Here is a 115,343-nt window from a genome sequence, read left to right as displayed (position 1 = left end):
AAACCATATCGGTCTGCCTTATCGTGCGCAGCGGCAACCTCTGTGGTAGGACAAAAACTCAGTGAGAGGCACCAGCAAGGCGTCTAGGCGAAGATATTCATTTTTGAATAGATGATAGTAAAATTTAGTCAATTTTGTATGCTTATCATCAATGTTATCACTCCGACATAACAGTTGGAGATTGGGTTATGACAGGTTTCGTCACTGGACTACCTAAAATGCTTCTTCGCCTAGAGGGGCTTGGGGTACTTGGCGCCGCTACGGCCTGGTACGCTACGCTGGATGCCAATTGGTGGCTGTTTGCCACCCTGATCCTGGCCCCCGACCTGTCAATGGTCGGCTACCTCGCTGGTAAGAAAGTAGGTGCCGCGCTTTACAACGCAGCCCACTGGTACATCCCACCGCTCGCTTTGATAGTTTGGGGAATTACTGGACATACACCCTTGGCTTTGGCCCTTGGATTGGTATGGGCTGCCCACATTGGCCTAGACAGAGCGCTCGGCTACGGGCTTAAATATGCAGAAGGATTCGGCGCGACACACTTGGAGTCAATTCGGCGCTAAGGAGCAATACGTCTTCACAGAACCGGTTGCGAGCACGATCGTAATAGGTCCACGTGGCGTGAATCGCCGCAGGCGCCACCATCCTGGTTGCTTCTCGACGCGATCTTGGCCATGACGTGGGGCCTCCGGCAGTTGATAGTGAAGCGGTCGCGGGTTCGAATCCTCTCGACGTCCTTGCTGTGGATTCGGTCGGCAGTAATGTTCGATGCGTGCGATTGCACCTAGAGATTGGCGAGTTCCGCGTCGATACGGTCCATCAACTCGTCAGGCAGCGGTCCTTTCTGCAGCGCCCCGACGTTCTCTTCCACCTGCGCAACGGTTCGGAATCCGGGTATCGGCAATGTGCGGCTGGAGCGTGCCCAGAGCCAGGCAAGGGCGCCTTGCGTTAGCGTACGACCATCCGCAGTCAGCAGGCTACGCACAGCATCCAGCCGCGCTGCAAATTCCGGCGCGATTTTGCCATCCTTGAAATAGACCATCCAATCAAGGCTCGCACCGCGGACGTCTTTGGCACCCACCTGCTTTTCGGCTGTGAACTTGCCGCTGAGAAGTCCCATGGCGAGCGGACCGCGATTGATGGAGATGAGGCGGTTCTTTTCGATCACATCGATCATCTCTGGCACTGCCTCGAAGACATTCATGGTGTGCTGGACGGAAACGAAACCCTCCCGCGCCGCATGGCGGGATGCGCGATCGGGATAGTCGGTGCTCCAACCGAAAGCATCGATCTTGCCTTCAGTTCTCAGGGCTTCAAGTGTTTCGAAGACCTCGTCGGATGCCTCCGGTGGAAAATCATTCAGATGAAACTGGAGCAGATCCAGTCGCTCGCGCCTCAGTCGCTGCAGCGAGGTCTCGGCAGAGCGGCGAATAAAGGTGGGATCGGCAAAGGCACCCGTTGCCTGCTTGCTTTGCTCATCGGTTGCGAAACCGAACTTCGTCGCTATGACAATATCGTCACGATTGCCGATAGCTTTCCCGACGATCTTCTCAGAGTGACCCGCCCCATAATTCGAAGCCGTATCGAAGAAGCGGATACCGAGATCGGCGGCACGATGAATGGCACGGATCGACTCACCGTCGTCGACCTCTCCCCAGCCCAGTGGCACATCGCCCGCGTAGAACGGTCCGCCAATTGCCCAGCAGCCCATGCCAAGTCGCGGAATCTCACGGCCGTTCCATAGATCGATCGTTGTGACCTTACCAGGCTTCCTCACTGGAATATCCTCCTCTGTCGTCCATTGCTGACAATCAATAGGGGATGATCGAGATCGGCGCATACCGCAAATTTTGCCGCATGTTTTTCATCGATGAAAAGCTGCGGCTGTCATCGCAGAATGGCAGGGCCGCATTGATCTCGATCTCGCCGGAAGCGGGACAGAAAAGCCTCAGCAATCCACCGTAGAAGCGGGTGTATCGCTTGGTTTTGGATTACGACCGAAGTGACTGGAAGTTCTGAACCGGAGGCAATCAGCTACATTGACCTCAGACGAAAGGGCGCGCAAAAAGAGCCACAATCCAGGATGAAATTCGTTCTGGGACTACAATCAGCATATGGAAGTTAAGCAAGATGAAATTGATGTTCGCTCCTGAGTTGACGGTTTGTGGAATAGAAGAACTGCCGGCGCAAAGTTCGCGCCAGGTGACCCATGTGCTTTCGATCATCGATCCCGACCGCGCCGAGCTTACCGCTTTCGCGGCCTACGGTAGTCACTTGCGCACGACGCTTCGCTTTCACGATATTATCAGCCCCATACCGGGTCAAATCATGCCCACACCCCAGCATGTCGAAGCGATCCTGGATTTCGGACGCGTCTTCCATGACCGGCAGGATCAGAATGCTCCGAGCCACATACTCGTCCATTGCCATATGGGAGTGTCCCGTTCGACAGCAGCGATGATGACCCTGATGGCACAGGCCAATCCAGACGCTTCCGCCGAAGCACTGTTCGAGCGTCTCGCCACGATCCGGCCGCAGGCATGGCCGAACTCCCAAATGATTGCCTTCGCTGACGAGCAACTCGGTCGCGAAGGCGCGCTTGTCAAAGAATTGGCGCGCCACTACGGACGACAGCTCAAAAGCAAGCCAGAATTTAGGGACTGGATGGTCTCACTTGGCCGCGAGGCCGAGATCGAGATGGCTATTTTATAAGCGGTTAGCCGAGACTCTGCAGGCGGCGCCAAAAAGCGTCGAGATGTGCATCAGTGAGGTCCCTGATTGAATGATATGCCAAAATATCCGCACGGGCCGGGGCTTTAATCCATTCAGGAGCACTTGGCTTGTCTCGGCAAATTATGTTGCCGGGACGAGTCTTTGAATGCCCGCAAGTCGTTGCCGACATTTGTGTTATGCTGCCCAAGGTGGAGCAGCGACGGCCTGAGTTGATGACATGGTTTTGGCACCTATGTGCTCGTTCGCAGAAAAATGCTTTGAGGGTGTACCTCACAAAATCGGTCATGAGCTGCCACGGAACTATCATCCAGCAGCCATTGGAACCGCAGCGGTTTTGAATAGGCCAAGTGCTACGGCGTGGGTGATTGCTCGCCCGGATCGAACCCGGATGTAAGCGAAATGCACATGGACCGGACCAGGTTTCTCGTCGCAATGGGCATGTGGTCGTGACGATAGTCCCGACCATCATCGCGGTTATCCTCATTGCAGCGGTGATGTTGCCGCTGTTTCTGTTGCTCGTATTTGCGGCGGCGGATGCACTGGGTTTTTCGTTCGCCGGTCGCGTCCTTGGTCTGGCCGTCCACGCGATGATAATCGAGCTTGCCATAGGTAGCGTGGTGAACGTGGTTGGCGGCTTCGCGATGGTAGCCTTGGCGATCTGGGGAAGCTTGCATTTTCCGGAAGTGGCACACCGGCTCCTGTCGCTGATCCTAATTCCCGTTGGTCTGTGGCGTGTATGGCGTGGCGTGGTGATCTGGATTTCGAGTGATCGTACGCAGCCATCGTCCGATCCGGCGAAAAAGCGGCCGAGGCACTCAGACCGCTCAGGGTCGCAGGGCCGAGAAGATCACTTGAACTGATAAAGCTGGCGTCCTGAACGGTGCGCAGCGCTTTTGGGGAGGGTTCATCGCTGAGATGGTGCTAAGTGAACTGGGTGTGCTCCAGAACATTTGCCAGCCGCTCCGTCGCCATATCCGCTTCCGCAGCCGTCAGCCCGGAGAAACCCAATAGTAGCCGCGGTTCCGGCGAGGCGGAGACATGCATGGGCGATACCGGAATGACGACGACACCACCCTTCAGCGCAGCTTCGGCCAGTGCCTGGTCGTCGGTCCATGTGCCGGTGCTGCTGACCGTGAAATGAATGCCCTGTTCAGGTACCGGGGCGATCAGGTGGGCGCGGAGCCGTTCGTGCAACAGAACGGCGAGATTGTTGCGCGCGGCTCGGTGGCTTTCGCGCAGGCGGCGCAAATGGGCGGGAAAATAGCCCTCGTTGAGGAAATCGGCGACGACGAGCTGGTGGAGTGGTGCCGGGAAGCGGTCGATGATCGGACGTACCGCGCGGAAGGCAGCAACGAGATCGTCGGGGACGATCATATAACCGACGCGGAAGCCAGGCAGCAGTGCCTTGCTGAAGGTGCCGGCGTAGATGACCCGCCGCGTCGCATCAAGGCCCTGCAGCGACGCGATCGGGTGGCCGTCATAGCGGAATTCGCTGTCGTAGTCGTCTTCGATGATCCAACTGCCATGGGCTTCTGCGAATGCAAGCAGTTCCAGCCGGCGCGCCAGCGGAAGGGCCGAACCGGAGGGATATTGATGCGACGGCGTGACGTAGATCGCCGCCGGCGGCGGCCCGTCATGGAGAGACAGCCGCTCGGTGATCAGCCCGTTGCCATCGACAGGCAGGCCGGTGATCTCGGCGCCGTTCAAAAGGAAGGCAAGCCGCGCCGGCGGATAGCAGGGGTCCTCGATCATCACGCTTTCGCCCGGCGAGACGAGCACTCGAATGGCGAAATCCAGCGCCTGCTGGGTGCCCGAGGTGATGAAGATCTGGCCGGGATGGCAGCGTGCACCGCGCGAGGCGGTAAGATAGGCGGACACGGCCTGGCGCAGCGCAAGCTCGCCCTGCGGATCGCGGTAGCCGTCACTGGCATAATCGATATGGCGATGGGCGAGCCGCTTCAGGAGCCCCGCGGTGCGCTCGTCATGGATCACACGGCCGGTGGCAAAGGCGACCTGGGCCGGTGGCGAAAGGTCCGTGCGCATCGCCAGCTGCGCCGCCGCGGAAATGCCGCGCCGCGTGCTGGTGTCGGCCGCCTCGCGCTTGCCGTCGCTTCCGATTGGCATCGGCGGCAGGCCGGAGGCGACATAGGTGCCGGAGCCATGCCGTCCCCTCGCGTAGCCTTCGGCGATCAGCATCTCATAGGCCTCGGCGATCAGCCCACGCGAGAGCGACCATTCAACCGATGCCGTTCGGGTGGAGGGCAGCCGATGGTCTGGGTGCAGCGTTCCCGTGACGATGCCGTCGCGCAGCTGCAGATAGAGCTGACGCACCGCGGGAACGGGCAAGGACGCATTGATCTCGGGCAGGAAGCCAGCCGCCGCACTTTCGCGGCGGAGGGTCCTGGCGCTGGCCTGGCGGGGTGAAGTCTGGCGGGGCGAAGTGGTCTGCATCATGGACTTAAAGTGGCTCTGGATATCAGTTCCATTATCCATTTTTATCAGGCCACTTTCAACCGTTGTCTGGAAATGCCCATGCGCCAGTCTGCTGCACCCTACCTTTTCACCGGCACCATGCTTGCAGCGGCAGGCTATGGCGCTACCTTCCTGTTCTCGGCCTATTACCGTGCCCATGGCGGCAGCGATGTCGATACCGGGCTGACGCTCGGCGCCGCCATGGCGGGAACCTTTACCGGCGTGCCGCTGGTTGGTTGGCTTTCGGGGCGGATCGATGCGGCGCGCATGAGCGCCGGTGCCAGTGCCGCCGTGGCGCTGGGCTTCCTGCTGCTTGCCTTTGCCGGAGGCCTCGGGCTCGGCCTGCCGCTCGTCTCGGGCTTCCTGATTGGGCTCGGCTGGGGAATGTTCTATATCGGCGCGCCGATGGCACTTTCAGAGCGCGTCACCGATGCCGATCGTGGCTTCTGGTTCACCCGCTTCGGCGCATTCCAGATGGCGGGTATCGGCGGCGGTCCTGTCATTCTCAATCTTGTGCTGACGCAGATGCGGCTCTCGGTCGAGACCACCTTCATGCTGGTTGGCGCGGCGTGCCTTGCTGCTTCCGTCTTGCTCTGGATCTTCGGTTCGATGGCGCCGGGCGCGCCGCGCACGGCCGCCCTGCGCCCCTGGGTGCGCGATATCGGCGTGATTGCGCGCAGCGCTTCGATCCGACCGATCCTGATGGTAGCGCTCGGCGCCTGCGTCTTCTCCGGCTTGCTGACCTTCCAGTCCTCGCTGGTCGAGGGCACAACCGCCACGGCCGCGACCTTTTTTGTTGTCTACGCCGTTACCGTCGTTGCCACCCGGCTCGTGCTTGCCCGCTTCCTGGCAACGTTGCCACAGACGCAGCTTACCTGCGCTCTCCTGACCTCGATGAGCCTTGGAGTCGTCGCCATGTTCGGTGTCGGCATCCATCCGGCCTTTCAGATCCTCTCGGCGATCCTGACCGGCATCGGCTACGGTCTTGTCTATACGGTCATCCAGACCTGGGCCGTCAACAACACCGCACCTCGCTACCGCCATGCGGTGCTGACCTGGTTCGTGATGTCCTATTTCGTCGGCATCTTCGGCTTTCCCGCCGTGGGCGGCTGGGTGCTCGTCCACCTCGGCCGCGATGTCTTTCTCTCCATCATGCTCGCCGCAGCGCTGGCCGAACTTGCCATCGCGGCAAGCATCGGCGGAAGATTCAATGCGGGCAAAAGCGAAATAAGACGTGCTCGTTCTTGAGGACTTCCTTTGCGATTGCTCCGGAGACATCGAAAGCGACCGGATCGAGGGTTCGAATTCTATCAGGAGCCAGCAATCTATGTTGCATCGACGAGGGTGGCTGGTGACCTTTTTTGTCGGAGATCGGTGCGAGGTAGATCAATCGTCCTCTGAGGCTATGACAGTTCCAATGCCGATACTGCTCACGCCCCCTTATGGAAGCGGACGAAGGCAAAGCGCCTGCTGTCGGGTGCCCAGCAGGGGACGTTGATCGTACCCTGTCCGCCAAAGAGCTTGAGCAACGTTCTTGTTGTCCCACCTTCCGCAGGCATGAGACGCAATTCCACATCATGGTCGCGTGGGTGACCTTTGACGCCGTGTTCATAGGCGACATAGAGGATATGGCGTCCATCGGGCGAGGGGTGGGGAAACCAGTTGACCCGTTCGTCATTGGTCATTTTCTGCGCGTTACTGCCGTCGGGCCTGATGCGCCATAGGGCGACCTCACCGTTCTTTTCGCCGTTGAACCAGATCCATTGGCCATCGGGTGTGAAATCCGGGCCATCGCAATGGTCAAAAGTTGAGGTGACCTGCGTTTCGCCGTCGCCGGTGATGGGGCAGGTATAGACCTGATAGGTGCCGCTGCGGTTGGCGACATAGGCAATCGTCTTGCCGTCCGGCGACCAGCCGTGCCAGTAGGACGGCACTTTTTCGGTAATGCGCTGCGGTGTGCCGCCACTGAAGGGCAATGAGTAGATGGCACTTGAACCCTGCTCTGTGGAATCGCTGATGACGATCAAGGTTCCATCCGGCGAGATGCCGTGATCATTGTTGATGTCCTTGGCAAAGCCTGTGTCGATCGCGATCATCTCCGGCTTGGATGGATCGACCCGAAATAGCCGGCCGTTGCCATTGATGACGAGCCATTTGCCGTCCGGCGTCCAGTTCGGGGCCTCGATCAGCTCCGGTGTCGTCAGGACGGTGCTCACCGTGCCGGTTTCCAGCTCGTAGATTGCCAGTTCGCTTGTCATCGGAAATCCTTCATCATGGTCGTGTTTCAACGGAAGAAATCGGCATCCTCGGGTGCCAGATAGCGGCTCGCTTTGTCGGGGATCAGGCTGACGCCCATGCCCGGCCTGTCCCAGACCTGGATATGTCCATCCTGAACAAGGGGATGTGGTAGGCCCTCGACGATCTCGTACCACCAGTCGGGATCGCCAACCGGATATTCAAAGGCAATGAAGTTGTGCGGCAGGGTCGCCGACATCTGAACCAGCGCGGCAAGACCGAGCAGGCCATTGGCGGTGCCATGCGGCGCCATCAACACGCCATGCAGATCCGCATGCTCGGCAACCCATTTGAGTTCCGCGATCCCACCGATATCGCCGGGATCGGGGCCGACGATGTTGACGCATTTGCCTTCGATCAATGGCTTGAAGTTCTGACGCAGATAGATCTGTTCGCCGGTGTGGATCGGCGTTGTCGTCGATGTCGTCAGGTCTCGATAGATATCCGGATTGACGAAGGGCGAGTAATCGCCGGTCAATAGATCCTCGAGCCAGACGAGATTGAAAGGTTCGACGGCGCGGGCAAAGCGAATGGCATCGGGAAGAGTGAAGCCCGGACCGCAATCGAGCGCCAGCCCGATGCGATCCCCCGTCACCTCCTTCATGGCGGCGACGCATTCGACCAGATGCTTCAGGCCGCGCTCGGTCAGCATGCCGCGATCATGGGTGCCATGGACCTTCCCGGCTTCCGGGTCTCCATAGAAGAAGTCCGGAATAGTGCGGGCCATCGGACTATGGAAGCCGATCGGCTGCTTGATAATGGTAAAGCCTTCCGCGCGCTCCACCATCGCCTTCGTGTTGGCTGCATAGTCTTCCGGATCATAGCCCGCGAGCGGAAGGCGCACCGCGCCATTATAGACGCGAACCCGGTCGCGGACCTTGCCACCAAGCAGCTTGTAGACCGGTAGGCCTGCCGCTTTGCCGGCGATATCCCACAATGCCATTTCGATCGTGCTGACGGCCGCACCCCAGGGCTTGAACCCGCCGCGCTGGCGAATCTTCATCATGGTGCGCTCGACGTCGGTTGGGTCGCAGCCGATCAGATTGTCGCGAAAACTCAGTATGTGCGGCTTGAGAAACGATTTCCAGGTTTCCGCCTGCGCATACCCGTCCACACCCTCATCGGTGATGATCCGTAAAACGGGACTGCGTCCGATAACGGCGCACTTGATGTCGACGATCTTCATGGCCGCTACAATCCAAGATCGTGGAGATAATCGATCGAGCGGCGCGCGAAGCGCTGCCAATCGGAGGGATTATCGTGTTCGGTGACGATATGGTCGGCAGCCGTCTTGCGAAACAGCGGCACAAGCGCCTTCCAGTCGATGATGCCGTCACCCGTCGCCGTCCAGCCATCGTCCTCGACCGTTCCGAGCGGTGCCGTATCCTTTACCTGGATGCAGGCGATGCGATCGGCATAATGCTGAAGCTCCAGGGCAGCGTCTGCGCCGGCGCGGGTGATCCATCCACAATCGATCTCGAAGAGAACGGCGTCGCTTTCCCCAAGAATATGATCGATCGGCCGGGAGCCGTCCGGTAAGCGGACATATTCAAAATCGTGATTGTGCCAAACGACCCTGAGACCGCGTGGCGCAGCTTTGTCGGCCCCTACGGCGAGTTTTCTGCCGATCCCTTTCCAGAAATCACTCGTTTCTTGTCTTTCTTCCTTCGGAACGAAAGGCGGTATCAGGTGGGTGGCGCCAAGTATCTCCGCGATGTCGAGATAGCGATCCGGCTCGTTCACGAGACCGGCCAGCGGCATATGGAAGCCGAAGCAGCCAAGGCCCGCATCATCAAGCTGCTGGCGAAAGAGCGCTGGATCGACCTCATAGGCGGGAAGCCAGGGTTCTATCGCGTCATAGCCCATGCCTTTCAGGATCGGTAGCTGCGCGACAAGTGGCGGAAAATTGCGCGACGAATAGAGTTGGTAGGCAATTTTGTAGTTCATCGGATGCGGCTTTCATTGACGACCGGACGCGAAATTTTTCAGAGGTTGTTTTCGCTTACGGTTGCGGCTCCTTGTCGGTGTCGAATTCGAGCAGTTCAATCAAAGCGCCGAGCTGCGGCATCGTATCGTAATAGGCGTATCGGCCATGACCGCCGTGGAATTCACCACGTTGCAGAAGCTTGTGCCCCTGCGCTTCGAGAAAGGCATTTTTCTTTGTCAGGTTGCGGGTCTTGAACGCGATATGGTGGCAACCGGGGCCCTTGGCCTCCAGCAGATCGCGCCAGGCGCTTTTCTCCGGTCCGGGCTGCAGGAATTCGAAGTCGATATTGCCAAATTCAAACATGATGATGCGGCAGCCAACCTTGGCCGGCATGCCGTTGTAGATGGCCTGTGCCTCTTCGGGATCTGCCGCCTTGCCTTCCGGCGGAACCGGCTTTCCGGTGAGTTCGGAAAACCACTTTGCGGATTTCTGCACATCGTCTGTTACGAAGCAGATCTGAAAGACCCGATCTTCATCGAGGACTGTGGTGTTCATGGATAATGCCTTTCGGTCCTGGGGGAATTGCGCGACCCGATTTTCGGGTCGCGGATCGGCAGTCATGGGAAGGCTACTGCACGATCGTGTCATAACCGGATTGAAGCTGCTTGATGGCATCGTCGACGGACATGGAAGGATCGCTCCAGAAATTGAACGCGACCTCCCAGGTCGCGGCCAGCCAATCGGCATCGGTCATCGAATGCGGGTTCTGGACCTGCTTGTCCGGATCCTTCAACATCGTCAGGACCTCCTGGGAGCAACCGTCGAGCTTCGAGGCGTCGACATCGTTGCGAATGGGCGTCGATCCTTTCGCGGCCGCAAAGGCGGTATTGACGGCGGGGTCAACGATTGTTGCCGCAAAATCGAGTTCGGCCTTGTCCTTGGCCGCGGATTGCTTGCCGAGAATGCCCCAGGAATCGACGCTCACCGCATAGGCCTTGGCACCGGGGATCGGGATGCAGCCGAAATCCTGATTGGCGTGCTTGCCCGCGGCCACCCATTCGCCCTTCATCCAGTCGCCGTGGATCTGCATCAATGCCTTCCCGGTGATCACCGTATTGGTGGTCATGTTCCAGTCGCGATTGACCGAACCGGGATCGGCTGCCTGCTGGAACTTGCGAAGCCATGTGAAGACATCGCGCATGGCGGGCGAATCCAGCGCCGCACGATCCGGCTTTTCGCCGTAGACCTTCATGTAAACATCCTGGCCTCCAAGCGTGGCGACCAGCGCATGCATAAGATAGCCGACCTGCCATTGCTGCGCACCAAGCGCCAGAGGAACAAAGCCGGCCTCCTTGATCTTCGGAAAATCGGCAAACATGGCATCCAGCGAATTCCATTTGGTCGGATCGACACCGGCCTTTTTGGCGACATCCATGTTGTAATAGACCATTCCGTCCATCTGGATGCCGAGGGGGATTTTCATCATTTCACCGTCGACCGTGATCGATTTCTTGACGGCAGCAGGGAAATGATCGGCGGCGCCACTCGTGGTGAAAAGCTCCGTCAGCGGATGACCGAGACCCATTTTGGTCAGGTCGCGATAGACGCCGGGACTGTTCTCGACAAAGACGTTCGGCGGGTTGCCGCCGGTCACGAGATTGAGAAGATTGACGTTCGAGCCTGTGTCGTGCGGAATGCTGATATCGATCCAGTTGATACCCTTGGCCGCCGCTGCCTTTTTGAGAACATTCAGCGCGGCCACCTCAGCCGGCGAAGACCAGTCCTGATAGATCACGAGATCTTCGGCGGAGGCGGATGCCATCGCAACGGTGGCCAGCAATCCGACCCCGATGCCTAACTTCAGCGTCTTGAACATGTTTTTCCTCCCAATGAAAAATGACAAGGCCGTTACATGCGCTGCCCGGTCTTGGCGTCGAAAAGATTGATCTTGGCTTTTGGATAGCGGATAGAGACCATCTGCCCGGCTTTCATTCCCGCCGCGCGATCGGGTTCTGCCCGCACGGCCAGCAACCCGCCGGCAAAATTCAACGACAGGATGGCATCGGAGCCGGTTCGCTCGACAGCGCGTACCGGCACTTCGATTGCAAGAGCGCTGTCGTCCGCGCTCTCTTCGGGTCTTGCAAAATGCTCGGGCCGCAAGCCGACGACCGCCTTCGACCCTGCTTGCGGCGTCTTCGCGAATGGATAGCTCGACAGAGCGATGGTTTCGCCGGTCGAAAACCTGCCGATCACGCGGCCTTCTTCATGTCCGATATCCACCTCGAACAGGTTCATCGCCGGCGAGCCGATGAAGCCGGCCACGAAAAGATTGGCCGGGTTTTCATAGACATCGTCGGGTGAGCCGAATTGCTGGATTTCGCCACCGTTCATGATGGCGATCTTCGTCGCCATGGTCATGGCTTCGATCTGGTCGTGCGTCACATAAACGACGGTCGGGTTGAGTGCCTCGTGCAGCTTCTTGATTTCCATGCGCATCTCGGTGCGTAGCTTGGCATCGAGATTGGAGAGTGGTTCATCGAAGAGCAGGACGCCTGCATGCTTCACGAGCGCCCGGCCGATTGCGACGCGCTGCCGTTGGCCGCCGGACAGCTGCGCAGGCTTGCGATCCATCAATGCTCCGAGCTGCAGCATATCGGCCGCCCAAGCGATGCGCTTTTCGGCCTCTTCCTTGGGAAGCCGGCTGGCGGAGAGGCCAAACTTCAGGTTTCCCCTAACCGTCTTTGTCGGATAGAGCGCATAGGACTGGAAGACCATAGCGAGGCCGCGATCCTTTGGATCGAGATCGGTGACATCGCGTGCGCCAATCATGATCTGGCCGCTGGACACGTCGTTCAAGCCGGCAAGCAGATTGAGGAGCGTGGTCTTGCCGCAGCCGGAAGGGCCGAGCAAGACGAGGAAATCACCGTCCTCGATCGAAAGATTCAAATCGTCGAGCACGGTGAGCTCGCCGTATTTCTTGACGATATGTTCAAACGAGACGCTGGGCATGCAGTCCTCCGTTGATCCGTCCGGTCAGCCTTTGATGGCGCCTGCTGAGATGCCCTGGACGAAGAATTTTCCGAGTACGAAATAGATGAAGAGGGGTGGAATGGCGGTCAGGAGCGCCGCCGCCATATTGGAATTGTACGAGGCCGTCCCGGTCGTCACCGTCACCATGTTGGCAAGATTGACCGTCATGGGCGCGGCTCCCAGGCCGCCAAAGGTGACGCCGATCAGATAGTCGTTCCAGATGCTGGTGATCTGCATGATCAGCACGACGATCATGATATTGCCGGACATCGGCAGGATGATTTCGGTAAAGATCCGCCAGAAGGAACCGCTGTCCATGATGGCGGCCTTGATGAGATCGGCGGGTATATCCTTGTAGTAGTTCCGGAAGATGAGCGTCAGCACCGGCATGGCAAGAATGGTGTGAATGAAGGCCACCGCCCATATCGAACCATAGATGCCAAGATTAACCGTGATGATGATCAGCGGGTACATGATGATCTGAAACGGCACGAAAGCGCAGAGAAAAAGCACAAAGAGAAATGTTCCCGCCCAGCGGACGTTCCACATGGCCAGCGCATAGCCAGTCACCGACGATATGGCGATGGAAGCGATCAGTGAGGGGATGAGGATTTCCACGGAATTCATGAAACCCGCCTTGAGGCCTGTGCAAGTCAGGCCCGAGCAGGCGTCGTTCCAGGCGTAATCCCAAGGCTGGAGTGTCCAGACATGCGGCAACGAGAAGATGGCGCCTTCGCGTATTTGATCCATGGTCTTGAAGGACGTCACGATCAGCACATAGAGCGGCACGCAGAAGAACAACGCTGCCATGCTGAGAAAGACGAGAACCGCGATGGACCGCGCCTTTATTCGCCTCTTGCGCCTTGGATAGATGATATTTGCCTCAGGCTTCGCGGCGACGCGAAGCGCGGGCTTGGCCGAGGACGCATGCAGTTGCAGGGGATTTACGTTGCTCACGCGAGACCTCCTTTGCCGGCGCGGCGCTGCTGCCAGACGACGAGAAGAACGAGCGGCAGAAAGACAAGCACAGTGATGGCAAGCATGAGGGAGGCGGCGGCCGAGGCGTAGCCGAGATTGTTCTTGTTCGTCAAAGCGTTGATGGTGAAATAGGCCGGCATCCACGTCGACTGGCCAGGCCCGCCATTGGTCATTGCGACGATGATGTCGTAGGCCTTGATGACACCGAGCGAGAGCAGGATGGCGCAAGTCAGGAAAGTGAACTTCATCATCGGAATGATGATTTCGAGATAGACCTTCCACAGGCTTGCCCCGTCAAGTCGCGCAGCGCTCCATATTTCCGTGTTGATTCCCTTCAGGCCAGCGAGCATCAGCGCCATATAGAAGCCGGAGCTCTGCCAGATCGACGCCAGGATGATGGCGTAGATTGCGGTATCGCCGCTTGCCAGCCAGTTGAGGCTGACGCCTGTCAGGCCTATCTGATGCAGGAAGTTTTCCAGGCCGAGTTGAGGATTGAGAATCCAGCGCCAGGCGACGCCGGTGACGATCAACGAGATGGCGAGCGGGTAGAGAAACACGGTCCGGAAGGCGTCTTCACCGCGCCGCTCTCGCTCGATCATGGCCGCCAGGATGAATCCGAACACGATGGCAAGGGCGCTGCCGATCGCGAGAATGATCAGGTTGGAAAGCGAAATGTGCCAACCCATGTCGTGATAGAGCCGCTGATACTGGCGGAAGGGATTGGACCAATCGATCGCGTAATCCGGCAGACGTCGGCTTTGTGTGAACGAGATATAGATCGTCCAGAGGATCGAGCCGGCGAATGCGACGAGTGTGATGGCCGCGGCGGGAGCCAAGGCAAGCTGCGGCGATAGACGGCTCCATCGTAGCTTCATTCTGTCCTCCCTGATCCCGTCACCCTTCTGGTTGTAAGAAGGCCTCTTGCGTCGAAATCATATTAGCGTTAATACTGGCATGTGACGATGCATGCGTCAAGTCGGCAATTTGGCCGCTATTTATGTTTTGCGTCGCAAAATCGCTCTCGCAGACGCAAAATCGAGGGAAAATTGCATGAATGCAGGTGGATATGGCGTAGAGATTCCCAAAATCGGCTTCGGCACCTATGGTCGAGTTGGGGGAGCCGGAACAGCAGCAATCCTTGCTGCACTTGAAACTGGCTACCGGCACCTCGACACCGCGCAAACCTATGGTAGTGAAGCCTCCGTTGGCGAGGCGGTCCGGCGTAGCGGCCTCACACGCGATCAGGTCTTCATCACAACCAAGATTTCAAGCGAGAATCTTGCCGAAGGAAAGCTTATTCCCTCGCTCAGGCGCAGCCTGGGAGAGATTGGCGTCGATCAGGTGGATCTATGCCTGATTCATTGGCCGGCCCCGAATGGGCGGATACCGCTTGCGACGTACATGCACCAGATTGTCGAGGCGCAGGCACTCGGCCTGACCCGGCTGATCGGTGTTTCCAATTTCACCATTGCGCTCCTGAAGGAAGCCGAAGGGTTAATTGGCAGCGGTCGGATCGCCACCAATCAGATTGAACTCAACCCGCTGTTTACAAACCATAAAATCGCAGATTTCTGCATGGATATCGGTATTCTGGTCACTTGTTACCTGCCGATAGCGCATGGGCGCGTTTCCGGTCACCCTGTTCTCACGCCCATCGCCCGGCATCACAATGCGACGGAAGAGCAGATCGCCATCGCCTACGAGCTTGCCAAGGGTTATGCCGCAATCCCGACCTCCGGCCGGCCAGAGCGCATCCGTTCAAATTTCGCCGCAACCACACTGCGCCTCAGTCCGCAAGAGGTCGCGATGATAGACGGGATTACGCCGGGCACGCGCTCGATCGATCCGGATTGGGGACCGGATTGGGACTGATCAAAGGGGAGGAGATCGCCCGCTGAATTGAAGCTCTTTGAAATCAACAGGTTGTATTATCGTTATCATTGGCGCCTCTAGAGTTTTCTCGACGCCGGAATAGGAAGGAGAATCTAAAAAATGCGTGGAATTACCAGCATCGGTCACGTGGCAATCAAGGTGAAGGATCTCGACGCATCGCTCGATTTCTATCGCGAGCGTCTTCAGTTTCCCGAGATGTTGCGGCTCAAGAACGACGATGGCAGCACATGGCTTGTCTATCTGCGCATCACAGACGATCAGTATCTGGAGATATTTCCAGGAGCTGAGAACGATCGTGCCCCAGGCTGGAATGCCAACGGTGTCAATCACATGTGCTTCATCATCGAGGATCTCGACGGAACGGCCGAGCGTATCAAGGCCGCGGGCATCAAGTTGACGGCCGAGATCAAACAGGGGCTTGACGGCAATCGACAGGCATGGATTGAAGATCCGGACGGCAATCGGATCGAATTGATGGAAATGCATCCCGACTGCCTGCAATTCAAGGCTATTGATGAGCTGCGCAAGCAGCGGCAGTCGGCCTGATACAAAGCGGAGAAGATGATGGGAAAACCTGTAGCACGGCTGAAGGATGTGGCTGAGCGGACAGGTTTTTCCGTCAACACCGTTTCGCTTGCTTTGCGCGACAGCCCGCGGATTCCGCTGGAAACGCGAAGACTGATCAAGCAGATGGCCGAGCAGCTGAATTACCTGCCCAACGATGTTGCCCGCTCGCTTGTTGCCAAGGAAACCAAGTCGATCGGACTGATTTTGACCGATCTGGAAAACCCGGTGTTGACCCATGTCGCGCAAAGCATCGAACTGGCTCTTGCCCGCAATGGCTATACGACGTTGCTCGCCACCTCGAACAACAATATTGAGGAGGAGATGCGGATGATCGAGGTCTTCAGCACGCGCCGTGCCGATGGCATGCTGATCTTTCCCTGCAGCCACCGCCGCCTCGACCACATCAGGCAACTGCGCAGCCGAAACTATCCGGTCGTGCTTCTCGTCGGTGATCCCAATGCCGGCATTGATGCAGTCTCGATGGACGAGCAGAGCGGCGCCTACAAGGCTGTCAGCCATCTGATTGCCATTGGCCACAAGAAGATCGCGTTGATCGACGGCGCCGTCATTCTCGGCAACACGGAAAAGCAAAGCGGTTATGTGCAGGCGCATACCGAAGCAGGTCTCGCTGTCGATGCCGAGCTTTTCGTCGATCCCAAAGGGCACTCCGTCGAATATGGCTACTGGGCAATGGCGGATCTGATGCAACGTTCGGTCAAGCCGACCGCGGTTTTTGCCACAAATGATTCCCTGGCGCTCGGTGTGCTGCGCTATTGCAGCAAGCACGCGATTAAGGTGCCGAACGAGATGTCTATCATCGGGTTCGACAACATCGAATTCGGAGAGTTCGCCGTAACGCCGCTGTCGACGGTCGATTACGATGTCGAGCGCGTCTCGCAGCTGGCCGTGGCTCGCATCATCGAGCTGATTGCCGTCAGCGGAGATCTTCCCGAACCACGAGTTATTCAGGTCGAGCCAGACCTTCTGATCCGTGAGAGTTCATCGAGGCCCGTTGTTCCATCATTGATGAACGCGCTACCCCAAGCAGAATAATACTGCTCTGTCGAGCGTTGCCTTGCCTGTCGATACGTCGAATTTCTGGGCGTCGAGCTGGGAGCTGGCTGCGTCGTCGCCTACCACGGAACCGTCGGCCATCCGGGAGATCAGTGGCAGCTTAGCGACAATTACGACTATAGACGGCTGTTGCCATTCCAGATTGTAAGCTGTTGTTCCTGAGGGCTGGCCATAGCCTAAGGAAAGATCAACAATGCCGATGATCGAAGGATCACCGGCATCGTGACGCAATTGACAGAAGCTACTTCGGTATCCCTTCCGGCAATTGACCAATATGGTGGACGAGCCGGCGCGCGGCCTCTTGCTTCACCTCGCCAGATGTTCGAACAGCAGCGCCACAGCTTCGGCGCCAGGATCGACATGGCCTTCCAGCTGCTTGGCATTGATATAGGCGGCACGACCGGCCTTGGCCTTCACTATGGTGGCTGTGAGATCAGCTCCGGTGCGGGCTGCCAGCGCCGCCGGACGGATGCCCTGGCCCAGCGCGTCCAATGCCGGCGACAGCGCATCGACCATCGTGCGGTCTCCCAGGCGCGCGCCGCCGATCTCTTGCATGCGCACCAGCCCCGCCTTCAGGGCATCCGCCATCGGCAGGCCGCTCGAAGCCGCGTCGCCGGCAGCAGCGAAGAAGATCGCCAGGAGTACGCCGGACGAGCCGCCCATTGTCTGGCTCAACTCCTGGCCGATGGCGCGGTAAAGCTGGGTGTGATCAGAGAGAGGCAACCGATCGATCGCCTTGATCAGCGCCCGTGACGCGCCGGCCAGCGTCGATCCCGTGTCGCCATCACCGGATTTGGCATCGAGCGCATTCAGATCCTGTTCCGCGGCAATCAGGGTTTCGCAGCAATCGATAACGAACGCGCGCGTATGCTTGTGATCGGATGGAAGCGGCGAAATGGGCGTCAGCCCGTCGGGCAGCATATCGACGGCGATCGGCTTGACTATCGAAAGGCCCGGCCACGCCGCCATCGGCACCGGTGTGCCCAGCGCCTTAATATCGGCCTCCTCGGCGGGATAGACGGAAACGGAAAATCCATGCATGTCGAGCGAGGTCATCATGGCAGCAGGTCCGATCACATGAGTGATGCGCCGGCCGATTGACGAGGCAATGAGCTCGTGGGCCAGAAGCGACATTTCAAGGCTGGAGGTGCCGCCGAGATTGTTGATCAGCGCCACATGCGGCCTGTCTTCCATGGCGGCGGAAAGCTTGGCTGTCACGGCTTCCATCGCGGTCCTCGCATCGACGAAGCCTATCTGCTCGACGCCGGCTTCGCCGTGGATGCCAAGGCCCAATTCGACCATGCCGTCGGGAATGCGATCTTCCTTCGGCGATCCCGGCACTGTGCAGGTGTCGAGCGACATGCCGATGCTCTTCGTGCCGGCTATGACGCGGCGGGCCGCTGCTGTCACCGTATCGAGATCGGCGCCGCTTTCGGCAAGGGCGCCGGCGATCTTGTGGACCAGCAGCGTACCGGCAACGCCGCGGGCCTGCGGCAAGTCCGGCAGCGCCACGTCGTCGCCGACGATCACCATTGCGACGTTGAGCCCGAAGGCACGGGCCCGCTCGGCGGCAAGGCCGAAGTTCAGCCGGTCGCCGGTATAGTTTTTGACGATCAGCAGGCATCCGGCAGATCCGGTCACCGCAAGAATGCCCGCCAGTACCGCATCGACACTTGGCGAGGCGAAGACGTCGCCGCAGACGGCGGCCGTCAGCATCCCCTTGCCGACAAAGCCGGCATGGGCAGGCTCGTGACCGGAGCCACCGCCGGAAACCAGCGCTACTTTCGACCTATCCCAATCGCTGCGCAGGATAACCCGGATATGCGGATATCCGTCGAGCCGCTTCAGTGCGCCGCCGCTCAATGCCAGTAGGCCGTCGATGGCCTCCGTAACCACGTCTTCCCGCCTGTTGATGAACTGTGCCATGTGTGCTCCTTATGCGATGCGCATGCCGTCGGCGCCGAAATAGAGCGGCCTGTCCGGCTGTATCTTGACGATGTCTCCGCCGCCGAGGCGCGTGTGGGCCTCGGTCACGGTCACGACATCATGGTTCTTGAACGAAAGATGCAGGCGGGTCTGATCGCCGAGGCGCTCCACTCGCTTGACGGTAGCCTCCTGGCCGCTGCCCTGCGCGATGTGCTCCGGCCTGAGGCCGATGCTGACGGCTCCGGAAGGTACATCGGGGAAGGTATCAGCGGGCAGGATGTTTATGCGCGGTTGGCCAAGTCGCGTCGCGGCGTAAAGACTGACGGGCTGTTCGTAGATCTCGCGCGGCGGACCGAACTGCACCAGCCGACCCTCATGGAGCACGCCGATATGCGTTGCCATCGTCATCGCCTCGATCTGGTCGTGGGTAACGTAGAGGAGCGTTGCGCCGGAATTGGCCTGTATGTTTTTCAGCTCCACGCGCAGGTCGGCGCGCAGCTTGGCATCAAGCGAGCTCAAGGGCTCGTCCATCAGGTAGATCTGCGGCGTACGCACCAGGGCGCGGCCGATGGAAACCCGCTGCATCTCGCCGCCGGAGAGCGCCGTGGCCTTGTTATCCAGCTTGTGGGAAATCTGCAGCATTTCGGCTATCGCATTGACCTTTCTGTCAATGGTCTCCCGCGGCGTCTTCAGGAGCGGCGATTTCAGCGGGAATTCCAGGTTCTGGCGCACGGTCAGATGCGGGTAGAGCGAATATTGCTGGAAAACCATGGCGACGTTGCGCTGAGCCGGCGTAAGCCCAAGAACCGAGCGGCCGCCGAAATAGACGGTGCCACTGTCGGGCTGATCAAGGCCGGAGACCATGCGCAGCGTCGTTGTCTTGCCGGCCCCCGTCGGGCCCAGGAGCACGACAAAGGAGCCGCTCGGGATGGTCAGCGATACATTACTCAACGCCGGCCGGCCGGCGAATGTCTTGGTGACGTTTTCAAGCACGACTTCAGCCATGACGCAGGACCCTTTCATTGGCTTGGGAAAGCAGTGCTTGTCCGTTCGCCCCTTCGAAAAGAGTAATGGTGGAAGAATTGAATTCCAGCCCGATGGTTTCACCGGCCCTGATAATTTCGCGTGACGAGGTACGGGCTTTTGCCTCACCGTTCGGTGTCGCCAGCGTGATAATCTGCGTGGTGCCGAGATATTCCGTGGCGACGACCCGGCCGCGATAGTTCGATGCATCGGAAAAACTTATATGCTCGGGCCTGACCCCAACCGTGAGCTTGCCCCCGGCACCCTGGCGCGACGACGGGACGCTCACCTTTTGCCCCGACAGCTCGACGCTATCGCCGCCGACATCGATTGCCCCTTCGAAATCGAGCAGGTTCATGGCCGGCGAACCGATGAACCTTGCGACGAATTTCGTTGCTGGCCAGTCGTAGATTTCCTGAGGTTTGCCGAACTGTTCGACGACGCCGTGGTTCATCACCACGATCTTGTCACCCATCTGCATCGCTTCGAGCTGGTCGTGGGTGACATAGACCGTGGTGGCGCCGATGCGATCGTGAAGCGCGCGCAGTTCTTCCGCCATGTGCTCGCGAAATTCCGCATCCAGCGCGCCGAGCGGCTCGTCCATGAAGAAGGCCTTCGGCCGGCGCACGATGGCACGGCCCAGCGCGACGCGCTGACGGTCGCCGCCGGAAAGCCCGCCGACCGGCCTGTCGAGTATATGCTCGATCTTCAGGATGCGCGCTACCTCTTCTACCTGCCGCCTTGCCTCGGCGCGGGGCATCCCCTGGCTCAGCAGCGGATAGGAGATGTTCTTTCGCACGTTCATATGCGGATAGAGCGCGAACATCTGAAAGACGAAGGCGATGTCGCGCTGGCTCGCCCGCTTCATCGCGACTTCTTCTCCGTCGATGTAAATCTCACCCGATGTCGGCAGCTCGAGGCCTGCCATCATGCGCAGCGTAGTGGTCTTGCCGCAGCCAGATGGACCAAGGAGCATGAAGAACTCGCCGTCTTCGACTGTGAAGGATGAAGACCGGACCGCGGTGAACGATCCGAACTCCTTGCGCACATTCTGAATTCTGATCTGTGCCATGGTTACTCCGGAAAATGGCTGACGATGATGAACATGACGGTGCCCACCAGCGTGACGATGAAGGAGTAGGAATAGATTTCGAGCGCGAAGGGCTGCATCAGCATCACGACGCCCAGCGCGATCAGGATGGATGCGACCATTTCCCAGGCGCCGCGCCTGAGGCCGCGCAATCCGTTGAAGAACTCGGTCATTTGCGAACAGCTCCGAATGTGATGCCGCGCAGCAGATGCTTGCGAAGGACGATGGTGAAGATCATGACGGGAACAAGGAACAGTGTCGCGCCTGCCGCCACTGCCGGCCAATCCTGGCCGCCGGTGCCAATGATCATCGGGATGAAGGGTGGCGCCGTCTGCGCCTCGCCGGATGTCAGAAGAACTGCGAAGGCATATTCATTCCAGGCGAAGATCAGGCAGAAGATGGCCGTCGATGCTATGCCGGTCATCGCCTGGGGCAGCACGACCTTGTAGAAGGCCTGGAAGCGGGTGTAACCGTCGATCAGCGCCGCCTCCTCGTATTCGATCGGAATCTCGTCAATGAACCCTTTGAGCAACCAGACCGCAAGCGACAGGTTCACTGCCGTATAGAGCAGGATCATGCCGGCATGGGTGTCGTTGAGGCCAAGCTGGCGGAACATCAGGAAGATCGGGATGGCAACGGCGATCGGCGGCATCATCCGGGTGGACAGGATGAAAAAGAGAAGATCGTCCTTGATCGGCACCTTGAAGCGGGAGAAAGCATAGGCTGCGGCCGTGCCGAGCACGATACACAGTGCCGTCGAGCCGAAGCCGATGATCATCGAATTCGTGAAGCGTTGCAGGAAACGCGATGGGCCGGCAATGATAAAGCCGCTCCTGCGCACGATCTTGTCGTACCAGGTCGTTGGCTCGCCGATCGTCTTCAGCTCGTCGTCGGTTGCCCGGGTGCGGGTGGTGAAGAGATTGACGTAGCCCTCCAGCGTCGGAGAGAAGAACGTCTTCGGCGGATAGGCGATGGAATCCTCGGGAGACTTGAAGCCGGTGGCGATGATCCAAAGCAACGGCAGGATGGTGACCAGCGCGTAGCCGACGACCAGGGCTCCCGCAAACCATTTCTGGCGACCCGACGGTTCGGTGACTGAGAAGCTCATCTTTGCTTAACCTTGTTCAGGGCTTTGACGTAGATCGACGCAAGGCCGAAGACGGTCACGAAGAGGATGACGGCATAGGCAGAGGCGTAGCCCGTGTGCCACTGCTCGAAGGCTTCGCGCTTCAGGTTGATCGAGGTAAGCTCGGTGATCGAGCCAGGGCCGCCGCCGGTCAGCTGCACGACCAGGTCGAACATCTTGAAATTCTCGATGCCGCGGAAGAGGATGGCGAGCATGAGGAAGGGCAGGACCATCGGAATAGTGATCGTCCAGAATTGCCGCCACCGGCTTGCCCGGTCGCATTCGGCGGCCTCGTAGATACTGTTGGGGATGGACCGCAGGCCTGCCAGGCAGATCAGCATGACGAAGGGCGTCCACATCCAGGTATCGACGATGATGATGGCCCAGGGCGCCAGCGACACGTCGCCGATCATCGAGAAGGACGAGGGGTCCACGCCACCGAGAAAACCGACGATGTAGTTGAAAAGGCCAATTTGCGGCTGGTAAAGAAAGGTCCAGAAATTGCCGACGACAGCCGGGCTCAGCATCATCGGCAACACGATGATCGTCGTCCACATGTCGTTGCCACGGAACTTCTTGTTGATCAGATAGGCCAGCGTGAAGCCGATCAGTACCTGAAGGACGATGGTCCAGATCAGGAAATGCGCCGTGGACTGCATCGTCTGCCAGACGTCACCATTGGTGAGCACGCTCACATAATTATCCAGCCCTACGAACTTAAGCGGCGCGTTCGGCCGGTTGACCCGGAAATTGGTAAAGCTCAACCGTATCGTCCAGATCAGCGGAAAGATATTGACGGCAAGCAGCAGGAAGATCGACGGCGCAACGAAGAGCCAGGCAATAACGCGGTCCGACAGCCCCCGGACGCGCCGCGGCTTCAGGCTCACGGCTTCGCCTTCCCGATGGTCGATCGATGAATGCAGCATGGTATTCCCCTCAGTCACAAGCCCCGATCCGGGGCAGGATTGTCGCGGGATCGGCAAGGGAGACGCCGATCCCGCAGAGACATTTGTCCGCCGGAAGCCGGCGGCGGGCGGCCTCAGTATTTGCCGTCATCCTTGAACGTCGCGGTCCAGTCGGTGACCAGGCCGTCGAGCGCCTGCTTGGCCGTCCCCTGGCCGGCGACGACGTAGTTGTGGAAACGCTTCTGGGTTGCTTGCAGCAGGGCCGCATAGGAAGGCTCGGCCCAGAAATCCTTGACGATCGCCATGGATTCGAGGAACGGCTTGGCATAGGGCTGGCTGGTGGCAAAGCTCGGATCGTTGACCACAGCATTGAGTGCCGAATAGCCACCAAGCTTCCACCACTTCTGCTGCACTTCGGGCTGGGCGAACCACTTGATATACTCGAGCGCGGCCTCTTTCTTGCCGGAAGCCGCAACCACCGAGATACCCTGGCCACCGAGCTGGGCGAACTGCTTGCCGTCGGGACCAGCCGGATTGGCGAAATAGCCTGTCTTGTCGCCGCCGACATTCGGATCGGCATTAATGCCCGGCCAGGTGAAGGTGAAGTTCATCTGCAGCGCGACCTGGCCGGATTTATAGGCGTCGGTATTTTCCGACATGTACACGTCTGAAGACCCGGGCGGCGTGCAGCAATCGTAAAGCGCCTTGTAGAACTCCAGCCCCTTCACCGCGCCGGGCGAATTGACGTATCCCTCAAGCTCATAGGGCTTCTTCGGATTGTCGTATTCGAAACCGTAATTGTAGAGCGCATTCATGGCGCCCATGGTTATGCCTTCCGAGCCGCGCTCGGTGTAGATCGCGGCGCCATAGACTTTCTTGCCGTCGACGGTGCGGCCCTGGAAGAATTCGGCGATGTCCTTGAGTTCGGTGAGCGTCTTCGGCACCGCGAGGTCGCGGCCGTACTTCTTCTTGAATTCCGCCTGCAATTCGGGCTTTGCGAACCAGTCCTTGCGGTAGGTCCAGCCGACGACATCGGCAAAGGCGGGCAGCGCCCAGTAGTTCGGCGTATTCTTCGGCCATTCCGAATAGCCGACGACGGTCGCCGGAATGAAGTCGCTCATCTTGATTCCTTCCTTATCGAAGAAATCGTTGAGCTTGACGTAGAGATTGTTCTCCGCGGCGCCGCCGATCCACTGGCTATCGCCGATCATCAGGTCGCAAAGCTTGCCGCCGGAATTCAGCTCGTTGAGCATCCGGTCGGCGAAATTCGGCCAGGGCACGAATTCGTAACTCATCTTGTTGCCGGTCTTGGCCTCGAATTCCTTGCTGAGCGACACCAGCGCATTGGCAGGATCCCAGGAGGCCCAGCAAAGGGTCAGGTTTTCCGCCTTCGCCTGCGTCGCCAAGCCCAGCGACATCAGGCCGGTGGCGATGCCGGCGGCAATGGTCAGCCTTTGAAATGAAATCGTCATGATAATCTCCTCCCTCGGATGCCGACCTCCATCGGCGTTGTTCCGAGCGCTCCGATGAGCACCATCAACCTCCAAGACTGCCTCCTCAGGCAATCTCCCCTCCAGTAGCAACGCCCTGATGTCCTGCGACACCATTCGACGGCTGCTGTTGCATGCATCTAATTGAGGTGCGCACCTCAATGCAAGTAAATTTTGAGGTGCGCACTTCAATTTCTTGCTTTTTGGCTTTTCTTCGTGAAAAAGTGTTTCGGCAACGCATGGAAGAGTGATCAACGCAGATGATGCGACCAACAGCAAAGGACTTGGCGGAAGCCGCTGGGGTCAGCCTGGCAACTGTCGATCGAGTTCTGAACGATCGGCCGAATGTCAGCGCAAAAGCGGCACGAAAGGTCAACGAAGCCATTGAAAAAATTGGCTTTGTACGCAATCCCGCTGCCGTGGTCCTCGCCCGCAACAAAATTTACCGTTTTCGCTTCGTACTGCCGAGCAAGGGCGATGAGTATCTAAGCGAGTTGCTGCAGCGGGTAGAGGAGGCACGCCAGACGGTTCGGTCGGATCTGACGGAGGTGTCGGTCACCCAGATCGCCACTGACGATCCCTATCAGTTGTCCCGTTACCTAGCCTCGATCGACAGTCTTGAGACGGATGGCGTCGCGGTTATGGCGCCGGAATCGCCGCAAGTGCGCGACGCGCTGGGTCGGCTGATGGCGCGCGGTATCCATGTCGTCCAGTTTCTTTCCGGCCAGGAAAGGTTGGAAACAGCGGATTTCGTCGGCGTCGATAACTTTGCGGCCGGCGCTACCGCCGGCAAGATCATCGGCCGTTTTCTCGGCCGCGATCCGGCGAAGATCATGATCATTGCCGAATCGATGGGCGCCCGCGACAGCATCGAACGTCGACGTGGCTTCGATAGTATCGTGAATGCCCAGTTTCCGCATCTGACGGCCCTTCCATCGCTCGAGACCTACGGTGATGAGCGACGCGCCGGGGCCGTGATCCAAAAGGTGCTGGAACACAATCCGGATATCGAAGCGGCCTATATCATCTGTTCGGAGAGCCGCGCGCCCGTTGCCGCGATCGCCCAATTTGTCGACCTGCGCGACCTGACAGTGGTCGTTCATGAGCGTACGCCCTTCAGCGAGCAATCGCTTCGCGAGGATGGCATCGACGCGATCATTGCACAGGATCCTGGCCACGCAGTGCGCAGCGCCATCCGCATCCTGCGCGCCCGTAGCGACATGCGCGAACCGATCGCCTCCCAGGAGAAAATCCGCATCGAGGTTCTTTTAAAAGAGAATATCTGAGACAGCGGCAGACGAGCGGATCGGCGAACATACGCATACAATCATCGGACATCGTTTCCCGTCACTCCGGAGCCCCGGTTTACCTTATTTCAAGGCCAGCCATTTGGGAGGGCTTCGTCAAACATCCCATCCGATCCATCGGGATGATGGAATCGGAATTCCGTATAGCTTCAAGAAGCCCCCTCTGTATCCAGCCAGAGGTGGACGATAGGCTGGGCGATTGGCACGTCAACGCGGCTGAGCTTGCAGCGCTTGAAACGGGCCCGCTCGAAGGCTAGGGATCATGGAAACCCTCCATCCACAAAGATGCTGTGATGTTCCCATTTTCCGATGCTGACCCGATCCGACATTCCAACGCCGTTCCAAAGACCTCGGAGGTGGTGATCATTGGCGGTGGGGTCATTGGTGTCAGCACAGCGATCTTCCTTGCCGCCCGCAACATCCAGGTGACTTTGCTGGAAAAAGGACGTGTCGCTGCCGAGCAATCCTCGCGAAATTGGGGGTGGATACGAAAGCAGGGAAGGGACGAGGACGAACTTCCCATAGTTATCGAGGCATGCCGTTTGTGGCAGCAGCTCGCGGAAGAGTGTGGTGAAGACATCGGCCTGAGGCAGACGGGGGTTACTTATCTTGCAAGGTCCGAAAAGGACATGGCGGGGTTTGCAGACTTCATGAAGATCGCCGCCGTTCATGGCATCGATACCCGTCTCGTCGACGGGGCGCAGGTCTCCACCATGATTCAGGGTATGGCGCGCAAGTTTTGCGGGGCGATGACGACGCCATCTGACATGCGGGCGGAGCCTTGGCGAGCCGTGCCGGCCCTTGCGCGACTTGCCGCCGGCAGGGGCGTCACGATCATTGAAAGTTGCGCGGCCCGAACTCTCGACATAGCTGCGGGCAAGATAGCTGGCGTGTGGACCGAGCGCGGAAAGATCGAAACCTCGAACGTCCTTGTTGCCGGAGGTGCGTGGTCGTCGCTGTTTTTAAGAAAGCATGGTGTTTCCATCCCTCAGCTCAGCGTCAGGGCCACGGTCGCGGCAACAGCACCCTTGCCCGAGTTCCATGCGGGCGCGGCCGTCGATGACGATATCGCGTTCAGGCGCCGGCATGATGGGGGGTACACGGTGGCTCCGGGCGGAAGCAATCTTCTTTATGTCGGTCCCGATGCATTTCGACACGCCAGGAAATATCTTCCGGCTCTCATGGCTCACCCCTTTGGGACGCGTTATCTGCCGGCGGCTCCCTCGGGATTCCCCGATGGTTGGTCTACCCCTCGCGACTGGACGCCGGACACGACAAGCCCTTTCGAGCGCATGCGGGTGCTTAATCCTGCTCCCGGTCGTTCCGATCTGGCTGCTATCCTACGCGGCTTCAAAAATCTGTTTCCGCAGTTCGAGAACGTTCGCCTGGAAACAACATGGGCGGGCATGATTGACGCCATGCCCGACGCCGTCCCCGTCGTTGATCGGGTTGAACCGATTGGCGGGCTATTCGTAGCAACAGGGATGAGTGGTCACGGCTTCGGGATAGGGCCTGGGATCGGTCGCATCATGTCTGACCTGATCCAAGGAAATGCAATCGGTCACGATCTTCAACGCTTTCGCCTGTCCCGTTTCACGGATGGCAGCGCTATTCGAATGGGCCCTGCCATCTGACAGATCTCTTCATCGGACCGCGATTGGAGCCTTTCGGACCTGCTCAGACAGAAGCGGCAGTTCTTCATTTTCACATGGAGAATCTTTTTCGATCGACATGAATAAAATCGCGACTGTTCCGTTCACTGCCTGAAACCAAGCGAGAGTGTTCGCTTTGTGAAAGGGAAGATGTGACGATGACGAGATTTCACCGGCGGGACGCGTCCACTATTGCCGCGGCAACGACGACAATCATCCGGCCAACGGCCATGAAGAACCGGCTCATGCCGGCTGCTCTCTATATCATCATGGGTGTGATCGCGCTTCTGACCTTGGCCTCGGCGATCGGCGCGACGGCGGCGCCGCTTCCCAAAGAGATCCGGGCCGACGAAGCCAAGCTTATCTGGCAGGTCCACGCCGTCGGTTTGCAGATCTATGAATGCAAAGCTGATGCGGCAGGAAAACTCACCTGGCAATTCCGCGAACCTTTGGCGACGCTGATATCGGAAGGCAAGACCGTTGGCCGTCACTTCGCCGGACCTGGATGGGAATTTAACGATGGATCCCGGATCAAGGGTAAGGTTGTCGCCCAGGCTCCCGGCGCGTCCGAAAAGGATATTCCTGTACTCCGACTTGATGTCATACAGCATGATGGCAGCGGAGATTTGTCCAAGGTAGACACCGTGCAGCGGCTCGACACGAAGGGCGGCATCTACTCCGGTGCCTGCGACAAGACAGGTGACCTGCATTCCGAGCCCTACAGCGCAGACTATGTTTTCCTGACCCGTTGATCTGGTCGGGCGCCGAAAACAGCAACCAAAACCGCGAACTCTGAACTCCCATTTTCTTCATCCGCCATGGGGAGTGCGTCGGACCGTGATCACAACCGCGGCAAGGCAGGCTCCGCAGGCACCAGCTATTTTACACGTAGAGGAAACGATGATGTTCAATCTTACCCGCAGACATATGATCGTCGCGACAGCAGGCGTCATGGCCGCGCTCGCGACAACCCGCATTGCCGCCGCACAGCAAGGCGCTGGAGCCGTCGATAGCGGCGAGGGGCCCTTCAAATTGCCGCCGCTGGCATATGGTTATGATGCGCTTCAGGTGGCAATCGATACCGATACGATGCATCTGCATCACGACAAGCACCATGCCGCCTATGTGGCAAATCTCAATGCCGCGGCGAAGCAGGCGCCACAAATTGCCGATCACCCGATGGAGCGATTGCTGGCAAATCTCGATCAGGTGCCTGACAGCGTCCGCATGACTGTGCGCAACAATCTTGGCGGCCACGTCAACCACAGTATGTTCTGGGAAATCATGGGGGGGACCGGTGCCGGGCCTACCGGAGAACTCGCCGCCGCCATCGGGCGTGACTTTGGAGCGCTCGACCAACTGCAGGCCACCTTCAACGCTGCGGGAACCAAGATATTCGGGTCGGGCTGGGTATTCGTGACGGTTACGCAAGAGGGCAAGCTCGGCGTGGAGGTTCGCCCCAATCAGGATACGCCATTGATGGAAGGCAAGCGTGTTCTCTTCGGCAATGACGTTTGGGAACACGCCTATTATCTACGCTATCAGAATCGCCGCGCAGACTATCTTTCCGCATGGTGGCAGGTGATTGATTGGACGAAAATCGGCGAGCGTTATGCCGCAGCGCGGCAGGGCAAATTGACGATATGATCGAAAGCTGCGAGGACGCCGGCCGATCCGAAGGGGTTGGCTGTCGTCCCCTGCTGTCGGCACAGTGTAACAGCACGAGGATAGCGTGTCTTGATAGACGATCGCAAACTCTACCACGCTCAGCAAGAGGTGCAGAATGGCCTTGTCGACCATCTGAAAAGGCTGTGGCGTTATGGATATGTCTTATCCCGGCAACGCGACGTGGCTGAGGATCTGGTGCAGGCCACATGTCTAAGGGCGATCGAACGAGCGATCCAATATACGCCTGGCACGCGGCTCGATCGATGGTTGTTTTCGATATTGCATTCGATCTGGATCGACGAGGTGCGATCCAGGCGCATCCGCTTGGGTGGAGGCATCGTTGACGCCGACTGCGCGCTCGTCGTCGACGGTGAGCATGAAAACGAAACGCGCCTGATGGCTAATCAAGTCCTGAAGATCGTCGACGCGCTTCCAGAAGCACAGCGGAACGCCGTGTTCCTGGCCTATGTCGAAGGCCTCTCCTACAAGGAGATCGCGGACGTTCTCGATATTCCAATTGGCACCGTAATGAGCCGGCTCGCGAATGCACGCGCAAGGCTTGCCGATATCATGTCCATGGCAAATGCGTCGGCGCTTCGCGAAAGGAGAGACTGATGTCAACACATCTTGATCTGGCTTCAATGTCTGTCGACGAGTTGATTGTGGTCTATCTGGACGGTGAACTGGATGCGGCGGCGAAGCTGGCTGTAGAAGCGCGCTTGGACCAGGATAGCGCGTTTCGCGATCGGTTCGAGTTCCTGGCTTCCAACTCTGTTTCGATGGGCCCCGCCTTCGCTGCTCTTCTGGATGATGCTCCCGTCGAGCGGATGAAATCGAAACTTCCGGCCGCAATCGGCCAAATCGACCAAAGCCCCTCTTCGTCAGGCCGGCGTTGGTTCCTGGCTGCCGCTTGCCTCATGGCCGGCGTGGCTTTGGGTGGAGGGTTGACACGCTATCTTTCATCAATGGAGGACGCTTCCTCCCAAAATTGGAGAGCCGTAGTCGCCGACTACATGCAGCTCTATTCCGCTGACACGCTAAGCAATTTAAGTGACGATCCTTCAGTGAAGGCAGATCAGATTGCAAGAGTGGCGAATGTCATGCAGTTGCCGCTGACAACACAGGGTCTGATGATTTCCGGTGTTCCCTTCAAGCGCGCTCAATTGCTGACATTTAATCAAAAGCCGCTCGCGCAGATCGCTTATCTTGACCCGAAATATGGCCCCGTGGCGCTTTGTGTCACGCATAGCAGCACTGGAAAAACTGGTCTGCAGAGAGAGCAACGGCTCGGGATGAGTATCATTTTCTGGTCGAGCGCCGATCATTCGTTTATGGTGATCGGCAGAAACCCGCCGGAGCAACTCGAAGCTTTCGCCCGTCAGCTTCAATCAGCCCTTACCGGTTCTGGCTGATGAGCCGCCAGCATCGTCTTGCCTCCGGCTCTTGGTGGCTTGATGGGCTCTTTCGAAAGGCGATGCTGTTGAATTCCACCACGATTTGACCTGTCTTTCCGCTTGGCATTGACCCAATCAAGCGGAGAGATGCATATGAAATCATTCGCTATTTCGAACGATCTACGGGTTGTCGCGAAATGGCAAGCTGAGTGAGTTTCATTTGGAATTCAACAGACATTGCTCCCGGTGTGCAGCCTATTTGGGATCTTCATATGTATAGAGCGCGCACATTTCGTCGCTGCTTCTCGGTGCCCGTTTTCCATTGAAGACGGCGATCGCCGTTGAACCCGATCCGTCGGCCCATGACGCAACAAAGGTGACATCGCCGGCACCACAGAGTTGATTGCCATTTTGCAACTCGGGGTCGTCAGGCTCTTTGACACGATAGACCGATGCCGGCACATTCCGACCATCGACGCTGAAGTGGTCCGCAACGAGATCGGAAAATTCGAGCGATTCTCCGTTTTCGAACTTGATGCTGAAATCGTCCAGCCAGACATCGCCGGTGACGCTCATGGCTGTATTGCTCATCGCTGTGTAGTGATCAGCCTGCTGGGCAAGTGCGCCAGACGTTGAGAGGATTAGCAGGAAGTTGGAAAGGATAAAACTGCGCAATTTCAGATCTCGCGTAAACGACTTGCGGGTTGGCCGGCCCCATATATCGCATCTTTTCTCCGGAACGTAGAGGCTCATTTTGAGGTGCTTTCAGGCATCCGCGCACGTAGTTCATAATGCTCGTGGCCGGCGCCTGAAGAGCTTGTGGGGACAAGAAGGCTGCGCGAGCTCTCCAGATCGGATCGACAAAGATGCTATGTTTTATAGTGTCGAGGGTGAGTTGGCGCTTCTCCCTCCAGGCTGGCCGTTATTGTCCTGGAAAAAATTTCTCCCCCCTGTCGGAATCGTCTTCGGTGTGCCGTCCTTGGAGCATCAACCACTTCCAACCGGAGGGCTACCGTGGAAAAGACCCAATCGATCTGGCAGACTGCCGCCATTCTCATCGCACGCCTGATTTTCGCTGCCATCTTCCTGATGGCGGTCTCGTTCAAGTTCATGGACATGGGAGCCACCGCCGGCTACATCGCCGCCGCCGGCTTCCCCTGGCCGCTATTTCTTGCCTGGTGTGCGGCGATCCTCGAAGTGCTGTTGGTCATTGCATTCCTGACCGGCGCGTTTTTCACGCCAGCAGCCTTGATTGGCGCTGTCTATGTGATTTTCCTCGGGTTCTCATTCCATGGTCCATCGCACTGGGCGGGCAACCAAGCCGAATTTGGCTTTTTCGTTGACCACTTCACCTTCGTGGCCGGTCTGTTGTTTGCGGCCGTGCACGGACCGGGCAGCACACTCGCCGTCAAAACGGGCTGGTCGAGCAGGTCGTGAGCGCTGGACATAGGCTGAAGCCGGTGATGGCAGCTATGCCGACGAGATATCGCTAATGCACTTGCCCGCCCGCTCGTCCTGGGTGCGGCATCATCCATGTACTGCGAACCGGTTGCCGGTGGCAGGATTGTCCCGCTTGCTACGGCCCCTCGACCACCGTCTACAATCGCTTCCATCGTTGGTCTGCCAAAGGCATATGGCGGCGGCTGTTTGAAGCTCTGGTGCAAACGACCGATCGGGACCTTCACATGATCGACAGCACCACCGCAAGGGCGCCCCGATCCGCCTCTGGCGGAAATGGGGGGGCAGATGCGCAAGCAATCGGCCGCTCAAGAGGCGGAAGATCGACAAAAATCCATGCTGTTGTCGAACGTTGCGGCCGTCCAATCGCGCTGAGAATACGGCTTACGATAGCGACACTTTACGCAACCTCCTCAAAGTACGTGGCACTGAACCGGTCATTCCTAACAATCCGACCCGTAAGCGCATCAGGCCTTTCGACCCGATCGCCTACCGCCGACGCAACATCATTGAACGTACCTTTTGCCGCCTCAAGGACTGGCGGCGGGTCGCCACACGGTATTAGCGGATTTCGCTCATCCTGGCTGCCGAGTGCTCGGCTGTGTCAAGCGCTACATTTCGTCGCCACCATAGCCGTAGCGGAATTGCATTTCTTCGCTCTTCACTCGCTTTTCGATCAGCATCAGAAATCCCTCCGCGCTTGGACTAGGCAAATGCCTGAGCCTGAGCACGAGCCGAATGTTGTCCCGGGTAGTGTCCGGATGCCTGAGCCGGAACGCCTCACTTGCGGCAACGCCTATGCAGGCGTCTATCTTTTGCTCAAGGCAATCCATATGAAACGTTATGATCTCTTCGTCCGACCATCCATGGAATGAGAGAGCATGATCGGCCGTCCATGGCAATGTGTCGTTGACGATCATCCGAACGTGATTGTTCGAATAGGGTACCTCCAAAACGAGATCGGCAATGCCCTCAAAGGTAGCGCGGTCAAGGTCTGTCATAGTGGGATCGCGTTGCTACGCGTCAAATGCCGCCGATCAGCAAATAGGGATGGTGTTGGATCACTGACCGCACGCGTTCCTCGAACCGGTCAAGGAATGTCAGCAGTGCTTTCCGATGGAATTTATGTTTGCGCGGCATCAATCCGGCGTACATGACGTATTTGTCGATGATCGTTGTTAGGGGCGCATTGCCCCTCACGTCACGCCGGAGTTCGTCAAATCGAGAGAGAATGTCGAGCCAGGTATCTCTCCCTATCCATGTGGTGCCCCAATGACGATAGGCCCCTGACCAATCAGGGAGCGAGCGAGCGACCAAGCCCTCGATGAATAGAAAAGCTTCTTCTTTTATGCTGAATACGGCCGGGTCGCACCGATCATAGTCAAACTGGCCGCAAAAATCGTGGTCGCAAGGTATGAAATCAAAGGTGAGGCCGCCTCGCGGCCCATCTACAAGGCTATAGTCAATTGACATAAGAAAAGCGGTCACCGCGTGCCGCATCTGGAGTGATCACTCGCCATAGCAGTGAGGCCGTCAAATATCAACTCTCCGCATCAAGCTCGGAGCAAGGGCCCGATAGCCATCTTTAGCCCTTCCGGCGCACGGATCATATTCCACGGCAATAGTTCCTCGACGTGGCTCTGCTTGTGGCCATTGGTGATGGCGATCAGCGTGCTGGCCTGGTAAGCGAGCGGTTCGACGGCATTTAGTTTGCAGGTCTCGATGAGCGAGGCGATGGCCGCCTATGGCGCATCCATTGGTATTTCGGGGAAATTCTGAACTGTCTTCAAGACGCCGAAACAGTTTAACGATTGGGAGCCGGCTGTGCTGCAGCCGACTTTGGATACGCCTAAGCTCTCAGACGAAATTCCATATGCTCAGTATCAGCAGCAAGGCGGTAAATCCTGCGATGGTTGTCAGCACGGTCCACGTCTTCAGCCCATCGGCTACCGAAAGGCCGCACATGCGGGTGACTATCCAGAAACCGGCATCGTTGACGTGAGACAGTGACATGCCTCCGGCACCCATGGCAAGCGCCATCAGCGCCAGTTGATTGGGATTAAGTGAGGCTAGCTGGACCATAGGTGATATGATTCCCGCCGTGGTCATTAACGCCACCGTTGTGGGGCCTTGTGCGCCGCGCAGCAGCATCGTAACTAAGAAACCCATAACGACGACTGGTAAACCTGTCGATTGCATGAGTTTAGCCAACGCGGAGCCGATCCCCGTGGAGACGAGAACGGATGCAAATGCACCGCCAGCTCCGGTGATAAGGATAATCCCAGCGACGCCAGGCAAAGCCGAACCAAGAACTTCGGAAACCGTGGCGAACGGCGCACCACGCCGTACTCCCAGGAACCATGCGCAAAATAGCACGTCCACGAGCAACGCCACATAGGGGATACCGAGAAAGACCAGCGCAGAACGAACCATCGACTGCGGGGCCATTGTCAGTGAGGAAACGGTTCCAGCCAGAATGAGCAGAATGGGTAAAGCAATAAGAGCGATCACCAGCCAGACGCCGGGAGCGCTTGCATTTCGGCGCAGCGACGGTTCGATCGACTGAGGACCAATCTTCCTCGGATGATTGCTCTTTGCGAGGTGTATAGGCTCCCGAGCCGCACCTTGATGCTCTGCTGTGTTGTCGTTTTTCAACTGCTCCCGTTCGATTTCGGCTTCGATATCCGGCGACATCGAGTAAGCTCGCCGCGTTAATAGTATTTTCGAGGCTATGAACACAACAGCGGACGTAGCAATCGCCACAGGCAAGCCGAACATCAGCATTCGCCCGATATCTGTGTGAAGCTCTCCAGCCACAGCAATCGCGCCAGGATGAGGCGGCAACATCGCATGTACTACCAGAATGATGGTACACATCGGAATAGCCAACGGTAGTAGCTTCAAGCGATAGGTCCTTGCTAGCCCGTAGGCGACGGGCATCAGCATTATGACGGCAACCTCAAAGAAAACGGGGATTGCGACGCCAAATCCTGCCATTGCGAGAGCGACAGCTATACGCTTCTCTCCAAACCGTTTCACAAGCCCATTAGCAACGGACTCCGCCCCACCTGACAGATCGATCATACGACCGATCATCGCTCCGAGCGCGATAATGACCGCAATATGGCCAAGTGTCTTCCCCATCCCACCCTCGATGGTGGCGACGATCTCGGTGACTTTCGTGCCACCTGAAAGTGCGGTCGCGGTTGCTACAAGCAGAAGCGCAACGAGAGGGTGGAAACGTAAAGTAAGGATTAGAAGTAACAAAGATGCAATGGCGGCAACACCCATCGCGAGCAAGGCAAACGTTGTCAAAATATCCTCCCTTTTATTGTCGAAGTAGTTATTCTCTCGGCGGCAGCCCTTTGCTCCCATTTTCCTTGGGGGAGCCGCGTCGACGAATTCCCCAGCCGATTGGCTTGAGTTGGTTGCCGGGATGTTCGAGGCTCGCCCCCCAAATCGCTTGATAAGTGTCGAGGCATCGGCCCTTGGCTTGAAGCCATGCGAAAACAAGGAGGTAAGCTATCCACCAAAGCGCGATGACAATCATCATCCAGCGTGGTGCATCGACCAACACCAACCCCGCACCGGTGACGAAAGCTGCGACAGCCATCGCGATCCAGCCCAGTATCTTGTGCACATACTCAAAGAGAACACGGCGCGGCGTCATGTCGTAGTGATCGCCACGCATGTTCGCCGACGTTGGGCCGCCCTTCGAGCCGCGTAACAGCCCTGAGATGAGCTGTATAATGCCCATGACGATGACGAACCAACCGCACAAGTGGTGCATCATGGCGAGTGACGAGATTCCCTTTCCGTGACGATAGACCATCGCGAGACCGAGAAAGACAAAAACAAGCCCGGCGGATTGAAGCCGGATATGGCATTTCCACCAGAATTTATTGTCGAGGACCGTCGGCCAGGCCTGTCTCGATGTTACTTTGAAGAACCGAGCGATCAGCATTCCAGAAGGAAGCAGGATTGTCCAACCGATAACCATGAAACGGGCGTGCCAATAAGCCCAGGTTGGCGGTGAAACATGTCGTGTGCCTGACAAGCCGCTCAGCAGCCAATCGGAAGCCGATGAAATCAGAAATGCCGCGTTGTCCACGGCAGCATCCGAAAAAAGCCAATGTCGCTCAAAATCCCTCCCAAGACTCGAAATGTTATCGATAACATCAACTATCCACAATGAGCGCCACTGTCCATGGCATAAAAATCGAAAACAACTTAAAGTAATGGTATATTAAAATATGGGCTAAGTATTTCTACGGAAAACTTTCGTGTTTTTCGTCTGGTGTTCTTCAAAATTCTCAGTATAGCTGCGGGCAGTTTCGGTACCAGACGGCTCTGCGATGAAATCCAAGACGTCAAACGCAGCCGATGTCCAGATGCACGTAGTAACCCTCAGCCAATAAAAGAAGCGATATGTTGAGCGTCAAACCCCGTGGCAACAAACGTAGAGTCAAGCGTCTCGCTGTCGCACGTAATGCGGATCAGAGGATGGCAACAGGTCTACTTGGTACAACCATGCATGTTTCCACTGCTGTCTGGAAGGATGGCAGACCTCGCTCGCACAAGCAGCTCCAGACTCTGAATTATCCAGCTAAGTTTACATGCATGCCAGGGGTGCAAGGGAGAGGCTCAAATAGATGGCTCAAACGATTATCCCTTCACTCAATCGAACAAAGGGGTCGCTGAGCCTGGATGATTCCGGCGACGAGGCTCGAATTTTCAAGTAAATTCACCAAACCAGAACGCTCGGCATATTGATGATTCCGGCTCAAAACCATCACTATCGATACCTGAACATTATCATCAATCCGAGGTCGTAATTAAACGATCGTGTCGCGCTTTGCGGCTCAGTTCGTAGGTTATCGCGGCAGCAATGGTGAGGATAATCAAAAGGAGGCCAAGTGCGTTGACAGCGGGTGTCAGGCCGGTGCGAACCTTTGTGGCGATGTAGATTGTCAGAGGCGTTTCCGTGCCCCGTGCGAAGAGTGTCGTGTTGTAGTTCTCGAAGGATTGCAGGAAGGCTATGAAGGTTGCCGATAGCAATGAGGGCCTGAGATAGGGAAGCAATATGCGACGGAACACCATGAAGCGAGATGCACCAAGGCCAATCGCGGCGTCTTCCAGCGTCCGGTCAAATCTTTGGAGCCGTGCAACCACCATCAGCATGACATAGGAAGTGATGAAGCTCGATTGCGCCAGTATGATCAGAAGTGAACCACCACCAACTCCCACCTGGCGCCAGAGCACGAGAGTTGCGATACCGATGGCCACACCTGGGGTCAGTAGTGGCGACACCATCAAGGCATAAAAGAAGTTGCGAGAACGGCCATGAAGGCTGCTAAGAAAAAGCGCAGCGGCAGTGCCGATTGGCAGGGATATGGCAATCACGCCAACGCTGATGAAGATCGATAGGCTAAGGGCCTTCCACATCGCCTGATCGGTCCATAGTACCGCGAACCAATCGAGTGTCGTGCCGAGCCAGGGCGTAACGGTCGGAAACTTACTGGTATTGAACGTTGCAGCGGCCATGATTGCGAGAGGCAAAAATAGATAGATGAAAAACAGGGCCATATAGATGGCAAAGATTATGCGGGAAAGAGCATCCGCGACCCTCGTAAGGTGGTTGCGGGCTTGTGGCATGGTCACTCTACTTCCACTGCTCGGGGTCATTTCGTAACATCCGCAAGGTTCACTCGGAAAATCCTGAGGGCGGCCATTACCATCGTCATGCACAGCAGCAGCAGGACCAGCGCATAGGCGGCGCCGCGGTTCCAGTTGCCACCCTCGAAAAACCAATTGTAGATGATTTCGGTGAACCAGCGGCTGCCCGGCGCGCCAAGGAGAGCCGGTGCGACATAGCTGCCGGCCGCCAGCATGAAGGTAAAGACACAGCCCGTGGCGATCCCTGCCTTCGCATGGGGAATGACGATTCTGCGATGGATTTGAATGGTCGAGGCGCCGAGATTCCGGGCAGCCTCGATCTGTGGTGAGTCCAGTGTCGAGATGGAATTGTATACTGGAAACAGCATGAATAACACGTAGGCATAAACCATTCCCACCAGAACGCCGCCGTCACCGAACCAGCGGATTGGCGTATCGAGGATCCCTAACCAGACGAGGGCCACGTTCAGCGGGCCATTGAAGGCAAGCAGCAGATACCAGGCGAGGGTCCGCAGCACCTCGTTGATCCAGAAGGGAATGACTAGCGCTACCGTGACCAAACGCACTGATCGGCGAGGCGCTACCTTTGCCAGCCAGAATGCCAAGGGATAGGTGATGATCAGGGTGGTCAAAGTGACGAGCAGGCTCGCCCATACGGTCTTGAAAAATATGGCGCGATGCACCGGATTTGCGAACAGAGCAATGAAGTTGACCAGCGAATAGTGATCGTCCGGGCCACCGATCTGTGCTGGAGCCAGATTCGGGCGCAGCGAAAAATCGAGCATCATAAGATTAGGTGCGAGCACCAAACCCAGCAGCCATATGGCGACGACGATGATGATGAAGCCTCCGAGACCGGCTCCAAAACGCTGAATCATACTATGCATGGGGCAACACCAAGGCCTGTGACGGCTCAAAGGACAATTGCACGCGGGTTCCTGTCGCCGGCGCATGTGCAAGCGCATGGTGTGGCAGGGCTGCGATCAAATGTTGCCCACCATCCGTCTTTGCGCGCATCATCGCCATGGCGCCTTCAAATTCCAGTCCTTCTATGACAGCGTGCACATGGTTCTGCCCGATATCAACGCCGACCAAAATCGCCTCCGGTCGAATGTAGATGAGTGCGGCATCCCCCGTTTTCAGATTTGCCGTGCAACGTCCGAGAAAGCTGCCACAGTCGGTCTCGACAGCGGCGACCCCATCGGCGATGCGCACGATCCTGCCGGAAAACTCGTTGTTTTCGCCAACAAATTTGGCAACGAATGATGTCGTCGGATTGGCATAGAGTTCGCGCGGCGTCGCTACTTGCTGAAGGAGACCAGCATTCATGACGGCTACCCGGTCCGACATTGCGAGTGCTTCGGACTGGTCATGGGTGATGTAAATAAAGGTAACACCCGTGCGCTTCTGCAGCGACCGCAGTTCAGAGCGCAATTGCTGCCTAAGTTTCAGATCAAGTGCCGAAAGAGGTTCGTCGAGAAGCAGGACTTGCGGCTCGACAGCAAGTGCCCGAGCAATTGCGACACGCTGACGCTGCCCGCCGGAAAGCTCGTGGATGGAGCGGTCGCCATAGCCTGGGAGCGCAATCAACTCGAGCAATTCCTGCGCGCGTTTGCGCCGCTCCGCCTTGGTTACTCCCCGCATTTCCAATCCGAAAGCAATGTTTTCCCAGACCGGCATCAGGGGAAACAGGGCGAGCGATTGAAAGATCATCGATGTCGGCCGTTGGTTTGCGCCGATACCAGCCATATCGCAGCCACCGATCAGGACGCGTCCGGCTGTCGGCTGCATGAAGCCTGCGATCAGCCGCAGGATGGTTGTCTTCCCGCAGCCCGAAGGTCCAAGAATGGAGAAGAATTCTCCGCCTTCAACTGCCATTGACAGCTTATTCACCGCGCGGGTCTGGCCGTAGGCCATTTCGATCTCGATCAGTTCGACGGAGCGGGACATGAGTATTTTATCCTTGAAATGCAACGGCGGGGTTGTTGCCCCGCCGTTCTCATTGAGATGCGGTACGATCAAGCCGAAAGGAACTTGTCTTGATATTCGTTGCGCAGCGCGACGAACCAGTTGTCCTGCACCGGCCACCACCAGAGCTTTTCAAGAGCATCCCCCGGATAAGCGGCCTTGAAGAAGGCCTGAGAGGCTTCCGAAAGGAATTTTTCCGCGCCGACGGCTGTCGTATTGATCGACGTATGGTTGGCGTAGAGAGCACCGGCTTCTGGTGTCAGCATCCAATTCAGGAAAGCATAGGCCTGTTCGAGATTGGTGGCGCCGATCGGGATAGAAACGCCTTCCATCCAGGTGAGAGCCCCTTCTTTCGGCGCGACAAAGCCGATCGGCATGCCTTCCTTGACGAGGCCGGCCGCCGAGGAGTCCCAGGTTTGCCCGATCGTTACTCCGTTGGCGCGAAAAGCACCCTGGGCCTCGTTCTCGTTCGACCAGAACTGGGCGATGTTGCCTTTGCGGGCGAGAGCTTCCGCCATGATGGCATCATAGTTGACGCGCATCGTGCTTTCGTCCTTGAAGCTGTCACGCATCGGCCGTGGCAACTTGCCTTGTGCTTCCATCCACAGACCGAGGCCGACAAGCCCGGAGTGACCGCGAACGGTGGCTTTGCCAACCATTTCCGGCTTCCAGATATCACCGTAGGAAGCGGTGCCATAGGTGAGAGGTGACGTGGTCTTGTCGAAGGCGATCGCTTCCGTGCCCCAATCGGTCGGCACCTGATACCGTTTGCCGCCAACAACTGCCCCGAGGGTTTCGGAACCCTTGACGGCACTTGCAAGCGCCCGATCCCAGAGAACCTTCTTTTCGTCGATAGGCTGTATGAGACCGAACTCGACATAGTTGGGTACACGATCAAGCGCTGGCCAGATCACATCATAGCCTTTGCCGTTGCTCGCGCGCATCTGGTTAAGAAGTTCGTCGTTCGTCCCATAGGGCGTGTAGACCGGCTTGATGCCCGTATCCTTTTCGAATTTGGCGAGCATCTCGTCCGAGATATAGCCGGCCCATGCGAAGATGTTCAAAGTGCCCGACGACCCTGCGGCAAACCCCGTTCGGGATACGAACGGCGCGGCGAGCATAAAGCCTGCGGTGGTGGCGGCGCTTTTCAATAAGATACGGCGACTAATATCTGTCATGGAAACATCTCCGTTCCGGCGGCCGGCATTGGCCGCTTGCAATGGCTCGGGATATAGGAGGACCATGTGACAGTTATGCGAACATTCTCAAGCATTTATCGAGGAATTGCAGATAGCTGATCCGTGAAAAGTTTAATCGAAATGTCATAGATTTGTCAGCTGGCTGACATGCGGCCTCGTTAGACGCGCTCTACTTTAAGTGGCTATTGGGTGGCCACTGCTTCCAAATGAAAGGTCCTGTAGAAATGGCTATCAACCGCGCCGGCGGTGTCGGGCTTTCCGCCCACAAAAGAGCGAACGACCTTTCAGATTTCGCGGCAGAGCTTGATATGATTCAAGCCCTCGGCGTGGATTCGATCGAGATACCGACATTTGATCTCGACCTGGTCGTCGGAGGGAAAATTCGCAAGCCACAGCTTGATGCCTTGCTACGCGCCTGCCGCGGTCGTGATGTGGCCTATTCGGTGCATGGACCGCTCGCAATCAACTTCATGGATGAGGCATGGCGCCTGCCCCGGCATTTCGAGGTGCTAAAGGCGTCCCTGGAGGTTGCCGCAGAAATGGGGGCGGAGCATTATGTCATGCATTCCGGTCTTGCGCCGCTACAGCAATCAAGCGGTCGGGAAGCGGCATATGAGCGGCAACGCGAGGCGCTATCGCGCGCTGGGGACGTTGCTCGTCAATATGGCCTGATCCTTTGTGTCGAATCGCTTTTTGGTGACGATAAAGGGAATGGCTATGCCTCTTCTCCGTCACGGCTTGCGCGGGAACTTGGGTTGATTGCCCACAGCCATGTCATGGCGACACTCGATTTCAGCCACTCCTACCTGAAGCTCGACTTCGAGGGCGCCCGCGACATGTTCGTCAAGGAAATCGCAGCGCTTGCGCCCTATGCGGTTCATCTCCACGTTCACGACAGCTTCGGTCGGCAGGATGATATCTGGATGTATACCGAGGGCGAACGCCTCGCCTATGGTCACGGGGATCTCCATCTGCCCGTTGGCTGGGGCGATATCCCCTGGTCGGCACTCATGACTGAATGCATCTTTCCCACGGGGGTCATATTCAACATAGAACTCAACCAACGCTACTGGTACGCAGCACAGGAATGCATAGCTGCAACCCGCCTGCTTGCCGATGTCGCGCGCACCAAAGACCGCCTTCCTCCCGACTGACGGGTTGGCACCTGCATCAGTTGCGCGTAAGGAGATTCACAATAGTCCTAAATCGATCGGTATCAGCAAATGGCTATCTCTTCTCGCCGCTGGCCGGGGTCGCATCAGGGGCCATGCGGGAACGGTAAACCGGGGAGAGGCCGCTCCTGAATGACAAACCATGCCGAAAGCCGGGAAATGATGACATATAGAACTGCTGTTCATATCGGCCTGGTGTCAGGACTTGTTTTGGTGCTGTCGGGCTGTGTTGGCGTGGCAACTCACGAAACGCAAAGCAAGGTCGTGAGATCCGATAGACGCACCGCGATCGGAGTGGTGCAAGGTGTCACGCCAGGCTGCAGGGACATCATAAGCACCTATCCCGATACTCTTGACTATCCGGGGCATGGGCAGGTGAGCTTTGAGTGGAAGGAAGCCCGCGTCAAGATGGTCAAGGAAGGCCCGCTTCAAGGCTGCGCCGGTAAGGTGGCGGGGGTGGCTTTCGTCTACTATCGTCCAGATCCTGGCTTCGTCGGCGAGGACCTCGTCACGTTCCGTACCGGCTCCACTATCACAAGAGTGGACATCAAGGTGGTGAAATAGCCGCGATTCAAGGCCACAGGCAGCGAGATCCGCCTCACACCCGCTGGGCGCCGGCGGTTGGGTTCCTTCGTCAGCGGAATTTGAAATCCAACTTGCCAGCTGGTGATTGAGTTGAAGCTCGTTGCTGGTCCAGCCCGGGGGCGGGCCATTTTCTGCTTGGCGCTGACCTCAGTGGGTGGAGGCGGGCTTATGACATGCTTCACTATCTTGAGCCATTTGCCGGTTATCAAAAAGCGGCAAAAAGGGGTCCGTTTGATGTGTAATTCAACCGAATTCTGCAGGCTTCAAAAGCTCAGACATGTAAATCGGCAATGACCACGCGATCTGGTTGAAACCATCAGGTGGGCTAGAAATTCTGGTGACAGGTTGGCGTCCGTGTGCGAGCATCCGTGGAAGCTGTGATCCAGTTTGGACGCAGGCGACGTTGTGCATTGATTTTTCCATTGTCTCACCTGAGGAGTGTTGCATGTCGAAAATGATGATTTTGGGTGTCAAGGGCGAAACGGGGCTATGGCTCGTCGACTTTGCGGCAGGCACGGTCACGGCTATTGATGGCAACCGCGAAGCCTATATCGCAGACGCCACGAGCGAGTCGGCCGCCGAAGTGGCAATCGCCGTCGAGCCGAGGGAAGCGGCATTTTCCGGCCTTCTCTACAAAACCCCGCAACTTGATGTCGCCGTCGCTGTCGAGCCGAAGGAACAGGCGTTTTCTGGCCTTTACTACAAGACGCCGCCGATGGGTCTGCGCGCCCAATAACGCTAGTCTCTGTGCCTTCCGCTCCGATGCCTGATTGTTGGAGTGGAGGGCTGGCAAGCTGCCTCAGGTGTCAGATTGTCCGCTTTGCCATTGCATCAATACTCGGATCGCAGTTGCCTGCCGAGTGAAACGCTGGCACGTGTCGAGCCGGCTCTGGCCAGACACGGTATTACACGGCTGGCCCGGCTGACAGATCTCGACCGCATAGGTATTCCGGTCTGGAATGCGATCACCCCGAACTCTCGCTCGATCGTCATCTGCCAAGGCAAGGGCATCGACGACATCGATGCACAGGTGTCGGCCGCCATGGAAGCGCTGGAGCGCGCTGTGGCAGGAAATCCAAAGATCGATATCCAATGGACCACCCTGCAAGCATTGCAATCCGAAGGATTGTCCGCGCAGCCGCTGAATGGCCTGATTTTGGCGGGACGCGATGTGCTTGACGCCGAAGAGCCGTGCGGTTGGGTTCGGGGTAACGACATCATCGCGGAGTGTGAGGTATGGGTGCCGTATGAAGCGATATTGCTTGACGACACGAGGCGTAACCGGTTCTGGCAGTCCTCGGACGGCCTTGCATCCGGCAATAACCATATGGAAGCAACGTTTCATGGTCTGCTGGAGCGTATTGAGCGCGACGCGGAAATCCTCTGGCAGTTCGCATCTGAAGACGAGCGGCGGAGAAACTGCGTCGACGTGGCATCATTTCACGATCCGGTTATCGACCGCCTCGCCGCGCGGGTGCGTGATGCAGGCTTCCGGCTTCAGGTCTTCAACAGAACAAGCGATATCGGCATTGCCTGCTTCGAGGCATTCATAGCGCCTCAAGGCCCGCCCGACATGATGCTGCGCTATCTCGATATGACGCATGGCGCCGGCGCCCACCCCAATCCGGTACGTGCTGCCATTCGGGCCATCACCGAAGCGGCGCAATCCAGGCTAACCCATATCAGCGGCGCCCGGGACGACATAGATCCCCATACCTTTTCCAGGCCTTTGCCCGAACATCTGCGTGCGGCACTGTTTTTTGAGCCGCAGCCCCTGGCAGTCGGCAGCGGTTTCGGGGGAACCATCGCCGAAATGCTGAGGATCGTGATTGCAAGGCTGAAAGCCGCCGGAATTACATCGGCGGTCGTTGTTGAAATGAACCCGCATGAGACAGAATTCAGCGTCGCGAAAGTCCTCGTTCCGGGATTGGAAAATCCCGATGGCAGTCGCCGACAACGGATCGGCCCACGGGCACTGAAAAAGATATTGAACTCACGATGAGATTGATTTTCGCAGGCCCAACCCTTCATGGCGCCGATCTGCAGCCGACCTCCCACTACCAGTTGCGGCCTCCCGCGCGGCAGGGTGATTTTTACCGGGCTGTGGAGGCCGGGGCCAATGTCATCGGACTAATCGACGGCGTTTATGAATATGTGCCGCCCATCTGGCACAAGGAAATTCTCTATGCGCTTTCGAAGGGCGTTCATGTGTTCGGCGCGGCAAGCATGGGGGCACTAAGAGCGGCAGAATGTGCGGCTTTTGGCATGACCGGCATTGGCAAGATCTATGAAGATTATGCCGCCGGCCGCCTGAAAAACGATTCGGACGTCGCACAGTCACACGCACCGGCGGAGATGGGATATCTTCCCACCAGCGAACCCCTTGTCAATGTTCAGGCAACCCTGGCGCGTTGCCTGGAGCTTTCGCTTATCACCGACGCAGAGCATGCTGAGCTGCAGCGGGCGGCGGCCGTAATCTTCTTCAAAGACAGGACCTACCGTCATCTGGTCCAGCTGGCCATTGCGGACGACGAACGCAGTTCGGTCGTGCTCGCCATTCTACGAACCAATCGAGCCAATCCCAAGCTCGATGATGCAAAGCTGCTGGTCGAAGCTGTCATCGCGACGCCCGATCAACGTTTCGTTCCCAAGTTCGATTGGGCTTTCGAAGCCACCGAATTCTGGAATGCAGTGTTTCGATTGCGATCTCACGCATGAATTCCCGCGCAGCCGTGGACCGGCTGGAAACATCGCCATCGCAAAGGAGCCGCGGGGCGATGTTGAATTCCGGTAGGAACTGAGTTTGAACCTTGCTCCGCGTGTTTTCAGCAAAGGTGATAGCGGCTCCTGCAAGCGCAGCCGTATGCCGAGTGGCCGAAGCGGAATTTAAGCGCCAGACAGTAGCACTGCAGCGAGGCTAGACGAGCGCTGCGACGAGCACGGATAGCCAGACCAAAGCTACTCCCGTCGCAAATGCTCGCCTGGCGGTTACAACCTTCTCGTCACCCTCTTCCGCCACTGGGGCCGTCACAATCCAGGGCACCGAACCAAGCGCTGCGAATCCGACGAGCGCCAAAAGTACAACGACAAAATCGGTGTCGCGCCAGTGGCCGGGCTCATAAACGCCCCAGTAGCCAAGAAACGCCATACCCACCGCAAACATAGTAGCAGAGGCTGAGCAAAGCCCCGTAACAGAACCTGCTGGCGCACGCATCTTGCATCCCTCCCAACGGCGATTTCCGCGATCACATGAGTTATCTTCGCATATTTATGTCCGAAATTCAGGATGACTTGAAGCAATGATGGATGGCGAGCGCTTTGCGCCGCTCCAAACACACCGGGAGATGAGTAGTTGCCTTGGCCTTTGAGGGCCACCGCAATTTGGCCCGCACTTCCCGCTTGGCGCTGACCAGACGAAGCAAAGATAGATCTTGAAACGTCTTACTATTTCGAACCCATCGTGCGTTATCATTTCTATGACTCCGCCTCAGGCCTGACCCCGAGCGTGAAAAGCCGGAGCTCTCGGGAGGCGTTGGTCCGCTCTTGACCCGAAATGGACGAGCGGCCGTAAGCCTCGTCAAAGACGATATGCGGCTCTAACAGTGTCCAGTGTATTGGGAGCAGATTTCAAAAGATCACTTTCAAACCACATGCTGCGACCTTCGACCACGTCTAGCCTCTGCGTCCGTTTTTTGGCGGCATTTATCGTCGAGCTATAAAACTTTTTGAGCTCTGGTGAGGGAGGAATGTGTGCGTCTCCCAACACGAAGAAACTCTGATAACCGATGGTCAACCGATAGGCCGGCTCCGGTGCGTCTCTCAGCGGAAGCGTGAGCATTTTCAGATGGCCCAGCCCCGCGAATTGATCGACCAAGAAGATCTCCGTGCAATCAGGGTATCTATGCTGTTTGAAGCGGAATTCATCGTTTGCGAAAGAGGAATGCTTGATAAAAAGTTGTCGCAGTTGGCTGCGTAGGTAATCGAAAAGATCACCATCGGGCGAGCCTGAAAAAGCTGCGTTGCCGTCTTTGGCGATGACACATCCAGATAGATGCTCCCGGACGAAGGCGCGCATCCGGCTTTCGGAAAAAACCAGCTCGATGTCAGGCACGCGTTAATTCTCCTCAAATAACTCGTCGAGACTTATAGCCATCGATCTGGCAGGCCATCAACTGCGAGGCATATGAATTGAACAATGTGGCGCTCATGGTCGGCATGATGGCTGCTTCTGGCGCGAAGCAGCCGCGATGTGTGAAACGCGCGGGGCCGGGCCGGTTGTCCATTCGTGGCGCCACGTCTCGGGCAGCGAATACAGCGACACCCTATCGTCACTCATTGACTTGGGCGTGCTTCACCACAATAAGGTCAGGCCGAAAAATGTGGTAAGTGCCAGCGAAGTAATAACAGGAGTGCAATAGTGAGCGAACCGACCGTAGCAGATATCACCAACCGCATTTATGAATCGCTCCAGGCGGATAATGCCGACATCGACTTGCATATCTCGGCTCTCAAGGCAGCCTTGGCGCAAGCCGGGTTGAAGGAAGCTCTATTCGATCCGGCCAGGCTCGCGCACAATAATCGTTCCGGCAGAAAGCTTATGCAGGCCTACTTTCGGCAACGCGGCGTAACGGTGAAATTCATCGCTTCGTAACGCCTGTCAGCGGCGTCAAACGGGCCGCACCAGACGCCGATCGGATCACTCTCAATACAGCCCGACACTAACTTTGGCCTTCGTAGCCGAACTGAAGTGTTGTATCCGTTTCGGAGCGCGATGCTGCCGAATTAAAAGCATGATGCGCCTGTTTCGCTTATCTCGCAGGTCCTGTCAGCACTCGGCCATGAATTCGGATGGGCATCTGGTTCCGCCGGTCGCAACCGGCGAGCGAACTTTCAGTTCGCCTGTTGTCGACATTCATGTCTCGTTCCCGCTGGGCAGTTCTCGTGAACTGCCGGCGCTCATCCTTCGTCAATTCGGGTCGAGCTCCGTCTTGCGCGTGAGGTGTAGTGGGCGCTTTACCCTCACGGTGTCCTCACTGTGCTGATCTAAGATCGCTTTTGCATCGATGGACAACGGGAGTTGCTACATGGAAATTAAATTAAGCTAGGCGAGAGCAGGATAACGGTCACGGTTCTTCGCCCGTGCCGCTCGAAATCGATCCAGCACGGGTTCGCTAGTCAGGTATTGTTGGACGAAGATCCGTTCAATCAGGTTCGAACACTGACAGAGTAGTTTGGAAACCCATTGCTTACCAAGTGAAACGAGGACCGAAAGAGCCGTAGGAGCCCGGTGCCGACCCGCTTGGATCCAGCTGATTATCGCGCTCCACCCTCTCGGACCATCGTCGACGCTCGGCCGCTTTTTCTTTGGCGGTGGCGGGATCTGCCGAATTGCTCGCGGCTGCGGAGCCAGATTGGCCACCAGTTCGGCCGACTGTCGAGCAGGAAACACAGAAAACAGCGGGAAAAATAATCAGAATGCCGAAGGCAATTGCCTTCGTGAGTCCGTCGTAGATCGGCAGCCTGGACATCCCTAATGCTCTCTTTGACCATCTGTCACGAAGAGAGATTATTCGATTTCGCATCGAGTGGAAACTGCAGTCTGAAGAGACAGGTCAGCTTCGACAAGCGCGCCGCTTGGCATCGGTCCAAACAGGCTGAGACAGGTCCATGAAGCGCCTCACCAATTTAAACCATTTGCGCGCCATCGCTAAATGGCAAACGGGATGGTTTTAAATGGAGTTCACCACTTCGGCGGTCGCACAAGCTGCGAACAAGCGCCTGATTACTTGCCGTATACGGCACTTTTGACGGCGCCGCGCGACAAGCCGATGTCCTTCAGGCCCGCGTCACTGATCTGCTGTAGTTCGCGATAGGCACGGCGGAGTTCAATGAATCTGGAGAGTTTGCTGACTACGGTCATTTCGAATACCTCATCTTCTTTCTGCCCATAATTTTAGCAGTTTGGCGAAGATCTGTGCACTTCGAAATTGGCAGAGCTGCTCTACGCCCAACACAGGGCTTCCGTCATGCCAGGCTGACGCTCTCAGTGCCTCACTCGCGTTGAAGCATGTCAGGCCGAGGCAATTTCAAAAGCCTTCGGTCAAGGGCCATTCGGTCTCCTAGTACCCAAGGAATGCGAGCCAGCCGCGCACTGTCGCGATCGCGCTGACTTTGATCTCGGAAACCCAGTTTCGAACGGTTTCAACGCGATCCATGATCCATTTGAGCCAGTCATAGGTCAGCAGCTTCTCGCGGCCTGCATGGAAAAGGCGCTCGACCAGGAGGAAGCTCATCAGGTAGGCCAATGCGATTATCACGATCCCGGAGGCGACATGACCTTTGGCGATGAGGAATAAAGCATAAATCTTCAATGGCTCCGCGACGGCCAGCGGCACCACGAACAAGACGAGAATGACAGCTCGCGGCAACGAACCAACCAGCGCACTGAAGTGCTCCACAATGGAGAGCGAGGCGAACCATGTCACGAATGGCCGATAGAGCGGTCGAGCGATCTCGCTGATGACGACGAGGAGGGCTATGAGAAGTCGAAGGGGTAGCGAAAGGAATTGCCAGGCAGAGTGTCGCCGGGTTTTGTTACCCATATCTCGGTGCCTCAAATTGCGGTTAGGTGATCGACGGTTGCGAATTGCTTTGACAGGAAATAAGCGACATCTCTTGCCTCATCACGGTAGACATCGGCAAGAGCGCTGCCTGGATCGGATGCCATCGCAATGAATTCAGGAAACTCGACCAGGCTCACGCCCGCCACTTCGCTATTGTCGACCGCCACATCTGAAAGCGTGAAATGTCCCCATGCGGCATAGACGTCGTTGAACTGGCGATCAATATAGTCGTCGCTCAATACCGCGTCGCGTCTGTACGAGAACAGGAAGCGGCTCGACACTCTGTCGCGCGAAAGACCAAGCTCTTCTTCCAGCTCCCTTTCGGCCGTATCCATGCTGGTCTCTCCCGCATCGACGTGCCCAAGCACGGAAATGGTCAATGCGCCGGGAAAATGATCGACTGTCAGTGAGCGGCGCTGGAGAAGCAATCGACCTTTTACGTCAAAGAGATAGAGGTGCACGACCCTGTGTGGCTTTCCCAGCCGGTGTATGTCGGATCGGGAAAGCACCTCACCAGTCCGCAACCCGGACTCGTCAAGCACGTCAATCGGGTTCTTCATCATGTTCCAACCTCTCCCAAGCGCTCAGCTCTTCGTCGTCACGGCCACCTATTCAACGATTTTCGCATTTCAGCGGTAGCAGCCTTCGCATTGCCTCGGGGCGATTTCAGCCTGCTCCGCTGGCAACGGAAAGGGGCTCTCCAATCGCGTAAAAATGCCCGCCTGCGACGTGGTGAAGGCTTCGCCACTGGGGGTCAGCAGTTTCAAAATGCCAATGCCCATCCCGGAACACGCGCTCATCGGCCCAGGCCGCAGTTATTTCCGCGATGAAGAGATCGTAGGTGTTCTGAATATGCGGCTCGCTCATCAGCTTGCAGGCGAGCCAGGCAGAGCAGCCTTCGACAAAAGGTAGATCGTGGCCGGGCATTTCGAAAGTCGAGACACCCGCTGTCTCGAGCTTGTTCGGTTCCTTGTACAATGTCCGTGTTCCGACCTCGCGTGTCAGTTCAAGCTGCGCAACTGTCGGCACTTGGACGAGGAAGTGTCCGGTTGCCTCGATCAATGAACGGGTCTGGGCAATCTGGTCCACGACGACGGTAAGTTTTGGAGGATCAATGTCGAGCCCACAGCACCAGGCTACAGCCATGACATTGTCGATACCGGCGTGCCGGGCTGATAAGAGCACGGTTGGACCGTGATTGATCAAACGAAACGCCTTATGAAGCTCAACGGATTTCATGTGTTCGTTCATCGAAAGTCCAGACAGATGAGGTTACGGGTGGGCAGGAAAATCGAATTGCAGCCTTGGTGATTTCCTATAGCAACCAAATTCACCCTTGTCGCTCAGGGCCGTTCGGCAGGACTACTCGTTGTTTGAACTGAATTCGCCTTAGATATTATAGATCTCCTTGTCGCATAGCGCTGAATGCCGACATATGTGGAAGCGCCGCACAACCTCGGTCTGATCCCGTTTAAACAACCGATACGGCGGCCTCCCGCTATGAGCGTTTCTCAGTGCCATCGAAAATCGGTCGGCCATTGACGCGAACATTGTCTGCCGCCGGAAACAACCATGGGCAGGCGTAATAATCGGTAATAGCGTCGATCAAGCCATCTCGGACACGCACGCGCACGGGATAGGTTGGAATCCAGCCATCGTGCCGCTCGAACAGAACGATCAGCACGGCCTCGCCTTCCACATCGCCGATGTCGATCCGCCAGGGCGCCTGTGCCCGCTCGAACTCGGCGAAATAAGGTGAATCGACCAGCAGGCCGTTGAAGCAATCGGATACGCGCAATCTAGCGTCGGCGCTTGCAAGGGCGCGAACGCCGTCCCAGTCGCGTTGATTGAACAGATCGACATAGCGGTCGAGCAGCCGCGCCAACTGGGGATCGGGCGCGACAGCCGCGGGAGGTACTGCAGGTGATGCCGGCAAGAAGGCAAGCTTCATTCGGCCACGATTGAGCGCCGATTTGACGCCGCCGACAGTCGAACCCACCAATTCGGCAATCTCGTCCAGCGAATAGTCGAACACATCCTTCAGCAGCACACAGGCTCGCTCCTTCGGTGGCAGATGAATGACCAGGCGCTCGATCGCCCGGCCAGCGCCGAAACCACTAGGCTCGACCGGCAGGATGATCTTCTCCTGCGCATAGTTCGCCTCGGCTCGCTCCCGGGCTTTGCGATTGCGCAGAAAGTCGATGCAGCGATTGTGTGCAATACGGAATAACCACCCCTGCAAAGCTCGCGGATCCTGCAGCTGATCGACCTTGCAATAGGCCTCGAACAGCGCTTCCTGCATGATATCCTCGCCATCCATGGCCGAGCCGGTCATACGCGCGCAATAGCGATGAAGCTGGCCACGCAGATGCGAGACCGTCTTGAGAAAATCGGCATATCGGACATCGAAGAGGCCGGTGGATTTGACGCGCGGCTGCGATTTCATGATTTATCCATCCAAGATCGCTGAGGTCGCTGCGACCTTTGTCGCAAGCTTCCTCCGCGCGTTCATCCTATCCGAGCCGACAAAGCAAAGGAAATCCTGTTCGCCGGCCCTGTGCCTTGCTGAAATCACGAGGCGTTGCTTTCTGTCCCGGGAAGCCCGAGCTTGGGCCTTACCCACGCGGCGAGCCTGGCGATCGCATCGTCCGCCTCCGGCGCACGGCCGGCCATCATCTGGAAGGAATGAAGCATCTGCGGAAATACATCGAGCCTTACATCGACACCGGCAGCTCTAGCGCGCTCGGCAAAGACGCGGCTGTCGTCGAGTAGTGTTTCATCACCGCCGGCCTGCAGGAAGATTGACGGGAAGCCCGTGACATCTGCGAAGAGCGGACTTGCATAGGGATCGCGTGGGTCTGCCCCGGCAAGCACCATGCCGGCCAGCCACTGAACCGTTTCTCTCTGGAAGAAGAGGTCCTTCTGGCTGTTTGACTGGTAGCTCGCGCCGCTTGCCGTCATGTCGAACCATCCTGAGATGCTCATGATCGCCGCCGGAAGCGGCAGCCCTCGATCACGAGCCACCAGGAGTGCGCCAAAAAGAATTGCAGCGCCGGCTGAATCCCCGGCGCCTGCGATATGTCGAGGCTCGATGCCCTGATCCAGCAGCCAGCGATAGACATCAACGGCCTGATTGCGCTGGGCGGGATAGTGCCGCCGCTGGTGAACAAAGTCGTAGCTCATGGCGAGAGCTCGGCAACCGGTCGCCTTGGCGAGATGGGCGATCATCTTTCGATGCGTGTAGATCGAGCCGCCGACAAATCCGCCGCCGTGAATATAGAAGATGACTCGATCAAGCGCCGCGCCTTTCGGGACGATCCACAGTGCCGGCTTGCCGCCGACCTCCATCTCCAGAAAGTCGACGCCGCCCGGTTCAGCCGTCAGCTTGGTCCATTCGGCATCGCTCCAGGCGGCGGCCTCCTCGGGCGACAGTTGTTCGCCGCTTTGCGCGTGGGCTGCAATCGTCTCGTAGTGCTTCTTGTTCGCTTCGCTTTGTTTACTCGCCATTTCGTCGGTCTCCTGCTTCCTGGGATTGCCGACCACCAATTTGGCCGGCACGTCATTTCCAAGACGAGGCTGAGACGAAAAAGGATACGCGGCCCGATGACGGCGGCGAACAGCGACCTGACATAGGCGTGCTAGGGAGCAGCTCTATATTCTCGATGCGAAAAACGACGCCGACGAAGAAGCGGGTGAAATGCGCTTCCAGCTTTCGTCGGTACTATACGCACGCAAAACACAATGCTACGGATTGTGCATGACCGCAGTCTCGCCGCTTCAGGAACGTATTCGCAATCAGCTTCGGGCCCAGTTCTTCGAGGGAATTCAAGTCGGAGAGCGAATCAACGAGGCAGAGATTGCTGCCATTCTCGGCGTATCACGCACGCCGGTGCGTCGGGCTCTGGTGCAATTGCAACGCGAGGGCGTTGTCAGCTACGAGGCGAACCGCGGTTTCCGATTGCTTGAAGCAAGCAGGGCCGACGCCGCCCAAGGGCAAGTGGTTACACTTTCGCTCGATGAAACGGTGATGCGCGACATGGCGCTTGGCGCGTTGGATGGCGTCATCAGCGAGCGGGCGCTGCTGGCGCGTTACAATGCCACACCGGGCGGCCTGACCTCGACCTTGCGCCGACTGATGCGCGACCAGCTTGCCGAACCGTCGCCCGGTCGCGGCTGGATCTTTGCGGATGTCGGCGCTGCCGCGCTCGATGACGGATACCGCTTCCGCCAGATAGTCGAGCCGGCAGCGATCCTGTCGGATCTCTATGAGGTTGACCGGAGCGTGATGGAGGCTCTCGACGGCGAGCATGCGCGGGCCATCGATACCATGGAAACGATGGATAGTCGGCGCCTGTTCGAGCTCGACGCGAAATTCCATCTGATGATCGCGCAGGGTGCCCGATCGGCCAGCCTTGTCGCGGCGATCGAACGACAGAACAACATCCGCCGGGTCAACGAATATCTCGGTTTTGGCCGGCGAGAACGCATCCGCCAGTCTCTCGCGGAGCATCGCGGCATCATGGCGGCGTTAAAGGCCGGCGAACACCAGCTCGCCGCGGCGCTGATGCGGATACATCTCCAAATCTCACGCGAGGAAACCTTCGTCCATCTGGAGGAGGACCTGGAATCGGTGCGCTCCGGCCGTGTCCGGATCGGCGGCGAGGCCGACTGAGGCCTTTTCGCGGCTCAGCCAAACCCCTTCTCGGCGGCAAAGCGGCGCACGACATTTTCGGTAATGTCGGCGATTTGGTTGTCATAGGCGTTCCAGGCCATGGCGCCGGCCCAGGCGATGGAGCCGGTGGAGAAGACGGCGCCGCCGCTCTGCGTCTCGAAGAATACCATGTCCGCACGGATGAGATCGCACTGGGTTCCCGACCAGGTTGGTGTCGGGTCGAGCAGGTCCTCGGGCGTCATCAGGTAGATATCCGTATGCATCCTCGACGACGCCAGCACCAGCGCATGTGGCGGCGTGCCCAGGGCGAGGTCGGCGCGGTCGATCTCGTTGCCGGCGGCACCACCGCCGTTGAGCCCGAAATCGCCGAGCACGTCGCCCTCGACGCCAGCAAAGATGAAGTTGGCGCGCGGATCGTTGCTGGCTTCGTTGCGGATATAGGGTGACGACAGGTCAAAGCCCTGCGCGGTCATGCCGACGCCGAAGATCTGTTGCGGCGGGCGGCCGATGCGGCGCCACAGGCCACCGAGTTCGTCAGTGAACTGGTGCCAGTAATTGCCGGTGCCCGGCTCCCAGCCGCGAATACCGGATTCCGCGCGCCGGCATTCGATGACGCCGGGCAGTGCCTCGCTGTAGGCAATGCGCCAGTAGAAGCCGTTGCCGCCGAGATAGGCGACGCGGCCGCCACGATCGAGAAAACTCTGATAGGCATCGAGCATGCGGGTGCTGGTGTATTCGGGGTGGCTGCCGGTGAGGACAACACGGTAACCGTCAAAAGCATTGCCGCCCTCGCGGTCGAGGTCCTCGTCGGTCAGCACGTCATAGGCGATGCCGCGATCCTCGAGGAAGCCGAGAATGTGGGTGTCGGCGTTGAACTGCCAGATGTTGGAGCCGGTGCCGCCGATGAAGCCCTGCACCTTGGGCTGGAAGTCGAGGATCGGCCGCAGCCGTGACGAATAGAAGACGCCGGAACCGTCATTGTGCACCTCGTACAGGGACAGGCCGAGTTCGGGATGTTCCTGCAGGTGCAGATGGTGGCGGTCGAGCTGCAGCAATTGGCCGGTGCCGATCTCGGTTTCCGAAACATCGATGCCGAGGCGGTGGTTGGCATAGGCCATGTAGCTGGCGGTAGGCAGCACGAACACGACGCTGTTCTTGCGGTGCCTTGCCCGCACGACGAAGACGACGAAATACTCAGCCTCGGCGTCCTCATCGGAGAACAGTCGCACGGCGTAGACGCCGCTCTTGATATCGGCCGGCACCGTGACGGCGAAATCAGTCTGCCAGGCGGCGTCATAAAGATCGTCGTCGTGGAAATGCACGGCGGCATAGCAGGCGGGATCCTCGACCCAGCGATAACTTCCGCCGCTCCAACCGCACCCGGTCACGGCCCGGTGCGGCAGGTTGAAGAAGCGGCCGTGCAGGCGGTGCGGGCCACGATCCGAAAGACGGTCGCCGCGCATGTTCTCCGCGAAATCCCAGTCCGCGGCCGGTTTCAGCGGGCTCGCACAGCCGAGCATGATCAGGGCGATCTGCCCTGCCGAGTATGCGCCGTCATAGATGCGTGGATTCTCGATCTTGCCGTTGAAGAACCATCCGGGAAATCCGCCAGCCGCCATCGACGCACCGAAGAGGATGGGAGAGCGAGACAACACGTTGTGGTGGCCGCGCGCCGAAACCGAATCCGATGCGGAATCGGCGATCTTCGGAAACCGCTGCACGGCAATCTGGCTGATTGTCAGCCGCTCGGCGGTGGCGTCATAGGTCGCGACGACAACATACCATGAGTGCTCACGGCAGGCGGCGCCGGACGCGACGGCACTCGTGTGGCCCTCGCTTGTCAGCTCTGTCGACGCCATGGCGTTGTCATCGAGGAAGAGGCGACAGCCGTTCTCGGGAGTGCCAACGGATAGGATTGACTGCCGGCCCCGGCCGGGCAATGTCGGCCAGATCAGGGCGGCAATGGTGAAGGAGCCGGAGGGGCAGAGTTCGGCAGCACCTTCCACCCTGCCGTAGGAGCCAGGGCGAATTTTCTGCTCGCGTGCGGGAAACGGACCACCGAGATCGGCCGCGATCAGCTCGTCGCGATAACCCGGCCCATCCGGATTGATATCACCCTGGATGACGCGCCGCAGCTCGGCCCGATAGGTTTGAAGACCGATGGCGCTGACCTTGATGTCAATCGTGTCGCCGGGAAAGCAGCTGATCCTGTCCGTGTAGGCGGCGATCTTGAGCATGATGGGTCCTTCAGGCCTTGAGTTCCGTTCCGGTCAAGTCGTGCCAGCGGCGGCGAAACACATCCCGCTCCGCCTCCAGCTGGTCGGTGTATTCGACGCCAGCAACGAGGCTGACCGGTGCGCCGCGCCGGCCTGGAAGCCTTGCCAACGCCCAGCGGCGACAGGGTTCGAGTGTGACCAGCACGTATTTGCCCTCGAGCGCGCCACCACGCATCAGGTTGAGCACACGCTGCAGGCCCGGGCTGTGATAGCCGATCGGACTTTCCATGAATTCGACCGCATAGACCAGGTCGTCTTTCCCAAGCATGTATCGTGCCATTGAAAATGCCCTATTATATTAAAAAGCGCATAGTCACGCTTTGTGAGAATTTAGCAATTTGGTGTCTGTCAGACACGGATGGAGTGCCTTATTCTCAAGTTTATCTGCGAGCTTAAGCTCTATCTCGGAGATACACTCGTCCGCGACGTGTCGCAAGTCGTCTGTAATAAAAATGCATTATTTATTGACAAAACGCAATTTGACTGTTTTGCTTGGTCATCGGGTTTCGGAGGAGTCGAGAAAATGACCACAGCAATTCAGTCCTGGGAGCGGCGCGAGGCCGAGAGCTTCTTTCACACATTCAGCGACCTGCCTTCGCTGCGGCAAGACGGGCCGGTGGTGATCGAAAGGGGTGAAGGTGCCTATATCGTGGACACGGGCGGGCGGCGCTATTTCGAGGGCAATTCCGGCCTCTGGAACATGACGCTGGGCTTCTCCGAGCAACGCCTGACCGATGCGGCGGCGCGCCAGTATGCGGAGCTGCCGGGCTACCACACCTTCTTCGGCCGTAACTCCAAGCCATCGATCGCGCTTGCCGAAAGGATGCTGGCGCTGGCGCCCGTGCCGATGAGCCGGGCGTTCTTCACCAATTCAGGTTCGGAGGCCAATGAATCGGTCGTCAAGCTGTTGTGGATGATGTGGGCGCATGACGGGCAGCCGCAACGCCGCAAGTTGTTGACGCGCAAGAATGCCTATCACGGCGCGACCGTGATGGCGGCGTCGCTGACCGCCAAGGACTATAACAAGGCTTTTGGCCTGCCGCTGCCGGAGATCGTCGTACTCGACTGCCCGCATGCCTACCGCTATGCCGCGCCGGGCGAAAGCGATGACGAGTTCTGCGCCCGGCTCGCCGCCAATCTCGAAGTGACGATCGAGGCGGAGGGGCCGGAAACCATTGCCGGAATGTTCGCGGAGCCGGTTATGGGCGCCGGTGGTGTGATCGTGCCGCCGCAGAACTATTTCGGCCACATCCAGCCGATCTTGAAGCGTCATGGCATTCCGCTGGTCGCCGATGAAGTGATTTGCGGTTTCGGCCGCACCGGCAATTTGTGGGGAACGCAGACGATGGGCATGCAGCCCGACATCATGGTGGCCTCCAAGAGCATGTCGGCCGGCTATTTCCCGATGGGCGCGGTGATGCTGTCTAAAGACATCGACCGTCGCGCCTTGGCGGCGGCTGAAGCCTTCGAGGAGTTTCCGCACGGTTTCACCACCGGTGGGCATCCGGTCGGCTGCGCCATCTCGCTGGAGGCGATCCGTATCATCACCGAGGAGGGTGTCCTCGATGACATCCGCAATGTCGGCAGTGTGCTGCAGAGCGGATTGGACCAGCTCGCCCAGCATCCGATGGTCGGCGAGGCAAGGGGCGTCGGGCTGATGGGGGCGCTGGAAATGGTCTCGGACAAGACAAGCAAGGCGCCTTTCGCCGGCCATCTGCGCATCGGCGAGCGTATTGCCAAGGCGGCGCGCGATCGCGGCTTCATCATCCGCCCGCTTGGCTCATCCGTGGTGCTGGCGCCGCCCTTTATTTCGACCGCGCGGGAGATCGAAGCGCTCGTCGCAACGCTCGGCGAAATCCTCGATCAGGTCTACGCCTCGGCCCGCAAGGAAGCCGCCTGACCGAATGCAATCAGCCCGGACTGTTGACGGGTCCGGGCGAAGTCCGCAGGCGCGCCGCTTCGGACCCCTACGATGCGGCGCGCCCAAGGAGCCCTAGGAATACGGAGCGTGCTGGCAAGGATGCATGTGCGCCCCCGCAACGAAAAACAAGCCCGCTCGACGGGCGGGGAACAAGCCGGAAAACCGGCTGAATAACAATGGGAACGAATCCATGACAGACGCAAAACCGACGCTGGACCGGCGTCTTAGCGCTACATCGGCCACCATGTTCGGCCTCTCCTACATGTCACCCATGGTGGTGATCGCGACATTGGGTGCGATCGCGATTAAGACCGGCGGCGCCGTCGCTCTCGCCTATGTCGTGGCCACAGCGGCGATGATGCTCACCGCCGCCAGCTATGGTTATATGGCGGCGCGCAATCCGAAGGCGGGGTCGGCCTATACCTATGCCTCGAGCGTATTCGGTCCGATAGCAGGGTTTGCCGTCGGCTGGGCACTGCTGCTCGACTATTTCTTCATCCCGATGGTGATCTGTCTGCTGACCGCCACCGGCCTCTCGACACTGGCGCCCGACGTGCCCTTCTGGATCTGGGTGATCGCGGTTGCTGCACTGTCGACGATCATCAACACGCTGGGCATCAAGCTGACCGATCAGATCAACCTGGCGATCATGGCAGTGCAGCTGGTGGTGGTTGTCGCGCTGATCTATCTGTGCATCAAGTTCGCGCTCAACACACCGCAGGTCGGCACGCTGGTTTCCTCACGGCCGCTCTTCAATGACGCGACGACCCTGCCACTGGTGATGGCGGGAGCGGCGGTTGCCTGCTATTCGTTCCTTGGCTTCGATGCGATCTCGACGCTTTCGGAGGAAACCATCGACCCGCGCCGCAACATTCCGCGCGCCATCATGTTCGCCACGTTGCTCGGCGGCGCCATCTTCCTGGCCACCGCCTATTTCATGATGCTGGTGCATCCCTCACTCGATTATGCCAGCGTCGACGGGGCGGCCTATGAAATCGTCGGCCAGATCGGTGGCGAGACGTTCAAGGCAGTGTTCACCGTCGTCGTCATCATCGCCTTCTTCGCCGCCGGCCTCTGCGCGCAGGCCAGTGCCTCGCGGCTGCTCTATGTGATGGGCCGCGACCGGATCCTGCCGTCTATCGGCTTTGCCTATATCCATCCTTCCTTCAAGACGCCGGCGGTCAATATCGTGCTGGTTGGCCTGGTCATGCTGGGTGCTGCCAGGTTCGACATCGCGACCTCGACCTCGTTCATCAACTTCGGCGCCTTCACGGCCTTTTTCGCCGTCAACCTCTGCGTCGTTGCCTGCGTGTTGCGTGGTGAAGGGCGCGAACGCCCCATTCTTGCCGCGCTCGCCGGCATCGTCGGCGCGCTGTTTTGCGGCTGGCTGTTCTTCAGCCTCGATCGGCTGGCGGTGGAACTTGGCCTTGGCTGGCTGACGGTTGGCTGCCTCTACCTTCTTTTCCGTACGCGTATCCTCACCCGGCCGCTGCCACGCATAGCCGCCGACCTCTGAAGAGCAGATGACCATGCCCGGTCCGCCGGGCGCGCCTTCGCAATCCGCATCGCTGATCCATCTGGAACCAGCGCGCTTCGATCCATCCAGGGAGTCAAATCCATGACAGACCATACGGACAGTGCATCGCCGGGCTTGCAATCAGGAGCTATCCGCATCTGGGAAAGCGTCCTCATCTCCATCGCCTCCTCGGCTCCGGGGCAGGCCACGGCCGTCTCGCTGGGGCTGCTCATTCCGGCGACTGCCTATGCCGGTGGCCTCTCCATTATCGCTACCACCACGGCCATGCTCGCCATCGCCTGGTCTTATCACCGGCTCAACATGTGGCAACAGAATGCCGGCGGCGCCTATGTCTGGGTTGGCCGCGCCGTCAGTCCCTATCTTGGGTATCTGGTCGGCTGCGTCATGCTGGCGGGGTACCTACTCGGCACCGTCAGCGACATCCTCCCCATCGGCCCCGCCATACTCACGCTGCTTGGCTTCGCCGATGTTTCGAATGCGTGGGGCGAGGTGATCTCGGCAACGCTACTCGGCAGCATCACGGTAATCTATGCCATCGTCGGCATCCACATGACGGCCAGGTTCCAGACCTTCATCTCCCTCATGGAACACCTGATCCTGATCAGCTTCTGCGTGATCGGCGTCTATGTCGTGTTCATCCTGAAGCGCGAAGGCACGGTGACGCCGACATGGGAGTGGCTGTCGCCGAAAGGCGTCGGCGGCGCCGGCAGCCTGGTCGCCGGCATGATTATCGCCGTCTATCTTTTCACCGGCTGGGATACGTCGATTTATCTTAACGAAGAGACCGAACGGCCGGAGGTCAATCCTGGCCGGGCGGCGCTGTGGTCAGTTGCGATCCTGGGCGTCTATTACACCATACTTGTCGTGACACTGCAGGGTGCGGCATCTCTGGCCGATATCAGCGCGCATCAGGATTCGGCGCTGATCTTCATTGCCCATCAGCTGGTCGGCTCCCCCTGGGACAAGGCGATGGCGCTCGCCATCGTGCTGTCGATCCTCGGCACCACGCAGGCCTTCCTGGTCGGTGCGGCCCGCATTTCCTTCGCCATGGCCCGAGACCGGTTGCTGCCAGGAGTGCTTGGCGAGATCAGCCCGAAATACCGCACGCCGGCCAAGGCGACGATCATCTTCGGCGTGTCCATGATCGTGATGACCTGGCTCTATGTCTTTCTGTCCTCGGTCGCCGGCGCCTTCGACACCGTCGTCAGCGTGGTCGGTATCATGTTCGCGCTTTTCTACGCGGTGACGGGCTTTACGGTGACTTGGGCATTTCGCGCCACCGTCACAGCAAACACGCGCAACCTGATCAGCCTTGGCCTGATCCCGACTATCGGGGGTGCCACCTTGCTGGCGATCGCGATTGTCTCGATCCGCCAACTTGAGCCGGCCGCCCTGTTGTCGCTCATCGCCATCGTACTCGTAAGCCTGGTGATGATGGTAGTCGCCAGGTTTGGGAAGGGGGCGGTGTTCTTCCGCACCCGCGCCGCCGAGACGCAATCGCAGCCACAACACATCTGACGCACGAACCTAACTGAAATCGGAGGACCGACATGAACTACGACCCCGCGCTACGTCTCGATCCATCACCTTTTGCAGACCGCGATCAGACATCGGTGGCCTCGCGCCTGCCGATCGCGGGTCGGCTGACGCTGAAGCAGCTCAGCCAGGCGATTGGCGAGGGGGCGATCGACACGGTGATCGTGGCAATGACCGACATGCAGGGCAGGCTGATCGGCAAGCGCCTGACCGGGCGTTTCTTTCTGGAGACCGGTGCCTGCCGGCAGCTGTTCTGTGATTATTTCCTGGCGACGGACATGGAGATGACGCTGGTACCCGGATACGAAAGCGCCTCCTGGGCGAAGGGCTATGGCGATTTTGCCCTGGTGCCGGATCTCTCCACGGCACGCGCCATACCTTGGCTGGAGAAGACGGCGATCATTCTGGCGGACGTCACCAGCCGCAATGGTGCGGTGCTCGACCATTCGCCGCGCCAGCTGCTGCGTCACCAGTTGCAAAGGCTGGCCGACATGGGGCTTGCCGCCGACATGGCGGCGGAACTCGAATTCTACCTGTTCAATGAGACCTTCGACGAGGCGAGGGCGCGCAAATATGAAAATCTGAAGTTCTCCAGTTGGTATCCGGAGGATGGCCACATCTTCCAGACCACCAAGGACGAGCCCTATATTCGCGCGATCCGCACGCTGATGGAGAAAGCAGACATTCCCGTCGAAGGTTCGAAGGCCGAGTGCAGTCCCGGTCAGCAGGAAATCAATTTGCAATATGCCGAGGCTCTGGAAACCTGCGATCGCCTTGTCCTCTACAAGAACGGCTGCAAGGAGATCGCCCATCAGATGGGCAAGTCCATCAGTTTCATGCCGAAGCTCGACGAGAAGCTGTCGGGCAGTTCATGTCATGTCCATATTTCGCTGCGCGATATAACAAGTGGCGGCTCGGCCTTTCACGATCCGGCGTCCGAGGGTGGAATGTCCGCCACCTTCAGGCATTTTCTGGCCGGCGCCATCGCCCATGCACCAGCCGCGACATTCTTCTATGCGCCCAACATCAACTCCTACAAACGCTTCACGGAAGGTACCTTCGCGCCGACGCGGCTGGCCTGGTCGGTCGACAACCGCACGACGGCCTTCCGCGTGCTCGGCCACGGTCCTTCGCTGCGCTTCGAATGCCGGGTTCCCGGCGCCGACGCCAACCCCTATCTCGCCTTCGCGGCATTGATCGCCAGTGGGCTCGCGGGCATCGAGAGCAGGTTGGAACTAGCGCCCGAGCATGTCGGCGACGCCTATGGCGCGACCGAGGTCGCGCGCATCCCGAGAACGATGGGCCAGGCCTTGCAGCACCTGGAGACTTCGGAAGCGTTGCGGGCGGGTTTGGGCAGCAGCGTCATCGCGCACTATCTGCACAGTGGCCGCTGGGAACTCAACGCATTCGAGACCGCTGTCACCGACTGGGAAAGATTGCGCCTGTTCGAACGCTGCTGAGCATGGGGCGATTGCCTGCGGAATTGAAGCGGGCGGGACCACGGGGCGCGGAAAAACCCATACGCGTCACGGGCCTCGGCAGGAGAAGTTTCATACAGTCCCGATCGTTGCATGACCGCACTCGACACTGTTCAAACTGCAGTTTTGGCGGGATATAAGAAATGATGCTATTCGGCTGCGGCTATCTCCGATCACCGAGGTGGCTCGTCGCCCAATAACGATTTGTGTACGACTGAGCTCAGCGTTGTTCCGGTTATCATTGCTTCAAGCTTTGATATGTAGCAAGCACATGGGATAACGCCCCGGATCAAGTTGTACCCGCAGGAAAAAAGTGACCACCACCGACAGCGTATCTCCAGACATTTATGCAATTGCCGACATCCACGGGCGTGCTGATCTCCTTGAAGCAATGCTTGGTTACATCGCGGCTGCTTCGCACGGCCAGCTATCCAAACCGATCATCATCTTCCTTGGTGACTTGATCGACCGTGGTCCACAGAGCCCAAAGGTGCTTGATCGGGTCGCCTTGACGCTGGATCTATATCCCGGCTCTCGGCTTATTCTCGGGAACCACGATTTTTATCTGCGCGAGTTGCTTCGTGGTACGCTCACCGATCAAGACACTGCCAACTGGATGGATTGGGGAGGGGTTGCAACCGTCAGCGCATATTCCGACAGTCCGGTGCCGGATTTCAAGAATATCGCCGCGGATATCCGCCGCACCTTTCCCCACCACGCCGATCTGCTGGAAAATGCGCTGACATTCATGGAGATTGGTCGTTACTGTTTTGTGCATGCTGGAATCCGTCCTGGAGTGCTGCTCGCAAAACAAAGCGAGGATGATTTGCGCTGGATCAGGGCGGGCTTTCTCGACCATAGCGAAGCCTTCGACTACGTCGTCATGCATGGTCACACGATCACGCAGTCGCTACGGCCCGAAATTTACTCGAACCGAATAGCTTTGGATACAGGAGCATATCGGACCGGCAGGCTGAGCGCCGCGGTGATCCGGCGCGGTGAACTTTCACACTTCCTCTGCACCGAATTGGTAGAGGGTGGCGTTATCCAGGTGGACAAGTGGTGGCCAAGGTGAAGCATGTCCCCATGACCGTAACCGATTGGTTTCACGGGATGCGGGTTGAACGGCCATCTCCCCGGAATTAGCTTGTATCCGGCTCGGTCAAAAATCGACAATCAGAGCCAACTGATGAATCGCTATTTCAATTTATTTTGTGTCTCACCCAAAATTGGGAAGCGATACTTTACTCACGAACAATCCGGAGAACACGCTCCATTGTCGCGGCACTCAACGGATTCATGCGCAAAGGCAAGATCGCTGCAGCATTCGAACGTGCCAGAAGTCTGCCCAATCGTGAAATTTATCTTTTCAAGGATTGCAAACTAGCCGGATGGGTGCGCGAAGGAGCGCTCACCCTGCTTGAGGCGTATACCCATTTTCTGCCACCCTCATTCATATCTCAGCGCATCGACAGGATCGAGCCTGGCTGCGCGCCAGGCCGGAAAGAGCGTGGCGAGGAAGGAGAGAATCAGCGCCATCAGGACGACCGATATGATTTCCGCCATGTCCATGCGCGCTGGCAACTGGCTGAGGAAATAGATCTCGGGATTGAATATTGTCCGCCCCGATATCCACGAGAAGAACTGGCGGATCGGCTCGATATTCATGCACACGATGATGCCGAGCATGACGCCGGCGATTGTGCCGGCGACGCCGATCGCCGCTCCGGTCATGAAGAAGATGCGCATGATTGAACCGCTCGTCGCGCCCATCGTGCGCAGGATCGCGATGTCGGCGCTCTTGTCCTTGACCAGCATGAACAATCCCGAAATGATGTTCAGCGCGGCGACCAGCACGATCAGCGTCAGGATCATGAACATGACGTTGCGCTGAACCTGAAGGGCCGAGAAAAAGGTCTGGTTGCGCTGGCGCCAGTCGGTCAGGAACACAGGCCGCATTGCCGCGCCCTCGACGGCCGGGCGCAACTGATCCACCGCATCCGGGTCGTCGACGAAGACCTCGATCGATTGTACGACATCTTCGGAATTGAAGTAGAGCTGAGCTTCTCTCAGCGGCAGATAGATGACCGAACTGTCATATTGCGACATGCCGACTTCGAAAATCGCCACCACCGGATAGGTCTTCTGGCGCGGGGTGATGCCGAACGGCGTCACGTCGCCTTCGGGCGCCACAAGCTGGATGCCGTCGCCCACCGCAAGACCCAGCCTATCGGCCATCCGCTTGCCGATGGCCGCTCCCCCGGATGCGTCGAAGCCGCCGAGCGTACCCTGACGGACATTCCCGGAGACCAGCGCAAGCTTGCCGATGTCCTCCTGACGCACGCCGCGCACCAGCGCGCCGGTTCCCGCACCAACCCGGCCGGTTGCGAGCACCTGCCCCTCGGCCAGGGGGATCGCATGGCGCACGCCGGCAAGGCCATTGATACGCGCGGCAATCTCCTCGTAATCACCAAGACCACCTTCGGTCGACTGCACGATCAGATGGCCGTTGATGCCGAGAAGGCGGTCGAGGAGCTCGGCGCGAAAGCCGTTCATGACAGCCATGACGGTGATCAGCGTTGCCACACCCAGCATGATGCCGATGAACGAGATGATCGCGATGACCGAGATCACCGTTTCCTTGCGCCTGGAGCGCAGATAGCGCCACGCAACGACGCGCTCGAAGGCCGAAAACGGCCCGGCGCCCTTTATCGAGACGGTCTCGCTCATGCGGTCGCTCCCAGCGCGCCGGCTGCATTGTCTGGCGTCAAGCTGGTGCGCTCACCGGTCTTGCGAGTTGCATGATAGTGCTCTGGAGCGGCGGCAAGATGTATCGTCACCGGAGAAAGCTGGCAGCCGAGCATTGCGCGAACATTGCGCCGGACCCGGTTACGCGACATTTGAGAGCTCCATTCCCTGCCGGGGGCGGTGCCGGCAACAGCGCCCAAACCAACGCTCAAGGCCATCCCTTGTGCCACGATGCGCGGACGAAAATCGCCGCGTCCAGTTGTATATTATTGGACAGCGGGAATTCGAATGCATGCGATTTTCAATGCCCGCTCAAGCCTTGCCGGTCGAAGACTTATTTGGCCGTGTGTGTCTTCAGGCCTGCAAGGATATATTGAGCGAGCCTGTCATAATCACCATCGAAATGATGGCCGCCGGGCATGCCGATCACCTTTATTCCCGTGCGCCGCAGAGCCGGACAGGCATTGTCGTGATCGTCGTCCTTGCCATAAACGCATTGGATTATCTCAGGTCTGATCGACCGGACGTCATCGACGGGGTTGCCGCCTTTGCCTTCGGTTTGAAACCCAAGCCAGCCCGCAAGGGAGATCACATAATCGACCTTGTGCGACAGGGACAGGAGTGAAATTGCCCCGACCTTCGCCTTCTGTTCCGGGCTCAGCCTGTTGTAGCTCGCCGGCATCACGTCTGCGCCAAAGGAATAGCCGACAAGAAGGACATGGTGCACGTTCAGCCGCTTGGTGTAATAATCGATGATGCGACCAAGATCTCCGGCCGTCTTCCGGGCTGTCCGCCCAGACCAGAAATAGCGAAGGGAATCCACTCCTATCACCGGAATGCCCGCGTTGCGCAAATAGCTGCCGACCTCCTCGTCGAGGTCTTGCCATCCACCATCGCCAGAATAAAGGATGGCGAGCGTGTCCCGGGTCGCCTTGCCATTGATCATGTGGATCGGAAGATTTGGCGGCGTGGTTTCACTGGGCAGCGGCCTGGCGGTGGCTCCGTCTTGTCGGGCATTTACCGGACCGCCCGTGACCGCAAGTATCGCAATCAAAACGGCTGCATATTTCAGGATCATTTGCGCGAGGCCTCTTTCAAGATAGCCTATCTATATCGCTCGATGTTCCCGGAAAAGATGGTGCCCGCATTGTAGGGCTGAAGAAATTCGTCGCAGACAACGATGCTGCTTGGCGAAACGAAAGCGCTCCCCGGAGAATAGATCCATCTGAAACGCTTGTTGGTCATCAAGCAATGTAGCCCTTCACATCGCTTGATGACCACAATAGCTTTGTTCGCCCACCAGGCCATTTCAGTTGGGAAGCGGCGGCAAACGTGGAGCGTCCAATCCGTGAAACGGATCGCGCCAGGCTTCGATTTGGTTTAACCGATCAGACCATCGTCTTATGGCGGGATAGTCCTCTATCGGAAGGCGTGCCGCGTCGTTGAAGGGCAAGAACGTCGCCATGCGAAAATCGGCAAACGAGATGGTCTCGCCGAGGATCCACGATCGATTGGACAATTCACCTTCGAGAATGACTGCCGCTTTGTGGAATTGTGTTAGACCCTCTGCAACCATTGTGTCGTCACAGGGCCCTATACCGTAGCGCGGCTTCGTGCCGCGCTCCCAGTGGACGATGTCGCATGCCTTCATGAAGTTTTCCTTCGCCCAACTGATCCAGCGGATCATGTCCGGTTCTTCATCGTCGGTTCTCCAGAAGTTCGAGCCGGCGTGTCTGGACAGCCAGCAGGCAATCGCATCGCTTTCCCAAAGCGTTCGACCGGAATGCTCCAGAATCGGCAAAAGAAGGTTCGGATTGAGCGGCAGATACCGCTCCGATTGTCCAGGAGCCATCGGTGCGGCGAACTCGAACGCGACATTCGTTTTCAAGAAACGTGCAACGGCAACTGCAAGGCGTGGATTGGGGTTCCTGCTGAAATACAACTTCATTTGGTTTTGCCTCCGGTGTCTTCGTCGTAGAAGACGAACGAAGATTCACCTTTTCGACAATTACGGATCAAAAATCTTCTTTGAGGCCGAGTTTATTCGAATGGCGCTGCATCTTACTCCCGATAACTATCCCGCGCCGATTTTCCTGGTTGCTTAGCCGTGTTTGTTGACGGCCTTGATCAAAAGCGCAGAGTATCCGGCGGGAACCGTGTGGACGGCTCCCGCCAGGGCGTCATTCGGCGGCCTGGAGATCCAGTTGATCGCCCTCGGCGACGGACTGATCGGCCGCTGATGCCGCTGGCAGCCGCCATCCCTTGACCAGCCCATAGACCGCCGGGATGACGATCAGCGTCAGCAGCGTCGACGACACCATGCCGCCGATCATCGGCACGGCGATGCGCTGCATGATCTCCGAACCCGTGCCGGTTCGCCAAAGGATCGGCACGAGGCCCGCCATGATTGCGACGACGGTCATCATTTTCGGCCGGACGCGCTCGACCGCGCCGACCATGATCGCCCTGTTGAGGTCCAGCTTCGAGAAGACACGGCCTTCCTTTTCGCAGGCTGAGCGCTGCTCTTTCATCGCGTGGTCGAGGTAGATCAGCATGATCACGCCGGTCTCCGCCGCGACGCCTGCCAAAGCGATGAAGCCGACGGCAACCGCAACGGACGCGTTGAAGCCCATCCACCACATCAGCCAGATGCCGCCGACCAACGCGAAGGGCAGGGACAGCATGACAATCATCGTCTCGGTCAGCGCCTTGAAGTTCAGGTAGAGCAGCAGAAAGATCAGCGCCAGCGTCAGGGGAACGACAACGGCAAGTCGTGCCTCTGCCCGTTGAAGATATTCGAACTGGCCGCTCCAGGCGACCGAATAGCCTGATGGCATCGCCACGCTTTTGGCCACGGCTTGTTGGGCTTCGGCCACATAGCCGCCGAGATCGCGGTTGGCGATATCGACATAGATGTAGACTGCGAGCTGGCCGTTCTCCGTGCGGATTGTCGTCGCCCCACGAGTCAGCCTGACATCCGCGACCTCGCCGAGAGGCACCGTTCCGCCGCCCGGCAGGGATATCTGCACGTCCCTGGCGATCGATTGCGGGTCGCTTCGAGACGCCCGCGGATATCTTACAGCCACGCCGTAGCGTTCCCGGCCTTCTACCGTCTGTGTCACGACCTCGGAGCCCAGCGCCATGCCGACGACGTTCTGAACGTCGTTGATGGTTAAACCATACCGGCCAAGCGCCGTCCGATCTGGAACTATATCGAGATAGTAGCCGCCGATCACCCGTTCCGCATAGGCACTCGACGTTCCGGGGATCGTCTTCAGAACGGTCTCGATCTGGCGGGCGATTTTCTCCATTTCGCTGAGATCGGTGCCGTAGACCTTGACCCCAACGGGTGTCCTGATGCCGGTCGACAGCATGTCGATGCGGGCGCGGATTGGCATTGTCCAGGCGTTGGAGACGCCGGGAAACTGCAAGGCGGCGTCCATTTCCTGCTTCAGGCTCTCGGTCGTCACCCCTGGCCGCCACTCGGATTTCGGCTTCAGCGTGATGATAGTCTCGAACATCTCCGTGGGAGCGGGGTCCGTCGCGGTCAGCGCACGGCCGGCCTTGCCAAAGACGCTTTGCACTTCGGGGAAGGACTTGATGATCCGGTCCTGAGTCTGCATCAGTTCGGCCGCCTTGGTGATGGATATGCCGGGCAGGGTGGTCGGCATGTACATCAGCGTGCCCTCGTCGAGATTGGGCATGAACTCGCTGCCGATGTGCTGCACGGGCCAGATGGTGACTCCAAGGATGACAAGCGCCGCCAGAATGGTCACCGTCTTCACCCGCAGAACGCCCGATATGACCGGACGGTAGATCCAGATGAGGAATCTGTTCAATGGGTTCCTGTGCTCAGGGACGATGTATCCCCGGACGAACAGGATCATCAGGGCGGGAACGAGTGTCACTGACAGCAATGCGGCGGCGGCCATCGAGAAGGTCTTGGTGAAGGCGAGCGGGCCGAACAGGCGGCCTTCCTGCGATTCCAGCGTGAAGATCGGCAGGAACGACACGGTGATGATCAGCAGGCTGAAGAACAGCGCCGGACCGACCTCGCTTGCCGCTTCCACCAGGATTTCCACCCGCGGCTTGTCGGGTGGCGCTCGCTCGAGATGCTTGTGGGCATTCTCGATCATGACGATCGCCGCGTCGATCATCGCCCCAATGGCGATGGCGATGCCGCCAAGACTCATGATGTTCGCACCGAGACCAAGCAGCTTCATGGCGATGAAGGCCATCAGGATGCCAACGGGAAGCATGATGATGGCGACAAGGGCGCTGCGGACATGGAGAAGGAAGGCGATCGTCACGAGAGCGACCACGATCGATTCCTCGACCAAGGTGCCTTTCAGGGTTTCGATTGCAGCTTCGATCAGCGTCGAACGATCGTAGACAGGAACGATCTCGGTCCCCGCTGGAAGACTGCTCTTGATCGAATCGAGACTCTTCTTGGCGTTGTCTATGACGGTTAGCGCATTGGCACCGAACCGCTGCAGCACGATACCGCTCGCGACCTCGCCTTCGCCGTTCAGTTCGGTGATGCCGCGCCGTTCGTCTGGGACGAGTTCGACCCTGGCGACGTCGCTCAGCTTGAGCGGCACGCCGTTCTGGCTCTTCAGGACGATATTCTCGATATCGGGGATGCCCTTGAGGTAGCCGCGCCCGCGCACCATGAATTCGAACTCCGACAGCTCGACCGTGCGACCACCGACATCGGTATTGCTGGCGCGCACCGCGTTGGCGACATCATTGAGCGTGACGCCCTGTGCCTTCAGCCGAGCCGGATCGACGACGACCGAATACTGCTTGACGAAGCCGCCGACGCTCGCGACCTCGGATACGCCTTCGGATTTGGAGACGGCGAAGCGCACCACCCAGTCCTGCAGCGACCGCAGCTCGGCGAGCGATAATTGCCTGGCGACGACCGCATATTGATAGACCCAGCCCACGCCCGTCGCATCGGGCCCGAGCGTCGGCGTCACGCCTTGCGGAAGTCGGCTTTGCGCCGCGTTTAGATATTCCAGAACCCGGCTGCGCGCCCAATAGGGATCGGTGCCATCGTCGAAGATCACGTAGACGAAGGAAACGCCGAAGAATGAGAAGCCGCGCACGACCTTCGATTTCGGCACAGTCAGCATCGAGGTGGTCAGCGGATAGGTCACCTGGTCCTCGACCACCTGCGGGGCTTGGCCTGGATATTCGGTATAGACGATGACCTGGATGTCGGAGAGATCCGGGATGGCGTCGAGCGGCAGCGACCGCAATGCATAGATACCGCCTGCGACGGCAAGTGCCGCACCGACGAAGATCAGGATGAGATTGTGGGCGGACCACGAGATGAGGCGGGAGATCATGGCTTTGTCTCCTCCTGTGTCATGGCGCTGAGCGCCGAGTTCAGGTTACTTTCGGCGTCGAGCAGGAAGTTGGCGGCCACCACCACCCTGTCGCCGGCAGCGACACCCTTGGTGATCTCCGTTCGGTCCTCGCCCCGGACGCCGAGCTTGACATCCTTTGGCTCGAACTTTCCGTCGCCCTTGTCGATGAACACGACCTGCCGGTCACCAGTGTCGATGACAGCGCTGTTGGGGACAGCGACGACTGGCTTCTGCACGCCGGCCTCGATCTCGACGTCGGCGTACATGTTGGCTAGCAACAGCCCATCCGGATTGGCAAGTTCGATACGGACTTTCGTCGTCCGCGTCTGCATATCGACCTGCGGATAGATCAGATCGATGACGCCCTTGAAGGTCCGGCCGGGAAGGCTCCGGACTGTTACGTCGACTTCGGCGCCGCTGTGGACCGAGGCCAAATCATATTCAGGCACGTCGGCCATCACCCATATGTTGGAGATATCGGCGATGCGAAAGAGCGCGTCGCCGGGCTTGGCCATCATGCCAGTTGTCGCCGCGCGTTCTAGGATGATGCCGTCGCGCGGGGCGACATAACCAATGCTGGGGGGCACCTGACGGGTCCGCGCGATCGTATCGATCGCTTCCTGGGGAACGCCGAGATTTTTCAGGCGCAGAGCGGAGCCTGCATCCGCGCTGCCGCGACCGTCATTTCGCCCGGCAGCGTATTCGGAGGCGGCAGCGGCGATGTCCTTCGAGTAGAAGCTGAAGAGGTTTTGGCCCTTCCTTATGCGGTCTCCTGTCGTGACATTGGCGACGTCGTCCACGAACGAATCCGTCCGCATCGAGATGACACTGACAAGCCGCTCGTCGAGAGCGACAGTGCCGGGCACCTGGATCTTTCGGCTTATGCCGGCCATCTCGGCGATGGCGGTCTTTACGCCCGTGCGCTGCAGTTTGCCGAGCGAGACTTTTACCGTCGAGGCATCGCCCTGATCGCCCTCGAAGACCGGGATATAGTCCATGCCCATGGAGTCCTTCTTCGGCACCTTCGATGTGTCGGGCAGGCCCATGGGGTTGCGGTAATAGAGAAGTTTTCCCTTCGCCGATGTGGGGTCTGATGAAGCTGCGGTCGCTGCCGCATCGATCGGTTTGGGTGGCGCCGTGGCGAAGCTCACGTCCTCGCTTGCATGGACCGGGATGAACGGTCGTCCATCTTCGGTATTCTTCGGCGTTGCGGAGAACCTTGGTTGCCCGTCCGGATGGCGGTAGTAGATGATCGCCCCGGTTGGGACGGTCATGGAAGCGTCAGGTGTGGCAAGAGCCGGCTTAACAAGCTGAAGTCCGAGCTGCGTGCCAATATCGTTCGTGCCAGCCCAATAGCCTCCCCCGCCGAGCAATACGGCGAGGGAGAGCGTGGCTGCCACACGCAATGGCGTGTTCAAGGAGCCGCCTTCAGGACGATCTCGCCCTGGACGGTGTCAGGTTCGCCCTGGAGCTTGGCGGCGAGCTTGAAGCGCCAGTCGCCCGCCATCGTGAAGTCGGTCTTGAAAGCATAGACGCCGGGCTCGGTGGAGGTGGCCGCTTCGACCGGGGTCGTCATCGTCTCCATGCCTTCGGGAGCCATGTCCATGCGGGTGGTGAAGATGACTGCGTCGGGAACGGGTTTGCCGGTGCGTTTGTCGATCAGGCGGACGGATACCAGCGATCCCTGACCCTGTTTCACCTTGGTCGAGACAGGCTGGAATTCATAGTCCTGTGAGGCTGCAAGTGTCACGGTGGCCGAGCCAACGATCAGCACGCCGGCGAGGAGCATCGCCCCCGCGGAAAAGGAAGTGGTGTTCATGATTTACGATCTCATCGGGACGGATGTCTTGATCACGTCCTTGGGTCACTATTGATTGCCATCGGATCAGCGCAAACGCAGTCAAGCGCCTGGCGTGAACCTTGGGCATGTTCAAAAATGGCTTGAGATCAGGCTTGCGGAGGTCGGGCGGGTGGTTCGATGAGTGCGGGCGTCAATTGTGACGCCGGCAAGAGGTCGTAGCGATGCGACACCCAGGAAATCGCGAGCGACCAGCCGTGGGCCTCGGGAGCGTGGGCGAAGATTGACGTCGTGCAAACCAGGGCCAGGGGACAGCTCTTGGCGCAGTCCCGCTGGACCGGCTGCTTCTCTGGGCAGCAGGGCATATTATCCGTCATCTGCATGTCGGGCATGACGCTGGCCATACGCTCCATCGTCGCGGTACCCGAAGATGCCATTGCACTGTCGGCCAGCCCGATGCTCATCGGGCCGACGATGACCGCGAGCATGGCGACGAGCAGAAACAGACGATGGACGATCCCTGAAAGTCTCATTGCACAATACTGACATGATGCTGTGAGGATTGAAAGCCGGGCTCACGGAGATGTGTTGCGCCCATCACAACGGTGGCTTTCCAACATGGTTCGAGCGCTGCGCTTCTTTCAAGGGCCAGGATTTCAAGCCATCTGGATGGACCGCCAATATTGGCAGCGAAGATCGGTATTTGAGACGCCGTTGTTTGAGCACAGGGCGACGATGGAGTGAGGATCTGCCGCCTGGCAGGCCTGACACCCTTCACATGTGTTGTTGCGGCACAGCAACACTTGGCGGCAAAACATGATTATTATTTTCAACTTTTAGCAAAGTACGATGTGTAGGATTTGATGTAAAAACAACACCTTACGACGAACTGCACGTCTATTCGGATGTTTTTCCATCCGCTCCATAGAATGAGTCCAATCTATAGCGATTGCAGAGCCAACCGCCCCTTTGTAATTGCAGATCAGCGGCACATGGAAAGATCCGCCGAAGCAGGTTGAGTTTGCGATGACGAGTTGGGGCAGCAAGATCGGGTGGCTTTTCGCAGAGCATCATCGCCGTTTGGAAGCCCTGGTCCGCAAGAGTGTCCGCAATCAGGAGACGGCAGCCGATATCGTGCAGGATGTCTTTGTCCGCGCGCTTGCGGCAGGCCCGAGAGCCACGGCCGAGGACGACCGTAATGTGCTTTATGCCGCCGCGAGAAATGCAGCCATCGAGCATCATCGGCGCGAAAGCAGACGAGCAGAACTGATCTCTTCCGTTCTGCCGGAACAGATGCCTGTGTCCACACCATCGGCGGAAGCCGGTCTGGAAGCGCGCGAGGCTCTTTCCGCGCTCGATGAGGCACTGGCCGCACTATCCCCTCGCTGCCGCGATATCTTCCTGATGCGGCGGGTCGACGGGCTGTCGAACAAGGACATTGCCCGTCTTCAAGGCATCTCCGTCAACAGCGTCGAGAAGCATATTGCAAGGGCCCTGCGGCATTGCCAGGCAAGTCTTGCAACCCATATTCGCCAAGAGAGCTGAAATCCCGTCCTCATGAGACACGGCATTTCATCCGTCGCCCGTTCTCCACTATAGAGATGGCGCGTGCGTTTCGGCGTGCTATGGCTGCGCGTGATACGAGGAGAAATGACGAGCGACGAACCGACGGAAGAGCAGCGCGACCAGGCGGCTCTATGGCTGGCAAAGCGGACGGGCGGCTCCTTTGGAGCAAGCGAAGCCCGGAAACTGGATGACTGGCTCAATGCCGATCGCCGTCACAGGCGCGCGTTCGATGAATTGCGCGTGCTCTATGCCCAGTTGGAGATGCCGGCGCGGCGCATTGCCGCGAAGACTTCGTTTCGCCGGACGATTGCCCTGCGCCTGCGGCCACGCCTGAGCTGGCTTATCCCCCCGGCGGCCGCCGTCGCGACCATAGTCTGCGTCTGTTGGTTCAACCCATCTCTGGTCGAGAACTGGCAGGCCGATATCGTCACGCATCAGGAACTGATATCGAGCGTCGTTCTCCCGGATGGATCGATCGCGCGTCTGGGCGCGGATACTGCTATCGGGCTCGATTTCGAAAATGGCCAGCGCCGTGTGCGCCTGTTGCGGGGCGAGGCATATTTCGAAGTGCGCCATGGCGTCCCGGGCACGTTCACGGTCGTCGCGAGAGGCGACGAGGTCCGCGATATCGGCACCAAGTTCAATGTCGACATCGGCATTGATGAGACCGATGTCGTTGTCTCGGAGGGTGCTGTCGCCGTCATCGGCAGCAACGATACGGAACCGGTCATCCTGCGCGAAGGCGATCAGACGACGCTGGCCGGCGGCCGCGTCGGCAAGATCGCGTCGACGGACACGAACCTCGCACTATCCTGGATGAGCGGGCGACTGGTTGTTCAGGGAGCAAGGGTGGCAGACGTCGTGCGCGCTCTGGAGCGGCATTCGCCCCGGCCGATCATGGTTCGCGGCCGGCTGGCCGACCGGCGGATATCCGGCACTTTCCCGCTGACCGACGTCAACGCATCGCTCGAAACGATCGCGCAAGCGGTCGACGGCACGGTCACGCGCGTACCGCCGCTGCTCACCATTCTCTACTGAGAGAGAAAAATAGACCGAGGCGTCATTTTTCTGAAATTTCCCGACACGGCAGATGCTTCGTCACCCGTTTAACCCATCAGAGGCCGCTTCATGGCCACGTTGGTTTGGGTTGATCAAGGAGCAGATGAATGGTTGGGCGCGCAGGCGGGGGCAGGACACGCGATTTCAGCAGGCTGATGGCGACAACGGCGCTGTTGATTGCCGGAGCGATACCGGTTGCTGCTCAGCAGGATGCCAAAGCCAATAGAGCTGCCGTTTCGACATCGGCCTACCAGTTCCATATTCCTGCAAAGCCGCTTGCCGCGGCGATTGCCGATGTCGGCGCCGTGAGCGGCTGGCGCATCGCCTACGGGTTTACGCTGCCGGCTGGCAGTCGCTCCGCTGCGCTGAACGGCACTATGTCCGTGCCGGAAGCAATCGGCCGATTGCTGGCTGGTACCGGCATCAGCTATCGCGTCGCCGGCAACCAATCCATCGTTCTGACCGACCCAAAACAACCCGCGACGGCTGCAGGCGCCGACGGCGCTACCGCGCTTGCGCCGATCGTGGTGCAAGGCCAATCAAGTGGCGCGACGACCGAGGGCAGTGGCTCCTATCGCGCCGACTCCGTGACGATTGCCGGCAAGATGCCGGTTCCGATCCGCGAGATCCCGAATTCCGTTTCGGTCATCACCCGCCAGCGGATCGCCGACCAGAACCTCAATTCCGTTGAGGATACGCTGCGGCAGACCACCGGCGTCACGGCAACGCCCTATGGCGACGGCACATCCTATTTCAACGCGCGCGGCTATGCGCTCGATGCGCAATATGATGGCATGCCCGTGCCCGGCGGCGTCCAGTATCTGACGCAGTTCGACATGTCGATCTATGACCGCGTCGAGATCCTTCGCGGTCCCGCCGGACTGCTGCAGGGATCGGGAAGCCCGGCCGGCACCGCCAATTTCGTGCGCCGCATGCCGCTCGATCACTTCGCGATTTCGACCGACACGCAGATCGGATCCTGGAATTTCAAGCGCCAGACCGTGGATGTGACGGGGCCTTTCAACAGCGACGGCAGTGCCCGCGGGCGATTGATCGTCACCGGCCAGGACCGCGACTTCTTCTATGACGATGCCGGCGAATGGCACGGCACGGCCTATGGCGCACTTCAATTCGACCTTGACGACAAGACGACCCTGAGCCTTTCGGGCGCCTATCAGAAGCAGCGGTTTTCGCCATTCGACTATGGGCAATCGCGCTATGCGGATGGTTCATATTTGAACGCGCCAAGATCGGCCTTCTTTGGCGCCGACTGGAGCTACAACGATTTCCAGACGAGCGAACTCTATGCCAACCTGAAGCACGAGTTTGACAATGGTTGGGTCTCCAATTCGACGCTCATGTATCGCGACATGCGCAATAACAGCAAATATGCCTACATGTTCGGGGGTGTCGACACGGCCACCAACCAGGCTCAATACGCAATCCAGGGCGGCCCCCTTCACAATCAATGGTTCGGCTTCGACACCAATCTTTCCGGGTCCTTCGATTTTCTGGGCCGCGAGAGCCAGTTGCTTGTCGGCGCAAACTACGCGTACCGCACCTCGCGTTCGGAGAGCGGCTATGTGGGTGCCGGGCTGTTTGACATCTATTCGGCACCATCGACCATTCCTGAAGTCGATGTTCCCTATAATTATGGCCAGCAGTCCAGGAGCAACGAAACGGGAATTTATGGTCAGACCCGGTTGAAGCTGCTTGACCCGCTGACCCTCGTTCTGGGCGGCCGTCTGAGCTTCTACGGCAACGAGCACCGGTCGATCGTGCCGACCGAAGGCGATTGGACATCCGATCCCAGCGTCAACAACAAATTCACGCCTTATGTCGGCATCGTCTATGATCTGAACGACACTTATTCGATCTACGGCAGCTACGCCGATATCTTCCAGCCGCAGGCCCAAACAACGTTTACCGGTGCCGGCTTGCAGCCGCGCGTCGGCCAGCAGTACGAAGTCGGTGTCAAGGGCGTGTTCCTCGACGGCGGCCTCACCGCAACGGTGGCGGCTTTCAACATCAACGACAACCATCGCGCGGTTGCCGATCCTTCGAACCCGCTCTATTCTATCGCGGCTGGAAAGGCGCGCAGCCGTGGTATCGAGGCCGAGCTCACCGGCGAGCTGTTCACTGGCCTCAACCTGACTGCGGGCTATACCTACCTGCAGACGAAGTATCTTTCCGATCCGGACTATCAGGGCCTAGTGGTCGACCCGGAAGAGCCGAAGCATACGTTCAAGCTGTGGAGCAAATATACCTTCCAGGATGACAGCTCGCTCCATGGCGTTAGCCTGGGCGCAGGCATGCGCGCCTACAGCAGCACGGATCGCGGCGCGGGCACCGGCATCGATATCGGACATCAAGGTGGCTACGCCGTCTTCGACGCTCAGGTCGGTTACAAGATCAACGACCATGCCGACGTCAATCTGACGGTCAAGAACCTGTTCGATCGCACCTATTTCGACCGTATCCCGACCCGCTATTTCGGCATCTATGGCGAGCCGCGCAGCTTCATGGTCAGCCTGAAGACGCATTGGTAAGCCGATGCAAGCGGCTTGCGATGCACATGGCCCAAACATCACCCGGCGGCGCCTCATGGCGCTGCTGGGTGGCGGCCTCATCGCGACTGGCTTTACAGGCGAAATTAGGGCGCAGGAAAAGCATTCGCCGCCAAGGATCGTCGTCCTTGACTGGGCATTGGCGGCAAGCGCCCTGGCATTGGGCGCCAACATCGTCGGCGTTCCCGCCATCGATTATTACCGCCAATCCGTTATCGAGCCACCGATGCCGGACGAGGTCACGGATGTCGGGCTTCTGTTCACGCCGAATTTCGAGTTGCTGGATGAGCTCGCCCCTGATCTCATCATCATACCGCCGTCGCTGCGCATCGGTGAACCCTTCCTGCAGCGGATTGCCCCGACAGTCATCATCGATCTCAGCCATAACGGCGATGCGACCATTGCGTCAGCGATTTCAGGGACTGAACAGCTGGCCAATGCCATCGGCCAGCAATCAACATGGCCTGCTCTTCGTGCCGTCATGGAGCGGCAATTGCAGGATGCGAAAGTGCTGGTGTCATCATGGCACGAGCGCCCGCTGTGGATCGCGACATCCGCGGATGACAGGCACCTCACGGTTTTCGGGCCGGGAAGCCTTTTCGCGGATATTCTCGATAGGCTCGGTCTGATAAACGCCCAGAAGGATAGTGGCTTCTGGAGGGGCCAGGCCACTGCAGGGCTTGACCGCATCGCCGGTGTTCCGGAGGCCGGCCTTGTTCTCATCGCCGCCGACGGCAGCAACTCCGTGTCGATGCCGTCGGCGGACGGGTTTTTCTGGCAGGCTCTTCCGCCCGTGCGCGACGGACGAATTTTCCAGCTGCCACCGGTCATGGACAATGGCGGCGTTCCCGCCATCATCCGCTTCGCCAGGCTGCTTGCCACGGCATTGAACGGCAAGGGTGCCTGACATGACCGCCAACGCCCATCCCTTTCGGCTTGTGGTCACAGGCCTGGTGCTCGCCCTGTTCTCGCTGGCTCTCAGCCTCTATGGCGCGTCACGAACATTGAGCCCGGATCTCTGGATGCAGGCCGCCATTGCGCCAGACCTGCATTCCATCCCGCAATTGACGCTGCACTACAGCGTGCTGCCGCGCATCGTGACCGCCATTTTGATTGGGGCGGGGCTGACGCTTGCCGGCGTCCTGATGCAGTTGACCCTGCGAAACCCGGCCGCCGAACCGGCAACGCTTGGCGTGTCGGCTGGCGCCTTTCTAGCCATGAGCGCGGCATCGCTCTGGGCGCCCTCCTTCGTCCATTCCAGCCGGACGGCTGTTGCCCTTGCCGGCGGGATCGCCGCCAGTCTGCTTGTATTCGGGCTGGCATGGCGCAGCCGCTTTGCTGCTCAGGTGTTGCTGCTTGCCGGGCTCATGACCAGCCTCTATGCCGGAGGCATCAACACGCTGCTGATCATGCTGCATGGCGGACTGATCAAGCTCTTCATCTGGGGAAGCGGCTCCCTGGCCACGCAGGACTGGGATACGGTTCTCTATCTGCTGCCACGCCTGATCCCCGCCTGCCTGGCGAGCCTCCTTCTGATCCGGCCGATTGCGGTGCTCACTGTTTCCGACGAAGCTGCCACCAGCCTTGGTGCATCTCCCGCCATGATCCGGCTGGGCGGGCTCGCGCTTGCCGTATGGATTGCCGCCGTCTGTGTGGCAGGTGTCGGCGTCATCGGCTTCATCGGCCTGGCCGCGCCCGAAATCGTGCGAAGATGCGGCTATCGGCGTGTGCATGAACAGCTCCTGGCTGCCCCGATTTTCGGCGCATTGCTGCTTTGGGCGACCGATCAGCTTTTTCAGATCCTTCCGACAGCCTCGGAAATTCCCGCAGGTGCCGCGACAGCATTCCTCGGAGCGCCTTTGCTTCTATGGCTGATCGCGCGCCGCAAGGACATGGCCCCCATCGTCAAGGCGGAAATCGAAGCGGCATCGCATCGCCTGCGCGCCCAAGGACCTATGCTTGCCCTGATCATCGCAACGGCGCTGGTGGCTGCCGGCTTTTCACTATTGATTGGCCGGGGATTGCATGGCTGGACCTTCACCGGCCTATCCTCTCCCGAAGCAACCCTGTTCTGGCGAGGTCCCCGAATGGTTTCGGCCGCAGCGGCGGCCGCTCTGATCTCGATTGCCGGCTGCATTGTCCAGCGTCTGACATCCAACCCGCTTGCCAGCCCCGAGCTATTGGGGATCAGCTCAGGCGCTGCCTGCGGCGTCGTTATCGCGCTCTTCATTCCGGGTGCGGGACCGGCAATATCGATAGTTCTCAGTATGGCGGGCGCTGCAACAGTACTCTCCCTGCTGCTCCTGTTCGGGCATCGCAAGGCTTTTGCGCCACATGATCTGTTCATGTTCGGCGTCGCGCTCACGACCTGCTTCAGCGCCGTAGTGTCCGTGTTGCTTGCCAGCGGCAATCCGCGCATGTTCGATCTGCTGCGCTGGCTGAACGGATCGACCTTCCTTGCAAGACCGATCGACGCCTTGATTTTGACGATCTCAGCCATCCTTGCCCTTGCCCTGCTGCCGCTCTTTGCGCGTTGGCTGGCGCTGCTACCGCTCGGATCGACCACGCAGACGGCGCTCGGCATGCCGGTCTCTCGAAGCAGGGGCTTACTGCTTGCCTTTGCCTGCATGCTGGTGGGGCTATCCGTCCTGATGATCGGACCGCTCAGCTTTATCGGACTGATGGCGCCGCATATGGCCAGAATGGCTGGCTTCCGGCGGCCGCTGATGGAGATGTCGGCGGCGACCGCCATCGGCGCCACGCTGATGATCCTTGCCGACTGGCTGGGCCGCATCCTGCTGTTTCCCAACCAGCTACCGGCCGGATTGATCGCCACACTGATCGCGGCGCCCTATCTTTTCCTGCTGATGGCAAAGCGTCGCTAATCCATGAAGGTCGGCATGGGTGTTGAGGTCTGATCTGAATGAACTCGGGGAAATGGGGGGGCTTACGATTTCCAGGTTCACATAAGCCTTTGTGGGTTGATCTATTGAATAATAGATGCAGCTGCGGCATCGCAGAACGAAGCCACACCGGTCGTCACTTCTTCGTTCCACAATACAAAAAATCACAGACCATCACTATATGGCTGATCCTCAATGTAAGGAGAAGTCAATTCAAGGCACAAAATTTCTATCTCCTACAGTAATCGATAACCAACAATGGCAGTATAAATGGCTGCTCGAACAATCACATTTCGCGGGTAGGCTGCAGTTAAAATCTAATCGGCGTCATCATAAATTTCTACATCGACCCTCGATATTGCGCCTTTATCCAGGAGGAAAAACGACGACATAAGATTCAATATTATTGAGTATTTCCGCTATCAATTACGTTGTTGACCTTGCCGTTTGGTCGCGCAAATACAACCATTGTCGAATGCATGACGAGCTGTATCATGAACTGCATGAAATGGACTATTAATGCGCTATCGTTGACTTCATCGGCAGCTACAACATCACTTCCAGTGCCGACGCAGCTATCAAGCTCAATTCAGAATACGACATGTGGTTGCTCGTGTTTCCGATATTCTCAAGGCATGGCATGCCCTCGTTAATGCTGCACCTATGTGGGCGACATAAAGGGGAAAATCTTCGGTTACTCCGGCGCCCGTGCAAAGAACGAAATTACGGGCCAATCATCATTCATTCCCGCAGGCATGGTGCATTGGGTCAAAAATGTCGGCAAGTGCAATTTTTCAGAACTAGCAACTTACATCGCTGGTAATGACCAAACACTCGTAGTTCCTACCAACTGGTGCATAATCCGGCCAACGCGACGAACTGAACTCAACTCGGCGTTCCGCAACCCGAATTGGCGGGACAATCATTCACATCCCGCACCGCCCCAGACGCCGCCTCCTGAACCTGGCGAACGTGGGTCGATGCGGAATTAACGGATCGGGACCCTCTCGGCGGTAGATCTCGCTTTGCTGAATCCGAAGCTCATCTTTCATGGCGCTATCGATTTTCATCCGCCATGATCCTGGCGAGCCATCGCCACCGTCGGACTGGCGATGGCTTCTTGGTCTTGATCGAACCCAGGGTCAAATCCACTTTGATCGACGCCCAGAGGCGTCCTTCAAAAGACGCCTCGGTGCAGATCCATGATGCGGCATTTCAAGCTGCACCCAAAGCCTCGCCCCGGAGGAGCGCGAACATCCGCGCCGGCATGGTTCGTGCTTCGGTTGATAATCTGCGCTCGCCTCGTAGCAAATGATTCGCGCTTCTCGAGCTTTTGTGCCTTCCAATCCGATCATCTGGTTGCCGGAAAGGGCACGTCTGGATCGTAAAAGTGGTGCTAGGTTGCTATTTGGACACATTGGTAAACAACCGACCTGTCATAATTCATTATTTATTAGGATCGCATATTGCCTCCCGCCTTCTGGTTGATATTTCTGCCTTGCCTGTAACATCCGAAGGAGGCTCGGGAATGCGGAAATTGGCGGCGGTCGTCTTACCCTTGGTTGTCTTGAGCGCCTGTGCACGGCCGTCGGATGGACCAAGCGCCGGCAACATTCGCAACGCGACGATGCCGCATTCGGGCGAGAGGATTCCGGTCGTGCCGCTGGCCAACGCCCCGATGGGCGGACAGGTCGCCGCGCTGTCTTATGCACCGTCCGATCAGGGCCTTTCGCGCCTTCGCTCCGCCGGCTTTTCGGATGCCCGGCTTCGCCCCGGCGATGTCATCGACGTGACCGTGCTCGATACGGGCGAAGATGGATTGCTTTCCACGACGCAGAGCAAGTCGCTCAATCTCGGCCGCTTCACCGTCGACTCCCGTGGCTTCGTCACCATGCCCTATGTCGGCAAACAGCGCGTGGCCGATTCGACGCCCGAGGGTCTGCAATCGCAGATCGTGACCGCGCTCAAGGGTTCCTCGGTCAATCCACAGGCAGTCGTCACAGTTGTCGACAAGCCTTCGAGCGCGGTCACGGTCGATGGCAAGGTGCGCTCCGCCGGCCGCTTCCCGCTGACAGCGCGCAAGGAGCGCGTACTTGACGTTCTCGCCCTTGCAGGTGGTGCGTCCTCCGCACCGAGTAGCACCAATGTGACGCTGACGCGCGGATCGCAGCGCGCAACCGCGCCGTTGGATCGTATTCTGCAGGATGACAAGCAGAATGTTCGCCTGCTGCCCGGCGACCAGGTCTTCGTTGACGGCGCATCCCAGAGCTTCACGGCGCTCGGCGCCTTCAAGAGCGTCGGCGAGTTTCCGCTGGAGCCGGGCAAGACGACCCTGGCGCAGGCGCTCGCCCGCGCCGGCGGCCTGCTCGACGACCGTGCCGACTCGCGGAATTTCTACCTCTTCCGCAACCAGAAGATCTACACGCAGGCAGCTGCTCCGCTTTCCAAGACGGCAAGCGCTGCCCCGACTATCGTCTCGATCAAGCCCGTCATCTACAGCGTCAATCTCAAGGACGTCTCGAATTTCGTCCTGATGCAGCAGTTCAAGATGCAGGACGGCGACACGATTTATGCCAGCAACGCCGGACTGGTCGACGCCGCAAAGCTGCTCACCGTCTATCAGAAAAGCGTACCGACGGCGGCGGCCCCGCAGCCGGGAAGTGTCTCGGCGAATTGACGGGTTCCGTCTAGTTTTCCACGATGAGTTGAAGGGCTGCCATGGCATTTGGCGGCCTCTGCCAAGGTGCGTGCCCCGCCAGTTGGGCTGCCACGTTGTTTAGCGGCGACAGAGCCCTGGTCTCCTCGTCGCAATGCTCCAGAAGCAGCTTCATCACGCAGCCCGCCGCGTAAATGTCCATGCGCGGGTCTGCCGGCTCCGTGGATGACAGTTCCGGGGCTGCAAAGCCGGGCGTCGCCGCCCTCGCGATATCCAGATCGCCATAGGTCTTCCCGCATTCTGTCGCCGAGCCGAAATCGGCAATCTTCAGTCGCGCGAAATCGTCGTCGCATAGAAGCAGGTTGGCGGGAGAGATATCGCCGTGGACATAGCCGGCTTCATGCATCGCATGCAGGCCGGCAAGGAGACACTTCATTGCCTGTCTGACGTCCGGCAGGGAAATGTCTCCAGCCGACAATCGCTGCGACAGGGGCGGTCCTGCCCATTCCGCGATGATGGCGGGCCGGCTATCCGGCAGCCGAGCAGCGCATTGGATTGCAACGAGATTGGCATGGCGAAGGGCCAGGCCGATGCGAACCTCGCGTAAAAGCATGGCCTTGGCTACGGCATCATCGAGCCGATCGTCGCCGATGGTCTTCAGGGCGTGCCATGTACCGAGATCGCGATGGCGCAGGCGGCTGACGATAGTTCGGGCATTGGAATGGACGACTGCCTCCACAAGGAATGTATTGCCGATAAAGCTTGGCTCGCTCTCGGGCATGGAAGGAAGGCGCCGATCGAGTGCATCACGCAGGCGATCGATCAAAAGATCGCGAATGTCGGCTGGTCGCTCGGTTTCGCCGTCGTGAGTGAGGATACGCAGCAATCCGGCAAAGCGTGTCACGATCTCCTGCATGTCCCTCGAATTCAGATCCCGAGTCATGAGGCGTCGATGACGATGGCGCTGACATTATCGCGGCAATTGGCGATCAACGCTTCCTGGATAAGGGCGTCGGCGGCTTGCTCCAAGGGGGTCTCGATCAGGATTTCCGCGATGACCCGATCCGTCAGGGAGCGTGAGAGCGGGCCGCTGGCAAGCAGAAGCCGGTCTCCACGCTGAAGCTCGTCGCTGATCATCTCTGCCGCGAATTGCTCCTTCAGCCCGAGACCGCGCCCAAGGGTGCGCCGCAGGCCAATATCGATATGATCGCGGGTAAGAAGCCGCATCATGCTGTCACGCAGGAGATAGCAGCGCGCATCTCCCGCCCATAAGATGGCAAGCTTGCCTTCGGCCATCACGGCAACGACGATGCTGGCGACCGGCGGTTCCCGCTCTCCGCTCGTTCCCTTCGCGCGCAGAATGGCATGCGCATGACTGAGCTTGCTTTTCACATCCTGAACCAGCGCCTGCAAAGCCTCGCGCTCGGGAATGCCGGCGAGGATCTGTGTTGCGATCCGCGCTGCCTCGATCGCGCCGATGCCATCGCCAAGCCCGTCGGCCACGGCAAAGATGCTTGGTCTGTCGGAAACGAGAAGAGCATCGGCGTTCAGCGACAGCCGCGTGCCCGGATGACTGGCGTGGCTATTGTCCGTCGTCCAATGGGCTTGAGATGCCGTCACGGGTTTTGCCGGCTCTGCCACGATGGCAATGGCTGGCGTGGCCGGAGCTTCTGGAGGCGGCGGCGCTTTGTCATTTTCCAATGTGACGAGTTTGACGAAGTCTTCCGCCGTTGGCGCCGCCATGGTGCGAAATCCCTTGCCGTGGCGCGTACCGGCATTGATGCGCCACCAGAGCGAGGCGGGAGCGGCGGCTTCGCTGGTGCCCAGGCGCGCGCGATTGGCAGGACGGATATCGGCAAATGGCAGACGAAGGCGCTTTATCCCCTCGATAAAGCGTTTCATGTCGAAATCAGGCTTCTCCGATGTTTCGGCAAGGGCCTCGGCGGCGATAAACCAGCTGTCGTCTTCGCAGAGGTCGCGCAGCTGCCCCGAAAATTTCTGCAGTTGCGCGGCAATGACGAGCGGGAAGCTGCGGTCGACACGGTCGCGGCTCGGCAGAAGCACGCCGGCGACGGCCCCGGGCGCCCAAATGCCGCTGCCGACAACGAAACGCCAGGCGGACGTCGCGTGAAAACGCTGTCGCCACTGGTTCTCCAGGGCGGATTCGAGTGCGATCAGGCCGCCCCGGATCCATTGGTCGAGTTCGCCTTGCAGCCGCAGGCCAAGCGCGGAGGATACGAAATCGCCATGCGTCGGCAATTTACCGAAGAAGCCGATCGTATCGGCTTGCATCGGCGATTGGGTGCGGGCGAGGTGTTCGTTCATCGAGACAACCGTCAAAATTGCGCCGGGCAGCTGAAGTCGGACAATGCCTGCAGCCGGAATGGATTGAGAACCGAGCCGAACTGCACATCGAACTCCGCCGCTCGACCGTCGTTCTCGAAGCGTGCCCTGAAAAGATCGGGTCCTTCGACCGTCACCTTTGCAGCGTCGAACAGGCGGAAGGGAGACCAATCACCGCTCTGCGTCATGGCTTCCTGCCAGCCACCGGGCAGAAACGCGATGCGCGATTGATTATCGGCGTTGGTAGCCGGCCAACCTATGGATTTCGATTGGATCGGCCCGTGGAAGTAGACCACACGCTCACCCTCGATCTCCATCATCACGGCATTGGCCGAATCCGACAGGGATACCGGCTTCACGTTGATCGAAATCGCCGGTTTCTCGCTTCCGGCTGGGAAGAAGGCGCGTTCGATCTTGTTGGCATTTTCGAACTGCGCGATTGCCTGGCTCGGAATGCTGTCGCCGCCGAAGGTGCCGCGCCAGCCCCATGGCTGTGCGCTGGTGTCGATGAACGCATCCAGGCGATTCTTGAAGAACGTCTGGAACAGGCCCTGAGGACCGAAGAGACGCACGAAATCCGCCATGGCAATATCCTGGCTCGACTTTCGATCGAAGGGATAGCGGCCGGTGACGATGCGGGCGCAGAGATCGGCACCTTCCGTGGCCCAGAGGTCGTTGATGCGAGCGCGGGCCGTCTTGACTGCAAGGGATCCGATATCGGCGGCAGTTGCCACCATCCAGGCATCGGCCGGCGCCGGCAGGCCCCGGGCCTGTTGCAACAGGTCCTGATTGGCGTTGGCAAGCTGGCCACCGGCATCGAAGACGCGGGCGACCTCTGCCGTCGATATGGCGGCGCGCGATAGCTGGCCATAGATATTTTGCAGGATCGGCTGAAGGCTCTGGATCTGCGAGCGAGGCTTGCTGCTTGCTCCATTCGCATTGTCGCCCTGAGGCGCGGCCTGTGTATTGTTGCCGCTCACCTCGAGCGCTGCGCGCAACGGTCCATAGGGATCTGGCGTGTTGGCGACATTTGTGGATGCCGATGCAAGTGCTGCATCCGGAGTGTCGCCGAGCGACGCGACCTCAGTCACGCCGGCCGGACGCAGATCCGTAGCCGTCGCGATGGATTTCAGCACCATCTCGATAGGACTTGGATTTGCCGCCAGGATCCTCGCTGTTTCGGTTGCGTCTGCAAGATCCTTGGAGGGGCGCACCTGCAGGTCGGCGAGCAGCGTCGACCAGCGTTGCTGGAATGTATCGAAATAAAGCTGCAATGCGGCCTGGGCGATGGCGTCTGTAGTCATTCCGGTTGGGTTGCCGCCGGCATCGCCCCGCACCCATTGCTCCTTGAGCGCTTCCGATGCCGCCGCTTCGGCGTCCGGCAGCACGACTGTGCGATAGCCCTTGCCGGTGAAGATTCCGGCGATACCGTCACGGAGCGCTGCTTTCGATTTTCTCTGGAACACCTGCGCACCGAGCGGACCCAAGGCGTCGGCGGGGATCCAGGGATCAAGCTGTCGGGCCTGGCGGGAATGGGTGAGAATGTCGTAAGTGCGCGATGCCAGGCTTTGCGGGCGAATGGTGTCGCGTGCCTTGGCAATCAAAGTGTTGTCCAGCTCGATTGCCGGCAGATTGCCCGTGGCCATCGCATCGACATGCGTAACGAGCGCCTTGCGAACGGCGGCGCGTCCTTCGCCCGGATAGAGCGTGGCAAACATATCTTCTGCCTGCTGCGAGACGAAATCCTTGTCGAGGGGACCTAATCCGCCGAGCATCCCGTAGAGCTTTAGGCTGTCGAAGGTCCTTTGGACATCTGAAGGCTGCTTGAGTTCCTTTTGAAGCTCCACCAGCATGCGCGGCAACAGGAGGGAATTCAGGGCACGCTGATAGGCGATGCGCTGGCGGCTGGCGATCTTGTCCTCCTGATCCAGGCCGAAACTTGTCGGCCAGATCCTCGCTTCGTCGAAACCGCCGGTCACGGCGCGAAGATTGTCGAGAGCGGGCAGGACACGAAGGAAGTCGGCATCGGTGACGTCGCGCACCGGAATGCCGTTTGCCAGCTTCTCGTAATTGTCGATGCGCCGCTCGGCGGCGGCAATCGCGCGGGAATTCTGGAAATAGGTGGCTGTCCAGCCGGTGAAGACGATTGCGAGCGCCACTGCGGCCACACCATAGGCAACGCGCCGGATCATCGCCTGACGGCCGGACAGGCGTCTGTCGCGCGCAACCAGCGATGCTTCGCCGAATATGACCTCCTTGAAGAGGCGCGAGAGGAAATAGCTGCGGCGCATGCGCGGCGCCTCGGCTGCAGCCTCCCTGCCTTGCGTGCCGGAGGCAAAATAGACACCGCGCATCAGCGGGGCTTCGATCAGGCTCGACGAAGAGCAGAGTTCGCCGAGCACCTCTTGCAGCCGTTCGCCAAGGGCAGCAAGCTCGGCGGGGAAACGGAATATCCGGCCGCGAACCTCGATGTTCGGTTCCTGCTGCAGGCGCTCGATCAGCATCGCATCGACGCGTTGCTGCAGAAGCGCGAATTCCTCCATGAAACGTTCGGGCAGATTTTCGCCCTTGTAGCTCTCATCGAGATTGAATGTCGTACCCCAGACCTGTTCGCGATCGGTCTTTGCAAGTCCGTCAAAAAACTCGACGAAACCGGTCAAAAGGTCCGCCTTTGTCAGAATGACATAGACCGGCACTCGCGCCTGCAGAAATTCGTCGAGTTCCGACAGGCGCTTGCGGATGGAGCGCACTTCATCGAGCTGTGCCTCATGATCGCGGCTGAGGAGATCGCCGATCGACAGCGTGACGAGGGCGCCGTTGATTGGCTGCGACCGGCGGTATTTCCTGAGCAGGCCGAGAAAGCCTTCCCAGCCAGCCTTCGACGCGCCGTTCAAATCATCCTGGGTCGTGTAACGGCCGGCCGTATCGATGAGGATTGCCTCATCGGCGAACCACCAATTGCAGTTGCGGGTGCCGCCGACGCCTTGAACGGAGTTGCTTCCGATGGCATCGCCAAGCGGAAACTTCAATCCCGAATTGGTCAGCGCCGTGGTCTTTCCGGAGCCGGGAGCGCCAAAGATCACATACCAGGGAAGTTCGTAAATATAGCCGAAGCGCTTCTTGCTGATGCGGCGCAGCAGCAGCAGGGCTTCCTTGAGGCGGCTGTGGATTTCTCCAACTTCTGCCTGCTGGCTGGCCGCATCATCGCTGATGCCGTCCACAAGCGCGTTGTCCCGCTTGCGGGCGCGCAGCCGTGCGATCAACAGATAGGCGAGCCAGACTGCGATGACCACGCCGATCGCGATCAGGCGGGCATTGACTGTCGCCAGCGGCTTGAAGGTGCCGTAGCCGAGCGTGTAGCCGTAAAACCAGATGAGGACGCAGATGGCCGCGACCCAGATGAGCGAGATGAAACGCTGGCCGAGAAGGCCGGCATAGACCGAGACGTAGGAGCGAAGCGTGTAGAATATGCCGAGCGGGTTCATCGTGCGGCTCCCGTCGTTGCTGCCGGTGCAGCGCTCGGGTTGTCACCCGCCGGCCCAGTCGTCGCCTGCGGATTGAGGGCGGCATCACCAAGCCGTTGCGTCGGATCGGTCAGCACGAGGATTTCGGTGCGGCGATTGGTTTCGCGTCCTTCCGGCGTCTCGTTGCTTGCCAGCGGATCGCTGTCGGCGCGCCCTTCCGTCAGGATCGCATCCTTGCCGGTATAGGCGGCCAGGATATCGCCGACCGCGCGGGCTCGGGCCTCGGAGAGGTGCCAGTTCGACGGGAATTGTGTCGTGCGGATCGGCACATTGTCGGTATAGCCGATGACCACCGCGCGGAACTTCTCCGAGGCGAGAGCCCCGCCGATGCGCTGCAGGAGATCGCGGAACCGGTCGCTGACCTCGGCGCTGCCGGTGTCGAAGAGCCCGGAATTGTTGATGCGCACCAAGAGGCGCCCGTTGGAGTTCGAAAGGGTGACGAGCTTGCGGTCGACTTCGGGCTGCAGGAAAGCCAGCAGATTGTCGAGCGGGCTCGGAGCCGGCTTGACCGCCGGCGGGGGCGTTTCAGGCTGCTTTTTCTGCGGCGGTGGAGCCTCGACGACCACCTCCTTGGGTTTCGGCGTCTCGATCAGCAGGCTTGGCATGTCGCGCGGCGGCAGATTTGCCAGGCGCTCGAAGGTCGCATCCGAGGCCTGGTTGAGCGACAGCGTGAAGAACATGTAGCCGAGCGCAAACAGCAGCGCGAGGACGGAAAGAACAGTCCATAGCGCGACGGCGGTGCGCAGCGGCTTGTGCCGGGCGGAAACGCCGCGCCAGTGCGGCGACAGCTCGCGTTCGAAGACACCATACTGGCCGAGCAATGTCTTATAGAGACTGTCGCGAATGCGCCCGAGCTCCAGAGAGCCGCGCGGCGAAACGCGTGTCCGACCTTCGAAGGCCAGAGACAGGCATAAATATATAAGGAGCAACAGGTCCTTGTTGGTGCCCGGGCTTTGCTGGAAGTGATCGAGGAGATCGAACACCCGGTCGCCGCCGGTGACATCCATGTGGAAGGTGGAGACGAGGCCGGAGCGCGCCCAGCCGGCGCGCACGCCCCAGCGCTTGCTCAGCACGACGTCGTCGATGGTCGCGCAGACCACATAATGGGCGGCGCGCGCCCGCTCCGGACTGATGCGGGCGCTGGCGAGATCGCGCTCATAGCGTCCGACGGCCTCGATCGTTACGCGACGCAATTCGGCGATATCAGGCTGTTCCTCGGTATTGCGGAGACTATGGGCGAGATTCAGCAATGGGGCGGCCGAGCGCACGATAGTCGGAACGTCCTCGCCGCCAAAACGGAAGTTGCGGATCAAGGTATCGACCGACCAGCCGCCGGGCGTATCCCCAGCCTGCTGATCGAGTTCGTCATCCAGAAGGTCGGCCAGCTTTTGGGCGGCCTCATTCTTCTTGGTGCCGCCGTCGGTCAGCTCGATGATGGTCGGCAGCTCGTGCCATGGTGTCGATCGTGGTGTGTTCATTCTCTGAGAGCCCACAGTTCCATCTCCAGGCCAGGGAAGTCGCCGGCAAGATGCAGGGCGATCGCGCCGGAGGTATCAAGCTGTTTCCAAAGCGGATTCTTCGTATCGAGTTCGAAATAGATCGTTCCGGATCGATAGGGCAGCTGCCGCGGCAAGACCGGTAGCGGACGGACCGGAATACCGGGCAGCGCCACGTTGACGAGTTCGGCGATCCGCTCGACAGGGCCGACCTTGATCTGCGACGGCAACTTGCGCCTGACGTCCTCGGCCGACATCTCGGCGCGCACGGCAAGAACGAAGCCGGCATCCTTGAGCAGCGAACGATCGTTGATGGTACCGACGCGGACGTCGTGACGCCGCTCGATAAGCTCGATGGAAACCGCGGCCTGCTCCAACACTGCGGAAAGGGAGGCGCGCAAATCGTTGAAGACAGCTGCAAACGTCGCCTTCAGATCGTCGTGACGATAGGGCGGGAAGTCGCTCGCCCGCTTGCTGTCGGTGGTAAAGGTCGCAAGCTCTCCGGCAAGCTCGATACATTGCTCATAGAAGGCCATCGGATGCATCCTCGCTGCATTGGCCGCAATGTGGCGCAGCATCGGATCGGCGCGATTGAGGATGTGTAGAAGAAAGTAGTCGCCCACTTCCGCGGTGCCACGCACAGTGGGATCTCCGATGCGTTCGGCAATCGCCTCGGCGCGATGCCGCACGATGCCGAGCAGTTCGGTAACCAGCTCGTTCAGCCGCGCTTCGGCGGCGCAGTTGAGGCAGGGCGCAATATAGTCAGGATCCAGAATGACTGCTCTGTCCGAACGCACCTCGATGATGCGGGCAAGGCCAATCAACTCGTAGCCGGCGAGCTCGTCGCCGGTTTTCAGGTAGCGCAGGCTCAGGCGACCGACATCGATGGGTGCCATGAAGTCGGTTTCTATATTGGAATCCGGCGCCTCATATTGGGAGGCGGTGATGCGAACGCTGTTGCGCATGGCGCTGCCATTGTGGGCGACATCCGCCTTGCCGGGCTGACGCGCCGGCAGTGCGAGATAGACGATGGCATTCTTGGTGCTGTCGTCCAGATCGAGCGGTGGTGGCAGGTCCGCGTCGATGGGCGCTTCGAACGGCGTGCCGTCGGGCAGGATGCCACGCAGGTTCGACAGCGCGAATTGGCCGATGGCGAGCGCGCTGCGGTCGATGCCGATTTCAGCGATGCCCCAGGGATAGGGCGCCAATCCGCGCGCGGTCGTCCGCACAAGCCGCTCCGTCCAGCGGTCGGCTTGCTGGAAGTGCTGTACGCGAAGGAACATGCCCTCGCTCCATGCCACTCGATTCTCGTTCTTCATCGGGTGTTGCCCGTCCTCTCTGCAATGGTGCTGATGTCCTGCTCACCCTGACGATCCGCCGGGGCGCGTCCGGCTTCCGTCAGCAGATCGCGGACGGAAATGCGCTTGCCATCTCGTTCGAACCGGGTCTGATAGGCCTTCCAATAGTCGCGGCCACCGCGCCAAATCCCCTTGCGGGAGCCGGCATCGACCTGCGCCTCGATCATGCGGGGCTCGAATAGACGACTGGCTTCGCCAAGGAGATTTTCAAGGCCGGCATTCAGGGCGGATTGCCTGGCGATGAGTGTTCGCAGCCGATCCGTGAGTTGCTCGGCTCGCTCCCGGCTGAAGAGCGATGCAGACGAATGAACATGGTCATCTTCGATGCCAAGGAGCGCCGCTTCATCGGTGAGGGTCTGCTCTAGCATGTCGACAAGGACTTCAAACTGCTGGAGCGGGTCGTCGGACAGCAACAGGGTTTCATCTCGCTGGTCGAAACCTGTGTCTTCTGCCGCTTTGATGTCGTTTGCGGGAATAATTGCCTTCGTCGCATCCGGGGCATCGCGACCGGCTGCGCTGCGTGCAACGGCCACGGAGACGTGTGTCGCAGCACCATGCTCCAATTGGCTGCCGAGGCCGAAATCCGCGTTCCAGTCGTCAGGGAGTACCGGCTTGATACCATCGATATCAGGCGGACCGTTCCAGCCGACATCGATATTGCGGCTCGACTGCTTGTCCTTTCGCGTCGATTGCGGAATAGCCGCGATCCAGTCTTCTCCGCCGCGATGGCCGAGTATGCCATTTGCCGTGCCGCCGCCGGGCGCGACATCAGCGAGGATCGAGGAGATGGTCATCGTTTCGTCGCTGAGGTGCAGGTCGGCGGCCGGATCCTCTATATCGCGATCGGCCTCGCCGCTGATGGCGACATGGAAGGATATTTCGCCGAATGCGATCTTCGACTTGTTTGCAAGTCTCGCAGTCTCACCTTCCATGATCATGACGCTATCGACCCGAGTGCCGTTGGCACTTTGATCGCGCAGCAGAAAGCCGGCGCGGTCGCGCTCTATCACGCAGTGAATCTTCGACACCAGGCGGCCTGGGTCTTCGACCTGCCAGTCGCAATCGGGCGAGCGGCCGAGCGTGCGCTTGCCGCGTTCGAAGAACCATCCCTTGCTGCCGCCGTCGCCGGCGATCTGACGCAGCTCAAGCCGCATGGGCGCCTCCTGCGTGTGACAGCCCGCGAGCGGAGCGTGGTTCGGCGATGATCGCATCGCCGCTGTCGCTTTCGGCTGCGGCGACGCGCGCCCAGCTGTTCCAACCGAGCCTCGGCGGATCACCATCCTCGCCCAGCTTGCAGAAGGGGATATGCTCCTTCTTCAGCACGACCTGAATATCGAAATCGAGCGTCGGGCCGACAAAGAGACGCGTCAGCGCGAAAAGCGCGTCGATATTGCTGCCGCCGGGTGAGAGCGCTCGATAGTCTTCGTAATCGACCGGTCCAAGCACCACGCGGAAACTGCCGCCGAAATCATGGATTGCCGTTCCCGCTGTAGCATTTACGCCGAGCTGCACTCCTTGCGGCTGGCCCATGCGGCTGCGTTCATCGACGGGGATGGAAAGCCAACGGCCCTTGAACAATTCTATCGCCACGGGTAGTCCGCTGAATTCGCGCAGCATGGCCTGCAGATTGACCGCATTGCGGGTGCGAGCCGCAAAGAAGCCGGAAAATCTGAGGATGAGCTCATCGTCGGGTCGAACTCGCTCCTTCAGCCGTGCAGTGCCGAAGCCTGAGAGGGCGAAAAGCGTTGATATGAAGGTGTTGCCGCTTCTGCCCGGGTTCCATCGCAGTCTGCGGGCGAGGCGATATTTCTCGCTCGCATCGACGAAAAGTTCGGTGAGGCGGGCGGTGAAGATATCGAAGAAGCTCGCAAGCCCGTGGGCACGGTTGCGCTCTTCGCGCATGACGAGCTCGTTGTAGCTCGGCGGCATCGCGCCGAGCGGGCCGAGCAATCCGGCCATGCTGGCACGCAGCGATGCGCCTTTGCCTTTGCGGCTGAAGTCGTTGACGGCGAGCGGCGTCGGCGAGACGCCGACCGGCGACGAAACCGAGAGATGATCTCCGGCCGATTCCTGAGCCACGCGGAATGCCGTCGTCGGCTCGAAGCGACCGGGGTCGCGTTCGAGCAGCGATGCAAGCATTTCACTGTCACTCGGCCGCATCTGATCCATCGTCCTAAGATCGTCCTTTCATCAAAGCAGCGGCCGTTCGGCGGCGCGCGCCGGCCAAACGGCGATCGGCTTGGATTGTCCCTTCATCGAAATGGAGAGACGGGTGAAACTGTTGATCGAGGTGTAAAGCCCGAAAAAACGGTCGAGAACACTGCCGAAGAGATAGGCCGAGGGCCTGTCAATTGCCGAGGGGTCGAATTCCAGCCGGATATCGGTGCCGGGGACCATGCCGCCGCTGCCGAGGCGGGCCATCGAGCTCTTCGCCTCGATCCGCACCAATGCGTCGGCAAGTTGCCGTGTCTCGCGGCTGTCGCGGAAGGCGTAAAGAGCCAGGATGTCCTTCAGCGCTGCACCATCATTGTCGAAAATCGAGAGATGGTTGAGCTGCAGATGCGACATGAGCCGCCAGTTGCGTCCCTGTTGTTCGCTCATCCGTACCGAGGGGGTAGGGGCCATCAGCGCTTCGACAGTGCCAACCGCTTCGCTGCCGGAGGCAAGCTGCAGATAGGGGTGGCCGCCGCCGAACGGCAGCTGTTCGGGAAGCTCACGATTGAGGCAGAGCGCATCGATGCTGGCGATCTTGTCAATGGACCCGGCCGGCCGCCTTGCGCGATCGACAAAGGCGATTTCCATGTCCGAGGTGCCGTCATCGGCGTCGAAGCGCCGCGCACATTGCCAGAATAGCGACGAGGCTCCGCCTTTCAGGCTGCGGCCGAAGAAGGGCTGGCACTGCTCCTCCTCGCCGGTGCGCCCTGAGACGAGCACGTTTTCAATCGTGTAGATCTCACGCGTCTTTTGCCGTCTGGCGTCCGGCAGCACGCGATATTCCGTGCGCGTGCCGTTAAGGGCCAGGGGTTCGCAGGTCTGGCGGAAGATATTGACCACCGGCGTCGCATTGAGCACGAAATCGCGGGCCGAAAGCGTCCGCTCCAGCTTTATGCTGGTTTCGTCGAGATAGATGAAGATCTCCAGCGTCTCGCCGTCCCAGGCCTTCAGCCCGGTAATGTCGATGAAGAGGAATTTCTGCGGCAGAGCGAAGAATTCCGTGAGCAATCGATAGCCGGCGAAGCTCGATGTCGGGTAAGGCAGTATGGCTTCATCCGGGTCGAAGCCTCTCGGCCGAAGCGCTTTCGCCGGCAGCATCACGGGAGCACGATCATCGGCATGTCGGGCAAGCGCGATGCCGAGCGTATGGTTGGCGAGCAACTCGTGGATGGCCACCGCCTGCTGCCAGGAGGAGGCAATATGCAGTCTGAGCCGATCAAGGCCGATTTCACTGATGGACTTGTTCGTGTCGCGCGGGCGGATCGAAAGACGCAGGCAACCGGCCGCCCCTGCATGCGGTGAGGGTGGCGCGCTGATCGGATGACCCGTCAACGAAGCCGAGACGATTTCAATCGGCGCAACATCCGTATCCTGCGTAGTGCGAAAACGGCAGCTCTCGCCGCCGATCGGCTCGGCGAAGATCTCTGTGTGGCGGGGAACCGTCTGCACTGAGGCGAGCGTGTTGCTCGGCGCCAAGCGCACGATGCTCATCGAGGGCAGCGGCGCCAGATAATGCGGGTAGAGGGTTTCGAGCAGGCCGTCCGTCAGTTCCGGGAACTCGTCGTCGAGTTTCTGGCGTACACGGGCGGCCGAATAGGCAAAGCTCTGGATCAACCGCTCGACATGGGGATCGTCGGCCACCTCGCCGGTCACGCGTAGCCGGCCGGCGATTTTCGGGAAAGCATCGGCGAAACGCGCCGCGCGGCGACGGATGGCAGCGAGTTCGTCATTGTATCGCTGCAGGAAACCGTCAGCCATTGCCGGCCTCCACCAGAAAGCGCTGGGTCGATGGATCAATCGTCGATTCAAAGCTGATCGGCGGCATGCCCTCGTGCACGCGAAACGTCGCCTGGATACGCATGCGCAAGGCGCGTTCGCCATTGCCGCGGCTTTTCAGGATGCTGACGCGCACGTCCGAAAGACGTGTCTCGAAAAGCGCGATCCGCCGCTCGATCAGTCTGGCGAGGCGGGTTTTGGCCTCGTCGGTGACGAGGTTCGCCGACACCATGCCATCGACGCCGAACGAAACCAGGGCATCGCCGAGTTCCTCATGGATCGATGGCGGAGCGGTCGGCCGGCGGCGCGTATTGAGCAGCGCTTCCAAGTCGCGGCGAATGCATTCGCGCAACTCACGCAGCTGTTCGGCCGATGTCAGTGGCGGGTCCTGCAATCGATCCGGGTTTTCGTCGATCAGCCGATCGATGATCGATCTGGCGACGATCCGTTCCCGGGGTCGGTAGCGTTCGAGCGGATCAGCCATGGGCGGCGCGCCTTGTCTGGTCGGCATCAAGCGACACGGCTTCCAGCGTCTCCAGTTCGTGGAAGGAGATGACGTCGTCCCCCGCCAGGAAACATTTCTGGCCGCGTCCGGTCGTAATACCGGTCGGCTCGTCGATCCATTCGGTTTCGCGGCCCAGCAGCAGCCTGGCGCCCGTCGTTCCGTGATAGATTGCCGGCAGGAGAACCGTAGCAACGGCGCCGTCGACAAGTTCCAGTTCTGCCGAGCGGAAAGCAAGGTCACGGGGCCGCGAGATCGGCTCGACGCGAAGGGCGGCGAGCCGGGAAAAGTCGATCCAGAGATAAGCCCCGCCGGTCATGATCACTTCAAGCGCATGGGGGATGCGGTCGTCAAGATCGCGAAAATCGGAAACCGGCCGGCCGTTCCAGCTCATCGGCCGTTCACCCCGGATCTCTTCCAGGGATTGAAGCTCAGCGGCAGCATCCTTCGAGCCATCGCGATGCGCGACTGCGACTTTCAATGCAGCTTGGTCAAGCGCAGTCGGGCCGTTTGGAAAGTCCGGCGCCGCCGCGGTATCGAACCATGCCGATCGGGCTGCCATCGCCCGCAGTTGATTGCGCAACAGCGCAAAGCCCATCGTATCTTCCGGCGCGAAGGTGGCAGCGAGATTGCATTGGGCATCAGCGCGCGCATAGTCGCCGGAAAGGATCAGCAGGTCGATGAAAAGGTACCTGGCGTCCTTGTCGCTGGGCGCCGTCTTCACGTGTGCCTTCGCCAGCTCGATCGCCTCATCGAGGGCGTTTTCACTTAGTGCTTCGGCGATCTTGGCGGAGAGGGTCATGCAGACATCCTTTGCGGCACGTTTGCGGGACGGGAGAGCGCAACTGTCGAATTCGCTGTCTCCGCGACGAGATGAAAACTGGTGGATACATCGTCGAGCTGGAAATGCGGCTGTAGCCGCACGGTGCAGGCAAACATGCCGGGCTTGCCGGGAATTTCATCGACGGTGATGCCGGCTGAACGCAATGGGAACCGCACGCGCAACGGCACGTCGGCATCGTCGTTGCCGAGCGTATAGCTGGACAGCCAGTCATTGAGCTTGCGTTCGATCGAGGCGGTATCGGCAAGCCGGCCGATCTCATCGCGCATGATGACCTTGAGGTAGTGCGAGAACCGGGAAGCGCAGAGCACATATTGCAGCATGGCGGCGATGCGGGCGTTCTGCCGCGCCTGCTCGCTCGAATAATGCGGCGGCGCGTGTAGTGACTGATTGGAATTGAAGATTACCGAGGAGGAGAGGTAGGTGGTTGCGACCGGCACGAGCCCGAGTTCGCAGAGTTGCTGCTCTTGCGTATTGGTCAGGCGTATTTCGACCGGCGCCTGTTCCGAAAGACCATGGCTTTCCGTTCCAAGGTCATATGGCGCCAGTTCCTGCGCACTCAGCAGGCCACCGTCGACTGCATCCTGGGTAACGCCTCGAATATCTGCAAACCATCCGGATTCGACGAAGTTGCGGATGACGATCATCGCAAAGGCGAAGGCGCCGTTGCCCCATAACAGACTGCCGCCATCGGCAGCTATGTTTTCGCGGAACGGAAACTGATCGTAGCGATCGCGTGAAAATGCCTCATAGGGCGAGCGCATGAGGACACGAGGGGCGACCAGCCCCAGAAAACGCGAGTCTTCACGCGCGCGAAGTCCGTTCCAGCGAATGCGCGTCGGATCATAGGCAAGCCAGGAAAAGTCCTGGACGCGGTTCAATTCGTTGAAGTCGTTGAGGCCGATCGCCTGCGGTGACGCGGCAGCGATGAAAGGGCAGAAGGCGGCCGCTGCGGCCATGCCGATTTGGGTCAGCGCACCGATCGTGTCGCCGCCATTCGGATCCTGGGGCGAGAGCTCGTAGTCACCGACCAAAAGACCGAAAGGCTCGCCGCCGGGCATGCCGAATTCGCGGCTGTAGATCAGCTCGAAAAGATGGCTCTGATCGAAATCGGTGGTGCGTTCAAGATGCCGCGACAGCTGCGCCCAGCTGACGCTCAACAGCTTGATCTTGACCTCTTCCGACTGCCCAGTTTGATGTACGAGCATGTCGAGCCCGCGCCACCGCGCTTCCATCGCCTGGAATTCGGGGTGATGCAGGATGGCATTGACCTGCCGGTTCAGGGCATCGTCGATCATAGCGATCACGCGATGCACCTGACGGGGCCAGGCGGCTCTCGATTCCATCGTCGTCGCGATCATGTGGCTGACTGAAGGCGCGCGGACGGCTGGTAGCCGCCGCGCGGTCTCCCCTTAGTTCTTGCTCGGAATGCGGGCGACCATTCGCAGCGAAGTGGTCAACTCTTCCATCTGGAGCCAAGGTCGCATCCAGGCGACGGCATTGTAGGAGCCGGGCTTGCCGGGAACCTCCTGGACCGTCACCTTGGCGTCGCGCAACGGATATTTGGCGCGCGATTCCTCGCCTGCGTCGTCATTGGCGTTGACATAGTTCGAAATCCAGCGATTGAGCCAGTTTTCGCAGTCCTCGGCTTCCATGAAGGAGCCGATCTTGTCGCGGCCCATCACCTTGAGATAGTGGGCAAAGCGCGACGTCGCCATCATGTAAGGCAGGCGAGCGGAGACAGCGGCGTTGGCTGTCGCCTCCGGCTTGTCGTAGAGCTTCGGCTTATGCGTGGTCTGGGCGCCGAAGAACACGGCATAGTCGGTGTTCTTGTAGTGGCAGAGCGGCAGGAAGCCGAGCTTGCCGAGTTCGGCGTCGCGGCGGTCGGTAATGCCGACTTCGGTCGGGCACTTGAGATCCAGGTCGCCATCATCGCTCGAAAAGATGTGCATCGGCAGATTTTCGACCTTGCCGCCATTTTCGGCGCCACGGATCGCGGTGCACCAGCCGCTCTGGGCGAATGCGTCGGTCAACCGGGTTCCCATGACGTAGGATGCGTTCATCCAGCAGTAGGAATTGTGCTCGAGTTCTCCGGTCTTGGAATGTTCGGTCTCGTCGAAGCCGAAGTCATCGATCGGATTGGTCTTCGGGCCGTAGGGCATGCGGGCGAGAACGCGGGGAAGCGCAAGCGTGACGAAACGCGAATCTTCGCTATCGCGCAGGCTGCGCCACTTGGCGTATTCCACCGTCTCGAAGATCTTTTCGAGATCGCGCGGACGGGCAAGCTCACGATAATCGTCGAAGCCGAACATGCGGGGGCTTGCGGCTGAAATGAAGGGGGCGAAGGCGGCTGCCGCGATCGACGAGATGGCCTGCAAGGTCTGCACGTCGTCGAAAGAGTTGTCGAATTCGTAGTCGCCGATCAGCGCGCCCATGGGCTCGCCACCCGGTGTACCGAATTCATCTTCGTAGATCGACTTGAAGAGCCGCGACTGATCGAATTCCACGGCCTTTGCCAGATCCTTCGAGACATCGCGCTTGGATGCGTTCAGGACGCGGATCTTCAGATTGACGCTGGTCTCGCTGTTCTTGACCAGATAGTTCAATCCACGCCAGCTGCCTTCCAGCTTGGCAAATTCCGGCGACTGCATGATCGCCGCGAGCTGCCGGGAAATCTTCCGATCGAGCTCGGCTATGGCGTTGTTGAGGGTTACCGTCAGGTTGCGGTCGTAGGTGACGGTGCCCTTCAGAGCCTGGTCCGTCAGCGTCCTCAACAGATCCTGTGCGCGATCCGGTTCGGTTTGCCGGGTGGCGGAAACGATTTGCGTCAGAAGATCCTCTGCCGGCGCAAACTCGGCCTCTTTGGTCTTCAATTGGCTTTCAGCGCTCATTTTTCGATCCTTACGGAAGATGCAGCGATATCGGTGAGGCTTGCGCGCTTGCCGCTACCGGCTGCTTGAAACAGAACTGAACGACCCGACAGGCGGATCGTGATGGCAATCAGCTGGCGGCGGGCTTTTCTTCCACACCGAGCTCGGACATCAGCTTCGAGAGATCCGCCTTGTTTTGCAGGACTTCCTCGAGCAGTCGTTCCAGCTCTTCCGAGCGGTCGGCCTTGCTCATCAGGTCTCGAAGCTGGTTGCGGGCGTCCAGCAGCGCCTTCAGCGCGGGGACCTGGTTGACGACCGAGCCGGGCTCGAAATCGTCCATGCTCTCGAACTTGAGCGAGACGGGCAGTTGCGAACCATCGCCTTGCAGCGTGTTTTCGACCGATATGTTCAAACCAGGCGTCATGCGGCGCATGACATCGTCGAAATTGTCGCGATCGATCTGCACGAACTTGCGTTCGCCGAATGGTTTCAGCGGCTGGGTCGGATTGCCGGAGAAATCACCGAGCACGCCGACGACGAAGGGTAATTCCTTCACGACCATGGCGCCTTCGGTCTCCACTTCGTACTTGATGTGGACCCTCGGCTTGCGTACTCGCTCCAGTTTTTCATGAACACTTGCCATAAGCTTCTCCTTCAATCCCAAGCGGGCAAACTTGCTTTTCACATGTGGCACAACTCGACTTTGGGAAGAGCTGGTTGCAAAAAGTTCAAAATTGGTTGTGTCCGTCAGCCACCCTTGTTGGACTTTGGCTGGATTCCAGCCGCCGTCAGCACGGCGTTTCGGGTTTGTTGTTCGGGTAGCAATTCGGCCAGCAACTCAGAGAAATCCATGCGTCCCCGCCGCACCATCGTCTCGATCGCCATTGAGATCGGGGAGTGCGGCTCCGTGCGGCGGAAGTAGCGCGCAACGGCAAGCATGAGCTCGAACGCCTCCTCGCGGGATCCTATCGTTTCGGCATTGAGGGTGCGTGGAAGTATCTGAGCCGGTTCACCCCCACCTGCCGGCGCCTGTGGCGCAACTCCGTCTTCGACCGTGTGAGCCTCGATACCGGCAAGAGCGCGAAGCGCCGATGCGGCTTCATGCAGGACGTTATGCGTGTTGGAGCTGGGCGGCGCCATCGCGCCGCAGCGCTCGTTCAGGATCGCCACAAGGCGGTCAAAAGCGACGAGGCAGCCGCTGAGGTGTTCGAGGTGGGAGCTCATGGCGGCAGTGCCGGCCACGATGACGGCCTGGTTCAGTTCATCGCGCCGTCTGGTCTCGTTAGGTCGTTGTGAAAGCTGGAAATCCCAAAGCGAAAACTGGCCGAATTTCATGCCAGGCACGAGCGGAGTAAGCCTGATTGCCTGAATGATTGTGCCCTCGCCACCTACGCCGTTCAGCCCTGCGAGAGGCGCCAGGCGTTCTTCCATGTCGTCCTCGCCGACAGAATGGAATCTCTCCCAATGCTTGTCTAAAAGCGACGCAATTCCCTCGTAGACATCCTTCAATCCTTCAAAACCGCGCAAACGTAGTTCTGCTTCCGCGAGCCACGCCAATACTTCGAGATCCTTACTTTTTGAAGAAACAATCTGCAATCCCAGATTGCTAACGTCTGACCAGGCAGGTGGAAGACTAATATTCTCCCCGGGTGATATACCTCGTTCTGCAGCGCGCGCCTGGTTTCTTGCGTCCTTTATTCTGTAGTATATTTCGCGCAATGAAGTATTGCTGCGCATGTTTTCTCCACATGGCGCATTTTCTTCAAATGGAGTCTCTATGTTTCGCACATTGAGCAGAGGCTTAACTCCAAATTTATAACTACATCATCCAAGCGCAAGATAGTTATGTCGATATATTCCATTGTCAACCGTGTATATTCTGCAAAGGAATTATGACAATCAGAAATTAGAAAGTCCGGAAAAAATTAATGTTTGCGGTCTGGACACATTTGGATAAGCGCCCTAGTTGTTCGACCGGCATGGAGGATACACCCAACTAGAAACCTAAGGAGGAGATTTCCACGTGTCGAACATCGATCTCAATCGTCTGATCAGAACGCTTGAGCCCGAATTGCGTGTCGGTCTCGAGGCCGCAGCGTCACTTGCTGCGCGCGAACGGCATGCCGCCGTGGATGTCGCAAACTGGATACGCGTATTGCTGGACGTATCGGAAGTTTGCTCTTTTTTTGAAGGGCTTAACGTATCTTCGCAGGCTTTGCGCACCGAGCTTGATACCGCCATCGCGGAATTGCCGCGGGACGGCGGCAATGCGCTGGTGCTGTCCCAGAACCTCCTTGCCTTGATGCGGGAGGCGTGGCTCGTCGCTTCGCTTCAATGTGGTCGAAAAAGCATCACCTTGGCCGATCTTTTGACCGCTTTGACCGACGATCAGTCGCTGCGAATCATGGCTCGCGGCATGGCGCCGTCCCTGCGGGATATCGACCGCAATGCTCTTGAGAAGCGCTTGAATGCCACGTCGTCGGCCGATGAGCCGGCTTCGTTGTCATCGCAATCATCACCAGCTTCCGCTGCCGGTGAGAACGAATTTCTGCGTCTGTACACCCGGGACATGACGGCCGATGCCAAGCTCGGTCGCATAGATCCGGTCATCGGGCGCGATCGTGAACTGCGCCAAGTCATCGATATCCTGATGCGGCGTCGCCAGAACAATCCGATCCTCGTCGGGGAGGCCGGCGTCGGCAAGACCGCCGTCGCCGAGGCGCTGGCGCTTGAGATCGCCTCTGGAAACGTGCCGGACATGCTGAAGCCGGTCAGGATACTGTTGCTCGACCTCAGCCTGTTGCAAGCCGGTGCGGGTGTTAAGGGTGAGTTCGAACGACGCCTGCACGGTGTCGTTGCCGCGGTTCAGGCTTCGCCGGAGCCGATCATCCTTTTCATCGATGAGGCACATGGTCTCATTGGCGCAGGCGGTCAGGCAGGGCAGGGCGATGCGGCCAATATCTTGAAGCCGGCGCTTGCGCGCGGGGAACTCAGAACGATCGCCGCAACGACCTGGAGCGAATACAAGCGCCACATCGAGAAGGATGCGGCGCTGACCCGGCGCTTTCAGGTCGTCCAGGTGCTCGAGCCCGACGAAGAGACGGCAATTCGTATGCTGCGGGGCGTCGTCGACAGCTTCAAGGCCCACCACAAGGTTCGCATTCGCGACGAGGCGCTGGCTGCCGCCGTTCGCCTTTCGGCACGCTACATCCCTGCACGGCAACTGCCGGACAAGGCGATCAGCCTCATCGATACCGCTGCCGCTGCCGTGTCGTTGGCCCGGCAAACAGTCCCTGAGGCGCTGAATAGCCTGCGCCACGAGCAGGAGATGCTCGAATCCGAGGTGGAGGCGCTGTCCGCGGAGCCACCAACGCCGGAGCTGACTGCCCGCCTGACCATCATCGGCAACGAGAAAGCCGAGGTGATCGCCGAGATCGAACGGCTTCAGGCCAAGCTGGACGAAGAAATTCGGCTGTCGAAAGAAGCCGACAGAATTGAAGCGCTCCTGAAAGAGCCCCATGCGCAGCCGGCAGCAGATGAGGCACCGGCGCGTGGTGACAATGTCGCGCTTTTCCCGCCGCACGGCTCATCGCCTGAAACAATCAAGGCCGCGTTGGCGCAAGCGGAGCGATATCTCGCGGAGTTTGCCGGCGAAATGCCCCTCGTTCCCCGTGTGGTCGACAAGGAAGTCATCGCCGGCATCGTCGCGCGCTGGACGGGGATTCCGGTCGGCAAGCTGCTCTCGGATCAGGTCCAGACAGTCAAGACGCTCGACGCCAGGCTCAAGGAGCGAGTTCTGGGTCAGGATGCGGCGATCGACCGGATTTCGGCGGCGATGCGGTCTGCGCGCGCCGGACTTTCCGATCCGCGCCGCCCGCCCGCCGTCTTCCTGCTGGTTGGCATGTCGGGAACCGGCAAGACGGAAACGGCGCTTTCGCTGGCCGATCTTCTCTATGGCGGCAGTCAGTATCTGACGACCATCAACATGTCGGAATTCAAGGAAGAGCATAAGGTTTCCCTGCTGCTCGGATCGCCGCCCGGCTATGTCGGCTATGGCGAAGGCGGGGTTTTGACCGAGGCCGTGCGCCGCCGTCCCTATGGTGTCCTGCTGCTCGACGAAATCGACAAGGCGCATCCTGGCGTCCAGGAAGTGTTCTACCAGGTGTTCGACAAGGGCACTCTGCGCGATGGCGAAGGCCGCGATATCGATTTCAAGAACACGACCATCGTGATGACGGCTAATACCGGCTCGGAACTGCTGGCGGCTCTCGCTGTAGATCCCGATACCATGCCGGAAGGCGAGGCGCTGGAGGCCCTGCTGCTTCCGGAATTGCAGAAGCATTTCAAGCCCGCCTTCGTCGGACGCACCACGGTTCTGCCCTTCATGCCGCTCAACGGCGAGACCTTGAGCGGCATTGTCGACATCCAGATCGACCGCATTCGCGATCGTGTCGCAGCGTCCTATGGCACGAGCGTTTCGCTGTCGGGAGAGGCTCGCGAAGCGCTGGTTGCACGCGCAAAGGCAAGCGAACTGGGCGCCCGCGCCATCGAGACCATGATCGGCCGCGATCTTCTTCCCGAACTGTCGACCTTCTTCCTCGATGCGGTTGCGGCGGGACGGAGAATTGGCGGCATCATCATCAGTTTTGGCGATCACCGGTTCCTCATCGAGGAAAGCCAGGTGGACGACGACGAATTCGCTGACCGTGGACAAGGCGGCACGGCGAATGAAGCAGCCCCGGACGACCACCATGTCCGGATGCGGCATTAGACGGAAAGGTAACCCGCCTTGCAGCGACAGGGCGAATTCAATCCTAACAGGAGAGTTGAGAGCATGCCGATTTATCTGCAGATCGACGGAATTCAGGGCGATGCCACCCACGAACAGCACAAGAAGTGGATGGACATCGAAGTCATTCACTGGAACGTCTCGCGCAACATGAAGACGTCGGCCGGTTCGGCGGCGAACCGTGAAGCTTCCGAACCCACCGTTTCGGAAGTCATCCTGACCAAGGTCAGCGATTCCTCGTCAACCAAGCTGTTCCAGGAAGCATGCTCCGGCCGCACCGGCAAGCAGGCCGTCATCCATCTCGTGACGACTGGCAATCCGGGCGACACCTACATCGAATACACGCTCACCAACACGCTGATCGCCAGCTACTCGGTCGATTCCAATGGCGATCGCCCGGTCGAAACGATCAAGCTCAACTTCACCAAGATGGAAGTGAAGTACACGCCTTACGACGACTCGCAATCGCCGCAGTCGCCGATGATCGCGTCTTACGATCTGGCAACCACCAAGGCAGCATAAAATCCACTGTGGAAAGGAGGCGCCGGCCAAGTGCGGTGGCGCCTCCATCCTATCCGCGTATCTCAAGTCAAGCATGGCGCTCTGCGCAGATGAATCCGGGATTGCGATGTCGATCTTGGGGGCATGTCGTGGCCGTTCGGGAAAAGCAGGAGATCATCCCGTGAGTGGATTGCCGATAGATAAAGTGTCTTTGACGCCGCAGCATCTCATCGTCGAATATGTTTCGACCGAAAGCATCTTCGGCATGGTCGCGCCCAGCTACAAGATCAAGGGCGTAAAGGTCGTTGGTACGAGCCACGTTCAGGTCATGCGCTATGTCTACACGATTGCGCAGGTCGAGGATGTCTATTTCGAAGGCAAGAAGCTGCGCGAAATGCCGGGCTTCCGCGAGCTTCTGACCGAGTGGATCAAGCCGGGCGAACAGATCGTCAGCGTTCCCAATGGGAAGGTGAGCATCGTTCACAGCTACACCGGCAAGAAGAATATTCTGAAGGCGACGGCCCTCGAGCATTACAAGGTGGCCGTGCCGCTGGCGTTCCTGGACATTGTCGGGAAGGATCCCGCGCCCAACAAAATTCTCTACGGCAATCCGGCGGTGCCCTTCATTCAACAGGGCGACGAAAATCCAATGGCGGCTGCATATTACAACAGCCAGTCGGGCCGCTTCGAAATTCTGCATCAGTTTGACAAGCTTACCCTGCTGCAGAATTTCCAGCGACGCTTTGCACAGGCGATGTCTGCAACCGGCTAAATGACCGGCCGCCGGACACAATCGGCTTTGGCATGATGGAAAAGCGAGAAGCGCGTAATGACTGATCAGCCCTCATCTGAAGATTTCATCCAGGCGACCCGAAATCTCAGGGTCGTCTCGCCGCTTGGCACGGACCAGCTCCTGCCGGAGCGCGTGATGATAACGGAGGGCGTCTCTTCGCTTTTCGAAATCCGTCTTTCCGTGCGCGCCAAGCGGGAGGTGATCCAGCCGCAAGAGCTGATCGGCCGGCTGGTGGATATTTCGATCGAGGTCCAGCAGGCCGAAGATGGCGGCGACGGGATTCGCCGCCCCTTCAACGGCCTGGTGACGTCGCTTCAGGAAGGGCCGCCGATCACGCGCGGCCTGCGCTCATATTCGATGGTTCTGAAGCCGCAGATGTGGCTGCTGTCCCAGCGCTCGGACTGCCGCATATGGATGGACAAGACCAGCATCGATATCGTCGAGACGCTGTTTTCCGAGCACGGCATTCCGGCGCCCGACGTCTCCGGTGTGGTCACGCCACCGCCGCCGCAGCACTACTCGGTGCAGTGGAACGAAACGGATCTCGACTATTTGACCCGCCGTTTCGAGGAAGACGGCCTGTTCTACTGGTTCTCCCATGAGAACGGCAGCCACCGGCTGCATGTGGCCGACGGCGCCAATTCATGGGCCGGACCATCGCCATCCGCCGAAGGTGAGAGCAGGGTGCGCCTGGCGCAGGGCTCGACCGACCGCAACCATATCAGCGAATGGATGAAGCACTACGCTTACGTTCCGGGCCAGCGCGCCGGCGCCGACTGGAATTTCGAAACGCCGCAGATGGTGCCAGGCACGGCTACGCCTTCTCTGGTGCAGATGCCGGGCGCGATGAAGCGCGAACTTTACGAATATCCCGCTCGCATTTCCTCCGTCTCTGAGGCCGAGCGGGCGCAAAAGCTTCGCATGCAGGCAAGCGAGGCTGACCATAACCGTGTCGTCGGACAGTCTTCATCGCGGATACTGGAGGCGGGGCGGCGCTTTACGCCCTATGAGGTGGCCCATCCGGAGCATGTCTACGAGGAGCATGTCATCGTTCGCGCGACCCATTTCGCCGTCGATCCCTCCTATGAAACCAACATGGACCAGCCGGAATACACCAACGAATTCGAGGCGGTGCCGTCACGCGTCGCCATGACGCCGCATCGCGAGACCGAACGGCCGCGCATTCGCGGCACGCAGGTGGCTATCGTTGCAGGTCCTTCCGGCGAGGAAATCCATCCGGACCAATATGGCCGCATCAAGCTCTGGTACCCGTGGGATCGGCGCGCCAAGAAGGATGGCTCGGACACTTGCTGGGTGCGCGTTGCCCAGAACTGGGCAGGTGGAACCTGGGGCGGACAGGTTATTCCCCGCATCGGCATGGAAGTCATGGTCGCCTTCATCGACGGCGATCCGGACAGGCCGCTGGTAACCGGCGTGGTGCCCAATCCGAATAATGGCGTGCCCTATGACCTTCCCGGCAACAAGACCCGCATGGTCATGCGCTCCAACACGCACAAGGGTACCGGCTTTAATGAAATGACCTTCGAGGACGATGCCGGCCGGGAAAATATGTTCTTCCACGCGCAGAAGGACCAAACGACACGCATTCGCAATGACCGCACAAAGCGCGTCGACCGCCACGAGGTCTCGTCGATCGGCGGCAACCGCGCCGTCGAGGTGAGCGGCAACCAGAAACATGAGGTCGGCGGGTCGCTCAACATGGTTGTGGGTGGCACGGGCTCTGGCGCAATGGACGCGCTTACAGGGGTCATGGGCCTTGCGGGCCAGACTTCGGCGCTCCTCCAACAGGCCGGGCAGATGGTCGGTGGCGGCGGCCCGGCTCTTGGTGCGTTCGGAATGACCCTTGCTTCCTCCGCACTCGGATTTTTATCCGGGGGTGGTCTGGCATCGCGCGCCGGCGTCGTCTCCGGCCAGACCCCGCGCAAGGATGCGGGTACGGATCTTGCTGCTTCCGGCACCGGAATGGGGGAGGACGCTGGCGGCTTCTTCCCGCTTTCCGGCATCATGAACACGATTGTCCAGTCGTTCCAATCGACCAGCGTTGGTGTCGCCCAGGTCCAACAGATCGGCATGAGCAAGATCACGAATGTCGGCCAGACCCATATGGAGACGGTTGGAAAGGAACAGCACACCTCCGTTGGTGAGAAGATCAACATCGAGGTCGGGCAGCTCTACAACATCGTTTCCGGCGATAAATATCATGGCGAAGCCAAGGTCTGGGAAATCTACGCGAACGATGAAATCCGCCTCTCGGCGCCCGGCGGCTACATCACCATCGATAAGCAGGGTATCAAATTCTACGCGTTAAAAATCGATATCGAGGGCAATCAGATCAACTTCAGGAAAGGTGGTCCGGGCAAGGGCCCTTCATGCCTCAAGAAGATGTCGCAGTCCTCCACGCCGTTCGTAAGGGGATAGGCAAATGGATAGTGCTCCTCCCGATACTGCGGATACCGACGAAAAAAGCCATGTTTTCCAGGCGGCGCTCGACACCATGCCGAGACCGTTGTTTGCCGTACTCGACGGCGGGCATTTCGATGATCTGGAAGATGAATTGGCCAATGCGGGCATTGTGAGCCGCTCGCTGTTCCTGAAGGGCGGCGACACCGCCATGCGGCGGGACGGGCCATGGCTGGTTGCGTTGAAAGACAGGAAGACACACGAGCATATTGAGCAACTCGCGCTCGAAAAGCCATGTGCCGTTTTCTGGTCCTGCCCCGACGGGGAGCAGGCATTGTGGCGACATTTGCGCAGCATAAACCAGGTATTGGTGCCTGATGACAGGATCCCGGAAAATAACGGGCAGTCAGGCAGGCCCATCGCCTATGAGCGCGTATTGTTCCGGCATTGGGACCCGAATGTCCTGGGCAGCTTCATGCCGTTGCTCTCGGTCAAGCAGTTCGCGCGCGTCCTTGGGCCAGCAACGGCGATCCTCACCAAAGTCACCGATACCGGCAGGTTCAAGCGTGCATTAAGACCGAAAAATCTGCCTGAAGCGCCGAGAGGCCCGCTCAGATTCGAATTGGCGCAGATCGAGCGCGTTTCGGAAGCAAAAATTCGGGTGATGAACGAACGGGTGTCTGAATACCTCAGCTCTGTTGCCGAGCAAAAAACCAAAGAATTCTCGGGAGATGAGTTTTCAGCATTTGTCGAGAGCTCGATCAAGGAATCGAGTGATCTTGGGGTTACTTCCGAGGGCGCGCACTGCCGTTGGGCTTACATGAAACTTGTGTCGGGAGGGCGTATCACCGCCTCTCCGCACGTTATCGGAGCGATGCGGGCGGACGACGTCGACATGCCGCCCAATGAGCGGGTCAAGGTTCTCATGCAGAAGATCATCCAGGAAATGAGGGGAGGCTGAAGTTGGCAGCAATCTTGCTATACCCACCTTTTTGGGTGGCAGTTGGAGAGGCCGCTTCCGCCGCAGCTCCTTGGGTCGCCGGTGCACTGGGCATAGCTGTGACTGCGAAAGTTGCTTCAGACCATATGAGCAAGGCGGAGGATCAGGCAAAGGCACGAGATGAAGCCGGAACGGACACGTGTACGACCGGAAACTGCCCTTGCCATGGCGTCGCGGTGATTTCGAAAAGCAGATATCCGGAGTCAGCACAACACATACTGGATGCACAAGCGGCCGGCCAGCCGTCAATCTTGACAATCGACCGACCGAATGCTCCCCTACGGAGAGCGGCTGCAACCGGCCGCTTCCCGAGGGAGCCAGGAATGCAGCCCGATGAATATCCGCCTGCAATGTTTCTAGAAGGCGGCGCCGGCGCTAGCGTGCGCAATATCACCGCTGGTGATAATATGGGCGCCGGGGCTTCTATGGGCAATCAGCTCCGAAAGTATCGAGATGGTTGTAAAGCCACTATTATCGTTGGACCTTGATCATGGCTGAAATATTTCCACTTTTCATTAGCTACCAACAGGTAGCTGTGTTCGATCCCAACATGGACAATCCCTTTAACGACTGGGGATCGCGTCATGTCTCGCAAGGGTTTTCCTGGCGCGCTGAGAGCGTTTCGTTCAGAGTTCCCGATGGGGAAGGATGTATCGTCGAAGTGCTGCAGGGCAATGAGCCCTCAACACTCACGGGTGTGCCTACGCGCGAAATCTTGACGCCTTTTGAAGTCGCCAAGGATAATCTCGTCGCTGTCGGATCGATCACCGAGGAACATAATGTTTCAATTCCGAGTGGGGCGAAGTATCAATTGACTTTCGAATTGTTGCCTGCCGGAGTGCATGGGGACAATAAGTTCGACCATGCTATTCGATTCAGGTTCGTGAAAGCAGACAATCCCATTTTTGAAATCCGCAAAGCAGATGGTGAGATGGATACATCCTCACCGCTTGATCTGCATGCAAGACCAGCTCAGTGAGTTAGTGGTGTTGTCCTGTTGTGTGGATATCGTTCATAAAGGCGTCGCCGATATTCTGTTCCGGCCGATGGAAGAACGTGACTCTGCTCGCATTCACGATATCCATACTGATTGTATAATGCTCTCCTTAGGCAAGCATTATACTTCGCTTCAAATCAGGACATGGCTGGAAGGGCGGAGTCCTTACGGCTATCTGTATGGCGCAATGACCGGCGAGAACTATCTGGTTGCAGAGCAAGAAGGGTTGCTTGTTGCATTTATCAGCTGGCGCGGAGATGAGTTGCGCTCGCTATTTGTTTGCCCTGAAAGACAACAGTCCGGCATTGGCTCTCTTTTATTGAGGTGCGATGATCGATTGGCTGATGTCAAATATGTGCAGGCAACTCTGAACGCTGTTGGCTTCTATGGAAAATTCGGTTTCGAGCCTGTCTCGAGCGGCTATGTAGAGAAGCGGGGTGTCAGAATTCCATATATGCATATGCGAAAGCCCGACGTTCACCCCACGCATTGAGGCCAGCCGCAGTACGGACCTTTGTATCGTTGGACGCGGAAACACGAGCTTGAGGAGACTGATTTGGGTCAGCCAGTGACGCTCAAAGGCCAGATGCACTTTTGCCCGGCGTGTGATCCAGGGCCGAAGCCGCATGTGGGTGGCCCGGTGCAGAGCACCAGCCAGGATTTCGTCAAAGTGAATGGTATTCCGATCGCCACTGTCGGCGATAAATGCCTGTGTACGGGCGTCCCGACCACGGCGGCGATTACGGGTGGATCATCGATAGCGAACATCAACGGCAATAAGGTCGCGCGCATGGGTGATTCCTGCGAGCACGGCGGTCGACTGTCGCAGGGCGAAGCGTGGTTGAGGTTTGACTAGCTGTTCGCGTCTTAATCAAACCTCGCTTGCCTCAGCCCTTTAATCGATTGATCAGCTTTATATTGGCTGACATAGTTCCGCCGCGCACCCGCCCATAGCAAGCAAAGATTAATCGATGACCGAACCCGCCAACCCATCCACCTTGTCCGTATCCGCTCGCCCCTTGGCGAAGATCAGCCTAAAATGGGGCATGGTCGAGGAGCCCACGCTATCCATCCTGGAGAAGTTCCAGCTCCTGCGGGATCTCGGTTATGATGGGGTTGAGCTGGATTCGCCCAATGATTTGCCGATCGACGAGGTGCTGAATGCCCGCGACAAGACCGGTCTCGCTATTCCGGGCCTCGTCAATGCCGTGCACTGGAAGCGACCGCTGACGGATCCGGATCCATCGGCGCGCCAGGCTTGCGTCGATTCGATGGTCAAGGCGCTCCATGATGCAAAGCTCTATGGCGCTACGACGGTGCTGCTCGTTCCCGGCGTCGTCAACGCTGCCACCAGCTACAAGAGCGCCTATGCGAGAGCCGGCGAGGAGATCGCCAAGATCCTGCCCGCCGCGCAAGAGAGCGGCGTATCGATCGCACTCGAAAACGTGTGGAACGACTTTCTGCTGAGCCCGCTCGAGGCGGCGGATTTCGTGGACCGTTTCGACCATCCGAAGCTCGGCTGGTATTTCGATGTCGGCAATATTCTGCGCTACGGCCGGCCGACGCATTGGATCGAGGCGCTCGGCAAGCGCATCCTGAAGATCGACATCAAGGAATACAGCCTCGAGAAGATGAACAGTGAAGGCCCGTGGAAAGGCTTCGATGTCGAGTTGGGCGAGGGCGACTGCGATTGGGTTGCGGTCAACAAGGCCCTGTCTGATATCGGCTATTCGGGCTGGGGCTCGATCGAGGTGCCGGGAGGCGATCGACATCGCCTCGCCGATCTGAAGAAGCGCGTCGACCGCATCGCCGCGCTCTAGCCTTGAGGGCAATCGTCAGCGGCAGGCGGCTACAAACATCGCCTTCGCGTTCTTCAGGCTGGTTTCGCAGCCGAACTGCGTGGGCTCATGGCCTTCATATTCCAGCGAGACGAAGCCGTCATAACCCGAGGCGACGATGTCCTCGATGATCGACTGAACAGGCAGGTCGCCATAGCCGAAGACCGCGCCGCGAATTGCCTGGCCGCCGACCGTCTGCAGCCAGTCCGCGCCAGGCGCTGTCTGGCGTACATAGAAATCCTTGAGGTGGACGAAACTTGCGTGGGGGAGGCAGGCACGCGTTCCTGTCAGGGGAGGCTCGTCGACGCACAGAAAATTGCCGATATCGACCGTCAGCTTGAAGCTTGGCAGGTTGACGGCATGCAGAAGCCGCTTGATACGCTCGCTCGAGTTCATGAAGAAGCCGTGATCCTCGACGCTTGTGGTGACGCCATAGCGCCCGGCATGAGCGGCAAGCTCATGGCTGGCTTCGGCGATTGCCGGGAAAGCCGCTTCGAACTGGCCAAGCTCCGTTACGCGCAGCGACCATGGCACGACATCGTGGCGCAGGAAACGAACGCCGAGCTTGTCGCAAAGCTCGACATAGCGCTTCAGCCGGCCAAGCTGGAATTCCCGTTGGTCATCATCAATGAAATTGCCTGATGTGCAGAGGCCGGAAAGCGGCACGCCGCTTTTCTGCGATGCGTCCGTCAGCCGCGCCACCGTCGCCGCATCGTGGCTGAGGTCATATTGCAGATCCTGTCCTTCGGGCGCGACGGAAAGCGTCGCCAGTTCGACGTGATCGCCGCCATGCTTGCCGACCCAAGCAAAGACATCCTCGATCCGCATGGCGCCGCTCTGCATCAACGGACGGAAACTGTATGAACTCAAACCTATCTTCATCATGCCTCTCCTTGAGCGCTTTCAAAACTTTGTTCGACAGCTTAACAATCCCGATTGACATCGGCTACGATACATCCTTGTTTAAAATCAAATTGATTTAACGATAGGGAATAGCAGGAATGTCTCGTCAGTCTGCCGACGTCGTCATCATCGGAAGCGGTCCTAACGGCTCGGCCTATGCGCGGGTTATCAGGAATAACTGGCCGGAAGCGCGTATCCTGATGGTGGAAGCCGGCCCGCAGATCCTGCCGCAAAAGGGCGCGCATCTCGACAATATCGTCGACCTCGATGAGCGTGCCGCCTTCGAAGTCTATGCCCAGGGTGGCGACCGCAGCCCGCGCATGCCGATCAACAAGGAAGAATGGGAGGCTCGCCGAGCCGGTGGTTTCGATCATTCGCTGCTGCGCCGCTCGGGCCTTTTCATCGCCAACGACGCCGATGCCCAGGATGATAACCTCTTTGCCGGCTTTTCGGCAGCCAATGTCGGCGGCATGGGCACGAAATGGTCGACCGGCACGCCCGTCCCATCCGAAATCGAACTGGTGCCCTTCATCCCCGCCGATAAGATGCACAAGGCTCTGGCAGTGTCGGCAGGATTGCTCGGTACCAACAAAGACCCACGGGCCGGCGACATTGCGGCCATCGCCATGCGCGAGCGCCTGGGCGAGGTCTTCAACCCCGGCCGCACGCCCGATCGCGTCGTCCAGCCGATGCCGCTTGCCGCAACGCCCGGTCCTCATGGCCTGCGCTATCACGGCACCGACGTCGTGCTCGGCGACCTCGTCGATGAGCCGGCGGAACGCTTTCATATTCTCTCCGAAACCGCCTGCCGCCGGGTGATCCATGAAAATGGCCGCGTCACGGGTGTCGAACTTGTCCGCGCCGGTTCGGGAGAAACCTTCATCGTTGCCGCCGGCACGGTCGTTGTTGCCTGTGACTCACTGCACACCCCGCAGCTGCTCTACGCCTCGGGCATCCGTCCCGAAGCGCTCGGCCGCTATATCAACGACCACTATATCGTCTCGCAGATAACGGAGATGCAGACCGACGTGCCGATGACCGCGATGAGTTGGATTCCTGCCACCAAGGATTTCCCCTATTCGGTCACCATCGCTCCGGCCAGTCTGCACTCGATGCCGCAAGCCAGCGACATGAGCGGCCAGCCGGTCGGCATGGGTGTCTTCGTACCCTCCGATATCAGCGCCGAAAACCGCGTCACCTTCGATGACGCCCGCCGTGACTGGCTCGGCCTGCCGGCTATTTCCATCCAGTGGCGTCAGTCGGAGGGCGACAAGGCACGTCTGGAAGAGGCCAAGGGCCAGGCCCAGCGGATTTCCGCGATCATTGGTCGTCCGGCTCCCGGCTTTGCCACCTTCGTGCAGCCTGTCGGCTCGTCGTTGCATTATCAGGGCACGATCCGCATGGGCGAACGCGACGATGGCACCAGCGTCTGCGACAGGAACTCCAGGGTTTGGGGCTTCGACAACCTCTATGTCGCCGGCAATGGCGTCATTCCCACGATGACCGCCACCAACCCGACCCTGTTCAGCGTCGCTCTCGCCAGCATCGGCGCCAGCCAGATTGCTGCCGCTCGCCGCACCGCCTGATCGGGAAATTGCGAAGATAACGACACAAAAACTCAAGAGGTTCTGGCGATCGGGGGCCACGCTAATTGCGTGGCCCCCGACCTGCCGGAGGAGCTGTGCTTCTGACCACTTAGGCGGATGGTCGAGTTGGATGACCGTTTATCGGGGTCGCCGTTATGGCCTTCGTATTCTTCGTATTTTTAGAATTTCTTGCTTGCGGCGACTTTAGCGCCGACGGATTTCTGTCCGTCGCCTTCGATATTGAAGAGGATGCTGGTGTCGAGCATCC

General features: G+C 59.0%; 101 protein-coding genes and 3 pseudogenes. 44 read left to right on the top strand and 60 right to left on the bottom strand.

The window, feature by feature from the left end:
- Nucleotides 1-188: 188 nt before the first annotated feature.
- Complete coding sequence (locus A6U86_RS11555; protein ID WP_068390794.1) at nt 189-563, top strand: DUF4260 domain-containing protein; 375 nt, start codon at nt 189-191, stop codon at nt 561-563.
- A gap of 221 nt (nt 564-784) precedes the next feature.
- On the opposite strand, the gene A6U86_RS11550 is transcribed toward A6U86_RS11555, so the two are convergent.
- Nucleotides 785-1,777: an aldo/keto reductase gene (locus A6U86_RS11550; protein WP_068390792.1), complete on the bottom strand. Its 993-nt coding sequence runs from the start codon at nt 1,775-1,777 to the stop codon at nt 785-787.
- Nucleotides 1,778-2,130: 353 nt separating this feature from the next.
- Here A6U86_RS11550 and A6U86_RS11545 point away from each other — a divergent pair, with 353 nt between their 5' ends.
- Nucleotides 2,131-2,712, top strand: a complete 582-nt coding sequence (locus tag A6U86_RS11545) for a tyrosine phosphatase family protein (RefSeq protein WP_068390790.1) — start codon at nt 2,131-2,133, stop codon at nt 2,710-2,712.
- 467 nt (nt 2,713-3,179) lie between these two features.
- Nucleotides 3,180-3,593, top strand: a complete 414-nt coding sequence (locus tag A6U86_RS11540; protein WP_141683684.1) for a hypothetical protein — start codon at nt 3,180-3,182, stop codon at nt 3,591-3,593.
- Nucleotides 3,594-3,654: 61 nt separating this feature from the next.
- On the opposite strand, the gene A6U86_RS11535 is transcribed toward A6U86_RS11540, so the two are convergent.
- The gene (locus A6U86_RS11535; RefSeq protein ID WP_158008749.1) at nt 3,655-5,187 is read right to left on the bottom strand and encodes a PLP-dependent aminotransferase family protein; all 1,533 of its coding nucleotides are present in this window, start codon (nt 5,185-5,187) and stop codon (nt 3,655-3,657) included.
- Nucleotides 5,188-5,265: 78 nt separating this feature from the next.
- On the opposite strand from A6U86_RS11535, the gene A6U86_RS11530 reads away from it, so the two are divergent.
- Nucleotides 5,266-6,453: an MFS transporter gene (locus tag A6U86_RS11530; RefSeq protein WP_068390775.1), complete on the top strand. Its 1,188-nt coding sequence runs from the start codon at nt 5,266-5,268 to the stop codon at nt 6,451-6,453.
- Between the two features lie 182 nt (nt 6,454-6,635).
- Here A6U86_RS11530 and A6U86_RS11525 read toward each other — a convergent pair whose 3' ends face one another.
- The 8 genes from A6U86_RS11525 to A6U86_RS11490 form a co-directional block, all read right to left on the bottom strand.
- Nucleotides 6,636-7,463: a TolB family protein gene (locus A6U86_RS11525; protein WP_068390773.1), complete on the bottom strand. Its 828-nt coding sequence runs from the start codon at nt 7,461-7,463 to the stop codon at nt 6,636-6,638.
- A gap of 26 nt (nt 7,464-7,489) precedes the next feature.
- Nucleotides 7,490-8,686, bottom strand: coding sequence for a mandelate racemase/muconate lactonizing enzyme family protein (locus tag A6U86_RS11520; RefSeq protein WP_068390771.1), 1,197 nt, complete (start codon nt 8,684-8,686; stop codon nt 7,490-7,492).
- 5 nt (nt 8,687-8,691) lie between these two features.
- A complete protein-coding gene (locus tag A6U86_RS11515) occupies nt 8,692-9,447 on the bottom strand; it encodes a sugar phosphate isomerase/epimerase (protein ID WP_068390770.1) in 756 nt (251 codons plus the stop codon).
- 55 nt (nt 9,448-9,502) lie between these two features.
- Nucleotides 9,503-9,982 carry a VOC family protein gene (locus A6U86_RS11510; RefSeq protein ID WP_068390769.1) on the bottom strand — a complete coding sequence of 160 codons (480 nt, stop codon included), beginning with the start codon at nt 9,980-9,982 and terminating at the stop codon, nt 9,503-9,505.
- A 73-nt stretch (nt 9,983-10,055) separates the two neighbouring features.
- The gene (locus tag A6U86_RS11505) at nt 10,056-11,303 is read right to left on the bottom strand and encodes an ABC transporter substrate-binding protein (RefSeq protein WP_068390767.1); all 1,248 of its coding nucleotides are present in this window, start codon (nt 11,301-11,303) and stop codon (nt 10,056-10,058) included.
- Nucleotides 11,304-11,335: 32 nt separating this feature from the next.
- Entirely contained in the window at nt 11,336-12,436 is a 1,101-nt protein-coding gene (locus tag A6U86_RS11500) for an ABC transporter ATP-binding protein (protein WP_068390764.1), read from the bottom strand.
- A 24-nt stretch (nt 12,437-12,460) separates the two neighbouring features.
- On the bottom strand, nt 12,461-13,414 hold the full coding sequence (locus tag A6U86_RS11495; protein WP_083196794.1) for a carbohydrate ABC transporter permease: 954 nt from the start codon (nt 13,412-13,414) through the stop codon (nt 12,461-12,463).
- Nucleotides 13,411-14,310: a carbohydrate ABC transporter permease gene (locus A6U86_RS11490; protein WP_068390762.1), complete on the bottom strand. Its 900-nt coding sequence runs from the start codon at nt 14,308-14,310 to the stop codon at nt 13,411-13,413. The genes A6U86_RS11495 and A6U86_RS11490 overlap by 4 nt, the downstream gene beginning before the upstream one ends.
- 91 nt (nt 14,311-14,401) lie before the next feature.
- Here A6U86_RS11490 and A6U86_RS11485 point away from each other — a divergent pair, with 91 nt between their 5' ends.
- From A6U86_RS11485 to A6U86_RS11475, 3 genes are all read left to right on the top strand, one after another.
- On the top strand, nt 14,402-15,307 hold the full coding sequence (locus A6U86_RS11485; RefSeq protein ID WP_244509883.1) for an aldo/keto reductase: 906 nt from the start codon (nt 14,402-14,404) through the stop codon (nt 15,305-15,307).
- 120 nt (nt 15,308-15,427) lie between these two features.
- Nucleotides 15,428-15,874, top strand: a complete 447-nt coding sequence (locus A6U86_RS11480) for a VOC family protein (protein ID WP_068390760.1) — start codon at nt 15,428-15,430, stop codon at nt 15,872-15,874.
- 18 nt (nt 15,875-15,892) lie between these two features.
- A complete protein-coding gene (locus tag A6U86_RS11475; protein WP_068390758.1) occupies nt 15,893-16,948 on the top strand; it encodes a LacI family DNA-binding transcriptional regulator in 1,056 nt (351 codons plus the stop codon).
- A gap of 327 nt (nt 16,949-17,275) precedes the next feature.
- Here the strand turns inward: A6U86_RS11475 and A6U86_RS11470 are convergent, their stop codons facing one another.
- From A6U86_RS11470 to A6U86_RS11440, 7 genes are all read right to left on the bottom strand, one after another.
- A complete protein-coding gene (locus A6U86_RS11470) occupies nt 17,276-18,895 on the bottom strand; it encodes a dihydroxyacetone kinase subunit DhaK (RefSeq protein WP_068390756.1) in 1,620 nt (539 codons plus the stop codon).
- 9 nt (nt 18,896-18,904) lie between these two features.
- Entirely contained in the window at nt 18,905-19,900 is a 996-nt protein-coding gene (locus A6U86_RS11465; protein WP_068390752.1) for an ABC transporter ATP-binding protein, read from the bottom strand.
- Nucleotides 19,893-20,990 carry an ABC transporter ATP-binding protein gene (locus tag A6U86_RS11460; RefSeq protein WP_068390750.1) on the bottom strand — a complete coding sequence of 366 codons (1,098 nt, stop codon included), beginning with the start codon at nt 20,988-20,990 and terminating at the stop codon, nt 19,893-19,895. Before A6U86_RS11460 ends, A6U86_RS11465 begins: the two co-directional genes overlap by 8 nt.
- Nucleotides 20,991-20,992: 2 nt before the next feature.
- Entirely contained in the window at nt 20,993-21,181 is a 189-nt protein-coding gene (locus tag A6U86_RS11455) for a hypothetical protein (protein ID WP_068390747.1), read from the bottom strand.
- Nucleotides 21,178-22,116, bottom strand: a complete 939-nt coding sequence (locus A6U86_RS11450; RefSeq protein ID WP_068390746.1) for a carbohydrate ABC transporter permease — start codon at nt 22,114-22,116, stop codon at nt 21,178-21,180. The genes A6U86_RS11455 and A6U86_RS11450 overlap by 4 nt, the downstream gene beginning before the upstream one ends.
- Nucleotides 22,113-23,060: a carbohydrate ABC transporter permease gene (locus A6U86_RS11445; RefSeq protein WP_068390743.1), complete on the bottom strand. Its 948-nt coding sequence runs from the start codon at nt 23,058-23,060 to the stop codon at nt 22,113-22,115. The genes A6U86_RS11450 and A6U86_RS11445 overlap by 4 nt, the downstream gene beginning before the upstream one ends.
- Nucleotides 23,061-23,173: 113 nt before the next feature.
- Nucleotides 23,174-24,511 (bottom strand): ABC transporter substrate-binding protein, encoded by a 1,338-nt coding sequence (locus A6U86_RS11440; RefSeq protein WP_068390740.1) that lies wholly within the window; start codon nt 24,509-24,511, stop codon nt 23,174-23,176.
- A gap of 281 nt (nt 24,512-24,792) precedes the next feature.
- Between A6U86_RS11440 and A6U86_RS11435 the strand changes: the two genes are divergently transcribed.
- The 6 genes from A6U86_RS11435 (at nt 24,793) to A6U86_RS11410 (ending at nt 30,568) form a co-directional block, all read left to right on the top strand.
- On the top strand, nt 24,793-25,815 hold the full coding sequence (locus A6U86_RS11435) for a LacI family DNA-binding transcriptional regulator (protein ID WP_068390863.1): 1,023 nt from the start codon (nt 24,793-24,795) through the stop codon (nt 25,813-25,815).
- 314 nt (nt 25,816-26,129) lie between these two features.
- A complete protein-coding gene (locus A6U86_RS11430) occupies nt 26,130-27,470 on the top strand; it encodes an FAD-binding oxidoreductase (protein ID WP_068390738.1) in 1,341 nt (446 codons plus the stop codon).
- A gap of 176 nt (nt 27,471-27,646) precedes the next feature.
- Nucleotides 27,647-28,240, top strand: a complete 594-nt coding sequence (locus A6U86_RS11425) for a DUF3455 domain-containing protein (RefSeq protein WP_244509881.1) — start codon at nt 27,647-27,649, stop codon at nt 28,238-28,240.
- Between the two features lie 151 nt (nt 28,241-28,391).
- Entirely contained in the window at nt 28,392-29,135 is a 744-nt protein-coding gene (locus tag A6U86_RS11420) for a superoxide dismutase (RefSeq protein ID WP_068390857.1), read from the top strand.
- A 90-nt stretch (nt 29,136-29,225) separates the two neighbouring features.
- Nucleotides 29,226-29,771 carry an RNA polymerase sigma factor gene (locus tag A6U86_RS11415; protein ID WP_068390735.1) on the top strand — a complete coding sequence of 182 codons (546 nt, stop codon included), beginning with the start codon at nt 29,226-29,228 and terminating at the stop codon, nt 29,769-29,771.
- Nucleotides 29,771-30,568, top strand: coding sequence for an anti-sigma factor (locus A6U86_RS11410; RefSeq protein ID WP_141683682.1), 798 nt, complete (start codon nt 29,771-29,773; stop codon nt 30,566-30,568). Before A6U86_RS11415 ends, A6U86_RS11410 begins: the two co-directional genes overlap by 1 nt.
- 237 nt (nt 30,569-30,805) lie before the next feature.
- On the opposite strand, the gene A6U86_RS11405 is transcribed toward A6U86_RS11410, so the two are convergent.
- Nucleotides 30,806-31,225 (bottom strand): hypothetical protein, encoded by a 420-nt coding sequence (locus tag A6U86_RS11405; protein ID WP_068390729.1) that lies wholly within the window; start codon nt 31,223-31,225, stop codon nt 30,806-30,808.
- Nucleotides 31,226-31,564: 339 nt separating this feature from the next.
- On the opposite strand from A6U86_RS11405, the gene A6U86_RS11400 reads away from it, so the two are divergent.
- Nucleotides 31,565-31,987 (top strand): DoxX family protein, encoded by a 423-nt coding sequence (locus A6U86_RS11400; RefSeq protein ID WP_068390725.1) that lies wholly within the window; start codon nt 31,565-31,567, stop codon nt 31,985-31,987.
- An 89-nt stretch (nt 31,988-32,076) separates the two neighbouring features.
- Nucleotides 32,077-32,376 (top strand): annotated as a pseudogene (locus A6U86_RS36135) (IS5 family transposase); the annotation flags it as partial.
- A 243-nt stretch (nt 32,377-32,619) separates the two neighbouring features.
- On the opposite strand, the gene A6U86_RS11395 reads toward A6U86_RS36135, so the two are convergent.
- The 9 genes and pseudogenes from A6U86_RS11395 to A6U86_RS11360 form a co-directional block, all read right to left on the bottom strand.
- Nucleotides 32,620-33,009 carry a hypothetical protein gene (locus A6U86_RS11395; RefSeq protein WP_068390722.1) on the bottom strand — a complete coding sequence of 130 codons (390 nt, stop codon included), beginning with the start codon at nt 33,007-33,009 and terminating at the stop codon, nt 32,620-32,622.
- Between the two features lie 22 nt (nt 33,010-33,031).
- Complete coding sequence (locus A6U86_RS11390) at nt 33,032-33,496, bottom strand: hypothetical protein (RefSeq protein WP_141683681.1); 465 nt, start codon at nt 33,494-33,496, stop codon at nt 33,032-33,034.
- Between the two features lie 65 nt (nt 33,497-33,561).
- Nucleotides 33,562-33,750, bottom strand: a pseudogene (locus tag A6U86_RS34680) (transposase domain-containing protein); the annotation flags it as partial.
- Between the two features lie 115 nt (nt 33,751-33,865).
- Nucleotides 33,866-35,323 (bottom strand): SLC13 family permease, encoded by a 1,458-nt coding sequence (locus A6U86_RS11385; RefSeq protein WP_068390856.1) that lies wholly within the window; start codon nt 35,321-35,323, stop codon nt 33,866-33,868.
- Nucleotides 35,324-35,351: 28 nt separating this feature from the next.
- Entirely contained in the window at nt 35,352-36,119 is a 768-nt protein-coding gene (locus A6U86_RS11380) for a cytochrome b561 domain-containing protein (protein ID WP_198929052.1), read from the bottom strand.
- A gap of 707 nt (nt 36,120-36,826) precedes the next feature.
- On the bottom strand, nt 36,827-37,663 hold the full coding sequence (locus A6U86_RS11375; protein ID WP_083196792.1) for an ABC transporter permease: 837 nt from the start codon (nt 37,661-37,663) through the stop codon (nt 36,827-36,829).
- A gap of 26 nt (nt 37,664-37,689) precedes the next feature.
- Nucleotides 37,690-38,571, bottom strand: a complete 882-nt coding sequence (locus A6U86_RS11370; protein ID WP_068390715.1) for an ABC transporter permease — start codon at nt 38,569-38,571, stop codon at nt 37,690-37,692.
- Nucleotides 38,564-39,634, bottom strand: coding sequence for an ABC transporter ATP-binding protein (locus tag A6U86_RS11365; protein WP_068390854.1), 1,071 nt, complete (start codon nt 39,632-39,634; stop codon nt 38,564-38,566). The genes A6U86_RS11370 and A6U86_RS11365 overlap by 8 nt, the downstream gene beginning before the upstream one ends.
- A gap of 68 nt (nt 39,635-39,702) precedes the next feature.
- Nucleotides 39,703-40,830, bottom strand: coding sequence for an extracellular solute-binding protein (locus A6U86_RS11360; RefSeq protein WP_068390853.1), 1,128 nt, complete (start codon nt 40,828-40,830; stop codon nt 39,703-39,705).
- Between the two features lie 329 nt (nt 40,831-41,159).
- Between A6U86_RS11360 and A6U86_RS11355 the strand changes: the two genes are divergently transcribed.
- From A6U86_RS11355 to A6U86_RS11335, 5 genes are all read left to right on the top strand, one after another.
- Nucleotides 41,160-42,005, top strand: coding sequence for a sugar phosphate isomerase/epimerase (locus A6U86_RS11355; protein WP_158008747.1), 846 nt, complete (start codon nt 41,160-41,162; stop codon nt 42,003-42,005).
- A 150-nt stretch (nt 42,006-42,155) separates the two neighbouring features.
- Nucleotides 42,156-42,587 carry a hypothetical protein gene (locus A6U86_RS11350; protein WP_234906306.1) on the top strand — a complete coding sequence of 144 codons (432 nt, stop codon included), beginning with the start codon at nt 42,156-42,158 and terminating at the stop codon, nt 42,585-42,587.
- 466 nt (nt 42,588-43,053) lie between these two features.
- On the top strand, nt 43,054-43,344 hold the full coding sequence (locus tag A6U86_RS11345; RefSeq protein ID WP_068390704.1) for a hypothetical protein: 291 nt from the start codon (nt 43,054-43,056) through the stop codon (nt 43,342-43,344).
- Nucleotides 43,345-43,419: 75 nt separating this feature from the next.
- A complete protein-coding gene (locus A6U86_RS11340) occupies nt 43,420-44,610 on the top strand; it encodes a YcaO-like family protein (protein ID WP_198929051.1) in 1,191 nt (396 codons plus the stop codon).
- Nucleotides 44,607-45,326 carry a TfuA-like protein gene (locus A6U86_RS11335; RefSeq protein WP_068390699.1) on the top strand — a complete coding sequence of 240 codons (720 nt, stop codon included), beginning with the start codon at nt 44,607-44,609 and terminating at the stop codon, nt 45,324-45,326. The genes A6U86_RS11340 and A6U86_RS11335 overlap by 4 nt, the downstream gene beginning before the upstream one ends.
- Before the next feature lie 199 nt (nt 45,327-45,525).
- On the opposite strand, the gene A6U86_RS11330 is transcribed toward A6U86_RS11335, so the two are convergent.
- Complete coding sequence (locus A6U86_RS11330; protein WP_068390696.1) at nt 45,526-45,822, bottom strand: hypothetical protein; 297 nt, start codon at nt 45,820-45,822, stop codon at nt 45,526-45,528.
- Between the two features lie 363 nt (nt 45,823-46,185).
- Entirely contained in the window at nt 46,186-46,719 is a 534-nt protein-coding gene (locus tag A6U86_RS11325; RefSeq protein WP_141683680.1) for a hypothetical protein, read from the bottom strand.
- Between the two features lie 303 nt (nt 46,720-47,022).
- Here A6U86_RS11325 and A6U86_RS11320 point away from each other — a divergent pair, with 303 nt between their 5' ends.
- On the top strand, nt 47,023-47,259 hold the full coding sequence (locus A6U86_RS11320) for a hypothetical protein (protein WP_141683679.1): 237 nt from the start codon (nt 47,023-47,025) through the stop codon (nt 47,257-47,259).
- A 1,131-nt stretch (nt 47,260-48,390) separates the two neighbouring features.
- Here the strand turns inward: A6U86_RS11320 and A6U86_RS34675 are convergent.
- The 6 genes from A6U86_RS34675 to A6U86_RS11290 all read right to left on the bottom strand — a co-directional run bounded on the left by A6U86_RS34675 (nt 48,391) and on the right by A6U86_RS11290 (nt 52,738).
- Nucleotides 48,391-48,528, bottom strand: coding sequence for a DUF1127 domain-containing protein (locus tag A6U86_RS34675; protein ID WP_077471669.1), 138 nt, complete (start codon nt 48,526-48,528; stop codon nt 48,391-48,393).
- A gap of 199 nt (nt 48,529-48,727) precedes the next feature.
- Nucleotides 48,728-49,210, bottom strand: coding sequence for a hypothetical protein (locus A6U86_RS11310; protein WP_068390692.1), 483 nt, complete (start codon nt 49,208-49,210; stop codon nt 48,728-48,730).
- Between the two features lie 11 nt (nt 49,211-49,221).
- On the bottom strand, nt 49,222-49,794 hold the full coding sequence (locus tag A6U86_RS11305) for an NUDIX domain-containing protein (RefSeq protein WP_083196791.1): 573 nt from the start codon (nt 49,792-49,794) through the stop codon (nt 49,222-49,224).
- Nucleotides 49,795-49,897: 103 nt separating this feature from the next.
- Nucleotides 49,898-50,482 carry a flavin reductase family protein gene (locus A6U86_RS11300; protein ID WP_068390690.1) on the bottom strand — a complete coding sequence of 195 codons (585 nt, stop codon included), beginning with the start codon at nt 50,480-50,482 and terminating at the stop codon, nt 49,898-49,900.
- Between the two features lie 247 nt (nt 50,483-50,729).
- Nucleotides 50,730-51,677, bottom strand: coding sequence for a sigma-70 family RNA polymerase sigma factor (locus A6U86_RS11295; protein WP_068390688.1), 948 nt, complete (start codon nt 51,675-51,677; stop codon nt 50,730-50,732).
- A gap of 125 nt (nt 51,678-51,802) precedes the next feature.
- Complete coding sequence (locus A6U86_RS11290) at nt 51,803-52,738, bottom strand: alpha/beta hydrolase (RefSeq protein ID WP_068390849.1); 936 nt, start codon at nt 52,736-52,738, stop codon at nt 51,803-51,805.
- A gap of 250 nt (nt 52,739-52,988) precedes the next feature.
- Here A6U86_RS11290 and A6U86_RS11285 point away from each other — a divergent pair, with 250 nt between their 5' ends.
- A complete protein-coding gene (locus A6U86_RS11285; protein WP_068390685.1) occupies nt 52,989-53,903 on the top strand; it encodes a GntR family transcriptional regulator in 915 nt (304 codons plus the stop codon).
- A 14-nt stretch (nt 53,904-53,917) separates the two neighbouring features.
- Here A6U86_RS11285 and A6U86_RS11280 read toward each other — a convergent pair whose 3' ends face one another.
- Entirely contained in the window at nt 53,918-56,140 is a 2,223-nt protein-coding gene (locus A6U86_RS11280; protein WP_068390683.1) for a N,N-dimethylformamidase beta subunit family domain-containing protein, read from the bottom strand.
- A gap of 10 nt (nt 56,141-56,150) precedes the next feature.
- On the bottom strand, nt 56,151-56,447 hold the full coding sequence (locus tag A6U86_RS11275) for a hypothetical protein (RefSeq protein ID WP_244509880.1): 297 nt from the start codon (nt 56,445-56,447) through the stop codon (nt 56,151-56,153).
- Between the two features lie 255 nt (nt 56,448-56,702).
- Between A6U86_RS11275 and A6U86_RS11270 the strand changes: the two genes are divergently transcribed.
- The 5 genes from A6U86_RS11270 to A6U86_RS11250 all read left to right on the top strand — a co-directional run bounded on the left by A6U86_RS11270 (nt 56,703) and on the right by A6U86_RS11250 (nt 63,726).
- Nucleotides 56,703-58,079 (top strand): aminotransferase, encoded by a 1,377-nt coding sequence (locus A6U86_RS11270; RefSeq protein ID WP_068390677.1) that lies wholly within the window; start codon nt 56,703-56,705, stop codon nt 58,077-58,079.
- A 211-nt stretch (nt 58,080-58,290) separates the two neighbouring features.
- On the top strand, nt 58,291-59,616 hold the full coding sequence (locus A6U86_RS11265) for an APC family permease (protein ID WP_068390676.1): 1,326 nt from the start codon (nt 58,291-58,293) through the stop codon (nt 59,614-59,616).
- Between the two features lie 102 nt (nt 59,617-59,718).
- The gene (locus A6U86_RS11260) at nt 59,719-61,155 is read left to right on the top strand and encodes an APC family permease (RefSeq protein WP_068390675.1); all 1,437 of its coding nucleotides are present in this window, start codon (nt 59,719-59,721) and stop codon (nt 61,153-61,155) included.
- 32 nt (nt 61,156-61,187) lie between these two features.
- Nucleotides 61,188-62,633 (top strand): glutamine synthetase family protein, encoded by a 1,446-nt coding sequence (locus A6U86_RS11255; protein WP_141683678.1) that lies wholly within the window; start codon nt 61,188-61,190, stop codon nt 62,631-62,633.
- 331 nt (nt 62,634-62,964) lie between these two features.
- Nucleotides 62,965-63,726: a metallophosphoesterase gene (locus tag A6U86_RS11250; protein WP_068390671.1), complete on the top strand. Its 762-nt coding sequence runs from the start codon at nt 62,965-62,967 to the stop codon at nt 63,724-63,726.
- Nucleotides 63,727-64,100: 374 nt separating this feature from the next.
- Here the strand turns inward: A6U86_RS11250 and A6U86_RS11245 are convergent, their stop codons facing one another.
- From A6U86_RS11245 to A6U86_RS11210, 8 genes and pseudogenes are all read right to left on the bottom strand, one after another.
- Nucleotides 64,101-65,381, bottom strand: coding sequence for a lipoprotein-releasing ABC transporter permease subunit (locus A6U86_RS11245; protein ID WP_068390669.1), 1,281 nt, complete (start codon nt 65,379-65,381; stop codon nt 64,101-64,103).
- On the bottom strand, nt 65,378-65,551 hold the full coding sequence (locus A6U86_RS35445; protein WP_158008746.1) for a hypothetical protein: 174 nt from the start codon (nt 65,549-65,551) through the stop codon (nt 65,378-65,380). The genes A6U86_RS11245 and A6U86_RS35445 overlap by 4 nt, the downstream gene beginning before the upstream one ends.
- Nucleotides 65,552-65,733: 182 nt before the next feature.
- A pseudogene (locus A6U86_RS11235) lies at nt 65,734-66,321 on the bottom strand (virulence factor family protein); the annotation flags it as partial.
- 387 nt (nt 66,322-66,708) lie between these two features.
- Complete coding sequence (locus A6U86_RS11230) at nt 66,709-67,347, bottom strand: glutathione S-transferase family protein (protein ID WP_068390662.1); 639 nt, start codon at nt 67,345-67,347, stop codon at nt 66,709-66,711.
- A 232-nt stretch (nt 67,348-67,579) separates the two neighbouring features.
- The gene (locus A6U86_RS11225; RefSeq protein ID WP_068390659.1) at nt 67,580-70,753 is read right to left on the bottom strand and encodes an efflux RND transporter permease subunit; all 3,174 of its coding nucleotides are present in this window, start codon (nt 70,751-70,753) and stop codon (nt 67,580-67,582) included.
- Entirely contained in the window at nt 70,750-72,192 is a 1,443-nt protein-coding gene (locus tag A6U86_RS11220) for an efflux RND transporter periplasmic adaptor subunit (protein WP_068390655.1), read from the bottom strand. Before A6U86_RS11220 ends, A6U86_RS11225 begins: the two co-directional genes overlap by 4 nt.
- Entirely contained in the window at nt 72,189-72,563 is a 375-nt protein-coding gene (locus tag A6U86_RS11215) for a FixH family protein (protein ID WP_068390845.1), read from the bottom strand. Before A6U86_RS11215 ends, A6U86_RS11220 begins: the two co-directional genes overlap by 4 nt.
- 158 nt (nt 72,564-72,721) lie before the next feature.
- The gene (locus A6U86_RS11210) at nt 72,722-73,105 is read right to left on the bottom strand and encodes a hypothetical protein (RefSeq protein WP_068390653.1); all 384 of its coding nucleotides are present in this window, start codon (nt 73,103-73,105) and stop codon (nt 72,722-72,724) included.
- Nucleotides 73,106-73,598: 493 nt separating this feature from the next.
- Between A6U86_RS11210 and A6U86_RS11205 the strand changes: the two genes are divergently transcribed.
- The 6 genes from A6U86_RS11205 (at nt 73,599) to A6U86_RS11175 (ending at nt 83,344) form a co-directional block, all read left to right on the top strand.
- The gene (locus tag A6U86_RS11205) at nt 73,599-74,117 is read left to right on the top strand and encodes an RNA polymerase sigma factor (RefSeq protein WP_068390841.1); all 519 of its coding nucleotides are present in this window, start codon (nt 73,599-73,601) and stop codon (nt 74,115-74,117) included.
- 105 nt (nt 74,118-74,222) lie between these two features.
- Nucleotides 74,223-75,176, top strand: coding sequence for a FecR domain-containing protein (locus tag A6U86_RS11200; protein WP_068390650.1), 954 nt, complete (start codon nt 74,223-74,225; stop codon nt 75,174-75,176).
- Nucleotides 75,177-75,304: 128 nt separating this feature from the next.
- Nucleotides 75,305-77,746, top strand: coding sequence for a TonB-dependent receptor (locus tag A6U86_RS11195; protein ID WP_198929050.1), 2,442 nt, complete (start codon nt 75,305-75,307; stop codon nt 77,744-77,746).
- Between the two features lie 55 nt (nt 77,747-77,801).
- Complete coding sequence (locus A6U86_RS11190) at nt 77,802-78,671, top strand: ABC transporter substrate-binding protein (RefSeq protein ID WP_068390647.1); 870 nt, start codon at nt 77,802-77,804, stop codon at nt 78,669-78,671.
- A 1-nt stretch (nt 78,672) separates the two neighbouring features.
- Nucleotides 78,673-80,649 (top strand): Fe(3+)-hydroxamate ABC transporter permease FhuB, encoded by a 1,977-nt coding sequence (gene fhuB, locus A6U86_RS11185; RefSeq protein WP_068390644.1) that lies wholly within the window; start codon nt 78,673-78,675, stop codon nt 80,647-80,649.
- Nucleotides 80,650-82,195: 1,546 nt separating this feature from the next.
- Complete coding sequence (locus tag A6U86_RS11175; protein WP_068390642.1) at nt 82,196-83,344, top strand: polysaccharide biosynthesis/export family protein; 1,149 nt, start codon at nt 82,196-82,198, stop codon at nt 83,342-83,344.
- A 10-nt stretch (nt 83,345-83,354) separates the two neighbouring features.
- Here A6U86_RS11175 and A6U86_RS11170 read toward each other — a convergent pair whose 3' ends face one another.
- The 14 genes from A6U86_RS11170 to tssA all read right to left on the bottom strand — a co-directional run bounded on the left by A6U86_RS11170 (nt 83,355) and on the right by tssA (nt 102,035).
- Nucleotides 83,355-84,227, bottom strand: coding sequence for a protein kinase (locus A6U86_RS11170; protein ID WP_158008745.1), 873 nt, complete (start codon nt 84,225-84,227; stop codon nt 83,355-83,357).
- Between the two features lie 35 nt (nt 84,228-84,262).
- Nucleotides 84,263-85,648 (bottom strand): type VI secretion system-associated protein TagF, encoded by a 1,386-nt coding sequence (gene tagF, locus A6U86_RS11165; protein ID WP_068390636.1) that lies wholly within the window; start codon nt 85,646-85,648, stop codon nt 84,263-84,265.
- 11 nt (nt 85,649-85,659) lie between these two features.
- Nucleotides 85,660-89,151: a type VI secretion system membrane subunit TssM gene (gene tssM, locus A6U86_RS11160; RefSeq protein WP_068390633.1), complete on the bottom strand. Its 3,492-nt coding sequence runs from the start codon at nt 89,149-89,151 to the stop codon at nt 85,660-85,662.
- On the bottom strand, nt 89,148-90,668 hold the full coding sequence (gene tssL, locus A6U86_RS11155) for a type VI secretion system protein TssL, long form (RefSeq protein ID WP_068390630.1): 1,521 nt from the start codon (nt 90,666-90,668) through the stop codon (nt 89,148-89,150). The genes tssM and tssL overlap by 4 nt, the downstream gene beginning before the upstream one ends.
- Complete coding sequence (gene tssK / locus A6U86_RS11150) at nt 90,665-92,005, bottom strand: type VI secretion system baseplate subunit TssK (protein ID WP_068390627.1); 1,341 nt, start codon at nt 92,003-92,005, stop codon at nt 90,665-90,667. The genes tssL and tssK overlap by 4 nt, the downstream gene beginning before the upstream one ends.
- Complete coding sequence (locus tag A6U86_RS11145; protein WP_068390624.1) at nt 92,002-93,198, bottom strand: FHA domain-containing protein; 1,197 nt, start codon at nt 93,196-93,198, stop codon at nt 92,002-92,004. Before A6U86_RS11145 ends, tssK begins: the two co-directional genes overlap by 4 nt.
- Complete coding sequence (gene tssG, locus A6U86_RS11140) at nt 93,188-94,213, bottom strand: type VI secretion system baseplate subunit TssG (protein ID WP_068390622.1); 1,026 nt, start codon at nt 94,211-94,213, stop codon at nt 93,188-93,190. Before tssG ends, A6U86_RS11145 begins: the two co-directional genes overlap by 11 nt.
- Before the next feature lie 21 nt (nt 94,214-94,234).
- Complete coding sequence (gene tssF, locus A6U86_RS11135) at nt 94,235-96,016, bottom strand: type VI secretion system baseplate subunit TssF (RefSeq protein WP_068390619.1); 1,782 nt, start codon at nt 96,014-96,016, stop codon at nt 94,235-94,237.
- On the bottom strand, nt 96,009-96,518 hold the full coding sequence (tssE, locus tag A6U86_RS11130; RefSeq protein WP_068390616.1) for a type VI secretion system baseplate subunit TssE: 510 nt from the start codon (nt 96,516-96,518) through the stop codon (nt 96,009-96,011). The genes tssF and tssE overlap by 8 nt, the downstream gene beginning before the upstream one ends.
- Nucleotides 96,511-97,338 carry a type VI secretion system accessory protein TagJ gene (locus A6U86_RS11125; RefSeq protein ID WP_068390612.1) on the bottom strand — a complete coding sequence of 276 codons (828 nt, stop codon included), beginning with the start codon at nt 97,336-97,338 and terminating at the stop codon, nt 96,511-96,513. Before A6U86_RS11125 ends, tssE begins: the two co-directional genes overlap by 8 nt.
- Nucleotides 97,335-98,738 (bottom strand): type VI secretion system contractile sheath large subunit, encoded by a 1,404-nt coding sequence (gene tssC / locus A6U86_RS11120; RefSeq protein WP_083196788.1) that lies wholly within the window; start codon nt 98,736-98,738, stop codon nt 97,335-97,337. The genes A6U86_RS11125 and tssC (A6U86_RS11120) overlap by 4 nt, the downstream gene beginning before the upstream one ends.
- 51 nt (nt 98,739-98,789) lie before the next feature.
- Nucleotides 98,790-100,268: a type VI secretion system contractile sheath large subunit gene (tssC, locus tag A6U86_RS11115; RefSeq protein ID WP_068390609.1), complete on the bottom strand. Its 1,479-nt coding sequence runs from the start codon at nt 100,266-100,268 to the stop codon at nt 98,790-98,792.
- Nucleotides 100,269-100,377: 109 nt separating this feature from the next.
- Nucleotides 100,378-100,890, bottom strand: a complete 513-nt coding sequence (gene tssB / locus A6U86_RS11110) for a type VI secretion system contractile sheath small subunit (RefSeq protein WP_068390605.1) — start codon at nt 100,888-100,890, stop codon at nt 100,378-100,380.
- A 104-nt stretch (nt 100,891-100,994) separates the two neighbouring features.
- Nucleotides 100,995-102,035, bottom strand: a complete 1,041-nt coding sequence (gene tssA / locus A6U86_RS11105) for a type VI secretion system protein TssA (RefSeq protein WP_275507233.1) — start codon at nt 102,033-102,035, stop codon at nt 100,995-100,997.
- Nucleotides 102,036-102,270: 235 nt separating this feature from the next.
- Between tssA and tssH the strand changes: the two genes are divergently transcribed.
- From tssH to A6U86_RS11060, 10 genes are all read left to right on the top strand, one after another.
- Complete coding sequence (gene tssH, locus A6U86_RS11100; protein WP_068390599.1) at nt 102,271-105,018, top strand: type VI secretion system ATPase TssH; 2,748 nt, start codon at nt 102,271-102,273, stop codon at nt 105,016-105,018.
- Between the two features lie 63 nt (nt 105,019-105,081).
- Complete coding sequence (locus A6U86_RS11095; RefSeq protein ID WP_034511314.1) at nt 105,082-105,558, top strand: type VI secretion system tube protein Hcp; 477 nt, start codon at nt 105,082-105,084, stop codon at nt 105,556-105,558.
- A 160-nt stretch (nt 105,559-105,718) separates the two neighbouring features.
- Complete coding sequence (locus A6U86_RS11090) at nt 105,719-106,309, top strand: hypothetical protein (RefSeq protein WP_068390597.1); 591 nt, start codon at nt 105,719-105,721, stop codon at nt 106,307-106,309.
- A gap of 57 nt (nt 106,310-106,366) precedes the next feature.
- Nucleotides 106,367-108,769 carry a type VI secretion system Vgr family protein gene (locus A6U86_RS11085; protein ID WP_068390594.1) on the top strand — a complete coding sequence of 801 codons (2,403 nt, stop codon included), beginning with the start codon at nt 106,367-106,369 and terminating at the stop codon, nt 108,767-108,769.
- Nucleotides 108,770-108,773: 4 nt separating this feature from the next.
- A complete protein-coding gene (locus tag A6U86_RS11080; protein ID WP_068390592.1) occupies nt 108,774-109,712 on the top strand; it encodes a DUF4123 domain-containing protein in 939 nt (312 codons plus the stop codon).
- Nucleotides 109,713-109,837: 125 nt separating this feature from the next.
- Nucleotides 109,838-110,239, top strand: coding sequence for a NucA/NucB deoxyribonuclease domain-containing protein (locus tag A6U86_RS34670; RefSeq protein ID WP_083196797.1), 402 nt, complete (start codon nt 109,838-109,840; stop codon nt 110,237-110,239).
- 2 nt (nt 110,240-110,241) lie between these two features.
- Entirely contained in the window at nt 110,242-110,730 is a 489-nt protein-coding gene (comJ, locus tag A6U86_RS11075) for a competence protein ComJ (RefSeq protein WP_068390588.1), read from the top strand.
- Nucleotides 110,711-111,241, top strand: a complete 531-nt coding sequence (locus A6U86_RS11070; RefSeq protein WP_068390585.1) for a GNAT family N-acetyltransferase — start codon at nt 110,711-110,713, stop codon at nt 111,239-111,241. Before comJ ends, A6U86_RS11070 begins: the two co-directional genes overlap by 20 nt.
- Nucleotides 111,242-111,304: 63 nt before the next feature.
- The gene (locus A6U86_RS11065) at nt 111,305-111,604 is read left to right on the top strand and encodes a PAAR domain-containing protein (protein WP_068390832.1); all 300 of its coding nucleotides are present in this window, start codon (nt 111,305-111,307) and stop codon (nt 111,602-111,604) included.
- 115 nt (nt 111,605-111,719) lie between these two features.
- Complete coding sequence (locus tag A6U86_RS11060; protein ID WP_244509876.1) at nt 111,720-112,568, top strand: sugar phosphate isomerase/epimerase; 849 nt, start codon at nt 111,720-111,722, stop codon at nt 112,566-112,568.
- Between the two features lie 15 nt (nt 112,569-112,583).
- Here the strand turns inward: A6U86_RS11060 and A6U86_RS11055 are convergent, their stop codons facing one another.
- Nucleotides 112,584-113,468 carry a sugar phosphate isomerase/epimerase gene (locus tag A6U86_RS11055; protein ID WP_068390828.1) on the bottom strand — a complete coding sequence of 295 codons (885 nt, stop codon included), beginning with the start codon at nt 113,466-113,468 and terminating at the stop codon, nt 112,584-112,586.
- 119 nt (nt 113,469-113,587) lie between these two features.
- Between A6U86_RS11055 and A6U86_RS11050 the strand changes: the two genes are divergently transcribed.
- Nucleotides 113,588-115,075, top strand: coding sequence for a GMC oxidoreductase (locus A6U86_RS11050; RefSeq protein WP_068390580.1), 1,488 nt, complete (start codon nt 113,588-113,590; stop codon nt 115,073-115,075).
- Nucleotides 115,076-115,343: the final 268 nt, after the last annotated feature.

Origin of the sequence: Rhizobium sp. AC27/96, from assembly GCF_001692325.1 — a bacterium.
Classification (GTDB): domain Bacteria; phylum Pseudomonadota; class Alphaproteobacteria; order Rhizobiales; family Rhizobiaceae; genus Rhizobium.
The sequence above is the reverse complement of the archived record's forward strand: the minus strand, read 5'-3'. Positions and strand labels throughout refer to the sequence as shown.

What these genes read in the sequence shown, in the direction of transcription:
- A6U86_RS11555 (WP_068390794.1), top strand. Translation starts at nt 189, where the DNA reads ATGACAGGTTTCGTCACTGGACTACCTAAAATGCTTCTTCGCCTAGAG.
- A6U86_RS11545 (WP_068390790.1), top strand. Translation starts at nt 2,131, where the DNA reads ATGAAATTGATGTTCGCTCCTGAGTTGACGGTTTGTGGAATAGAAGAA.
- A6U86_RS11535 (WP_158008749.1), bottom strand. Translation starts at nt 5,187, where the DNA reads ATGATGCAGACCACTTCGCCCCGCCAGACTTCACCCCGCCAGGCCAGC.
- A6U86_RS11530 (WP_068390775.1), top strand. Translation starts at nt 5,266, where the DNA reads ATGCGCCAGTCTGCTGCACCCTACCTTTTCACCGGCACCATGCTTGCA.
- A6U86_RS11525 (WP_068390773.1), bottom strand. Translation starts at nt 7,463, where the DNA reads ATGACAAGCGAACTGGCAATCTACGAGCTGGAAACCGGCACGGTGAGC.
- A6U86_RS11520 (WP_068390771.1), bottom strand. Translation starts at nt 8,686, where the DNA reads ATGAAGATCGTCGACATCAAGTGCGCCGTTATCGGACGCAGTCCCGTT.
- A6U86_RS11515 (WP_068390770.1), bottom strand. Translation starts at nt 9,447, where the DNA reads ATGAACTACAAAATTGCCTACCAACTCTATTCGTCGCGCAATTTTCCG.
- A6U86_RS11510 (WP_068390769.1), bottom strand. Translation starts at nt 9,982, where the DNA reads ATGAACACCACAGTCCTCGATGAAGATCGGGTCTTTCAGATCTGCTTC.
- A6U86_RS11505 (WP_068390767.1), bottom strand. Translation starts at nt 11,303, where the DNA reads ATGTTCAAGACGCTGAAGTTAGGCATCGGGGTCGGATTGCTGGCCACC.
- A6U86_RS11500 (WP_068390764.1), bottom strand. Translation starts at nt 12,436, where the DNA reads ATGCCCAGCGTCTCGTTTGAACATATCGTCAAGAAATACGGCGAGCTC.
- A6U86_RS11490 (WP_068390762.1), bottom strand. Translation starts at nt 14,310, where the DNA reads ATGAAGCTACGATGGAGCCGTCTATCGCCGCAGCTTGCCTTGGCTCCC.
- A6U86_RS11485 (WP_244509883.1), top strand. Translation starts at nt 14,402, where the DNA reads ATGCGTCAAGTCGGCAATTTGGCCGCTATTTATGTTTTGCGTCGCAAA.
- A6U86_RS11480 (WP_068390760.1), top strand. Translation starts at nt 15,428, where the DNA reads ATGCGTGGAATTACCAGCATCGGTCACGTGGCAATCAAGGTGAAGGAT.
- A6U86_RS11475 (WP_068390758.1), top strand. Translation starts at nt 15,893, where the DNA reads ATGGGAAAACCTGTAGCACGGCTGAAGGATGTGGCTGAGCGGACAGGT.
- A6U86_RS11470 (WP_068390756.1), bottom strand. Translation starts at nt 18,895, where the DNA reads ATGGCACAGTTCATCAACAGGCGGGAAGACGTGGTTACGGAGGCCATC.
- A6U86_RS11465 (WP_068390752.1), bottom strand. Translation starts at nt 19,900, where the DNA reads ATGGCTGAAGTCGTGCTTGAAAACGTCACCAAGACATTCGCCGGCCGG.
- A6U86_RS11460 (WP_068390750.1), bottom strand. Translation starts at nt 20,990, where the DNA reads ATGGCACAGATCAGAATTCAGAATGTGCGCAAGGAGTTCGGATCGTTC.
- A6U86_RS11455 (WP_068390747.1), bottom strand. Translation starts at nt 21,181, where the DNA reads ATGACCGAGTTCTTCAACGGATTGCGCGGCCTCAGGCGCGGCGCCTGG.
- A6U86_RS11450 (WP_068390746.1), bottom strand. Translation starts at nt 22,116, where the DNA reads ATGAGCTTCTCAGTCACCGAACCGTCGGGTCGCCAGAAATGGTTTGCG.
- A6U86_RS11445 (WP_068390743.1), bottom strand. Translation starts at nt 23,060, where the DNA reads ATGCTGCATTCATCGATCGACCATCGGGAAGGCGAAGCCGTGAGCCTG.
- A6U86_RS11440 (WP_068390740.1), bottom strand. Translation starts at nt 24,511, where the DNA reads ATGACGATTTCATTTCAAAGGCTGACCATTGCCGCCGGCATCGCCACC.
- A6U86_RS11435 (WP_068390863.1), top strand. Translation starts at nt 24,793, where the DNA reads ATGCGACCAACAGCAAAGGACTTGGCGGAAGCCGCTGGGGTCAGCCTG.
- A6U86_RS11430 (WP_068390738.1), top strand. Translation starts at nt 26,130, where the DNA reads ATGTTCCCATTTTCCGATGCTGACCCGATCCGACATTCCAACGCCGTT.
- A6U86_RS11425 (WP_244509881.1), top strand. Translation starts at nt 27,647, where the DNA reads ATGACGAGATTTCACCGGCGGGACGCGTCCACTATTGCCGCGGCAACG.
- A6U86_RS11420 (WP_068390857.1), top strand. Translation starts at nt 28,392, where the DNA reads ATGTTCAATCTTACCCGCAGACATATGATCGTCGCGACAGCAGGCGTC.
- A6U86_RS11410 (WP_141683682.1), top strand. Translation starts at nt 29,771, where the DNA reads ATGTCAACACATCTTGATCTGGCTTCAATGTCTGTCGACGAGTTGATT.
- A6U86_RS11395 (WP_068390722.1), bottom strand. Translation starts at nt 33,009, where the DNA reads ATGACAGACCTTGACCGCGCTACCTTTGAGGGCATTGCCGATCTCGTT.
- A6U86_RS11375 (WP_083196792.1), bottom strand. Translation starts at nt 37,663, where the DNA reads ATGCCACAAGCCCGCAACCACCTTACGAGGGTCGCGGATGCTCTTTCC.
- A6U86_RS11370 (WP_068390715.1), bottom strand. Translation starts at nt 38,571, where the DNA reads ATGCATAGTATGATTCAGCGTTTTGGAGCCGGTCTCGGAGGCTTCATC.
- A6U86_RS11365 (WP_068390854.1), bottom strand. Translation starts at nt 39,634, where the DNA reads ATGTCCCGCTCCGTCGAACTGATCGAGATCGAAATGGCCTACGGCCAG.
- A6U86_RS11360 (WP_068390853.1), bottom strand. Translation starts at nt 40,830, where the DNA reads ATGACAGATATTAGTCGCCGTATCTTATTGAAAAGCGCCGCCACCACC.
- A6U86_RS11355 (WP_158008747.1), top strand. Translation starts at nt 41,160, where the DNA reads ATGATTCAAGCCCTCGGCGTGGATTCGATCGAGATACCGACATTTGAT.
- A6U86_RS11350 (WP_234906306.1), top strand. Translation starts at nt 42,156, where the DNA reads ATGACAAACCATGCCGAAAGCCGGGAAATGATGACATATAGAACTGCT.
- A6U86_RS11345 (WP_068390704.1), top strand. Translation starts at nt 43,054, where the DNA reads ATGTCGAAAATGATGATTTTGGGTGTCAAGGGCGAAACGGGGCTATGG.
- A6U86_RS11335 (WP_068390699.1), top strand. Translation starts at nt 44,607, where the DNA reads ATGAGATTGATTTTCGCAGGCCCAACCCTTCATGGCGCCGATCTGCAG.
- A6U86_RS11330 (WP_068390696.1), bottom strand. Translation starts at nt 45,822, where the DNA reads ATGCGTGCGCCAGCAGGTTCTGTTACGGGGCTTTGCTCAGCCTCTGCT.
- A6U86_RS34675 (WP_077471669.1), bottom strand. Translation starts at nt 48,528, where the DNA reads ATGACCGTAGTCAGCAAACTCTCCAGATTCATTGAACTCCGCCGTGCC.
- A6U86_RS11310 (WP_068390692.1), bottom strand. Translation starts at nt 49,210, where the DNA reads ATGGGTAACAAAACCCGGCGACACTCTGCCTGGCAATTCCTTTCGCTA.
- A6U86_RS11305 (WP_083196791.1), bottom strand. Translation starts at nt 49,794, where the DNA reads ATGATGAAGAACCCGATTGACGTGCTTGACGAGTCCGGGTTGCGGACT.
- A6U86_RS11300 (WP_068390690.1), bottom strand. Translation starts at nt 50,482, where the DNA reads ATGAACGAACACATGAAATCCGTTGAGCTTCATAAGGCGTTTCGTTTG.
- A6U86_RS11295 (WP_068390688.1), bottom strand. Translation starts at nt 51,677, where the DNA reads ATGAAATCGCAGCCGCGCGTCAAATCCACCGGCCTCTTCGATGTCCGA.
- A6U86_RS11290 (WP_068390849.1), bottom strand. Translation starts at nt 52,738, where the DNA reads ATGGCGAGTAAACAAAGCGAAGCGAACAAGAAGCACTACGAGACGATT.
- A6U86_RS11285 (WP_068390685.1), top strand. Translation starts at nt 52,989, where the DNA reads ATGACCGCAGTCTCGCCGCTTCAGGAACGTATTCGCAATCAGCTTCGG.
- A6U86_RS11280 (WP_068390683.1), bottom strand. Translation starts at nt 56,140, where the DNA reads ATGCTCAAGATCGCCGCCTACACGGACAGGATCAGCTGCTTTCCCGGC.
- A6U86_RS11275 (WP_244509880.1), bottom strand. Translation starts at nt 56,447, where the DNA reads ATGCTTGGGAAAGACGACCTGGTCTATGCGGTCGAATTCATGGAAAGT.
- A6U86_RS11270 (WP_068390677.1), top strand. Translation starts at nt 56,703, where the DNA reads ATGACCACAGCAATTCAGTCCTGGGAGCGGCGCGAGGCCGAGAGCTTC.
- A6U86_RS11265 (WP_068390676.1), top strand. Translation starts at nt 58,291, where the DNA reads ATGACAGACGCAAAACCGACGCTGGACCGGCGTCTTAGCGCTACATCG.
- A6U86_RS11260 (WP_068390675.1), top strand. Translation starts at nt 59,719, where the DNA reads ATGACAGACCATACGGACAGTGCATCGCCGGGCTTGCAATCAGGAGCT.
- A6U86_RS11255 (WP_141683678.1), top strand. Translation starts at nt 61,188, where the DNA reads ATGAACTACGACCCCGCGCTACGTCTCGATCCATCACCTTTTGCAGAC.
- A6U86_RS11245 (WP_068390669.1), bottom strand. Translation starts at nt 65,381, where the DNA reads ATGAGCGAGACCGTCTCGATAAAGGGCGCCGGGCCGTTTTCGGCCTTC.
- A6U86_RS35445 (WP_158008746.1), bottom strand. Translation starts at nt 65,551, where the DNA reads ATGTCGCGTAACCGGGTCCGGCGCAATGTTCGCGCAATGCTCGGCTGC.
- A6U86_RS11230 (WP_068390662.1), bottom strand. Translation starts at nt 67,347, where the DNA reads ATGAAGTTGTATTTCAGCAGGAACCCCAATCCACGCCTTGCAGTTGCC.
- A6U86_RS11225 (WP_068390659.1), bottom strand. Translation starts at nt 70,753, where the DNA reads ATGATCTCCCGCCTCATCTCGTGGTCCGCCCACAATCTCATCCTGATC.
- A6U86_RS11215 (WP_068390845.1), bottom strand. Translation starts at nt 72,563, where the DNA reads ATGCTCCTCGCCGGCGTGCTGATCGTTGGCTCGGCCACCGTGACACTT.
- A6U86_RS11210 (WP_068390653.1), bottom strand. Translation starts at nt 73,105, where the DNA reads ATGAGACTTTCAGGGATCGTCCATCGTCTGTTTCTGCTCGTCGCCATG.
- A6U86_RS11205 (WP_068390841.1), top strand. Translation starts at nt 73,599, where the DNA reads ATGACGAGTTGGGGCAGCAAGATCGGGTGGCTTTTCGCAGAGCATCAT.
- A6U86_RS11200 (WP_068390650.1), top strand. Translation starts at nt 74,223, where the DNA reads ATGACGAGCGACGAACCGACGGAAGAGCAGCGCGACCAGGCGGCTCTA.
- A6U86_RS11195 (WP_198929050.1), top strand. Translation starts at nt 75,305, where the DNA reads ATGGTTGGGCGCGCAGGCGGGGGCAGGACACGCGATTTCAGCAGGCTG.
- A6U86_RS11190 (WP_068390647.1), top strand. Translation starts at nt 77,802, where the DNA reads ATGGCGCTGCTGGGTGGCGGCCTCATCGCGACTGGCTTTACAGGCGAA.
- fhuB (WP_068390644.1), top strand. Translation starts at nt 78,673, where the DNA reads ATGACCGCCAACGCCCATCCCTTTCGGCTTGTGGTCACAGGCCTGGTG.
- A6U86_RS11175 (WP_068390642.1), top strand. Translation starts at nt 82,196, where the DNA reads ATGCGGAAATTGGCGGCGGTCGTCTTACCCTTGGTTGTCTTGAGCGCC.
- tagF (WP_068390636.1), bottom strand. Translation starts at nt 85,648, where the DNA reads ATGAACGAACACCTCGCCCGCACCCAATCGCCGATGCAAGCCGATACG.
- tssM (WP_068390633.1), bottom strand. Translation starts at nt 89,151, where the DNA reads ATGAACCCGCTCGGCATATTCTACACGCTTCGCTCCTACGTCTCGGTC.
- tssL (WP_068390630.1), bottom strand. Translation starts at nt 90,668, where the DNA reads ATGAACACACCACGATCGACACCATGGCACGAGCTGCCGACCATCATC.
- tssK (WP_068390627.1), bottom strand. Translation starts at nt 92,005, where the DNA reads ATGAAGAACGAGAATCGAGTGGCATGGAGCGAGGGCATGTTCCTTCGC.
- A6U86_RS11145 (WP_068390624.1), bottom strand. Translation starts at nt 93,198, where the DNA reads ATGCGGCTTGAGCTGCGTCAGATCGCCGGCGACGGCGGCAGCAAGGGA.
- tssG (WP_068390622.1), bottom strand. Translation starts at nt 94,213, where the DNA reads ATGGATCAGATGCGGCCGAGTGACAGTGAAATGCTTGCATCGCTGCTC.
- tssF (WP_068390619.1), bottom strand. Translation starts at nt 96,016, where the DNA reads ATGGCTGACGGTTTCCTGCAGCGATACAATGACGAACTCGCTGCCATC.
- tssE (WP_068390616.1), bottom strand. Translation starts at nt 96,518, where the DNA reads ATGGCTGATCCGCTCGAACGCTACCGACCCCGGGAACGGATCGTCGCC.
- A6U86_RS11125 (WP_068390612.1), bottom strand. Translation starts at nt 97,338, where the DNA reads ATGACCCTCTCCGCCAAGATCGCCGAAGCACTAAGTGAAAACGCCCTC.
- tssC (WP_083196788.1), bottom strand. Translation starts at nt 98,738, where the DNA reads ATGATCGCGACGACGATGGAATCGAGAGCCGCCTGGCCCCGTCAGGTG.
- tssC (WP_068390609.1), bottom strand. Translation starts at nt 100,268, where the DNA reads ATGAGCGCTGAAAGCCAATTGAAGACCAAAGAGGCCGAGTTTGCGCCG.
- tssB (WP_068390605.1), bottom strand. Translation starts at nt 100,890, where the DNA reads ATGGCAAGTGTTCATGAAAAACTGGAGCGAGTACGCAAGCCGAGGGTC.
- A6U86_RS11095 (WP_034511314.1), top strand. Translation starts at nt 105,082, where the DNA reads ATGCCGATTTATCTGCAGATCGACGGAATTCAGGGCGATGCCACCCAC.
- A6U86_RS11085 (WP_068390594.1), top strand. Translation starts at nt 106,367, where the DNA reads ATGACTGATCAGCCCTCATCTGAAGATTTCATCCAGGCGACCCGAAAT.
- A6U86_RS11080 (WP_068390592.1), top strand. Translation starts at nt 108,774, where the DNA reads ATGGATAGTGCTCCTCCCGATACTGCGGATACCGACGAAAAAAGCCAT.
- A6U86_RS34670 (WP_083196797.1), top strand. Translation starts at nt 109,838, where the DNA reads ATGAGCAAGGCGGAGGATCAGGCAAAGGCACGAGATGAAGCCGGAACG.
- comJ (WP_068390588.1), top strand. Translation starts at nt 110,242, where the DNA reads ATGGCTGAAATATTTCCACTTTTCATTAGCTACCAACAGGTAGCTGTG.
- A6U86_RS11070 (WP_068390585.1), top strand. Translation starts at nt 110,711, where the DNA reads ATGCAAGACCAGCTCAGTGAGTTAGTGGTGTTGTCCTGTTGTGTGGAT.
- A6U86_RS11060 (WP_244509876.1), top strand. Translation starts at nt 111,720, where the DNA reads ATGACCGAACCCGCCAACCCATCCACCTTGTCCGTATCCGCTCGCCCC.
- A6U86_RS11055 (WP_068390828.1), bottom strand. Translation starts at nt 113,468, where the DNA reads ATGAAGATAGGTTTGAGTTCATACAGTTTCCGTCCGTTGATGCAGAGC.
- A6U86_RS11050 (WP_068390580.1), top strand. Translation starts at nt 113,588, where the DNA reads ATGTCTCGTCAGTCTGCCGACGTCGTCATCATCGGAAGCGGTCCTAAC.